This is a genomic window from Nocardiopsis alba, from assembly GCF_000710955.1.
In the GTDB taxonomy this organism is placed as follows: Bacteria; Actinomycetota; Actinomycetes; order Streptosporangiales; family Streptosporangiaceae; genus Nocardiopsis; species Nocardiopsis alba.
Window position 1 is genome coordinate 459,235 of record NZ_BAZE01000001.1, and the last position, 114,518, is coordinate 573,752.

Annotated in this window: 101 protein-coding genes, 3 tRNA genes, 1 pseudogene and 2 riboswitches (2 of these 107 only partly in view); of the genes and pseudogenes, 40 read left to right on the top strand and 65 right to left on the bottom strand. The window is 70.1% G+C overall.

The features are described 5' to 3' along the window. The 3 genes from rpe to fmt all read right to left on the bottom strand — a co-directional run. On the bottom strand, position 1 holds a 1-nt sliver of the coding sequence (rpe, locus tag TR33_RS01925; RefSeq protein ID WP_017534106.1) for a ribulose-phosphate 3-epimerase. 671 nt of this gene lie to the left of the window's left edge; a 1-nt sliver of its 672-nt coding sequence is all that appears in the window; only part of the start codon is in view: it crosses the left edge, with 1 base visible at position 1; its stop codon lies beyond the left edge, outside the window. A gap of 119 nt (positions 2–120) precedes the next feature. Beyond that, positions 121–1,587, bottom strand: coding sequence for an RsmB/NOP family class I SAM-dependent RNA methyltransferase (locus TR33_RS01930; RefSeq protein ID WP_014911175.1), 1,467 nt, complete (start codon positions 1,585–1,587; stop codon positions 121–123). A 78-nt stretch (positions 1,588–1,665) separates the two neighbouring features. After that, positions 1,666–2,601, bottom strand: coding sequence for a methionyl-tRNA formyltransferase (gene fmt / locus TR33_RS01935; RefSeq protein WP_017534107.1), 936 nt, complete (start codon positions 2,599–2,601; stop codon positions 1,666–1,668). 121 nt (positions 2,602–2,722) lie between these two features. On the opposite strand from fmt, the gene TR33_RS01940 reads away from it, so the two are divergent. Beyond that, positions 2,723–4,897, top strand: a complete 2,175-nt coding sequence (locus TR33_RS01940; protein ID WP_042281282.1) for a primosomal protein N' — start codon at positions 2,723–2,725, stop codon at positions 4,895–4,897. A gap of 24 nt (positions 4,898–4,921) precedes the next feature. Here the strand turns inward: TR33_RS01940 and TR33_RS01945 are convergent, their stop codons facing one another. The 3 genes from TR33_RS01945 to TR33_RS01955 all read right to left on the bottom strand — a co-directional run bounded on the left by TR33_RS01945 (position 4,922) and on the right by TR33_RS01955 (position 7,788). Then, positions 4,922–5,458, bottom strand: a complete 537-nt coding sequence (locus tag TR33_RS01945) for a DinB family protein (protein WP_017534109.1) — start codon at positions 5,456–5,458, stop codon at positions 4,922–4,924. Beyond that, entirely contained in the window at positions 5,449–6,165 is a 717-nt protein-coding gene (locus TR33_RS01950) for an SAM-dependent methyltransferase (protein WP_042281004.1), read from the bottom strand. Before TR33_RS01950 ends, TR33_RS01945 begins: the two co-directional genes overlap by 10 nt. Positions 6,166–6,417: 252 nt before the next feature. Next, positions 6,418–7,788, bottom strand: a complete 1,371-nt coding sequence (locus TR33_RS01955) for an aminotransferase class V-fold PLP-dependent enzyme (RefSeq protein WP_017534111.1) — start codon at positions 7,786–7,788, stop codon at positions 6,418–6,420. Positions 7,789–7,852: 64 nt separating this feature from the next. Beyond that, positions 7,853–7,967: riboswitch (SAM riboswitch) on the bottom strand. 215 nt (positions 7,968–8,182) lie between these two features. Here TR33_RS01955 and TR33_RS01960 point away from each other — a divergent pair. From TR33_RS01960 to TR33_RS01975, 4 genes are all read left to right on the top strand, one after another. Then, positions 8,183–8,566 (top strand): DUF3870 domain-containing protein, encoded by a 384-nt coding sequence (locus tag TR33_RS01960; protein ID WP_014909282.1) that lies wholly within the window; start codon positions 8,183–8,185, stop codon positions 8,564–8,566. 3 nt (positions 8,567–8,569) lie between these two features. Continuing rightward, on the top strand, positions 8,570–9,853 hold the full coding sequence (locus TR33_RS01965) for a CaiB/BaiF CoA transferase family protein (protein WP_014911943.1): 1,284 nt from the start codon (positions 8,570–8,572) through the stop codon (positions 9,851–9,853). A gap of 49 nt (positions 9,854–9,902) precedes the next feature. Beyond that, entirely contained in the window at positions 9,903–11,096 is a 1,194-nt protein-coding gene (locus tag TR33_RS01970) for an acyl-CoA dehydrogenase family protein (RefSeq protein ID WP_042281005.1), read from the top strand. A gap of 100 nt (positions 11,097–11,196) precedes the next feature. Beyond that, positions 11,197–11,664 (top strand): nitroreductase/quinone reductase family protein, encoded by a 468-nt coding sequence (locus tag TR33_RS01975; RefSeq protein WP_017534113.1) that lies wholly within the window; start codon positions 11,197–11,199, stop codon positions 11,662–11,664. A gap of 91 nt (positions 11,665–11,755) precedes the next feature. Here TR33_RS01975 and TR33_RS01980 read toward each other — a convergent pair whose 3' ends face one another. The 6 genes from TR33_RS01980 to ruvC all read right to left on the bottom strand — a co-directional run bounded on the left by TR33_RS01980 (position 11,756) and on the right by ruvC (position 18,169). After that, the gene (locus TR33_RS01980; protein ID WP_017534114.1) at positions 11,756–13,933 is read right to left on the bottom strand and encodes a RelA/SpoT family protein; all 2,178 of its coding nucleotides are present in this window, start codon (positions 13,931–13,933) and stop codon (positions 11,756–11,758) included. A 643-nt stretch (positions 13,934–14,576) separates the two neighbouring features. Beyond that, positions 14,577–15,131 carry an adenine phosphoribosyltransferase gene (locus TR33_RS01985; protein WP_014910858.1) on the bottom strand — a complete coding sequence of 185 codons (555 nt, stop codon included), beginning with the start codon at positions 15,129–15,131 and terminating at the stop codon, positions 14,577–14,579. 118 nt (positions 15,132–15,249) lie between these two features. Further along, positions 15,250–15,558: a preprotein translocase subunit YajC gene (gene yajC / locus TR33_RS01990; protein ID WP_187294470.1), complete on the bottom strand. Its 309-nt coding sequence runs from the start codon at positions 15,556–15,558 to the stop codon at positions 15,250–15,252. Positions 15,559–15,871: 313 nt separating this feature from the next. Continuing rightward, positions 15,872–16,927, bottom strand: coding sequence for a Holliday junction branch migration DNA helicase RuvB (ruvB, locus tag TR33_RS01995; protein WP_014913526.1), 1,056 nt, complete (start codon positions 16,925–16,927; stop codon positions 15,872–15,874). A 27-nt stretch (positions 16,928–16,954) separates the two neighbouring features. Then, positions 16,955–17,572, bottom strand: a complete 618-nt coding sequence (gene ruvA / locus TR33_RS02000; RefSeq protein WP_017534115.1) for a Holliday junction branch migration protein RuvA — start codon at positions 17,570–17,572, stop codon at positions 16,955–16,957. Between the two features lie 48 nt (positions 17,573–17,620). Continuing rightward, the gene (gene ruvC / locus TR33_RS02005) at positions 17,621–18,169 is read right to left on the bottom strand and encodes a crossover junction endodeoxyribonuclease RuvC (RefSeq protein ID WP_014911013.1); all 549 of its coding nucleotides are present in this window, start codon (positions 18,167–18,169) and stop codon (positions 17,621–17,623) included. 159 nt (positions 18,170–18,328) lie between these two features. On the opposite strand from ruvC, the gene TR33_RS02010 reads away from it, so the two are divergent. Beyond that, on the top strand, positions 18,329–18,754 hold the full coding sequence (locus tag TR33_RS02010; protein ID WP_042281008.1) for a PPOX class F420-dependent oxidoreductase: 426 nt from the start codon (positions 18,329–18,331) through the stop codon (positions 18,752–18,754). A gap of 100 nt (positions 18,755–18,854) precedes the next feature. Here the strand turns inward: TR33_RS02010 and TR33_RS02015 are convergent, their stop codons facing one another. The 13 genes from TR33_RS02015 to TR33_RS02075 form a co-directional block, all read right to left on the bottom strand. Further along, positions 18,855–19,601: a YebC/PmpR family DNA-binding transcriptional regulator gene (locus tag TR33_RS02015; protein WP_014910458.1), complete on the bottom strand. Its 747-nt coding sequence runs from the start codon at positions 19,599–19,601 to the stop codon at positions 18,855–18,857. Next, positions 19,598–20,206 carry a pyridoxal 5'-phosphate synthase glutaminase subunit PdxT gene (gene pdxT / locus TR33_RS02020; protein WP_042281011.1) on the bottom strand — a complete coding sequence of 203 codons (609 nt, stop codon included), beginning with the start codon at positions 20,204–20,206 and terminating at the stop codon, positions 19,598–19,600. Before pdxT ends, TR33_RS02015 begins: the two co-directional genes overlap by 4 nt. Before the next feature lie 144 nt (positions 20,207–20,350). After that, positions 20,351–21,262: a pyridoxal 5'-phosphate synthase lyase subunit PdxS gene (pdxS, locus tag TR33_RS02025; RefSeq protein ID WP_014910757.1), complete on the bottom strand. Its 912-nt coding sequence runs from the start codon at positions 21,260–21,262 to the stop codon at positions 20,351–20,353. Positions 21,263–21,478: 216 nt separating this feature from the next. Continuing rightward, positions 21,479–22,021, bottom strand: a complete 543-nt coding sequence (locus TR33_RS02030) for a hypothetical protein (protein WP_042281014.1) — start codon at positions 22,019–22,021, stop codon at positions 21,479–21,481. A gap of 17 nt (positions 22,022–22,038) precedes the next feature. Continuing rightward, positions 22,039–23,268, bottom strand: coding sequence for a glycosyltransferase family 4 protein (locus TR33_RS02035; RefSeq protein WP_042281017.1), 1,230 nt, complete (start codon positions 23,266–23,268; stop codon positions 22,039–22,041). Continuing rightward, positions 23,259–24,191: a phosphatidylinositol mannoside acyltransferase gene (locus TR33_RS02040; RefSeq protein ID WP_042281020.1), complete on the bottom strand. Its 933-nt coding sequence runs from the start codon at positions 24,189–24,191 to the stop codon at positions 23,259–23,261. Before TR33_RS02040 ends, TR33_RS02035 begins: the two co-directional genes overlap by 10 nt. A gap of 43 nt (positions 24,192–24,234) precedes the next feature. After that, entirely contained in the window at positions 24,235–24,861 is a 627-nt protein-coding gene (gene pgsA / locus TR33_RS02045) for a phosphatidylinositol phosphate synthase (protein ID WP_014909638.1), read from the bottom strand. Between the two features lie 129 nt (positions 24,862–24,990). Continuing rightward, positions 24,991–25,566 (bottom strand): HIT family protein, encoded by a 576-nt coding sequence (locus TR33_RS02050; RefSeq protein ID WP_042281022.1) that lies wholly within the window; start codon positions 25,564–25,566, stop codon positions 24,991–24,993. Positions 25,567–25,710: 144 nt separating this feature from the next. Beyond that, complete coding sequence (locus TR33_RS02055) at positions 25,711–27,414, bottom strand: DUF885 domain-containing protein (RefSeq protein ID WP_084570172.1); 1,704 nt, start codon at positions 27,412–27,414, stop codon at positions 25,711–25,713. Positions 27,415–27,504: 90 nt separating this feature from the next. Continuing rightward, entirely contained in the window at positions 27,505–28,101 is a 597-nt protein-coding gene (locus TR33_RS02060; RefSeq protein ID WP_014911310.1) for a GTP-binding protein, read from the bottom strand. A 34-nt stretch (positions 28,102–28,135) separates the two neighbouring features. Further along, positions 28,136–28,552, bottom strand: a complete 417-nt coding sequence (locus TR33_RS02065) for a DUF742 domain-containing protein (protein WP_017534121.1) — start codon at positions 28,550–28,552, stop codon at positions 28,136–28,138. Positions 28,553–28,650: 98 nt separating this feature from the next. Next, positions 28,651–29,052 (bottom strand): roadblock/LC7 domain-containing protein, encoded by a 402-nt coding sequence (locus TR33_RS02070; RefSeq protein WP_014909276.1) that lies wholly within the window; start codon positions 29,050–29,052, stop codon positions 28,651–28,653. Positions 29,053–29,284: 232 nt separating this feature from the next. After that, on the bottom strand, positions 29,285–32,509 hold the full coding sequence (locus TR33_RS02075) for a sensor histidine kinase (RefSeq protein ID WP_084570173.1): 3,225 nt from the start codon (positions 32,507–32,509) through the stop codon (positions 29,285–29,287). Between the two features lie 610 nt (positions 32,510–33,119). Between TR33_RS02075 and TR33_RS02080 the strand changes: the two genes are divergently transcribed. Then, complete coding sequence (locus tag TR33_RS02080; protein ID WP_042281028.1) at positions 33,120–34,313, top strand: M15 family metallopeptidase; 1,194 nt, start codon at positions 33,120–33,122, stop codon at positions 34,311–34,313. Positions 34,314–34,322: 9 nt separating this feature from the next. Here TR33_RS02080 and TR33_RS02085 read toward each other — a convergent pair whose 3' ends face one another. From TR33_RS02085 to TR33_RS02110, 7 genes are all read right to left on the bottom strand, one after another. Then, a complete protein-coding gene (locus tag TR33_RS02085; protein ID WP_042281031.1) occupies positions 34,323–34,988 on the bottom strand; it encodes a hypothetical protein in 666 nt (221 codons plus the stop codon). 50 nt (positions 34,989–35,038) lie between these two features. After that, a complete protein-coding gene (locus TR33_RS27080) occupies positions 35,039–35,263 on the bottom strand; it encodes a hypothetical protein (RefSeq protein WP_081536532.1) in 225 nt (74 codons plus the stop codon). A gap of 132 nt (positions 35,264–35,395) precedes the next feature. After that, entirely contained in the window at positions 35,396–36,427 is a 1,032-nt protein-coding gene (locus TR33_RS02090) for a LacI family DNA-binding transcriptional regulator (protein ID WP_042281032.1), read from the bottom strand. A gap of 143 nt (positions 36,428–36,570) precedes the next feature. Further along, positions 36,571–37,968, bottom strand: a complete 1,398-nt coding sequence (locus tag TR33_RS02095; RefSeq protein ID WP_042281034.1) for a GH1 family beta-glucosidase — start codon at positions 37,966–37,968, stop codon at positions 36,571–36,573. Between the two features lie 191 nt (positions 37,969–38,159). Then, positions 38,160–39,005, bottom strand: a complete 846-nt coding sequence (locus TR33_RS02100) for a MetQ/NlpA family ABC transporter substrate-binding protein (protein WP_042281036.1) — start codon at positions 39,003–39,005, stop codon at positions 38,160–38,162. A 61-nt stretch (positions 39,006–39,066) separates the two neighbouring features. After that, positions 39,067–39,792: a methionine ABC transporter permease gene (locus tag TR33_RS02105; RefSeq protein WP_017534126.1), complete on the bottom strand. Its 726-nt coding sequence runs from the start codon at positions 39,790–39,792 to the stop codon at positions 39,067–39,069. Beyond that, positions 39,789–40,745 (bottom strand): methionine ABC transporter ATP-binding protein, encoded by a 957-nt coding sequence (locus TR33_RS02110; protein WP_014913252.1) that lies wholly within the window; start codon positions 40,743–40,745, stop codon positions 39,789–39,791. The genes TR33_RS02105 and TR33_RS02110 overlap by 4 nt, the downstream gene beginning before the upstream one ends. Before the next feature lie 644 nt (positions 40,746–41,389). Between TR33_RS02110 and TR33_RS02115 the strand changes: the two genes are divergently transcribed. Both TR33_RS02115 and TR33_RS02120 read left to right on the top strand, forming a co-directional pair. Beyond that, positions 41,390–42,424 carry a coiled-coil domain-containing protein gene (locus tag TR33_RS02115; protein ID WP_042281284.1) on the top strand — a complete coding sequence of 345 codons (1,035 nt, stop codon included), beginning with the start codon at positions 41,390–41,392 and terminating at the stop codon, positions 42,422–42,424. A 486-nt stretch (positions 42,425–42,910) separates the two neighbouring features. Beyond that, the gene (locus TR33_RS02120; protein ID WP_042281039.1) at positions 42,911–43,945 is read left to right on the top strand and encodes a hypothetical protein; all 1,035 of its coding nucleotides are present in this window, start codon (positions 42,911–42,913) and stop codon (positions 43,943–43,945) included. A gap of 122 nt (positions 43,946–44,067) precedes the next feature. Here TR33_RS02120 and metE read toward each other — a convergent pair whose 3' ends face one another. Next, positions 44,068–46,353, bottom strand: a complete 2,286-nt coding sequence (gene metE, locus TR33_RS02125; RefSeq protein ID WP_042281041.1) for a 5-methyltetrahydropteroyltriglutamate--homocysteine S-methyltransferase — start codon at positions 46,351–46,353, stop codon at positions 44,068–44,070. Between the two features lie 139 nt (positions 46,354–46,492). Further along, a riboswitch (cobalamin riboswitch) is annotated at positions 46,493–46,707 on the bottom strand. A 233-nt stretch (positions 46,708–46,940) separates the two neighbouring features. Here metE and TR33_RS02130 point away from each other — a divergent pair. Further along, positions 46,941–48,437, top strand: coding sequence for a polysaccharide deacetylase family protein (locus TR33_RS02130; RefSeq protein ID WP_042281286.1), 1,497 nt, complete (start codon positions 46,941–46,943; stop codon positions 48,435–48,437). 283 nt (positions 48,438–48,720) lie between these two features. After that, the gene (locus TR33_RS02135) at positions 48,721–50,175 is read left to right on the top strand and encodes a polysaccharide deacetylase family protein (RefSeq protein ID WP_042281042.1); all 1,455 of its coding nucleotides are present in this window, start codon (positions 48,721–48,723) and stop codon (positions 50,173–50,175) included. Positions 50,176–50,238: 63 nt separating this feature from the next. Here TR33_RS02135 and TR33_RS02140 read toward each other — a convergent pair whose 3' ends face one another. The 5 genes from TR33_RS02140 to TR33_RS02160 form a co-directional block, all read right to left on the bottom strand. Beyond that, positions 50,239–51,384, bottom strand: coding sequence for a quinone-dependent dihydroorotate dehydrogenase (locus TR33_RS02140; protein WP_042281044.1), 1,146 nt, complete (start codon positions 51,382–51,384; stop codon positions 50,239–50,241). Continuing rightward, the gene (locus tag TR33_RS02145; protein WP_014911153.1) at positions 51,381–52,304 is read right to left on the bottom strand and encodes a proteasome assembly chaperone family protein; all 924 of its coding nucleotides are present in this window, start codon (positions 52,302–52,304) and stop codon (positions 51,381–51,383) included. Before TR33_RS02145 ends, TR33_RS02140 begins: the two co-directional genes overlap by 4 nt. A gap of 404 nt (positions 52,305–52,708) precedes the next feature. Next, the gene (locus tag TR33_RS02150; protein ID WP_042281045.1) at positions 52,709–54,463 is read right to left on the bottom strand and encodes an ABC-ATPase domain-containing protein; all 1,755 of its coding nucleotides are present in this window, start codon (positions 54,461–54,463) and stop codon (positions 52,709–52,711) included. Positions 54,464–54,559: 96 nt separating this feature from the next. Beyond that, complete coding sequence (locus tag TR33_RS02155) at positions 54,560–55,021, bottom strand: TetR/AcrR family transcriptional regulator (RefSeq protein WP_042281047.1); 462 nt, start codon at positions 55,019–55,021, stop codon at positions 54,560–54,562. Between the two features lie 86 nt (positions 55,022–55,107). Next, positions 55,108–56,355, bottom strand: a complete 1,248-nt coding sequence (locus tag TR33_RS02160) for an MFS transporter (protein WP_042281050.1) — start codon at positions 56,353–56,355, stop codon at positions 55,108–55,110. A gap of 220 nt (positions 56,356–56,575) precedes the next feature. Here TR33_RS02160 and TR33_RS02165 point away from each other — a divergent pair, with 220 nt between their 5' ends. From TR33_RS02165 to TR33_RS02175, 3 genes are all read left to right on the top strand, one after another. Continuing rightward, a complete protein-coding gene (locus tag TR33_RS02165) occupies positions 56,576–57,820 on the top strand; it encodes a nucleotide disphospho-sugar-binding domain-containing protein (RefSeq protein ID WP_042281053.1) in 1,245 nt (414 codons plus the stop codon). Next, entirely contained in the window at positions 57,817–58,326 is a 510-nt protein-coding gene (locus TR33_RS02170; protein WP_042281056.1) for a hypothetical protein, read from the top strand. The genes TR33_RS02165 and TR33_RS02170 overlap by 4 nt, the downstream gene beginning before the upstream one ends. Before the next feature lie 120 nt (positions 58,327–58,446). Then, complete coding sequence (locus TR33_RS02175) at positions 58,447–59,322, top strand: protein kinase family protein (RefSeq protein WP_234305724.1); 876 nt, start codon at positions 58,447–58,449, stop codon at positions 59,320–59,322. Between the two features lie 88 nt (positions 59,323–59,410). On the opposite strand, the gene TR33_RS25640 is transcribed toward TR33_RS02175, so the two are convergent. From TR33_RS25640 to TR33_RS02190, 3 genes are all read right to left on the bottom strand, one after another. Beyond that, a complete protein-coding gene (locus tag TR33_RS25640) occupies positions 59,411–59,785 on the bottom strand; it encodes a hypothetical protein (protein ID WP_052358070.1) in 375 nt (124 codons plus the stop codon). Continuing rightward, positions 59,782–60,309, bottom strand: a complete 528-nt coding sequence (locus tag TR33_RS02185) for an ATP-binding protein (protein ID WP_042281061.1) — start codon at positions 60,307–60,309, stop codon at positions 59,782–59,784. Before TR33_RS02185 ends, TR33_RS25640 begins: the two co-directional genes overlap by 4 nt. A 93-nt stretch (positions 60,310–60,402) precedes the next feature. Beyond that, entirely contained in the window at positions 60,403–61,329 is a 927-nt protein-coding gene (locus TR33_RS02190; RefSeq protein WP_159068761.1) for a DUF5753 domain-containing protein, read from the bottom strand. A gap of 205 nt (positions 61,330–61,534) precedes the next feature. Between TR33_RS02190 and TR33_RS02195 the strand changes: the two genes are divergently transcribed. Together TR33_RS02195 and TR33_RS02200 are read left to right on the top strand one after the other, a co-directional pair. Further along, positions 61,535–62,398 (top strand): helix-turn-helix domain-containing protein, encoded by an 864-nt coding sequence (locus TR33_RS02195; protein ID WP_084570175.1) that lies wholly within the window; start codon positions 61,535–61,537, stop codon positions 62,396–62,398. Beyond that, complete coding sequence (locus TR33_RS02200) at positions 62,395–62,598, top strand: DUF397 domain-containing protein (RefSeq protein WP_042281069.1); 204 nt, start codon at positions 62,395–62,397, stop codon at positions 62,596–62,598. Before TR33_RS02195 ends, TR33_RS02200 begins: the two co-directional genes overlap by 4 nt. Positions 62,599–63,090: 492 nt before the next feature. Here the strand turns inward: TR33_RS02200 and TR33_RS02205 are convergent, their stop codons facing one another. The 7 genes from TR33_RS02205 to TR33_RS02235 all read right to left on the bottom strand — a co-directional run bounded on the left by TR33_RS02205 (position 63,091) and on the right by TR33_RS02235 (position 70,462). Continuing rightward, positions 63,091–63,531 carry a hypothetical protein gene (locus tag TR33_RS02205; RefSeq protein ID WP_378628330.1) on the bottom strand — a complete coding sequence of 147 codons (441 nt, stop codon included), beginning with the start codon at positions 63,529–63,531 and terminating at the stop codon, positions 63,091–63,093. Next, positions 63,528–64,316, bottom strand: a complete 789-nt coding sequence (locus TR33_RS02210) for a PhzF family phenazine biosynthesis protein (RefSeq protein ID WP_042281074.1) — start codon at positions 64,314–64,316, stop codon at positions 63,528–63,530. The genes TR33_RS02205 and TR33_RS02210 overlap by 4 nt, the downstream gene beginning before the upstream one ends. Positions 64,317–64,388: 72 nt before the next feature. Continuing rightward, positions 64,389–64,829, bottom strand: coding sequence for an Lrp/AsnC family transcriptional regulator (locus TR33_RS02215; RefSeq protein WP_014908665.1), 441 nt, complete (start codon positions 64,827–64,829; stop codon positions 64,389–64,391). A gap of 452 nt (positions 64,830–65,281) precedes the next feature. Continuing rightward, positions 65,282–66,385 (bottom strand): serine hydrolase domain-containing protein, encoded by a 1,104-nt coding sequence (locus TR33_RS02220; protein WP_052358072.1) that lies wholly within the window; start codon positions 66,383–66,385, stop codon positions 65,282–65,284. A 225-nt stretch (positions 66,386–66,610) separates the two neighbouring features. Further along, positions 66,611–67,558, bottom strand: coding sequence for a hypothetical protein (locus TR33_RS02225; protein WP_042281076.1), 948 nt, complete (start codon positions 67,556–67,558; stop codon positions 66,611–66,613). 698 nt (positions 67,559–68,256) lie between these two features. Beyond that, entirely contained in the window at positions 68,257–69,495 is a 1,239-nt protein-coding gene (kynU, locus tag TR33_RS02230; protein ID WP_042281078.1) for a kynureninase, read from the bottom strand. A 55-nt stretch (positions 69,496–69,550) separates the two neighbouring features. Further along, positions 69,551–70,462 (bottom strand): tryptophan 2,3-dioxygenase, encoded by a 912-nt coding sequence (locus TR33_RS02235; protein WP_084570176.1) that lies wholly within the window; start codon positions 70,460–70,462, stop codon positions 69,551–69,553. 205 nt (positions 70,463–70,667) lie between these two features. On the opposite strand from TR33_RS02235, the gene TR33_RS02240 reads away from it, so the two are divergent. After that, entirely contained in the window at positions 70,668–71,132 is a 465-nt protein-coding gene (locus TR33_RS02240) for an Lrp/AsnC family transcriptional regulator (RefSeq protein WP_014912898.1), read from the top strand. Beyond that, positions 71,132–71,386 (top strand): annotated as a pseudogene (locus TR33_RS26835) (DUF4031 domain-containing protein); the annotation flags it as partial. The gene TR33_RS02240 and the pseudogene TR33_RS26835, both read left to right, overlap by 1 nt. A gap of 18 nt (positions 71,387–71,404) precedes the next feature. Here TR33_RS26835 and TR33_RS02245 read toward each other — a convergent pair. Continuing rightward, positions 71,405–72,097 (bottom strand): HD domain-containing protein, encoded by a 693-nt coding sequence (locus TR33_RS02245; RefSeq protein ID WP_199806089.1) that lies wholly within the window; start codon positions 72,095–72,097, stop codon positions 71,405–71,407. Positions 72,098–72,230: 133 nt separating this feature from the next. Here TR33_RS02245 and TR33_RS02250 point away from each other — a divergent pair, with 133 nt between their 5' ends. Together TR33_RS02250 and TR33_RS02255 are read left to right on the top strand one after the other, a co-directional pair. Beyond that, positions 72,231–73,490 carry an MFS transporter gene (locus TR33_RS02250; protein WP_042281080.1) on the top strand — a complete coding sequence of 420 codons (1,260 nt, stop codon included), beginning with the start codon at positions 72,231–72,233 and terminating at the stop codon, positions 73,488–73,490. A 71-nt stretch (positions 73,491–73,561) separates the two neighbouring features. Continuing rightward, on the top strand, positions 73,562–74,020 hold the full coding sequence (locus TR33_RS02255) for a VOC family protein (RefSeq protein ID WP_014908590.1): 459 nt from the start codon (positions 73,562–73,564) through the stop codon (positions 74,018–74,020). Between the two features lie 48 nt (positions 74,021–74,068). Here TR33_RS02255 and TR33_RS02260 read toward each other — a convergent pair whose 3' ends face one another. Continuing rightward, positions 74,069–74,839 carry a DeoR/GlpR family DNA-binding transcription regulator gene (locus TR33_RS02260; protein ID WP_014911725.1) on the bottom strand — a complete coding sequence of 257 codons (771 nt, stop codon included), beginning with the start codon at positions 74,837–74,839 and terminating at the stop codon, positions 74,069–74,071. Between the two features lie 233 nt (positions 74,840–75,072). Between TR33_RS02260 and TR33_RS02265 the strand changes: the two genes are divergently transcribed. Continuing rightward, entirely contained in the window at positions 75,073–75,840 is a 768-nt protein-coding gene (locus TR33_RS02265) for a glycerophosphodiester phosphodiesterase (protein ID WP_014913242.1), read from the top strand. A 227-nt stretch (positions 75,841–76,067) separates the two neighbouring features. Further along, entirely contained in the window at positions 76,068–76,688 is a 621-nt protein-coding gene (locus TR33_RS02270) for a TetR-type transcription factor C-terminal domain-containing protein (RefSeq protein ID WP_042281082.1), read from the top strand. Positions 76,689–76,711: 23 nt separating this feature from the next. Here the strand turns inward: TR33_RS02270 and TR33_RS02275 are convergent, their stop codons facing one another. Then, entirely contained in the window at positions 76,712–78,535 is a 1,824-nt protein-coding gene (locus TR33_RS02275; protein ID WP_159068762.1) for a GDSL-type esterase/lipase family protein, read from the bottom strand. A 446-nt stretch (positions 78,536–78,981) separates the two neighbouring features. Then, positions 78,982–79,055 (bottom strand) — tRNA-Ile (locus tag TR33_RS02280). 259 nt (positions 79,056–79,314) lie between these two features. Between TR33_RS02280 and TR33_RS02285 the strand changes: the two genes are divergently transcribed. Together TR33_RS02285 and TR33_RS02290 are read left to right on the top strand one after the other, a co-directional pair. Then, on the top strand, positions 79,315–80,304 hold the full coding sequence (locus TR33_RS02285) for a malate dehydrogenase (protein ID WP_017534146.1): 990 nt from the start codon (positions 79,315–79,317) through the stop codon (positions 80,302–80,304). 154 nt (positions 80,305–80,458) lie between these two features. Then, positions 80,459–82,963, top strand: a complete 2,505-nt coding sequence (locus tag TR33_RS02290) for a DEAD/DEAH box helicase (protein ID WP_042281084.1) — start codon at positions 80,459–80,461, stop codon at positions 82,961–82,963. 35 nt (positions 82,964–82,998) lie between these two features. Here the strand turns inward: TR33_RS02290 and TR33_RS02295 are convergent, their stop codons facing one another. Beyond that, on the bottom strand, positions 82,999–83,487 hold the full coding sequence (locus TR33_RS02295) for a cytidine/deoxycytidylate deaminase family protein (protein WP_042281086.1): 489 nt from the start codon (positions 83,485–83,487) through the stop codon (positions 82,999–83,001). Further along, positions 83,484–84,182, bottom strand: a complete 699-nt coding sequence (locus TR33_RS02300) for a RibD family protein (protein ID WP_042281087.1) — start codon at positions 84,180–84,182, stop codon at positions 83,484–83,486. The genes TR33_RS02295 and TR33_RS02300 overlap by 4 nt, the downstream gene beginning before the upstream one ends. A 545-nt stretch (positions 84,183–84,727) precedes the next feature. Between TR33_RS02300 and TR33_RS02305 the strand changes: the two genes are divergently transcribed. Further along, a complete protein-coding gene (locus TR33_RS02305; RefSeq protein ID WP_014910771.1) occupies positions 84,728–85,615 on the top strand; it encodes an SAM-dependent methyltransferase in 888 nt (295 codons plus the stop codon). Between the two features lie 145 nt (positions 85,616–85,760). Here the strand turns inward: TR33_RS02305 and TR33_RS02310 are convergent, their stop codons facing one another. Together TR33_RS02310 and TR33_RS02315 are read right to left on the bottom strand one after the other, a co-directional pair. Continuing rightward, positions 85,761–86,468 carry a response regulator transcription factor gene (locus TR33_RS02310; RefSeq protein WP_017534148.1) on the bottom strand — a complete coding sequence of 236 codons (708 nt, stop codon included), beginning with the start codon at positions 86,466–86,468 and terminating at the stop codon, positions 85,761–85,763. Then, entirely contained in the window at positions 86,465–87,658 is a 1,194-nt protein-coding gene (locus TR33_RS02315; protein ID WP_042281088.1) for a sensor histidine kinase, read from the bottom strand. The genes TR33_RS02310 and TR33_RS02315 overlap by 4 nt, the downstream gene beginning before the upstream one ends. A gap of 141 nt (positions 87,659–87,799) precedes the next feature. Between TR33_RS02315 and TR33_RS02320 the strand changes: the two genes are divergently transcribed. The 10 genes from TR33_RS02320 (at position 87,800) to TR33_RS02360 (ending at position 95,975) form a co-directional block, all read left to right on the top strand. Further along, positions 87,800–88,711: a DMT family transporter gene (locus TR33_RS02320; protein WP_042281297.1), complete on the top strand. Its 912-nt coding sequence runs from the start codon at positions 87,800–87,802 to the stop codon at positions 88,709–88,711. Further along, positions 88,708–89,721: an ISAzo13-like element transposase-related protein gene (locus TR33_RS02325; RefSeq protein ID WP_042281089.1), complete on the top strand. Its 1,014-nt coding sequence runs from the start codon at positions 88,708–88,710 to the stop codon at positions 89,719–89,721. Before TR33_RS02320 ends, TR33_RS02325 begins: the two co-directional genes overlap by 4 nt. A 378-nt stretch (positions 89,722–90,099) precedes the next feature. After that, positions 90,100–90,240 carry a lasso RiPP family leader peptide-containing protein gene (locus TR33_RS26310; RefSeq protein WP_014911574.1) on the top strand — a complete coding sequence of 47 codons (141 nt, stop codon included), beginning with the start codon at positions 90,100–90,102 and terminating at the stop codon, positions 90,238–90,240. A gap of 137 nt (positions 90,241–90,377) precedes the next feature. Continuing rightward, positions 90,378–92,222 carry an asparagine synthase-related protein gene (locus tag TR33_RS02330; protein ID WP_042281091.1) on the top strand — a complete coding sequence of 615 codons (1,845 nt, stop codon included), beginning with the start codon at positions 90,378–90,380 and terminating at the stop codon, positions 92,220–92,222. A gap of 2 nt (positions 92,223–92,224) precedes the next feature. Then, positions 92,225–92,482 carry a lasso peptide biosynthesis PqqD family chaperone gene (locus TR33_RS02335; RefSeq protein WP_014908438.1) on the top strand — a complete coding sequence of 86 codons (258 nt, stop codon included), beginning with the start codon at positions 92,225–92,227 and terminating at the stop codon, positions 92,480–92,482. Next, a complete protein-coding gene (locus TR33_RS02340; RefSeq protein ID WP_026124932.1) occupies positions 92,479–92,913 on the top strand; it encodes a lasso peptide biosynthesis B2 protein in 435 nt (144 codons plus the stop codon). The genes TR33_RS02335 and TR33_RS02340 overlap by 4 nt, the downstream gene beginning before the upstream one ends. Beyond that, positions 92,903–93,496 carry a MauE/DoxX family redox-associated membrane protein gene (locus tag TR33_RS02345; RefSeq protein WP_020379946.1) on the top strand — a complete coding sequence of 198 codons (594 nt, stop codon included), beginning with the start codon at positions 92,903–92,905 and terminating at the stop codon, positions 93,494–93,496. The genes TR33_RS02340 and TR33_RS02345 overlap by 11 nt, the downstream gene beginning before the upstream one ends. After that, a complete protein-coding gene (locus TR33_RS02350; protein ID WP_202421642.1) occupies positions 93,486–94,418 on the top strand; it encodes an ABC transporter ATP-binding protein in 933 nt (310 codons plus the stop codon). Before TR33_RS02345 ends, TR33_RS02350 begins: the two co-directional genes overlap by 11 nt. 32 nt (positions 94,419–94,450) lie before the next feature. After that, positions 94,451–95,293 (top strand): ABC transporter permease, encoded by an 843-nt coding sequence (locus TR33_RS02355; protein ID WP_042281096.1) that lies wholly within the window; start codon positions 94,451–94,453, stop codon positions 95,291–95,293. A gap of 13 nt (positions 95,294–95,306) precedes the next feature. Continuing rightward, entirely contained in the window at positions 95,307–95,975 is a 669-nt protein-coding gene (locus tag TR33_RS02360) for a class I SAM-dependent methyltransferase (protein ID WP_042281098.1), read from the top strand. Positions 95,976–96,023: 48 nt separating this feature from the next. Here TR33_RS02360 and TR33_RS02365 read toward each other — a convergent pair. Both TR33_RS02365 and TR33_RS02370 read right to left on the bottom strand, forming a co-directional pair. Further along, a tRNA-Asn gene (locus TR33_RS02365) sits at positions 96,024–96,096 on the bottom strand. A gap of 162 nt (positions 96,097–96,258) precedes the next feature. After that, positions 96,259–96,331 (bottom strand) — tRNA-Asn (locus tag TR33_RS02370). A 160-nt stretch (positions 96,332–96,491) separates the two neighbouring features. On the opposite strand from TR33_RS02370, the gene TR33_RS02375 reads away from it, so the two are divergent. Both TR33_RS02375 and TR33_RS02380 read left to right on the top strand, forming a co-directional pair. Continuing rightward, positions 96,492–96,821, top strand: a complete 330-nt coding sequence (locus TR33_RS02375; RefSeq protein WP_042281100.1) for a hypothetical protein — start codon at positions 96,492–96,494, stop codon at positions 96,819–96,821. Between the two features lie 2 nt (positions 96,822–96,823). Further along, the gene (locus tag TR33_RS02380) at positions 96,824–97,363 is read left to right on the top strand and encodes a hypothetical protein (RefSeq protein WP_017534159.1); all 540 of its coding nucleotides are present in this window, start codon (positions 96,824–96,826) and stop codon (positions 97,361–97,363) included. A 51-nt stretch (positions 97,364–97,414) separates the two neighbouring features. Here TR33_RS02380 and TR33_RS02385 read toward each other — a convergent pair whose 3' ends face one another. The 4 genes from TR33_RS02385 to dnaG all read right to left on the bottom strand — a co-directional run bounded on the left by TR33_RS02385 (position 97,415) and on the right by dnaG (position 104,976). After that, the gene (locus tag TR33_RS02385) at positions 97,415–100,345 is read right to left on the bottom strand and encodes an FAD-binding and (Fe-S)-binding domain-containing protein (RefSeq protein ID WP_026124934.1); all 2,931 of its coding nucleotides are present in this window, start codon (positions 100,343–100,345) and stop codon (positions 97,415–97,417) included. 83 nt (positions 100,346–100,428) lie between these two features. Then, positions 100,429–101,754 (bottom strand): glycoside hydrolase family 18 protein, encoded by a 1,326-nt coding sequence (locus TR33_RS02390; protein WP_042281102.1) that lies wholly within the window; start codon positions 101,752–101,754, stop codon positions 100,429–100,431. Between the two features lie 145 nt (positions 101,755–101,899). Beyond that, the gene (gene rpoD / locus TR33_RS02395) at positions 101,900–102,985 is read right to left on the bottom strand and encodes an RNA polymerase sigma factor RpoD (protein WP_042281104.1); all 1,086 of its coding nucleotides are present in this window, start codon (positions 102,983–102,985) and stop codon (positions 101,900–101,902) included. Positions 102,986–103,089: 104 nt separating this feature from the next. Beyond that, entirely contained in the window at positions 103,090–104,976 is a 1,887-nt protein-coding gene (gene dnaG / locus TR33_RS02400) for a DNA primase (protein WP_042281106.1), read from the bottom strand. Between the two features lie 146 nt (positions 104,977–105,122). On the opposite strand from dnaG, the gene TR33_RS02405 reads away from it, so the two are divergent. Continuing rightward, the gene (locus tag TR33_RS02405; RefSeq protein ID WP_042281108.1) at positions 105,123–106,292 is read left to right on the top strand and encodes a hypothetical protein; all 1,170 of its coding nucleotides are present in this window, start codon (positions 105,123–105,125) and stop codon (positions 106,290–106,292) included. Beyond that, the gene (locus TR33_RS02410) at positions 106,289–107,902 is read left to right on the top strand and encodes a vWA domain-containing protein (protein ID WP_042281109.1); all 1,614 of its coding nucleotides are present in this window, start codon (positions 106,289–106,291) and stop codon (positions 107,900–107,902) included. The genes TR33_RS02405 and TR33_RS02410 overlap by 4 nt, the downstream gene beginning before the upstream one ends. 13 nt (positions 107,903–107,915) lie before the next feature. On the opposite strand, the gene TR33_RS02415 is transcribed toward TR33_RS02410, so the two are convergent. The 3 genes from TR33_RS02415 to ppdK all read right to left on the bottom strand — a co-directional run bounded on the left by TR33_RS02415 (position 107,916) and on the right by ppdK (position 113,431). Then, entirely contained in the window at positions 107,916–109,181 is a 1,266-nt protein-coding gene (locus TR33_RS02415) for a deoxyguanosinetriphosphate triphosphohydrolase (RefSeq protein WP_014908750.1), read from the bottom strand. A gap of 80 nt (positions 109,182–109,261) precedes the next feature. Then, positions 109,262–110,413, bottom strand: coding sequence for a YdcF family protein (locus tag TR33_RS02420; protein WP_042281111.1), 1,152 nt, complete (start codon positions 110,411–110,413; stop codon positions 109,262–109,264). 324 nt (positions 110,414–110,737) lie between these two features. Further along, a complete protein-coding gene (ppdK, locus tag TR33_RS02425; protein WP_017534167.1) occupies positions 110,738–113,431 on the bottom strand; it encodes a pyruvate, phosphate dikinase in 2,694 nt (897 codons plus the stop codon). 430 nt (positions 113,432–113,861) lie between these two features. Between ppdK and trhA the strand changes: the two genes are divergently transcribed. Next, positions 113,862–114,518: the 5' portion of a PAQR family membrane homeostasis protein TrhA gene (gene trhA / locus TR33_RS02430; protein WP_014908203.1), read on the top strand. It continues 126 nt past the right edge of the window; only the first 657 of its 783 coding nucleotides appear in the window; its start codon is at positions 113,862–113,864; its stop codon lies off the right edge, out of view.

Below are 114,518 nucleotides of genomic sequence, written 5' to 3' on the forward strand. Positions count from 1 at the left end.
CGTCGGCAGTGTACAGACCCCGCCCACCGATCGACCCACCCCTCCAAGCCGACACCTTTACGAAGTAGATCCATATATGTCCGAATAAGCCCGGATCGAGGGTCCTCGATCCGGGTCGGATCAGCCGTTCCGCTTACGCAGCAGGGCCAGGAACATCGCGTCGGTGCCGTGCACGTGCGGCCAGAACTGCGCGTACCTTCCCTCCGGCCCCGCCGCGAGGTCGGGGACCTCGTCGAGGTAGTCCGGGGCCCGCAGCAGCTCCAGGTCGTCGCGCTCCGAGAGCACCCCCTGGACGATGACATCGGTCTCGTCCAGGTGTGGCGAACAGGTCACGTAGGCCACCACACCGCCCGGACGCACCGACTCCACCGCCTTCGTGAGCAGCTCCCGTTGGAGCGGGGCCAACTCGACGACGTTCTCCGGCGAACGCCGCCACCGCGACTCCGGACGGCGACGCAGAGCGCCCAGCCCGGTGCAGGGCACGTCCACCAGGACACGGTCGAAGACCTCGCGACGCCACGCGGGCCTGGTGCCGTCCGCGACGATCGCGCGCCCGGCGTCCCGAGGGGCGCGGCGTACGGCGCCGGCCACCAGACCGGCCCGCGCGGGCTGGAGCTCGGAGGCCACCAGGCGGGCGTCGCGCTGCCCGGCGAGGGAGGCCAACAGCCCCGCCTTACCGCCGGGCCCGGCGCACATGTCCAACCAACGACGGTCCTCGCCATGGGCGTCGACCCGGGTCAGCGCCAGGGCGACGAGCTGGCTCGCCTCGTCCTGGACCGCGGCCCGGTTCTGGCGCACCTCGCGGATGGCGCCGGGGTCCCCCTCCGGCAGGTAGGCGGCGAAGGGCGAGTAACGGCCGGGCTCGGCCCCGGCCTCCTCCAGGTCCGAGACCTTCGAACGTCCCGGCTTGGCGACCAGGGTCACCCTGGGACGCTCGTTGTGGGCCTTCAGCAGTTCCTCGGTGCGCGGCAGACCGGCGTCCTTCGCCCGCTCCCCGAGCGCGCGGGCCAGTTCCTTGACCACCCAACGCGGGTGGCTGTGGACGACCGACAGATAGCCGCTCGGATCCCGGTCGCGCTCGGGGGCGACGATCGCCGTCCACTCCTCCAGGTCGCGGGCGCTCACCTTGCGCAGGATCGCGTTGACGAACCGGGAGCGGTGGTGGCCCACCACCCGCCTGGCCAGATCGACCGTCTCACCGACCGCCGCGTGCGGCGGGATGTTGGTGGACAGCAGTTGGTGCGCGCCCATCCGCAGCAGAGGGAGCACCTCGCCGTCCACCGAGGCCAGCGTGCGGTCCACGCAGGTCTCCAGGACGGCGTCGTAGGTCCCCTGACGGCGCAGGGTGCCGTAGGTCAGCTCGGTGGCCAGGGCCGCGTCACGACCATGGACGCCGCGCTCGCTCAACAGGACCGGCAACAGCAGGTTCGCGTAGGCGTCGCGCTGTTCGACCGCGCGCAGCACGTCGTAGGCGACCCTGCGGGCCGGGTCGCGCGGACGGGGCGGCGGTCCGGAGCGACGACCGCCACGCCCGGACTCGGCGCCCCGTCGAGGGCGGTGGTGCTGGGAACGGGACTGCTCGCTCAACGTGTGCTCTGCCTCAACAAGCCGGGGACGTGTTCCGGCGCGCGCTCCCGCGCACGCCAGCATCGAGAGTACGGCAGCTCAACGCCCCAGAAGGTCGTCTTCGGTGGGGCGCGTCCCCCGGGCCCAGTCCACCGCCGCCATGGCCTTCTTCCCCTGGGGCTGAACCGTGCCGAGTTCGACCGGGTGGGTACTGGTGCCCACCAGGACCCGCTTCTTGTCGACGTGCAGGCGTCCCGGCTCCAGTTCGGGGCGGTCGGCGTCGGTGATCGGACGGACCGGGCCCACCTTCAGCCGGGTGCCGCGGAAGGTCGTCCAGGCGCCGGGGGCCGGCGTGCAGGCCCGGGCGACCCGGTCCACCCGCCGGGCGGGCGCGGTGAAGTCGAGTTCGGCGTCCAGCGGGGTGAGCTTGCTCGCGTAGGAGACGTCGGCCTCCGGCTGGGGCACCGGCGACAGCTCGCCCGAGGCGATGCCGTCGATCGTGCGGAGCAGCAGACCGGCCCCGGACTCGGCCAGCCGTCCCAGGAGTTCACCGCTGGTGTCGGTGGGACGGACCGTCTCTGCCAGGGTGCCGAAGACCGGTCCGGCGTCGAGTTCCTTGACGATCCGGAAGGTGGAGGCCCCGGTGACGTCGTCCCCGTGCAGCAGGGCGTGCTGGACCGGGGCCGCCCCGCGCCACGCGGGCAGCAGGGAGAAGTGCAGGTTGACCCACCCGTGCTCGGGGATGTCCAGGGCGCTCTGGGGCAGCAGCGCGCCGTAGGCGACCACCGGACAGCAGTCGGGGGCGATCTCCCTCAGCCGCTCCAGGAACCCCGGGTCTCCGGCCTTCGCCGGTTTGAGGACCTCGATGCCCTCGCTCTCGGCCAGCTCGGCGACCGGGCTCGCCGACACCTTGCGGCCGCGTCCGGAGCGGGCGTCGGGTCGGGTGACCACGGCGGCGACCTCGTGATCGGAGTCGATCAGTGCCCGGAGCGAGGGCACCGCCACCTCCGGTGTACCGGCAAAGACGAGCTTCATGGTCGGTTCCCCCTCCACAGCGGTTACGGATCACTGTTCTACCAGGGTTCCCGCCGTTCGCCGGTGGTGTCGGATCCCTCGCGCCGTGGGACCGTCGTCGCGATCTGATAGACCATGGATGATGACAGCGCAGTCCGGTGACCCCGATGAGGGCCTCTTCGACCTGCCCGCGGGGGCGAGGAAGGAGACGGCCAAGGAGAAGGCCGCCACCGCGAAGGGGCGGCGTCCGGCCGCGCGCAGGCCCGCCGACCGGCTTCCCATCGCGCGTGTCATCGTGGACACCCCCCTCCCTCATCTGGATCGCCCCTTCGACTACCGGGTGCCCGCCGACATGGACGAGAAGGCCGTACCGGGCTGTCGGGTGAAGGTCCGCTTCAACGGCCGTCAGCTCGCGGGCCTGCTCGTCGAGCGGGTGGAGAGTTCGGAGTTCGCGGGACGCCTGGCCTACCTGGAGACGGTGGTCTCCCCCGAACCCGTGCTCTCCCCCGAGATCCTGGATCTGGCCCGGGCGGTGGCCGACCGCTACGCGGGCACGCTGAGCGACGTTCTGCGTCTGGCCATCCCTCCCCGCCACGCGCGGGTGGAGAAGGAGACCGCGCCCGACGCGAAGACCTCGGACACCGACGACGGAGGCGAGGCCCCCCCGTCGGACACCGCCCCGCCCCCGGAGACGGCCGAGGGCGAAGGGCCCGCCGTCCAAGGGACGGTGGAGGCCGCCGTCCTGGGCATCGACCCGGGGCCGTGGGACGCCTATCCGGAAGGTCCCGCGTTCGTCCGCGCGCTGAGCGAGGGCCGGCCCGCCCGCGCCGTATGGAACGCCCTGCCGGGCACCGACTGGACCGACGCGATCGCGGTGGCGGCGCGGGCCGCCCTGGCCGCGGACCGGGGCACCGTGATCGTGCTGCCCGACGGTCGCGACGTGGCCTCGGTGGACGCCGCGCTCGTCCGGCACCTGGGCGAGGGACGGCACGCGGCGCTCACCGCCGACCTGGGTCCGGCCGAACGCTACCGGCGTTGGCTGTCGGTCCTGCGGGGCGGCGTCCGGGTAGTGGTCGGTACCAGGGCCGCCGTCTTCGCTCCTGTGCGCGACCTGGGTCTGGTGGTGCTGTGGGACGACGGCGACGACGTGCACGTGGAGCCGCACGCCCCCTACCCGCACGCGCGCACGGTGCTGGCCATGCGCGCGCACAAGGCGGGCGCCGGAGCGCTCATCGGTGGACACACCCGCACCACCGACGCCCAACTCCTGGTGGAATCGGGGTGGGCCCATCCGCTGCTCGCCGACCGGGCGACCCTGCGCCGGCGGGCCCCGGTCATCCGTCCGGCCGGGGACGACCGGGAGCTGGCACGGGACGAGGCCGCCCGCTCCGCCCGTATGCCCAGCCTGGCGCTCCGCTCCGCCCGAGAGGCCACCAGGTCGGGACCCGTGCTCTTCCAGGTCCCTCGGAGGGGGTACCTGAACAGCCTGGCCTGCGCCGGATGCCGGGAGCCCGCCCGTTGCGACGCCTGCCACGGCCCGTTGGCGCTGCGCGGATCGCACGCCATGCCCTCCTGCGGCTGGTGCGGGCGTGTGGCCGGACAGTGGGCCTGCCCCGAGTGCGGGGTGACGCGTATGCGCGCCGTCGTGGTGGGGGCCCGCCGTACCGCCGAGGAGCTGGGGCGTGCCTTCCCTTCGTTGGCGGTGCGCACCTCGGGCCGCGAAGAGGTACTGACCCGGGTGCCGGATCGTCCGGCGCTGGTGGTGGCCACCCCCGGCGCCGAACCGACGGTCGAGGGCGACGGCTACGCGGCCGCCGTCCTGTTGGACGGGTGGGCGCTGCTCAACCGGGCCGACCTGCGCGCCTCCGAGGAGACCCTGCGCCGGTGGCTGAACGCCGCCGCCCTGGTCCGTCCCGGAGGCACCGTGGTCGTGTCGGCGGACGCCTCCTCCCCGGTGGTCCAGGCGCTGGTGCGTTGGGATCCGGGCGGTTTCGCCGAACGCGAGCTGGCCGACCGCAGGGGGTTGGGCTTCCCTCCGGCCGTCTCGATGGCCTCGATCACCGGCGGCGCCGAGCACGTGCGCGAGCTTCTGGACCAGATCGCCCTGCCCGAGGAGGCCGAACTGCTCGGACCGGTCCCGATCGACCCCGAACGCTCCGACCAGGGTGGGCAGCCGACCGAACGCGCCCTGTTGCGGGTGCCCCGAGGATCGATCGGCGCCCTGGCCCGGGCGTTGAAGGCGGCCGCCGTGGCGCGCAGCGCCCGCCGTGACGAGCATCTGGCGCAGGTGCGGGTGGACCCGCTCCGGGTGATCTGAGTCCCCCGGATGCGGGCGTCGCTCCTAGCCGAAGTCGGCGCGGTAGAGGTCCCGGAGCAGGGCGACCTCGGCGCCGTGGTGGATCAGCTCCCGGTTCAGGTGCAGGACCAGGACGACCATCGGGAAGGTCGACCACTGGGACGGTTCGGCCGAGCCGACCGGCCGGGCCAGGTCCTCGTCGTCGAGCCGCCCCACGTACTCGGACCAGGTGAGGTAGGCGACGCGCAGGCGTTCGCGGGCCTCGTCGGCGGTCGAGGGCCAGTCGATGGTGTCGCGGTTGGCGGTGCCGTCGCCGAAGTGGCGGTCGATCCGGGTCTCCAGCACGTCGACCACGATGTGGCCGAGCCGCCAGGCGATGGTGGTGACCGGCGGCGGATCGGGTTCGGGATAGGCGCCGTCGGGTGCGTGACGTCCGTCCTCACGCCGGCGCACGGTCCAGCAGTTCTCCACCGGCTCCCAGTAGAACTCCTCGTCGGTGAGCCCCTCGAGACGGGGCCACAGCGAGAAATCCCAGTAGAAGCGGGTCTGAGCGAGGATCTCGCCGTTCCAGTTCACCGCCATCGGCTCGTACCCCTTCCTCGTTCACGGACTCGGCCCAGGCCGGCCAGGATCCCACAGCCCCGGTCGGGCACGTCCTCGTCCGGGTAGGGCCACCAGGTGAGGTCGGCGACCCCGGGCTCGAGCGTGCGGAAGGGGTCGAAGGCACGCTCCAGTTCGGCACGGGAGGCGGTGGAGGTGAGGGCGAGGTAGCCGCCGCCGCGCATGAGGGAGCGCAGGTCGCCGAGGCCATCGGGGGCGGCGCCGGAGGGGAAGGGACGGGTCATCAGAACGGCGACGGGCTCGCCGAAGTCGACGAGCCCGCTGTCACGGAGCCTGCGAAGGAGCGACCTGGTCCCGGAACCGTCACCGGACAGGGCGGTCGCGGTCCCGGAGGAGGCCAGGACGCCCGCGGTGCCCTCGGGGGCGACATGGACGACCCGGGCCTCGGGGGCGGCCTCGCGTATTCGCTCGGTCGTGCCGGGGACCGGACAGCCCCAGTCCACGAACTGGCGTACGCCCGCGTCGGCGCACAGGTAGTCGACGACCCGGCCGAGAAAGGCCTGGTGGAGACGGATCTCCTCGGCCCGTGCCGGGTCCGCCGCCGGGCGATCACGGGTGTCGAGTTCGACCACGCGGGGGCGCTGCCCTGGAACCCGGAGGGGTCGACGTTCTCGGAACACGGCCGTGAGACGACCTGCCTCGGGTCCTCGGACGTCCGTCACGATCACGCTCCCCAACCGGTTCGCCTGTGGCGGGCAGGGCGCCGGAGCCGAGGGGACCGGTCGGGTCCCCGACGGTGCGCGCCTTGCCGTCAGGGCCAGATAGTACCGTCTGCGAAAGTGATACCCGACACACCCCCGGGTGAAATGTGTCCTTCTGCTCTCTTCACACGAACCTCGGTCCCGCGTTCGTGCGGGACCGAGGTCCCGAGGGCCGCGTCGGAGCGTCCCGGACCGGACGGAGCGGGTCTCGGAGGGGGTTCAGAGCGTGGCGCGCGGGTCCGGGGCGGGGACGAGGCGACCGTCGAGGTCGACGTACTCCCAGCGCGGACCGCGGGCGACGAGATCGGCTACCGCGCCGACCAGACGGTCGACGTGCTCCTCGGTGGTCCCCACGCCGAGGCTGGCGCGGACCGCCTGGTCGTGCCCCTCGGGGAGCAGGTGGTCGGTGAGCGGGTGGGCGCAGAACAGGCCGTCGCGCACCCCGATGCCGTACTCCGCCGACAGGGCGGCGGCCAGCAGGCCCGCGGGCAGCCCGTCGACCACGAAGGAGACGATGCCGACCCGTTCGTGCTCGGCGTCCCACAGGGTCAGCTCGTGCACCCCGTCGATCTCGGCGAACCCCGAACGCAGCCGCTCCAGCAGGACCGACTCACGGATGTGCTGCTCGGCCAGGGCCTCGGGGGTGAAGGCGTCACAGGCCGCGGCCAGCGCCACGGCGCCCAGCACGTTGGGGCTGCCCGCCTCGTGCCGGGCCGGCAGGTCGTTCCAGAGGACGTCGTGCTCGCTCACCCGCCGGGTGGCGCCGCCGCCGGACAGGTAGGGGGTGGCCTCGCTCAGCCAGTCGGAACGTCCGGCCAGCACCCCGGATCCGAAGGGGGCGTAGAGCTTGTGCCCGGACAGCGCCACGTAGTCGGCGCCGGTCTCGGCCAGGCTGAACGGCAGGTGGGGCACGTACTGGGCGGCGTCGACCACCACCCGGGCGTCCTCGGCGTGGGCGGCCGCCACCAGCTCGGCGATCGGCCAGATCTCGCCGGTGACGTTGGAGGCCGCCGTCACGCACAGCAGTCGGGGCCCCTCCGGCGCCGCGCGCAGGGCCTCGCGCGCGGCCTCGACGGCGGCCTCGGGGCTCTCGGGCAGCGGCAGCCGCACCACCCGGCCGGAGCGGGCCGCGGGGTGCTCCCAGGGGAGCAGGCTCGCGTGGTGCTCGGACTCGAAGACCACCACGGTGCAGCCCTCGGGGACGGAGCGGGCCAGCAGGTTGAGGGCGTCGGTGGTGCCGCGGACGAAGACCACGGCGTCGGTGTCCGGGCGTGCCCCCAGGAAGCGGGCGACGCTGCGCCGGGAGCGTTCGTAGGCCTCGGTGCTGACCTGGGAGTGGTGACCCGCGCCCCGGTGCACACTGGCGTAGAACGGCAGGGCCGTGGAGAGGGCGTCGGCGACGGCGGTCAGACAGGGGGCGCTGGCCGCGTAGTCGAAGTTGGCGTAGTCGACGCGCTCGCCGGTGATCAGGGGGACACCACCGTCCGCGGTGACGATCGAACGGTCGGCGGAGGCCGGGCGGGAGGCCGGGTGGGGCACTCCGTCGGTACGGCCGGCACGGGCGGGGTCGAACGGGATGACAGTGGTCATGAGGGCACCTCTTCTGTGGGTCGGGGGACCCACAGGGCATGGCTCCGCATGGCTCAGCCTCAGGGGTCCGCGCTTGTCTGACACGGTCGTGTCGGGACCTGGTCCTCACCCGGGGCACCCCACCGCGGAAGGAGGGTTGCCGGCCAGCAAGCCGGGGCTTGACGCTGGCACTCGTGACCTGTGCGGAAATGTAACACAACGTTCGGTGAGGGCGCACCCGCGCTCTCCTGTGGTCTGGAACACCTCCCTGCTTGACATCGAGAGGAGCCACTGGGCCATACTGTTCCCGAACTGCCCTCACGTCGCGGGTGTCCGGTTTCCCCCGGCCGCCCTTCAGGCGCGAGACTCCAGTCCATCGGAGTTTTCGCATGCCCGCAGACGAGAGGTGTGTCCGTTGCACGGCGACGACCGTATTCAGCAGCTCTTCCGCAACCCCAGGGTTGTGCTCATCTCCGGCTACGCCCGTCTTCCCGACTCGGTGGCGAGCCATTCCCAGTACCAGCGGCTCGGTGTCGTGCTCGCGGTGGACTCCGCGGACGGCCGCATCGTCGCCGCGGACACCACCCTGCTCACCGACCTGGCCAAGGACTTCTTCCGTGCCCTGGTGGAGGGCGCCTCGGTGACCGAGGACATCGCGGAGATCGTCCATCGGGTCCAGACACGGTACGCGGGCCAGTCGGGCGCCGCGCTCACGACGGCCCTGCGTCGCTGCCTGGAGACCTACTACCAGTTGCGGGACGGCGACCAGCTTCCCGTTGCCCCCGACGGCGAGGAGTGACCCTTGACCACCAGTCCCGAACCCTCCACGACCGACGCGCCCCTGCCCCTGGCGGGGGTCCGGATCGCCGATCTGTCCCGGGTCCTGGCCGGCCCCTACGCGACCATGTTGTTGGCGGACATGGGCGCCGAGGTCGTCAAGATCGAACAGCCCGGGCGAGGAGACGACACCCGTTCCTGGGGGCCGCCCTACGCCGCGCCCACCGAGGAGCACGAGGCCGCGCACTCCCCCGGCGAGGCCGCCTACTTCCTGTCCGTCAACCGGAACAAGCGCAGCCTGGCCGTGGACCTGAAGGACCCCGAGGGTCTGGCCGCGGTGCAGGAGCTGTGCGCCTCCTCCGACGTGGTCATCCAGAACTTCCGTCCGGGGGTGATCGACCGTCTGGGCCTGGGCTACGAGCGGATCAGCGAACGCAACCCCGCGGTCGTGTACTGCTCGGTGAGCGGTTTCGGCCCCGAGCACGAACCGACCGGTCGACCGGGTTTCGACATCGTCGTGCAGGCCGAGAGCGGTCTGATGGCGACCACCGGCCCGGCCGAGGGCCCCGCGAGCAAGGTGGGGGTGGCCCTGACCGACGTGCTCACCGGCCTCAACGCCGCCGTGGGCATCCTGGGGGCGCTCATGCGGGCCCGGGAGACCGGCAGGGGCGAGGAGATCAGCGTCTCGCTGATCAACTCCACCCTCTCCGCCCTGGTCAACCTCGCCCAGCAGTCCCTGGTCACCGATCGGGAGCCCGCGAGGGTGGGCAACGCGCACACCACCATCGTGCCCTACCAGGTGTTCCCGACCGCCGACGCGGAGATCGTGGTGGCCGCCGGGAACGACGCCCTCTACCGGCGCCTGTGCGCGGCGATCGACCGCCCCGACCTGGCCGAGGACCCCCGTTACGGCACCAACCCGGACCGGGTCGCCCACCGTGACGCCCTGATCGACGAACTGTCCAAGGTCCTGCGATCGCGCCCGGCCGACCATTGGATGACGGCCCTGGTCGATGCCGGGGTCCCCGTCGGCCGCGTACGCGGGGTCCTGGACGCCCTGCGCACCGCCGACACCTCGGGCGACGACGTCCTGCGCACCGTCGACCACCCCACCGCCGGCCCGCTCGAACAGGTGCGCGCCGGGTTCCGCATGGCCGGGACCCCCGTACCGATGGCCGCTCCCCCGCTGCTCGGTCAGCACTCCGAGGAGATCCTCACCGAGCTGGGGCTGACACCGGAACGCATCGCCGCGCTCGTCGAACGCGGCGCCGTCCAGCGCACCGACGTCCGTCCCGATACCACCGAATGACCCCCGTACCGACCCCGCACAGCACAGAGTCACGAGAGGACATCCGCCCATGAGCGACCCCCGACACAAGGCCGCCGCCCCGGACCCGTACGACTTCCTGGCGGTCGACTCCGAACTGTCCGACACCGAACGCGACGTGCGCGACGCCGTCCGCGGATTCGCCTCCCGCGAGCTCCTGCCGCACGTCGCCGACTGGTTCGAGGCCGGCACCCTGCCCGACCCGCGTGGTCTGGCCAAGGCCTTCGGCGACCTCGGTGTCCTCGGCATGCACCTGGAGGGCTACAGCTGCGGCGGTTCCAGCGCCGTCGCCTACGGTCTGGCCTGCCGAGAGCTGGAGGCGGTCGACTCCGGTCTGCGCAGCTTCGTGTCCGTGCAGGGATCCCTGGCCATGGCCGCGATCCACAAGTTCGGCTCCGAGGAGCAGAAGAACGAGTGGCTGCCGCGCATGGCCGCCGGCGACGCGATCGGCTGTTTCGGTCTGACCGAGCCCGACTCGGGCTCCGACCCGGGCTCGATGCGCACCCGTGCCCGTAAGGACGGCTCCGACTGGGTCCTCGACGGCACCAAGATGTGGATCACCAACGGTTCGGTCGCCGACGTCGCCGTGGTGTGGGCCGCCACCGACGAGGGCATCCGCGGGTTCGTCGTGCCCACCGACACCCCCGGGTTCACCGCCAACGTCGTGCACAAGAAGCTGTCCCTGCGCGCCTCCATCACCTCCGAACTGGTCCTGGAGGGCGTGCGTCTGCCCGAGGACGCGGTGCTGCCCTCCTCCAAGGGGTTGGGTTCCCCGCTGTCCTGCCTGAACGAGGCCCGGTACGGGATCGTGTGGGGCGTGGCCGGCGCCGCCCGCGCCTGCTACGAGGCGGCCCGCGAGTACTCGCTCACCCGTGAGCAGTTCGGAAGCCCCATCGGCGGTTTCCAGCTCACCCAGCGCAAGCTGGCCGACATGGTCGTGGACGTCAACCACGCCGGCATGACGGCGCTGCGCATCGGCCGACTCAAGGACCGGGGCGAATGCCACCACAACCACGTCAGCTTCGGTAAGTTCGCCAACGTGGCGGCGGCCCAGCGGGTGGCGTCCGTCTCGCGCGGGCTGCACGGGGCCAACGGCATCACCCTGGAGTACCCGGTGATGCGCCACATGGTGAACCTGGAGACCGTCGCCACCTACGAGGGGACCGAGGACATCCACGCGCTGAGCATCGGTCAGGCCGTCACCGGGATCTCCGCCTTCCGCTGAGGACTCGTCCGTTCCTGTGCCGGATCTCGCCGATTCCCGGGTGTCATCGGAGGCCGTCACCCACCACAATGGGGAACAGCCGAGTGAGGGAGTAGCCCAGATGGTGAACGAACCGACCAAGCGGTTCGAGGCGACGAGGCTGCGCCGTGTCGCCGACGCGGTCGTCAGCGGCTTCGTCAAGTACGGGGTCTGCCCGCCGGAGATGCACCTGCTCACCACCCGGGGGCGCAGGTCCGGGTTCTTGCGGACCACTCCGGTCAGTGTGCTGGACGGCGAGAACGGCCGGTACCTGGTCTCCCCGTACGGCGAGGTGAACTGGGTGCGCAACCTGCGCAAGGACGGTTTCGCGACCCTGCGTCGGGGTGGTTGGATCGAACTGGTGAGCGTGCGGGAGGCGGCCCCCGAGGAGGCCGGTCCGGCGCTGCGCGAGTATCTGGATCACGGCCGCGCCGCGATCGTGGCCCCGTACTTCGACGCCCCGCCGGAGGCCCCGGTGGAGGCGTTCGTGGCCGAGGCCGATCGGCACCCGGTCTTCCGGATCGTGCGGTCCACGACCATCCGGATCTGAACCGGACACGGGAAGGGCCCCGGCCACCCCCTCGGGTGGCCGGGGCCTTTCTCTTGTGCGAGGCAGGGCCGCACGAGCGACCCGTCCGCGATCAGTTGCGCACGCGGAAGACGTCGTAGACGCCGTCGACCCCGCGCACCGCGCGCAGGACACTGCCCAGGTGGGTGGGGTCGGCCATCTCGAAGGTGAAACGGCTCTGCGCCACCCGGTCCCGACTGGTCTGCACGGTGGCCGACAGGATGTTGACGTGCTGGTCGGACAGGACCCGGGTGATGTCCGACAGCAGCCGGGCCCGGTCCAGCGCCTCCACGTGCAGGGCCACCAGGAACATGGAGTCCTCGGTGGGCCGCCACTCGACGTCGACCATGCGCTCCCGGTCCAGGCTGGCGGCGTTGGCGCAATCGGCCCGGTGCACCGACACCCCGTTGCCCCGGGTCACGAAACCGACGATCTCGTCGCCCGGGACGGGGGTACAACACTTGGACAGACGCGCCCACACGTCCCCGTCGCCGGCCACGACCACGCCCGGGTTGCCCGAACGCTGTCGACCGGCCGCGGCCTTGGAGGGCAGGGAGGACTCGGCGATGTCCTCGGTATGGCTGTCCAGGCCCCCCATGGCGTCGACGAGCTTGCCGACGATGCTCTGCGCGCTGACCTGGCGCTCCCCCACCGCCGCGTAGAGCGAGTCCACGTCCGGATAGCGCAGGTCCCCGGCCAGGGCGATGAGCGCCTCTCCACTGAACAGGCGCTTGACCGGCAGCTCCTGCTTGCGCATGACCTTGGCGATCTCCTCCTTGCCCTGCTCGATCGCGGCCTCACGGCGTTCCTTGGTGAACCAGTGGCGGATCTTGTTACGGGCGCGGGCGCTCTTGACGAAGTTGAGCCAGTCGCGGCTGGGGCCGGCGTCTGGGTCCTTGGAGGTGAGGATCTCCACGGTCTCGCCGTTGTGCAGCTCGTTCTCCAGCGGCACCAGACGTCCGTTGATCCGGGCCCCGACCGTGCGGTGGCCCACCTCGGTGTGCACCGCGTAGGCGAAGTCGACGGCGGTGGCCCCCTGCGGAAGGGAGATGACGTCGCCCTGAGGGGTGAAGACGAACACCTCCTGCACCGACAGGTCGAAGCGCAGCGATTCCAGGAACTCGCCCGGGTCCTTGGTCTCCTGCTGCCAGTCGATGAGCTGGCGCAGCCACTGCATGTCGGTGGTGCCCTTGGCCTTGGCGTCGCCGCCGGTGTTGCGGTCCTCCTTGTACTTCCAGTGCGCGGCGATGCCGTATTCGGCGCGTCGGTGCATCGCGCGGGTGCGGATCTGGAGTTCGACCGGGTTGCCGGAGGGGCCGATGACCGTCGTGTGCAACGACTGGTACATGTTGAACTTCGGCATGGCGATGTAGTCCTTGAACCGGCCCGGCACCGGGTTCCATCGCGCGTGGATGGTCCCCAGGGCCGCGTAGCAGTCCCGGACGCTGTCCACCAGGACCCGCACCGCGATGAGGTCGTAGATCTCGTCGAAGCCGCAGTTGCGGGCGATCATCTTCTGGTAGATCGAGTAGTAGTGCTTGGGCCGGCCGCGTACGGTCGCCTTGAGCTTGGACTCGCGCAGGTCGGCGGAGACCGCCTCGATGACCTCTTGGAGGTAGACGTCGCGGCGGGGCGCGCGTTCGGAGACCAGACGGGCGATCTCGTCGAAGCGCTTGGGGTAGAGGGTGGCGAAGGCCAGGTCCTCCAGCTCCCACTTGATGGTGTTCATGCCCAGGCGGTGGGCGAGCGGCGCGAAGATCTCCAGGGTCTCGCGGGCCTTCTTCTCGCGCTTGGCCCTCTTGGGCAGGTAGCGCAGGGTGCGCATGTTGTGCAGGCGGTCGCACAGCTTGATGACCAGGACCCGGATGTCGCGGGCCATGGCCACGACCATCTTGCGGACCGTCTCGGCCTGGGTGGCCTCGCCGTACTTGACCTTGTCCAGCTTGGTGACGCCGTCGACCAGTTCGGCGATCTCGTCGCCGAAGTCCGCGCGCAGCTCGTCGAGGGAGTAGTCGGTGTCCTCGACGGTGTCGTGCAGCAGGGCGGCGGCCAGGGTGGCCTCCTGCATGCCGAGTTCGGCGAGGATGGTGGCGACGGCGAGCGGGTGGGTGATGTAGGGGTCGCCGCTCTTGCGTTTCTGGTGACGGTGGTGGTGGGCGGCCACCTCGTAGGCGCGCTCGATCAGCCGGACGTCCACCTTGGGGTGGGTGGCCCGCACCGTCTTGATCAGTGGTTCGAGCACCGGGTTCATCGTCACTCCCCGCTGAGCGCCGAGTCGGGCGAGCCTTCTGCGTACTCGCACCGTGGAGGGGGTGGTGGAGGTCGCCTGGCGCCCCGGGATCTCCCGCCCCGAGACGTCGGAGGGCGCCGCATGCTCCGCGGCGCCCTCCGGGCGGTCCCCCTGTGGTCTGTCGGCGGTCGTGGCACGATCGCCATCGGTGTGCCCTCCGGGCACGTCGGCGCGAGCGCCTTGTGGGGCCTGTGGGGCACGGTCCCTCTCGAAGGTACGTTCGGCCGTCTCGGACGGGTTCGCCCGCTCCTGCTCACGTGCGGACGTCGCTCCGGTCGAAACCACTTCGTTTGGCATGCCTACCTCCCGCGGATCCGCCCGGTGGAGCCGGCGTTCGCGGGCTCGGCTTCCGGTGCACGTGTGTCATCAGGGCCGTTCGCCGACGCGGCCGCCGCGGTTCACCTCTTCCCACCAGTCTAGTGGGCCCCGCCCCGAGCGGGCGGGGAGCGGTCCGACCCCCTCGCGTCCCTCGTTCCCACCACTTCGGTGGTACGCGTGGTGACCCGGGTCACCAGGTACGTCACACCGAGTGTCGGAGTAGATCAACGAGGACGGACCGTCGCGCTATTCCCCGTGAGGCGACAGCCGAGGAGAGGATCTCCGGTCAGACCGAGAGGAGGATGTGCGGCTCCACGTCGGGCAACATCTCGCGCCCTCGGAGCGCTGCGAGCTCCATCAGGACGGAGAATCCCACGACCGTACCACCCGCCTTGCGGACCAGCTCCACCGCGGCCCTGCCGGTGCCGCCCGTCGCGAGGACGTCGTCGACGATGAGCACACGGGCGCCCGGAGCGATCGCGTCGGCGTGGATCTCGACGGTCGCGGTGCCGTACTCAAGATCATAGGACCGGTCGATGGTCTTCGCGGGCAGTTTCCCGGCTTTGCGCGCGGGAACGAAACCGGCGCCCAACGCCATCGCGATCGGGGCGCCGAAGATGAACCCCCGCGCCTCCAACCCGACGACGTGGTCGACGCCCTCCGCGCGGAAGGGGGCCGACATCCCGTCGACGGCCGCGGCGAAGGCCTCCCTATGGGCGAGCAGCGGGGTGATGTCCTTGAACAGGATCCCCTCGTGCGGGAAGTCGGGGACGTCACGGATCCGGGACTCGATCAGGGCGAGGTCCACGGCGATCTCCGGGGTCACGGTGTCGTCGGGCATGGCGGGTGGTGCCTTCTTCTATGGGTCGGTTCGATGGGGTCACCGAACGACGGCGGTACCGGACCCGGAGTGCCGGGGCCGGTACCGAAGTCTGTGGTGCGTCCCGTGGGACGGGTGTTCAGCCCTTGGGCTTGTCGTCGTCGCCGAAGTCGGGACGGTCCTCGACCGGGGTGTCGTCGGCGGCCGGGGTGATGACCTCGCCGACACCGGCCTTGAGCATGCGGATACGGGTGCCCGGAGCGATCTCCAGCAGCACGTCCTGGTCGTGGATCTCGACCACGGTGGCGAAGATGCCCGCCTTGGTCATGACCTCGACGCCCGGGACCAGTGCGCTCTGCATCTGCATCTCCTGCTGGCGACGCTTCTGGTTCGGGCGCCAGAAGAGCAGCCAGAAGACCAGGAGGATCAGCACGAAGGGAAGCAGCATGCCGAAGATGCTCTGCTCACCCTGAGCGGCGTCTGCGAGATTAGTAAGGCCCTGCACGGGGGCGTCCTTCCTGACGTTTCTCGTGGGCGACGGCTGCCGGTTGGGACACCCGCGACGACCACCTTTCGGGCCGCCCCGACCACGGCGGTCGGTTTCCTACCCGGGGTGTACAACGCACCAGGGTGTCAACTCGTTCCGCCGATGTCGAAACGACATCTCACGGGGCGATCCCCGCTCTCGACCGGTTCGCCCAGTTTACGTGGCGGGGGTCACCGACCACCAACCTCCAGGGTTCGACCCGCTAACGGTTCGTTCACGCGGCCCCGGTGTCGGCGGCGTCCTCCACGCGGCCCGCGCCGAAGGCGGCGTCGGGCGGAGGGGTCAGCCCCATGTGCTCCCACGCCTGGGGGGTGGCGACCCGACCGCGCGGGGTGCGGGCCAGGAAGCCGGAACGGACCAGGAAGGGTTCGGCGACCTCCTCGACGGTCTCCGCCTCCTCCCCCACCGACACGGCGAGGGTGGAGAGCCCGACGGGGCCGCCGCGGAACCTGCGCATCAACACGTCCAGGATGGCCCGGTCCAGTCGGTCCAGCCCGAGGGCGTCCACCTCGTACAGGTCGAGGGCGGCCCGGGCGTTGTGGAGGGTGAGGTCCCCGTCCCCGCGCACCTCGGCGTAGTCGCGCACCCGGCGCAGCAGCCGGTTGGCGATACGGGGCGTGCCTCGGGAGCGGCCGGCGATCTCCCGAGCGGCCTCGGGGTCCAGGGGAGCGCCCAGCAGTCCGGCCGAGCGGTACAGGATGCGCTCCAGTTCGTCGGCGTCGTAGAAGTCCATGTGCGCCGTGAACCCGAAGCGGTCGCGCAGCGGGGCCGGGAGCATACCGGCCCGCGTGGTCGCCCCGACCAGGGTGAAGGGGGCGATGTCCAGGGGGATCGCGGTCGCGCCGGGCCCCTTGCCGACCACCACGTCGACACGGAAGTCCTCCATGGCGACGTAGAGCATCTCCTCCGCGGGGCGGGCCATGCGGTGGATCTCGTCGAGGAAGAGGACCTCTCCTTCTTGAAGGGTGGACAGCACCGCCGCCAGGTCCCCGGAGCGTTCGATCGCCGGGCCGGAGGTGATGCGCAGCGGCACGCCGAGTTCGGCCGCGATGATCATGGCCAGGGTGGTCTTGCCCAGCCCCGGGCCACCGGACATGAGGATGTGGTCGGGCGCCCGATTCCGTCGCTGGGCGCTGTGCAGGACGAGGGAGAGCTGTTCGCGGACCCGTTCCTGGCCGACGAAGTCCTCCAACGAGCGGGGGCGCAGCGCCCCCTCCAGTCGACGTTCGTCGACGTCGGCCTCGGGCGAGACCGCCTCGCGTTCGTGCATGTCCGTCGCCTCCTCTCCTGAAGGTCCCTAGATCCGGCTGAGCTTGCGCAGGGCGCTGCGCAGCAGGACCGTGACGTCGTCGGTGTCGGCGGCCTCGTCGGCCACGGCCGAGGCGGCGGCCTCGGCGTCCTTGGCCGACCAGCCGAGGTTGACCAGGCCGGAGACCACCTGGCCGCGCCAGGCCCCGTTCGCCCGGCCGTTCGCCGTGCCCTCGGTCCCGGGCAGGGTGCCGTCGGTGCCGATGGGCGCGTCGAGTTTGCCGCGCAGCTCCAGCACGATGCGCTGGGCCCCCTTCTTACCGATGCCGGGGACCCGGGTCAGGGCGGCGGTGTCCTCGGTGTGCACGGCCTGGCGCAGGCTGTCGGGGCTGTGCACGGCGAGCATGGCCAGGGCCAGTCGGGGGCCCACCCCCGACGCGGTCTGCACCTGCTCGAACACGTGCTTCTCGTCGTCGTCGACGAAGCCGAAGAGCGTGAGGGAGTCCTCCCGCACGACCAGGCTGGTGGCGACGGTGCCCTCGTCGCCCACGTGCAGTCGGGACAGGGCCGACGGGGTGCACTGGACGGTCATGCCGACACCGCCGACGTCGATGACGGCGCTGCCCGCGCCGCGTGCGGCCACCCGGCCGGTGAGGAACGCGATCATCTGCTGTGGGCACCGGGAGGGGCGCCCGTCTCCTTCCTGGGGGCGGTGTCACCGGCCCCGCGCGCGGCGGGCCAGCTCCACCTTGCGGGCGAAGTCCTGTTGGGCCTGGGCGACCCGTGCCTGGGCGCCGCCACGCCAGATGTGACAGATGGCCAGGGCCACCGCGTCGGCGGCGTCGGCGGGCTTGGGAGGTCCGTCGAGTCCGAGGATACGCGCCACCATGGTGCCGACCTGCGCCTTGTCGGCTCGGCCACTGCCGGTGATGGCGGCCTTGGCCTCGCTCGGCGTGTGGGTGGCCACGGGCAACCCCCGGCGGGCGGCGCAGACCAGGGCGAGGCCGCTGGCCTGGGCGGTGCCCATGACGGTGCTGAGGTTGTGCTGGGCGAAGACGCGTTCAACGGCGACCGCCTCGGGCTCGTACTCGTCGAGCCACTCCTCGATCCCGCGTTCGACGGCGAGGAGGCGCTGCGGGAGTTCGGTGTCGGGCGAGGTCCGGATGGCGTCCGCGGACAGCAGGCGCAGGGGGCGTCCGATGGACCCCTCGACCACCCCGATCCCGCAGCGGGTCAGCCCCGGGTCGATCCCCAGCACGCGCACGTGGTCACCTGTTCCCTCGGTCCGTCGAACGTTCGTTCGCACCATGCTAGCGGCGCATGACGACAGCGCCGTCGCGCACACGCGCGGCCTCGCGGGGAAGGCGACGAAGGCGCGTGTCGGGGTCGGGGGCCGGCACCTCTCCGGACCTAGCGTGAGCTCATGACTTCCATCGAGGATTCCGAGGTCCGTGACTTCCTGCTCCAGGGGACGCGTACCGGCAAGGTCGCCTACACCTCCGCCGACGGCCGTCCGTTGGTGGCACCGGTGTGGTTCGTCATCGACGGCGACGCGCTGGTCTTCAACACCGGGAAGGAGACGGCCAAGGGACGTTCGATCGCGCGCGACCCCCGTCTCACCCTGCTGGTCGACCTGGAGGAGGATCCCTACGGGTTCGTCCAGGTCCAGGGCGAGGCGGAGGTGTCGGAGGATACGGGCGAGCTGTTGCGCACCGCCACCGCGATCGCCCGCCGCTACATGGGGCCCGAACGCGCCGAGGAGTTCGGAAGGCGCAACGGGGTGCCCGGCGAACTGGTGGTGCGGCTGCGTCCCACCAAGGTGATCGCCGCGATGAACATGACCGGCTGAGGGTCGGACGTACGAACGCCTGTGGCCGTCCCCGGAAGGGCACGGCCACAGGCGTCACCGGCCCCGGGGCCGGTCGGTCACCGCGATCGAGCGGCCGGGCTCAGAGCTCGGCCATGACCTCGTCGGGGATGTCGGCGTTGGTGAAGACGTTCTGGACGTCGTCGGAGTCCTCCAGGGCGTCCACGACGCGCAGGACCTTCTTGGCTGTCTCGGCGTCGACCGGGACCTCCATGCTCGGCAGCCAGTTGGAGTCGGCCGAGTCGTAGTCGATGCCGGCCTCCTGGAGCGAGGTGCGCACCGAGACCAGGTCGGTGGCCTCGCAGATGATCTCGAAGGAGTCGCCGATGTCCTCGACCTCTTCGGCGCCGGCCTCCAGGACCGCCATGGTGACGTCGTCCTCGTTGGTGCCCTCCTTGGGCACGATCACGACGCCCTTGCGGTTGAACAGGTACGACACCGATCCGGCGTCGGCCATGTTGCCACCGTTACGGGTGACCGCGACGCGCACCTCGGAGGCCGCGCGGTTGCGGTTGTCGGTGAGGCACTCCACGAGCAGGGCCACACCGCCGGGGGCGTAGCCCTCGTACATGATGGTCTGCCACTCGGCGCCGCCGGCCTCCTCGCCGGAGCCCCGCTTGCGCGCACGTTCGATGTTGTCGGCGGGGACCGAGTTCTTCTTCGCCTTCTGGATGGCGTCGTAGAGCGTCGGGTTCCCGTCGGGGTCCCCACCACCGGTACGCGCGGCCACCTCGATGTTCTTGATCAGCTTGGCGAAGAGCTTGCCGCGCTTGGCATCGATGACGGCTTTCTTGTGTTTGGTGGTGGCCCACTTGGAGTGGCCGCTCATGCGTGTCCTTTCACGATGTCGACGAAGAGGCGATGGATGCGCGTGTCGCCGGTGAGTTCGGGATGGAAGGACGTGGCCATCAGGCCGCCCTGTAGTACGGCGACGATCCTACCGGCCTCGCCTGGACCGGGTACGCGTCCGAGGACGGTGACCTCGGGTCCCACCCGTTCCACCCAGGGCGCCCGGATGAAGACCGCGTCGAAGGGCTCGTCCCCGATCCCGTCGATCCGCACACCGGTCTCGAAGGATTCGGTCTGACGTCCGAAGGCGTTGCGTCGGACCGTCATGTCGATCCCGCCGACGGTCTCCTGGCCGGCCGTGCCGCCGAGGATCTCGTCGGCGAGCATGATCATGCCCGCGCAGGTGCCGTAGGCGGGCATCCCGGCCGCGACGCGCTTGCGCAACGGGTCGATCAGGCCGTACCTGCGGGCGAGTTTGGACATGGTGGTGGACTCGCCACCGGGGATGATCAGCGCGTCCACGGAGTCCAGGTGCTCCGGGGACAGGACCTTCCCGGTGGATACGCCCAATGTCTCCAGGACGGCGACGTGCTCGGCGACGTCGCCCTGGAGGGCGAGGACACCGATGGTGGGTGCGGCGGTCAAAAGCGGCCTCACTCGGCTGACGGAAGGGGACCATGGTACTGGCGGGGAGGGTGTACGGGAACGGCCGAGGGCCGGGAGAGCGTGGTCGCACCGCTCTCCCGGCCCTCGGACACCGGGCGGGGGCGAGGCCGAAGGGGCCTCGCGTCACCAGCCGCGTTCGGCGTAACGCTGGGAGTCGGACAGGTCGTCCAGGTTGATGCCGACCATGGCCTCGCCCAGGCCGCGGGAGACGCGGGCGATCACGGCGGGGTCCTCGTAGTGCAGGGTGGCCTGCACGATGGCGTCGGCGCGCTTGGCCGGGTCGCCGGACTTGAAGATGCCGGAGCCGACGAAGACGCTCTCCGCTCCGAGCTGACGCATGAGGGCGGCGTCGGCCGGGGTGGCCACACCGCCGGCGGAGAACAGCGGCACCGGCAGCTTGCCGAGACGGGCCACCTCCTTGACGATCTCGTAGGGGGCGCGCAGCTCCTTGGCCGCGCCGAAGAGCTCGGGTTCGTCGAGGGTGCCCAGGCGCTTGATCTCACCGTTGATGGAGCGCATGTGACGGGTGGCCTCGACGACGTTGCCGGTGCCGGCCTCGCCCTTGGAGCGGATCATCGCGGCGCCCTCGGCGATCCGGCGCAGGGCCTCGCCCAGGTTGGTCGCGCCGCAGACGAAGGGAACGGTGAACGCCCACTTGTCGATGTGGTAGGCCTCGTCGGCGGGGGTGAGGACCTCGGACTCGTCGATGAAGTCCACGCCGAGGGACTCCAGGACCTGGGCCTCAACGAAGTGCCCGATGCGGACCTTGGCCATGACCGGGATGGAGACCGCCTCGACGATGCCGTCGATCATGTCCGGGTCGGACATGCGGGCGACGCCGCCGTCCTTGCGGATGTCGGCGGGGACCCGCTCCAGGGCCATGACGGCCACGGCACCGGCGTCCTCGGCGATCTTGGCCTGCTCGGGGGTGACGACGTCCATGATGACGCCGTTCTTGAGCTGTTCGGCCATGCCGCGCTTGACCCGCTGGGTGCCGACGGCGTTGTCGGGGCTGTTCGATGCGTTGTTGGCCACGGTGATGGGCTCCCGTTTTCGTCTGCTGGTTGGCTCGACCCGGCGTCCGGGGCGTGGTCCGTTCGGGTACGGACCGGCGACCGCGCATGGGCGGGTGAGGACCCGGCGCGTCCCCTGGAACGACCGACCCACCATCCTAGTTCCACCGGTTTCGGCGCCTTTGACCAGATCGGTGTTGTGCGCGCCCGTTCCACTCCGAACCGGAGCGCGCGGCATTCACCGCGAGGTCGTACCGCTTCTCCCCGGAGAGGGGCGCGGGGCCCGATCGTCCATCTCGAAGTAGTCCGGGAGCGCGGCGGTCCCGGCCAGACGCAGGAGCCGGACCAGGCGGGAACGGCGTGCGCGTCGGGTGTCGGAGACGGCGTCGTTGTGGAAGACCCTGGCGAGGTGGACCCCGCGCGCGGCGCGCAGGACCTCCTCCCGACGGGCCCGGGTGTCCTCTCCCACACCCTCCACCGGGCGGCCGTCGAGGGCGTCGCGCAGGGCGACCGAGAGCGCGCTCTCCACGAGTTCGCGTTCCCCCTCCCCCGCCCGGCTCGCCCGACCGGCGACCTCGGCGAGGGTACGGGCCGAGGCCGGGTCGGGGCCTCCGGAGGCGGCCAGGTCGAGTACGGCCGCGGCCCTTCTCAACAGGGCGGCGTCCAGAGCGGCCCACGCGGTCTCCACCCGGTGGTGGAGACGGTCGAGGCGGGTGGCCCGCCAGGACAGGTAGAACCCCAGGAGCACCAGGACCAGCAGGGCGCCGGCCACGACGGCCACGAAGAAGACGTCGTCGGTCAGGGCCGCTCACCCCTGCGCAGCAGGGCGGAGGCCCAGCGGCCTCCTCCGGTCCGGACTCCGCCGGAGCGCTCCCGTCCCAGCACGGTCTCGTACACGTGCGCGATGTCGGCGGCGACGGTCTCCCAGTCGTAGGCGCGCACCGCGTCCCGGGCCGCGCGGGACAGGCGGTCCCGTCGCCTCGGATCGTCGAGGAGCGCCGCGGCCCGATCGGCCAGATGGTCGGGGTCTCCGGCCCGGAAGAGCTCCCCCGCCCTCCCCCCGTCCAGGACCGCGCCGAAGGCGGGGATGTCGCTGGCGACGATGGCCGCACCGGCGGACATCGCCTCCGTGAGGACGATGCCGAAGCTCTCTCCACCCAGGTTGGGGGCGCAGAAGACGTCCGCGGAGTGGTAGGCGCGGACCTTGTCCGCCTCGTCGAGGCGACCGAGGAGGACCACGCGTTCACGCAGGTCGTCGGGGACCTCGGACAGGTCGGCCCGCCCGGGTCCGGCCACGAGCAGCCGCAGACCGGGCCGGTCCCGGGCCAGCCGGGTGAAGGCCTCCAGCAGGACCCCCAGTCCCTTGCGCGGTTCGTCCAGCCGGCCCAGGAAACCGATGGAGCCGCCCTCCCCCGGCCAGCCGGGCAGGGGCTCGGCGTGGGCGAAGCGTCGAACCGAGACCCCGTTGGGGATGAGCACGGCGTCTCCCCCCAGATGTTCGACGAGGGTGCGGCGGGCCGCCTCGGAGACGGCCACCCGGGCGTTGATCTTCTCCAGGGCCGAGCGCAGGGCGGTGGAACCGGCCGTCATCGCGCGCGACCGGGGGTTGGAGGTGTGGAAGGTCGCGACGATGGGGCCGTCAGCGGCCCAGCACGACAGCAGGGACACACTGGGGGCGGCGGGCTCGTGAATGTGCAGGATGTCGAAGCGGCCCTCCGCGATCCAGCGACGGACCCGGGACGCCGAACGGGGACCGAACCCGATCCGGGCGACCGACCCGTTGTAGGGGACCGGGACGGGCCGACCGGCCGGGACCAGGTAGGGGGGCGGTTCGTGGTCGGTGTCGCCGACCGGTGCCAGCACCGACACCTCGTGTCCCATGGCGATGAGCGTCTCCGCGAGGTCGCCGATGTGCTGCTGGACCCCTCCCGGGACGTCCCAGGAGTAGGGGCACACCAACCCCACCCGCAACGTGTCGATCCCGGCGGGAGAAGTCCTCGTCGCTCCCCCGGCCGTGCTCAGTCCCACCGGCCGTCCTCGGTGTCCCGACGTCGGACGCGGTCCGCCTCGTGGTCGGCGGAGAAGACGGGCTGGAGCATGTGCCAGTCCTCCGGATGCTCGGCGATGGCCCCCTCGAACACGCGGGCCAGCGTCCGGGTGGTCTCCTGGATCCGCTCGCTCCGAGAGGAACCGGGGGCGACGGGGATCTCGTCGTGGACCCGGATGTTCCAGAACGGCCCGTCGTACCAGAGGGAGACCGGCATCAGGGCGGCCCCGGTGTTGAGGGCCAACGCCGCCGGCCCGGAGGGCATACGCGCCTTCTCGCCGAAGAGGTCCACCTCCAGGCCGGTCCCGTTGATGTCGCGATCGGCGAGCAGACAGACCAGGCCGCCCGCGCGCAGCCGTCGAGCGAGCACTCCCACGGTGTTGGCGTCCCCACCGGTCAGCGGGAGCACCTCCATGCCCAGGGACTCCCGGTAGGAGGTGAAACGTCGATAGAGGCTCTCGGGGTTCAGCCTCTGGGCCACGGTGGTCAACGGGGTGCCCCGGGCCGCGATCCAGGCCCCGGCGTGGTCCCAGTTCCCCATGTGCGGTAGGGCCGCGACGACCCCGCGCCCGGCCTTCAGGTGCCCTTCCAGGACCTCGATACCGCTCTGTCGGGTCTGGGAGAGCAGCCGTTCGCGTCCCATCGCGGGCAGTCGGAACAGCTCGTAGTAGTAACGCATGTAGGAGCGCATCCCGGCCTTGGACAGAGCCCTGAGCTGCGCGTCCGTGGCGTGCGGTCCGACGACCCTGCGCAGGTTGCGCTCCAGTCCCCGGGTACCGCCTCCGTGCGCTCGCCAGTCACGATCGGCGAGCCGACGGAACACCGCCCGGCCCGCCCGCTCCGGTGAGCGGCGGACCAGTGTCCACCCGGCCGCGTAGGCCAGGTCGGCCATGCGTTCGTCCACGACGTGTTCCCTCGTCCTCTTCCCGTTTCCCGTGTCCGACGGCTCAGGCGTCGTTGTCGGCCTTGTCGGTCTCCTCGTCCCGGGAGCGCTCGGAGTCGTTGAGACGGGCCCGGGTCTCCACCAGTCGCTGGAGGACGGTGATCAGGCTCATCCCGGCCAACAGCCACAGACCGCCCGCGAGGATGTAGGGCACGCCGAGTTCGCTCAGACCCACGGCGACCAGGATGATGATCAGACGTTCGGTACGTTCGGCGACGCCGACGTCGCAGTTGACGCCGAGCCCCTCCGCGCGCGCCTTGATGTAGGACACCATGAACCCGCTGATCAGGCAGAACAGGGTGAGGCCGGCGAGCAGGGGATCGTCACCCTCGCCGACGAACCACCACATCAGCCCGGCGAGGATCGCGGCGTCGGCGACCCGGTCGAGACTGGAGTCGAGGAACGCCCCGAAAGCGCTCGCGCTGTCCTTGGCGCGGGCCACGGCGCCGTCGAGCATGTCGAAGAGGGCGAAGACGGTGATGACCACCGATCCCGCGTAGAGCTGGCCGCGGGGGTAGAAGTACAGGGCGCTGACGACGACACCCGCGGCACCGATGATGGTGACGATGTTCGGTGTCAGGCCGATCCGGGCCAGGCTCCGGCCGAGCGGAGCGGTGACCCGGGAGATCATGGGACGAAGGATTCTCAGCATGTCTTCTTGTGATCGTAGGGCGGGAACGGTCGTGGGGGTGGGAGCCGCACCCGCTGGGGGTGGCGCGTCGCCGGGCCGGGGTCGTTCGGGGCCCGGGTCAGGACGGGGTCACCCCCGAGGCCAGTGTTCGGCCAACGTCGCCCGGGTCTGCTCCAGCATCTCCGGTAGCACCTTGGTCCGGCCGATCACCGGCATGAAGTTGGTGTCGCCGCCCCAGCGGGGAACGATGTGCTGGTGGAGGTGGGCGGCGATACCGGCACCGGCCACGGTACCGAGGTTCATGCCGACGTTGAAGCCCTGGGGGCGGTAGGCCTCGGTGAGCGCGGTCAGACCGGCACGGGTCAGCGCGGCAACCTCGACGGTCTCCTCCTCGTCCAGCGAGGTGTACTCGGAGACGTGCCGGTACGGGCAGACCAGCAGATGCCCGCTGTTGTAGGGGTAGAGGTTGAGGACCACGTAGGCGGTCTCGCCCCGGGCCACCACGAGACCCTCGGGGTCGTCAAGGCCGGGCGCGCGGCAGAACGGACAGCCGTCCTCGGCACGGGGACCGGTGGGCCTGCCCTCGCCTTTGATGTAGGCCATGCGATGCGGGGTCCACAGCCGATCCTGACCGTCGGGGTCGCCGGTCCCCGCTCCGGGGTGGGGTTCCGTACCGTCCTCGGGTTCGTCGTCGGCACCGCGCATGGCTCGTCCGTCCCCCTCGATGACCGGTTTCGTACTTCGCGTCCCAGCATAGAAGCGCCCGGGAGCGGGCGCACCGGAGCACACCGTCGTGCGGTGACCGACCGTGGAACGGTCGGAGAACGATCCTCCGGTCGCCCGTACCCTCTAGAGGCCCAGAAGGGTGCGCAGGTGACGCGGGGGCGGGCTCCCATGAGCGAGCATCGCGTCGTGGCGTTCGCGTTCGGACAGCTCCGGACGCGCGGCCTCCAGGTCGCGGGCGATGTCGGCGACCTCGGCCTGGCCGACGTAGTAGGTGGACAGCTGCGCGCTGGTCAGTTCGGCCCGGCGCCATTTGCCATAGGCCTCTCCCTCCTCCTGGTGCCCGCGTTCGACCATGAGGGCGATCGCCTCGCGCTCGGTGATGTCCCCGGTGTGCACCCGCACGTCCAGGATCGCGTTGAGGATCATGCGCAACCGCATCTTGAGCCGGACCAGCCGCAGTTCCAGGTTCAGCCGATGGGAGTCCGGGTCGGTACCGCCCGCCCAACCGTGGCGGGCCATGAGCGTCTCCGCGTGCACCGCCCAGCCCTCGACGAAGGTCCCGCTCGCCAGCGCCCGACCCACCCGGGTGGAGCCCTCGTGCCGGGCCGAGTGGGCGAGTTGAAGGGCGTGGCCGGGCATGGCCTCGTGGACCATGAGGTCACGCACCATGACGCCGTTGTACTCACGGAAGAAGGACTCCCGACGCGCGGTCGGCCAGTCGGCGGGCGGAGGCGCCACGGCGACCAGGGTGGGCCTGTGCGCCGCGGACGGGTCCAGGGGTCCGGACGGTTCACAGTAGGCCACGGCCACGCCCCTGAGGGCCTCGGGCATGGGCACCACCTCGACCGGATCGTCGTACACGGTGACCAGGTCGAGCTCGCGCACCCTCCGGTCCAGGTGGGCCAGGGCCCGCTCGGCGAGGGGCCGGACCGTGTCGGCGTCGGTGGCGTGCTCTCGGGCGAGGGAGTCCAATACCTCGGCGGCCCCGCCCGGACGGCGGGGGCCGCCCTCGTACTCCGCCGCCACCTCGGCCAGTTCCTCCTCGGTGGCGAGCAGGTCGCTCTCGGCCCGGACCAACAGGGCCTCGGGCGAGAGCTCGGAGTCCAGGGTGTACCAGAGGCGGGCGGCGAAGGCCCGCTCGCCCAACCGGGGGTCGGCTGTGGCGAACTCGGCCTCGGCCCGCATCCAGGAGGCGTACTCGTCGACCGCGGCCAGGGCCGCCTCACGGGCGGGCTCGATCCGTCCCCGCAGGGAGGGCTCGTTCCGGGCCAGGGCGGGCAACGCGTCGGTGAGCAGGGAACGGACACCGGAGAGTCGGGCCAGGGCCGTCTCGGCGTGCGTCCTGGGGATGCCGGGGCCTTCGGACAGACGCTCGCGGGCCGTGGACAGGTACTCGGGCAGGGCCGCGCAGCGGGAGGCCAACGCCTCCAGGCGTTCGGGCAGGGGCAGGAGGGCGCGTTCGATCAGCGGGTTCAGGGCCTCGCCCGGCGAGTGGACGAGCGGATCCCAGGTGTGCGGACGCAGTTCGGAGGTGGACCACAGGTCGGCCGCGACCCGGGAGCGCAGGACCTCCAGATCCACGGAGTCCTCGGGCGGCAACAGGTCCTGGTCGATCTCGTCCAGGGAGCCCAGGGCGTCGGTGAGCATCGCCAGACGGCGCGCGTCCGCCGTCGCCGAGTGGTCGGTCAGGCGATGGGCGCCACGTGTGTCGCCGAGGTCCAGGGCCCATTCCGGGGCCTGGTCCAGCAGGGCGTCGAGCACCCCCTCCGCGACCTCGCGGAATCGTCGGATCATCGCTTCGGCGTCGGGACGGGAGGAAGAACTCATCCGGTCATGATGCCGGCACGGACGCCCGGTTCCCGACGAGCGGGAACCGGGCCGTGCTCTGTGCGGGACCCCGGCCCGGGGTGACCAGGGTCAGCGCCAGGAGGTCTGGCCCCCGGTGGAGGTGGGCTGCTGCCCTGCGGCGCCCTCGGGGTCCCCCACCGTGATGGCGTGTTCGACGAGGGTGATGAGCGTCGACTTGGTGGAGGCCCGGTCACGGGCGTCCACCTGGACGATGGGGATCTCCGGGCTGAGCGTGAGCGCGTCCCGGACCTCGTCCGCGGCGTGGGGATAGTAGCCGTCGAACCCGTTGATCGCGACGATGAAGGGCAGGCGCGCCTCTTCGAAGTAGTCGATCGCGGGGAAGCAGTCGGCCAGACGACGGGTGTCCACCAGCACGACGGCACCGATGGCGCCCTTGACCAGGTCGTCCCACATGAACCAGAACCGGTGCTGTCCGGGGGTGCCGAACAGGTACAGGATCAGATCCGAGTCGAGGGAGACACGACCGAAGTCCATGGCGACGGTGGTGGTCTGCTTGTCCGGCGTCTTGGCGAGGTCGTCCACACCGACGCTGGCGCTGGTCATGACCGCCTCTGTCGTCAGCGGCACGATCTCGGAGACGGAGCCAACGAATGTCGTCTTCCCGACACCGAAGCCCCCGGCGACGACGATCTTGACCGACGTCATCGCGTTCCCCCCAGCACCGCCTTCCTCGGCTGGGCTAGAGCTTGCGAAGTCCACTGAGCACCCTTTCAAGCAGGTTGGTGTTGGGGCGATCGTCGTTGTTGAGCGAAGACCTGATCTGGACCAGTCCCTGCTCGGACATGTCCGCCACAAGCACCCGTGCCACACCGAGAGGCATCCGCAACAGGGCGGAGATCTCCGCCACGGATCGCCATTCCCGACACAGGTCGCTGATCGCCTGCCATTCAGGCGTCAGCGTGCCCGACTCGTTACGAGCCGCCGCGGTGGCCGAGATCAGCGCTTCCAGGGGAAGCTGTGACTTCGGTTTGGTACGGCCCTTGGTGACCGCGTACGGACGCACCAGCGAACTGGGTGCGCTACCCGGCGCGGATCTCTGGTCATACGGTTGTTGGATTGGTCGAGGAACATCTCCGCCGCCCGGCACGGCCGGCATCCCTCCGGTGGGGGGATGACCCGGCTGTTGACCGAACCACGAGGCGCTCCCGGCATCTCTACTGTGAGGTGCCACCACTTCCTCCTGTCGGTGGTGGATCAGTGGATTCCCGAGGTGCGCGCCGTTGGTGTCAGCGCCCGCCCCGCCCGCTCGACGAGCAGGGTCATCTCGTACGCGACCAGACCCAGATCGCTCTCGGCGGCCGCGAGGACCGCCAGACAGGAACCGTCGCTGATGGCCATGATGAGCATCAGCCCCCGCTCCATCTCCACGACGGTCTGGGCGACCGCTCCACCCTCGAACACCCGGGCCGCGCCCTGGGTGAGGCTGGACAGGCCGGAGGCGATCGCCGCCAGCTGGTCGGCCCTATCCGCCGGGAATCCCGCCGACGACGCCAACGGAAGGCCGTCAGAAGAGACGACGATCGCGTGGGCGACATCCGGTACCCGGTCGGCAAAGTCAGTGATCAACCAGTTGAGTTCATTGACCTGTCGACTCATCTGATCTCCTGTCCAAGTTCGCCGGCTGGTCTTCGGGCACTGCTACCGCCGGCACGGCATGTGACAGCACTGCCTCTGCGAACCGCCCGGCCCCTCCGGTGGGGGAGACCGGGAGTCTGGTGTTCCGCTCTCGTCAAGCGATGGGTGTGATGCGTCCGAGAAGCTCGGTAGATGCTATTGCATCCGGCTTCCAGGACTGCGGGGGACCCCGTCCCACCAGTGGCCACTTGGGTCACTCCTCCGTCGAACTCTCACCGAGCCGGTTACGGCCTTCCCGGACACCCTTCTGGAATCCGGAGAAGCGGTTCCGGACCCGGTCCGCGCTCCGAGTGGGCATCTGCTTGAAGTTCTCCGGCTTGGGCGCGGTCCCTGGGACAAGGTTTGCCTTGGGAACACGTTTTGGCAAGCCCGAAGTGGTCAGACCACCGGCGAGCGGTTCGGCGGCGGTTCGCGCGGCCTTCCAACCGCGGTCGGCCGCGGAGTTCCATTCCTGCTCCGAACGGGCGTTCTGTCCGCTCGGGGCCGGTTCCTCCTTCGGCGCGGGCCGTTCCTCCGCCGCAGGGACCTGCGGGATCGGTCCGGTCTCCGTGGCGTCCACCGTCGGACCACCACTGCGACGCTTGAACCAGTTCGACTCGATGGCGTCGAAGATCGGCAGCGAGTCGGAACCCTCACCGGCGGGCGTGGGGGGCACGACGGTGTTGTTCGGTCCCTGGGTGCCACCATAACGGCGAGAGAGGTAGGCCGTGGAACCGTAGCCCTCGCGATTCTCGTTCGCGGCGGTCCGAGAGGGCTCGGTCGGGTCGACCCGACCGGGGCCGGAGGTGCCTTCCGAACGGCTCTCGGTGTCCCAGGAGGAGAGGGCCGGGAAGGTCTCGGTGTTGTCGTCCCCCCGCTCCGGGGTCGGCTCGGAGGCGCCGAAAGCGCTGGTCCGGTGCGTTCCGGTGTCGAAGGCGCCGGTGTCGTTCGACCCGCCGCGAGAGCCCGATCCACCGAAGGCGTCGTAGGAGTCGACCTCGCGACGCTCGGCCTCGGTGGGCCTGCGGAAGGCGCTCGTGTCCGATGCCGGCCGGCCGAAGGTTCCGGTGTCGGTGGGACGTCGGAAGGAGCCGGTGTCCGGGCCTCCGGTGGAGCCGGTGTTCCGGGGCGCCGGGTCGAACAGGCTGCGGCCGGTGTTCTCCGACTGCGGCTCGTCCTCCTCGGGCGTGTCGTAGGGGTCCACCACGGACCCGGTGTCGTTGCCGAGGAGGCCGCTGTTGGGCGAGAGCCCCTCCGCGCGGGCGGGGGCCTCCCAGTTCGTGCCGGTGTCGTTGCCCCACAGGTCCTGGCCGCTGGGCGGGTGCTCCTCGGAGAGACCGCCACCGGGGGTGCGCTTGGGCAGACCACCGAGGTCGCTCGGCGCGGAGGACGCGTCCTGGTTCTTCCAGGGGTCGTCCGGCTCGACGGCGGGCGGGGTGGCCGCGAAGGCCGCCTCGGCGTCGGCGAAGGTGTCGGGGACGGCCGCGGAGAGCTCGGGACGGGCCTCGGGGCCACCGAGCGCGTGCTGGCCCTCGACCGGCGTGATGAGCAGGTCCGGCGGGAAGACGACGCAGGCGGTGGTGCCTCCGCCGTGCGCCTCCTGGAGGGTCATCTTGATGCCGTGACGGTGGGCCAGGCGCGAGACCACGAACAGACCCATGCGGCGCGAGACCGCGACGTCGATGACCGGCGGGGCGGCCAGGCGCGCGTTGACCGCGGCCAGGTCGTCGGGGGCCATGCCGATACCGCTGTCGGTCACGTCCACCTGAACGGCTCCGCCGTCCAGGATCTTGGCGCTGACCAGCACCTCGGTGTCGTGCGGGGAGAAGGCGGTGGCGTTCTCCACCAGCTCGGCGACGAGGTGGATGACGTCGTTGACCGGACGTCCCAGTACCGAGATGTGGGAGGGGGCGCGCACGTTGACGCGCTCGTACTGCTCGACCTCGGAGACCGCGCCTCGCAGCACGTCGACCAGCGGAACGGGCTGGGCCCACTTGCGCGTGTTGTCCTGACCGGACAGGACCAACAGGTTCTCGTTGTTGCGACGCATACGCGTGGCGAGGTGGTCCAGCTGGAAGAGGTCGGACAGACGGTCGGCGTCCTGCTCGGACTGCTCCAGACCGTCGATCAGACGGAGCTGCCGTTCCACCAGGGTCTGGCTTCGGCGGGAGAGGTTGACGAACATAGCGTTGACGTTGCTGCGCAGCGCGGCCTCGTCGGAGGCCAGGGTCAGGGCGACCCTGTGGACGTCGTCGAAGGCCCGCGCCACCTCGCCGATCTCGTCGCGGGTGTCCACCTCGATCGGGGTGACACGCGCGTTCTCGGGGACGGCTCCGGCCTCCTGCATCCGGTTGATCGCGTCGGGCAGGTCGCGTTCGGCGACGCGGCGGGCGCCGTCCTGGAGGGTGCGCAGCGGGCGCACCAGGGAGCGGACCACGAGCGAGGTGAGGACGAAGACCGCCAGGAGCACGCCGGCCACGATGACGAGGTCGATGATCGTGCGGAGCAGGGCGGCGCCGCGCAGCTCGTTGGCGTCATCGGCGATGCCCTCGGCCAGACCGGTCTCGACCGTCTCCAGACGTTCGAGGGCGACGTCGGCGATCTCCTGGTAGTCGGCGGGGCCGTCGTTGGCGGTGACGCCGGTCAGGTCGTCTCCGCGGTCCGCGCGGTACATGACGCGCATGCGCATGGTGGAGACCTGGCTGACCTCCAGGCCGGTGAAGTGCTCGTCGAAGATGGCGCGCTGGTCCGGGTGGGCCGCCTGGACGAAGTTGGAGATCTCGTTCTCGTAGCGGGCGCGGCTGGAGTCGATGGCCTCGGAGATACCGCCGGTCATCGAGTTACGGGTCAGGGAGTGACCCATCAGCGCGGTCTCGTAGGAGAGCTGGTCCCGGGCGTTCGACAGCGCGGTGAGCGCGCGCACGCTCTCCCGCAGGTCGGTGTCGTCGGTCTCGTCCGCGATCGTCTGGTTGAAGTCGGCGAGGGAGCGGATGATGGTCCGGTACTTGGTGACCACCGGCAGGACCGTGATGCGGCTCTCGTCGACCTCGGAGCGCAGGTCGTCGACGGTGGAGAGCTGACTGCGCATGGTGGACAGTCGTCCCTGGGCCAGGTCCCCGTCCATCTCGCCCATGTCGTCGAGACGGGCGATGAGGGTGCTCTGGAGGTCCCGGGAGGCGTCCCGCTGCTCGTCGAGTTCCTGACGGAGCGCGTCCGACCGACGCGTGGGGTCGGAGTTGTCGGAGATGTAGACGGCGCTGGCGGTACGCTCCCGCCCCAGCTGGTTGGCCAGCTCCACGATGAGGACACCGACGTCGGCCCGGTCCTCGATGTGCGCGTGGGTGACGGTCGAGACCGAGGCCTCGTAGACCCTCAGGCCACCGAGCGCGAGCGCCACGGCGGTGGGGATGACGATGAGGGCCACCAGTCGGGAGCGCACCCGCCAGTTACGTGGCCGCCACCAGTCGGCTCTGCGCCGGGGCGTGGCTTCGGCGTTGTCGGCCTGCGTTGCCTCGCTTGGGGCAGCGGCCGCGTTCTTCGTCGCTCGTGTCGACACGGACCCTCGCAACCTTTCGTGTCACCGCCTCGAACGGCTGTTGAACCCAGGGGTTGGACCGCTCCGGATCGGAAAATCGGTAGAGACCACGTGGTCCACCGGAAAACAGGAAGCGGTGGGAATGTGGGGAGATGTGAAGACTGTCCGCCGGACTCGCCTGGGAGGAGAGGAGCCGCGCACCGACTGCTTTGAGGTGCGCGTGCGGTGGATAGCGTACCAATGGGAGCGAAGCACTCGCTTCGGTCGTTTGATGCCGATCGGCACGGAAACTTCGAACCCCGGAGGCCCATAACGCCCCCTCTGTCCGCATTATGACCAACCCCCCAGGTCAGGCGGGGAGACCGAAAACCCTCCGGACATAGAGGTAACTATTTGGACACACCCCCGACTTCCCCATCAAGGACGATGACCCGTGACATCGTGACAGGACATGTACGCAGGCCCTGAGGGGGAGGCGGAGATGCGCGCCGCACCGCGTCCGAAATCGATCACAGTGTGCAATGAAACGAATGCCCGGAGTGTCCATCGCCCTCGTCCCCCACGCCTCGCTCCGGTCACGTCCCTTCTTCCCCTGAGCGCCGCCCTGCTCCTCACCCTTGCCGTCCCCTCCCCCGCCGCCGCGCGGACCTCCGACGAGAGCGGCCTCCACACGCTGCGGGTCGAACTGGCGTCGGCCCGCGCCGAGGTCGCCGACCTGCGCGAGCACGCCGGAGAGATGATCACGCGTTACGAGAGGGAGGCCGAACTCCTGGAGGAGGCCACCGAGGCGCGGGAGGCGGCCGTCTCCCGCGCCGACACCGCCACGAGGCTCCATCGGGAACGTCGGTTGGAGGCCGCCAGGCAGGCGGCGGGCGCCTACAAGGGCGAGGACCTGTCCCCCGCCCGCGCCTGGACCGGCCCGGAGGGCCCCGTCGGCCTCCTGGAACGCGGCGCCTACCTCGCTCTACTGGGCGAGCACCGTTCGGCCGCCCTCGACCGCGCGGAGGCCTCGCGCGTGGCCACCGCGACCCTGGCCGGAAGCGCGGAGAAGGCCGAGGAGGAGCGGAGCGAGGCCACCGAGGCCGCGGCCCGGGCCCGCGAGGAGGCGGAGGAGGCCATCGCCGAGCAGGAGGAGAAGGCCCGAGAGCTCCTGAAGCGACAGACCGCGCTCGAGGAGGCCATCACCGACGCCGGGAGGCCGTCCTCGGCGGACGGATCGCACGCGCGCGCGGCCGGTGACGGCTCCTCGGAGGAGAACGACGCCCCGGCCTCCGACGCGACGTCGAGCGCGGGCGGGGTCTGCGAGGGCCGGGATCCGGGCGACTTCGGGAACGGCCGTGTCCCCGACTCGGCCCTGTGCCCCCTCCCCCAGCCCGGGGAGGTCCTACGGGCCGACGCGGCGGAGGCCTTCGTCGAACTCGACGGGGCCTATCGCGAGGAGTTCGGCAGGCCCATGTGCGTCACCGACTCCTACCGGCCCTACCACGAGCAGGTGCGCCTGTTCCAGGAGATGCTGCCCGGCATGGCGGCCAGGCCGGGGACGAGCGCGCACGGGCTGGGCGTCGCCGTGGACCTGTGCGGTCGGGTCGACGTCCTGGACAGCGCCGAACATCGGTGGATGCTCGACCACGCCCCCGAGTACGGCTGGGAGAACCCCGACTGGGCACGCGACGGATTCGAGCCCTGGCACTGGGAGTACACGCCCTGACCCTGGAGGTCACACCTGGGAGCCGACCCTCACCTCGAAGGAGCCCAGCTCGCCCACGTCGACGAACAGTTCGTCGTCCGCCTCCAAGGGCGGGGTGACCGCCGGGAGCCGGGCCCGGACCCGGCCCGGACCCGACGTCAACCAGGGGTCGGAGAGGTCCACCCTCCCCCTGCCGTTCTCCACGTCGTCCACCGAGGTGTTCGGTTCCACCGAGCCCTCGGTGAGCTCGTCGGCGGTGGTCAGGACCGGGCCCAGGCTCAGCTGCACCGCGACCCCCTCGGCGTCCAGCCACAGACAGGCCGGGGTATAGGCCCCGGCCCTCTCCTCGCCGACCGTGATCGCGGCGACCCCCGCGTGGGCGACCCGCGCCTCGGGGGCCACGGCGTCGTCCGCGCCGACCACCAGCTCCGGGGGGATCTCCACGTCCCGGTCCCCCAACCGCACCGCCACCGGCTCGCGGGGGGCGACCGGAGAGCACATGCGCGTCTCCGGCTCCACGATGATCTCGATGGCCCCATCGACCGCGCGTGCGTGGGCCTCGCGCAACGCCTCGAACCCGCCCTCCAGAAGGCGGTCGAGGGGCGGTGTCCCGGGCCCGCTCATGACGTCACCGTCGTCCAGCGCCCCCGCTCTCGCCCCGCCACCGCTCGGTGACAGATAGGTGACCCAACGCAATGTCCCCACTCCCCCTGACGTACCGCGAACAACCCTCCCCACCCCGCGTCTCAGGGCGCCGGGACCGGGCTGTGCTCCTTGCCCGTACCCGCACACCCTCGGCAGGGTTCGTCCACACGATGCCAGACGATCACGCCGCTGCACTCCCGATGCGGCCGTTGAGGCCGCCACCACCCCGTCCCGGAGCAGAATCGGCAGTCGATCCCGTCCCGGTCGCACCAGCCGCACGTGGATATCGCGCACCGGCTATGGGTCGGTTCCCGTGTCGGATCCATGCGCTCCCATCGCCTCCCCCGAAATCGCGACCAGCCTTGCACAGGCCGTGCCCGCGAGTCCAGAGGGAGGAACGGGGCGAACGTCCGGGTCAGCGGAGGTCTCGGACCCGGAGTCCGGATCAGGACCCGGGCTCATCCGGACCCGCGGACCACCAGACGGGTGTCGAGCGTGATCGCCTCCGCCTCGGCGGCCCGGGGGATCGCCACGTCCACGAGCAGCCGGGCCATCTCGCGGCCCATGCGGTCCGTGGGCTGGTGGATCGTGGTCAGCGGCGGATCGCTGTGCCGCGCCATCGGCGCGTCGTCGAAGCCGACCAGGGCCACGTCGTCGGGCACGCTCAGACCGCGTTCCCGCAGGGTGCGGATCGCTCCGATCGCCATCATGTCGGAGGCGACGAAGACCGCGTCCGGGCGTCCGCCCTGGTCGAGCAGGCGTGCCATGGCCTCGCTTCCGCTCTCGACGCTGAACCCGCCCTGGACCACCAGCCGCTCGTCGACGTCGCGCCCGGCCTCGGCCATGGCCTCCCGGTAGCCCCGCAGCCGCTCGACACCGGCGCTCATGTCCTGGGGGCCGGTGATCGTCCCGACCCGGACGTGTCCGGTCTCCAGCAACCGGCGGGTCGCCACCCTCCCCCCGTCCACGTTGTCGATGTCCACCCGGAAGGGGGCGGGCTGGGCGTCCGAGTAGGGCCGGCCACCGTGCACGACCGGTACGCCCGCCTGGGCCAGACGCGCGGTGAGGGGGTCGTCGCGGTGCAGGGAGACCAGCAGGGCCCCGTCCACGTGCGAACCGCTGAGGTAGTCGCCCACACGCTTGTGCTCGGCCTCGCCCCGGGCGGTGGTGAGCATGAGTTGGAGATCGCGCTCGTTCAACACCGAACTGACCCCGCGGATGATGTCGGCGAAGAAGGGGTCCTCGAACAGGCGATCACGCGACTCGGACACCACCAGGGCGATCGTGTCCGTACGTCGGGTGACCAAGGTCCGCGCGGCCTGGTTCGGGCTGTAGCCCAGCTCGGCGATGGCGTCGTGCACGGCTTCGCGGGTGCGCGGGCTGACCTGGGGGGATCCGTTGATCACCCGGGAGACGGTGCCCCGACCGACCCCGGCCCGCCGCGCCACCATCTCCAGGGTCGGCCGCTGTCGACCACCGCTCTTGGCCACTTCGAGGCTCCTTGGACGTCTGTACCTCCGCCCGGACGTTCCGGACGGTGGACGTGGGAGGGCACGGGCCCGCCACGGTGGGATCCGTTCCGTCGGTCACGCGTACGGGGCGCCCCCGAGGGCGCCCCGCGATCACTCGTGGATCACCGTTCGGGGAACCTACCGGTCCCGGCCAACTCCGCGTACCAGTGTCCCGTGTCCTTGACCACGCGCTCCTGCGTCTCGTAGTCCACGTACACGATCCCGAACCTGCGGGAGTACCCCCATGCCCACTCGAAATTATCCAGAAGGGACCAGGCGAAATAACCGCGGAGCGGGATTCCGGCGTGGACGGCCTCCCTGGCCGCCCTCAGATGCGCCTCGTAGTAGTCGGTCCGCTCCGAATCGTGGACCGCGCCGTCCTCGGAGACCCGGTCCTCGAAGGCGCAACCGTTCTCGGTCACGTACAGGTCGATCCCGCCGCTCTCCCCCGCCAGGCGTTGAAGGACGTCGTAGAGCCCTCGCGGGTCGATCTCCCAGCCCATCTGCGTGACCGGCAGCCCCTGGGAGACGTGGACCTCCTCCGGTTCGGCGCCGGGCCAGGCACCGCCCCCGCCGTCGACCCCGGCCGGGTCCAGCCCCCGGTCCGAGCCGGCCACGAACTCGGGCGTGTAGTAGTTGACCCCCAGGAAGTCGATCGGAGCCGAGATGATGGCGAGGTCGCCCTCCCGGACGAAGGAGAAGTCGCTGATGTGGGCGATGTCCTTCAGCACGTCGGCCGGGTAGGAGCCCTTGAACAGGGGGTCGGTGAAGATACGGTTGCGCACCCCGTCGGCCCGGCGCGCCGCCCGCACGTCCGCGGCGTGCGCCCCGTTCGCCCGGATGACCGCCTGGTTGTGGGCCAGTCCGACCCGGGCCGGGTGCCCGGTGGAACGGATCGCCTCCACCGCCAGGCCGTGTCCGAGCAGGAGGTGGTGGGTGGCGGCCAGGGCCGCCGCGGTGTCACGGCGACCGGGGGCGTGATGTCCGTTGTCGTAGCCGAGGAAGGCCGAACACCACGGCTCGTTGATGGTCATCCAGTCGCCGACCCGGTCGCCGAGGGCCTCGGCCACGACGGTGGCGTAGTCGGCGAAGCGCAGAGCGGTGTCGCGTTCCGGCCAACCGCCGCGGTCCTCCAAGGGCTGGGGGAGGTCCCAGTGGTAGAGGGTGGCCCAAGGGCGGATGCCTGCTTCGAGGAGGGCGTCGACCAGCCGGTCGTAGAAGTCGAGTCCGGCCTGGTTCACCTTCCCCTCCCCTTCCGGAAGGATCCTCGGCCAGGCGATGGAGAAACGGTAGGCGCCGAGATTGAGAGCCCGCATCAGCCCGATGTCCTCGGCGTAGCGGTGGTAGTGGTCGTCGGCGGGGTCTCCGGTGTCCCCGTTGAGCACCTTGCCCGGCGTCTCGGCGAAGGTGTCCCAAATGCTGCGACCGCGGCCGTCGGCGGTGGTGGCCCCTTCGATCTGGAAGGAGGCGGTCGCCGCCCCCCAGAGGAAGTCCTCGGGGAAATCGTCGGGCTTGCTCACTTGTGGCACACGTACCTTCCGTGGGGAGGAAACAGAGGTGGGAGCGCTCCCAATACCGAAGCAGACCCCTACCCACGCGTCAACGCACCCGAACCCGGACGCAACCCAACCGTGATCTTTCGGGCGCGGCCCCGAGCGTCGCCGGGACCGCGCGTCCTCGGCCGTGTGCGGGGCGGCCGACCGCTCCCTCGTCAGCCCATCGGGATGACGATGCCCTGCCAGCGCTGCTCCATGAAGGAGCGCGCCCGGGGGCTGTGCAACAGCTCGTTCAACCGCGCGATGTCCGCGGAGTCGGCGTCGGCCGCGCGCACCACGAGGCCGTTGCCGTAGACGCTGCCCTCGGTCCGCTCCCACCCCAGGACCTCCGCGGTGTCGGGCAGGTCCGCTTCGAGGGCGTAGTTGCCGTTGACCACGGCGGCGTCCAGGTCCGGGAGCGATCGGGGCAGTTGCGCCGCCTCCACCGGGGTGATCGCGGCACCCTTCGGATCCTCCTCGACGTCGTCCAGGGAGGGGGTGTTCCCACCACTGTCGGCGAGGGTGATCACGTCGTGTTCGGCGAGCAGGTTCAACGCGCGCCCCATGTTGGACACGTCGTTGGGCACCCCGATCCGCGCGCCCTCCGGCAGGTCGGCCAGGTCGGAGATCCTCTCCGAGTACAGACCGAAGGCCTCCAGGTGCACGTCCCCGACGTAGGTCAGGTCCGCCTCGGGGTTGCCCGCCAGATACTCCTCCAGGAAGGGACGCGTCTGGTAGTAGTTCGCGTCCAGCTCCCCCTCGGACAGGGCCGCGTTGGGCTGGTTGTAGTCGGTGTACTCGACCACGTCGATGGCCAACCCGGCCTCGGCCGCCAACTCCTCGTCCACGAACTCCAGGATCTCCGCGTGCGGAACCGGACTGGCCCCCACCCGCAGTGTCACCAGGTCCTCGTCCCCCTCACCCCGTCCGGCCCGTTCGCTGGGACTTCCGCACCCGGTGAGCAGCAGGGCCACCGCACCGAACACGGCGATCCCCCGGGTCGCCTTCACGCTCCCTGACATGGCGTTCTCCTTGCCGTCGATTCGACATCCGACCGGAGGGGGCGAGGGGAGGGGGAAGGACTCAGCGCCGGGAGAGGCGGCGCACCAACAGATCGCCCAGACTCTGCGCGATCTGCACGATGACGACGAGGAGGATGACGGTCGCCCAGAGGTAGTGGTCGTTGAAGCGCTGGTAGCCCTCGCGGATCGCCAGGTCGCCCAGGCCGCCGCCGCCGATGGCGCCGGCCATCGCCGAGTAGGAGATCAGCGTGACCACGGTCATCACCAGACCCGCGATCAGACCGGGCAGCGCCTCCGGCAGCAGCACCTTGCCCACGATGGTGAGCTTGCGGGTGCCCATGGCGTAGGCGGCCTCGATCACCCCGCGATCCACCTCCCGCAGAGAGGTCTCCACCAGACGGGCGAAGAACGGGATGGCGCCGATGCTCAACGGCACGATCGCGGCGGTGGGGCCCAGAGTGGTCCCCACGAGGAAGCGGGTCAGGCTCAGCACCGCCACCATCAGCACGATGAAGGGCAGGGAACGGCCGATGTTGACGATGGCGCTGAGCACGGCGCGGACCGCCGGCGCGGGCGTGAGCCCGCCCCGGTCGGTGGTGACCAGCAGGACTCCCAGGGGAAGACCGACGAGCACGCTGAAGATCGTCGCCCACAGCACCATGTAGACGGTGTCCTGGGTGCCGAGCCACAGGCTGGGCCACATGTTCGGCCAGTCGTAGACGAAGTCGAGGACGGCCGTGACGGCGTTGCCCTCGTCGGCCAGGTACAGGATCCGATCGGTGGTCACTTTCCGGCCTCCTCGACCAGCAGGCCGTGCTCGGACAGGTAGGTCAGCGCCTCGGCACGACGGGAACCGCGCATGTCGACGCTCAGGCGGCCCACGGATTGACCGGCCACCTGCTCCACCCCTCCTCCGAGGATGTTGACGTCCACGTCGAAGCGGCGGGTCAATTCGGACATGAAGGGCTCGTCGAAGGAGCGCGGATAGGTGATGACCACCGTCTCCGGGCCGCCGTTGTCCGGCAGCGGGAAGAGCGAGCGCGCCAGCAGGGAACCGGGCGTGCCGATCAGGTCCAGCACCCGACCGGATTCGCGGAACTCGCCGTTCTCCATGATCGCGGCGGAGTCGCAGATCCTCTTGATCACGTCCATCTCGTGGGTGATCAGCAGGATGGTCAGACCGAGCTCGTCGCGGAGGCTGCGCAGCAGGGACAGGATGGACTCGGTCGTGGCCGGGTCCAGGGCCGAGGTCGCCTCGTCGCTGAGCAGCACCTTGGGTTCGGGGGCCAGGGCGCGGGCGATGCCCACGCGCTGCTTCTGGCCGCCGGAGAGCTGGGAGGGGTAGGCGCGGGCCTTGTCGCTCAGCCCGACCAGCTCCAAGAGCTCGCCGACACGACGTGAGCGCTCGGCGCGGGAGACACCGGCGACCTCCAGCGGGAAGCCGACGTTACCGGCGACCGTGCGCGAGGAGAGCAGGGCGAAGTGCTGGTGCACCATGCCGATCCCCCGACGGGCCTCGCGCAGTCGGGATCCGCGCAGGGCGGTGAGCTCCTCGTCGCCGACCCGGACACTGCCCTCGTCGGGACGTTCCAGGAGGTTCACCGAGCGCAGGAGCGTGCTCTTGCCCGCACCGCTCTGGCCGACGACCCCGAAGATCTCGCCGGACTCGACATGCAGGTCGACGCCCTTGAGGGCCTCTACCTGGCGTTTCTTCAACCTGTAGGTCTTGTGCAGACCCACTGCGTCAATCACGGTTTTCCCATCGACGTCTGGCGGTGGTGTCACAGCTCCCGCGCTTCGCGGAGAAAGGCTGGATCAGCGTGGGTTTGACGCCCACACCCGAGCGTACGGAGCGCCCGGTCGGTGGACGGCGTCGACGCGCCGGAGGGACCGGCGGTCGGGGGCTCCAGAGGGTTCGGGACCGGAGCCCGGACACGGCTCGACGTGCGTTCCCCGGTGGAGCGAAGGGCTCAGGCGGAGCGGAAGCGGGGCATTCGACAGCGACAGCCGGGCAGCGGAAGAGGCCGCCGGGCGGTGTCCACCGAGGAGGCGGGGGTCGCTTCGTCGTGCTCAGGAGCCATCACGGCACCAACTCAACCATGACCACGTCGGCCGGTCGACAAAATCGTTGACCTGAATATGGTTATTTAGACCACATCAGCCCCATGACCACCGGGGTAAGCCGCACGGCCTCTCACGAACACCCAAGAGAGTGCCTACACTCATTACCGTCCCGTGACCTTCACGCGCCGAGGCGACCGACGAAGGTCGAGGCCCGCCCGTACGGCGACGGCCGCGGCAGCGGTCCGGGAGATGACGAGAAGCAGCGCCCACGGCGTCCTGTGCCCGTGAGGGCGCCCGCGGGCACGAGGAGCGACCACACCGTGCAGTCCGATGATCTGAACAGAGTGGACGACTACGTCGACTTCTGGGCGCCCGACCCCACCGACGCCACCTGGCGGGAGACCCTCGCCGATGGCGCCCGTGCGCTTCTCCCAGGTCGGGCCCGGGTGGTCGCGCTGGTCACCGCGCTCCTGGCCGCCACCGCCCTGCCCGCCCCGGCGACCGCCGCGCCGCTTCCTCCCCGCGAGCCGGAGAGCATGGGCTCTCTGGAGGAGCGGGCCGAGGCCCTCACCGAGGAGTACAACGGCGAGCTCCGCGACATGGAGCAGGTCATGGAGGAGGCCGAACGCGCCCAGAGCCGGGCCGACGCCACCAACGAGGCGGTCGAGGAGGTCCGCGCCCAGGTGCGCGCCCTCGCGGTGGCCACCTACACCAGCAGCGGTATCGACCCGTCGATGTCACTGTTCGTGGACACCGAACCCGACGAGGTCATCGACCGCGCGGTCGTCATCGACTACCTGTCCAGCAGTAACCAGGACCGGATCGACCAGCTGGACCAGGCCCTGTCCCGGGACCAGGTGGCCAGGGAGAACGCCGAGGAGCGGCTGGCCGAGGCCGAGGCCGACATGGACGAGTTGGAGGACCGGCGCATGGAGGTGCGCCGGCTCATCGCCGACCACCCCGAGCAGCCCATGCGGCCGCCGGACAACATCACCCCGCGCACCGAGCAGATGCGCGACGTGATCATCCAGGAGTTCGGCCGGGGCGACGACGTCGGCGGCGTGGGCTGTTACCGCGCGGTGGGCGGCTGGGTCGTGGGCGAGCACCCCAAGGGGCGCGCCTGCGACTTCATGGTGGACGCCAACGGCCGCAAGCCCCCGCCCGAACAGGAGCAGCGGGGTTGGGACATCGCGTACTGGGCCCAGGAGAACGCCGAGGACCTGGGGATCATGTACATCATCTACCGCCAGCAGATCTGGGACATCCGTCGTGGTGACGAGGGCTGGCGCGCGATGTCGGACCGTGGCAACAACACCGAGAACCACTTCGACCACGTGCACATCTCGATGTTCTGATCCGGAGCGGGGAGAACCCCGCTCCGGGCTTCGCCTTTATCCCCGAAAGGACACGAATGTCCAGAGGGGGAGATCACGATAAGGCCTCACCTCGGGTGATTCTCCGCTCGACCGGCACGAAATGGTGACGATTCACCCCACTGACGCCGATCCGACCTGCCTTTCGTCCCTCTACGCAGCTAGGATGCTTGACGTCCCGACTCTTCGACGGGCACGGAACGTTTCTCCTCCGGCCCCGACCACGATGCACGGCGAACCCCGTTCTCCCATCGGGACATCCACTCACGACGCAGGGAACTCCCGCTCCCCGTCGTCCGCCCTCGCCCGCGGATCGACGGTGGTCCCGGGTCGTCCTCCCCACGATTCCCCGTGCCGTCACCCGACCGGCCATCCGCCGAAGGTCACCACGGGAAACTCGTGAGAACCCACCATTGCGCACGCGCATCCCAGACAACACGGTCAGCACTTCACCGGGCGAGGGGAGCCATGAGCGAAAACGGACCTTACAACCAGCCACCGCAGAACCCCTATGGTGGCGGGGACGGCACCGGAGGCCAGCCGCCCTACGGGCCCGGCACCGGCGGTCAGCCCGGCTACGGTCAGGCCCCCTACCCGGGCGGCCCGGGCCAGGACCCGGGTATGTACGCGGGTGCCCCGGGCCAGGACCAGGGCATGTACGCGGGCGGTCAGCCGCCCTACGGCGGTCCCGGCGGCCCCGGTGGACCGGGCGGCCCCATGGGCCCCGGCGCCCCGGGCCCCTACCCGCCTCCCCAGCCCCCCAAGAGCGGCGGCAAGGCCGGCCTCTGGGTGGTCATCGGCGGCGGCGTGATCATCGTGGTCCTCGTGATCGCCGTGATCATCATGCTCGTCGCCCGCGGTGGCGGTGACGACGAGGTCGTCACCCCCGACCCCACCGCCGAGGCCCCCGTCGAGACCGACGAACCGGCCGAGGAGCCCGTCGCCGGCGGCGAGGGCCCCTCCGGCGAGCCGCCCTACGCGCTGCCGCAGGAGCCCTGCGAGGCCTACACCGACCAGGTCATGAGCGACTTCCTGCTCAGCTCCGACCCGGGCAAGAGCGTGTCCGACAACTCGGCCACCTGCTCCACCATCGGCGACTCCCCCGAGGGCAACCCCGACGACGCCTACGGTTCCCTGAACCTGTCGTACTCGGTGCCCTACAGCGGTTCGGACTCCATCGAGGCCGCCACCAGCGAGTTCCAGAGCAGCGTCGACTACTACACCGGTGGTAACGACGACTACTACCCGGCGGACAGCATCACCGAGGACAAGGCCCTCGACGGCCTGGGCGACGAGGCCCACCTCGTGATCACCGAGTACGACTACCTCGGCGACCTCATCCCCGTGGCCGTCCTGATGGTGCGTACCGCGAACGTCAACATCGAGCTGACCTACCAGATCAACGGTCTGTCGGTCGATCCTGAGGACCTCTCCATGCCCGACAACGCCGAGGACATCATGACCTCCGCGGCGGCCGAGGCCCTCGCCATCGTCGGTTCCTGAAGACCCGACCGGACGTTCCCCCGCGGAACGACCACGAGAAGGGGCCGCGACCTCGTGTCGCGGCCCCTTCGCCGTACCCGGGTCCGTGCCGTCGTACCGACCGCCCGACGGCACGGACCGGATCAGGCCTCGGCCAGGTCGGCGCGCACCCTACGGGCCGCCTCGACCATGTTGCGCAGCGCCCGTTCGGCCTCGGCGTAGCCGCGCGTCTTCAACCCGCAGTCCGGGTTGACCCACAGGTTCGCGGGCTCCACGTGCGACACCGCCAGCCGCAACGACGCCTCGATCTCCTCCACCGAGGGCACCCTCGGGGAGTGGATGTCGTACACGCCGGGGCCGATTCCGCGCTTGTAGCCCCGCCGTCCCAGGGCCTCCACCAGCTCCATGCGCGAACGGGCCGCCTCGACGCTGGTGACGTCGGCGTCCAGCGCCTCGATCCCGCCCACGATCCGGTTGAACTCCGAGTAGCACATGTGGGTGTGGATCGTCGTGCTCGGAGCGACCCCGGAGGTGGCCAGTCGGAAGGAGGCCACCGCCCAGTCCAGATACTCCTCACGTCGCTCCTCACGCAACGGGAGCAGCTCCCGCAGGGCCGCCTCGTCCACCTGGATGTGGCGGATCCCCGCCCTCTCCAGATCGGCGACCTCGTCCCGCAGGGCCAGACCCACCTGACGGGCGGTCTCCGCGAGCGGCTGGTCGGTACGGACGAACGACCAGGCCAGCATGGTGACCGGGCCGGTCAGCATGCCCTTCACCGGCTTCTCGGTGAGCGACTGGGCGTAGGTGATCCATTCGACCGTCATCGGCTCGGGACGCGAGACGTCTCCGAACAGGATCGGGGGTCGGACGCAGCGCGTCCCGTAGGACTGCACCCAACCGTTCTCGGTGGTCGCGTAGCCCTCCAGCCGCTCGGCGAAGTACTGGACCATGTCGTTGCGCTCGGGCTCGCCGTGGACGAGGACGTCCAGGCCGATGTCCTCCTGGAGCGCGATGACACGGTCGATCTCCGCGCGGAGGATGCGGTGGTACTCCTCCGTCGACAGTTCGCCTCGACGGTGGGCGGCACGGGACCGGCGCAGCTCCGAGGTCTGCGGGAAGGAACCGATGGTGGTCGTGGCCAACGTGACCCGGTCGGGCCCTCCCCTGTCCTCGGGGCGCTCGTAGGCGTCCGGGCCCAGCGCGTCGAGGCGGGCCCGGACCCGGGCGTCGGTGAAGGCCGGGTTGCGCGGTGCGGAGGCCCCCGCGTCGACGGCCTCGCCCTCGGAGAGGATCCGACCGAGCAGGGCCACCTCTTCGGCCTTCTGCACGGCGAAGGCCAGGGCCTCACGCAGCTCCGGGGCCAGGGAGGTCTCCGCGTCCAGGTCGATGGGCACGTGCAGCAGCGAGCACGAGGTGCTCACCGAGAGCTCGTCCGTCAGGGCCAGAAGGGTGCCCAACCGGCCGATCGCCGAGGACAGGTCGGTACGCCAGACGTTACGACCGTCCACGACACCCGCGACCAGCCGCGTGGAGCCCAGACCGGAGACGGCCGCCAGATCCTCGAACCCCTCCCCGTCGGTGACCAGGTCGAGGCCGACCGCCTCCACCCGGGACTCCTTGAGCACCCGCAACGCCGCCGGACCGATCGAACCGAAGTAGGTGGACACCAGGAGGGAGGGACGTTCCTCCGCCTCCCCCAGCCGCCTGTAGGAACGCTCCAGGTACCCGACGGCGGCACGGCCCTCGTCCGTGGCCAGGATCGGCTCGTCGAGCTGGACCTCGGTGGCGCCCGCCGCCGCGAGATCGGCCAACAGCCGGACGTAGGCGTCCAGGAGCTGGTCGAGCAGCTCGATGGGCTCCCATCCCTCGGGGGCGTCGTCGGCGACCTTGGCCGAGAGCAGGAAGGTCAACGGCCCGAGCAGTACGGGACGGGTCCGAAAGCCCGCGTCCAGGGCCTCACGGAACTCCGCGACGGGTTTGTCGTCGACCAGGCGTGGCCGGGTGCTCGGCGAGAGCTCGGGGACCAGGTAGTGGTAGTTGGTGTCGAACCACTTGGTCATCTCCAGCGGCGGCGCCCCCTGGACGCCCCGGGCCAGGGCGAAGTAGCGACGGAGCCGCTCGTCCCGCTCCTCCGCCCGGGCCGGAGAGGGGAGACGGGAGGGCACGAGGTCGAACATGACCGCCGTGTCCAGTACGTGGTCGTAGTAGGAGAACGTGTTGGACGGGATGTCGTCCACACCCGCCTCGCGCAACCGGGCGTAGACGTCCCGGCGGAGGCCCGCGGCGACGTCGTCGAGCTCCCGGGCGGTCGTGGCGCCCTTCCAGTAGGACTCGGTGGCGCGTTTGAGTTCACGGCGGGGACCGATACGCGGGTAGCCGTGCACCGTGGAGCGCACGGACGGTCCGGAGGCCGTCGGAGTGGTGGACATGAAAGCTTCTCTCCCTCGTCGAAAGCCGGGCACCGATCCCGGAGAGGGGAGAGAACGCGAGGAGCACGGATGAGCCGAAGGACACACCCGTCTCGCGACCTCGGCCCTCCCTCGGGGCACGGGACCACCGGCGACACGGACGCGTCACCGGGCGGAGGCAGGTCTTCGGACTCGTGGGCACCTTCGACGAGACGTCGATCCGCCTACCGGCCGTCGCTTCCCGGGTCCGACCCGTCGGGTCGAAGCACCAGTGCCTTTGACGACTTTCGTTCCCACTCACCGCTGCGGGGCAGTCCCGGACTCACACCGGGTTCCCTCTTTCGACACACTCCGACGTCCGCGGAACGGACTCCGATTACTCGGTGGAGTGTGTACCTTCCACAGCTGGGAGTATAGGGAGATCCCCCTCCGCCCCTGTACCCGGCGTACCCCCTTCCTCCGAGCACGAGGGCGAACCCCTGCCCTGTGCACGGCATCACACCCGTTATCAGCGTTGCGTGGAAGAGGCATGCCCCCGCTCTCCCGCGGACGTTCGTCTGACGATGAACGTGGAGAACCCCCAGGTGAAGCAGCAAGACCGTCCGACCATGACCCCCGATCATCCCGTCCTCACGGTCGCGATCGCGTTGGTGGTGCTCGTGGGACTGCTGTCCATGGCGACCCGACCACCGGGCCCGAACGGCATGAGCCCGAGCACCGACGACGCCACGACGGTGTCGGCGGAGGAGGAGGACCTTCCCCCCGCCGAGGAGGTGGACGGGCTGACCGACGTCCGCGCGGACGCGCTCCCCGGCCTCGAGGAGACCTCCATCTCCTATGAGGGCGGCGGTGAGGTCACCGTCGCCTATCCGGTCATCCCCAACGCCGACCCGCTGTCCGACTTCCTGGACCGCACGCTCACCGAACGCGCCTCCGCGTTCGAGGCGGCCGAGCCCGGGGCCCGTTCGATGACCGGCGAGTGGCGACTGACGGCGGCACGCGACGGGATCGTGGGCGTACGCGTCACCACGACCGAGACCGACTCCGAGGAGACCCGCGAGGATCACAGCATCTACTGGTACGAGACCGGTGACGGTGTGGTCCGCGGCTCCAGCTCCCTCCTGGCCGGCCAGGCCGAACTGGAGGAGTTCAACGAGCTGGTACGCGAGGCCGTCTCCGACACCGCCGCGGTGACCTCCTCCCTGTACCCGATCGACGCCCTCTACGACTCGGTCGGTTTCTCCTCCGAAGGCGACCTGGTCGTGGAGTTCGACGACGGACAGATCGCCCCCGTCTCGGAGGGGCGTCTGCACGCCGTGATCGACCGTGACGAGGCCGAGGGGCTGCTGTCGGAGTTCGGTCTGCGTGCACGCGACGCCGCCACCACCGGCGTGGACGAGTTCACCGTGGAGACCGCTCCGGAGGCCGACAAGGACGGCTCCGTGGAGGCGGCGCCCGGGGTGATGTCCCCGCGCGACGACTCCGTCGACTGTTCCGACCCCGAGGTGCGCTGTGTCGCTCTGACCTACGACGACGGCCCCGGCGGGCGCACTCCCGAGCTGTTGGACATGCTCGCCGCCCACGACGCCAAGGCGACGTTCTTCGTCACAGGCCTCCCCGTCAGGGAGCACCCCTGGACGGTGCGTCGTGCCTACGCCGAGGGTCACGAGATCGCCAACCACACCCTGGACCACCCCGATCTGGCCACGATCGGCGCCGGCGCCGTGCGGTCCAACCTGGAGACCACCCAGGCCCTGGTCCAGCGCGAGACCGGCCACACGATGAACCTGATGCGGCCGCCCTACGGCTCCCGCAACGGCACGGTCGACCAGGTCACCGAGGAGCTCGGTCTGGCGCAGATCCTGTGGGGCGTGGACACCAACGACTGGAAGGACCGGAAGGCCGGCGTGGTCTCCGAGAGGGCCCTGGACGGGGCCTCCGACGGGGCCATCATCCTGATGCACGACATCCACGACACCACGATCGACGCGTCCCGCAAGATCATCCGTGAGCTGGACGAACGCGGCTACACCATGGTCACCGTGTCCCAGCTCCTGGGTACCACCGAACCGGGACAGGTCTACGTGGACGGGACGGATCTGTAGAACCCCGGCTTCGGTCGGTGGGGAGGTTTCCCCCGCCGACCGGGGCGGGGAGGACTGACCTCGGTAGAGCGGAAGGACCACCGACGAGGATCGGTGTCCACATGTGGACAGTGCCCCGGGCGCCGGGGCGCTGTCCCCTATGTTGCTCCCAGCGAGCGCGGGAGAGCATCCGCCGAAGGGACGAGGGAGTCGGGTCGTGTCATCGAACTCAGTCGTACCGGATCAGGCCCCGCCCCGGCCTCACGAGGGTCGGACGATCCGGGTCCGCGCCGGGACGGCCCTGGTGGCTCTGTCCCTGGCCCTGACGGCCTGCGGGGAACAGGCCGTCGGACTGTCCGGGAACGAGCGGATGGCGGTGCTCCAGGACGGTTCCGGTGAGGGGATCTCCGAATGGACCGCCTCCGCCGAGGACTACGACGACCATCCCCACATCCCCGATCCGGACGTGGCCGTCGACGTGACCCTCCCCGTCTTCCCGACCGCGGACGCGTTCACCGAGGCGCTCAAGGAACGCGTCGACGAAGAGGTCGCCGACTTTCGCGCGGGGACCCGGGACCCGGTGAGCCTGGGCGTCGACTGGGAGCTGGTGGCCGCGGGCGAAGGCGTTCTCGGGGTGCGGCTGGTGCGCTCCGAAGAGGACATGCACGGCATGCGCGAGGGCTACTCCACCCACTGGTACGACGCCACCACGGGCCGCTCCGCCCAGTCCACCGAGCTCTTGGCCGGACAGGAGGCCCTCGACGAGCTCGACGCGATCGTCGGAGACGAGTTGGCCGACGACGAGGAGGTCGACGGCGACACCCTGTACCCGGTGCTGCGGACCTACGACTCGATCGGCTTCAACGAGAACGGCGACCTGGTCGTGGAGTTCGACGATGGACACCTCTCCCCCGTGATCGAGGGCCACGTGCCCTCCACCGAGTTCGGACGCAAGGTCGTGATCGTCGACCACGAGACCGCCGCACCTCTCCTGTCCGACCTGGGAGAGCGGGCCCGGCAGGCCTCCATGACCGAGAACGCCGACCTGGAACCGGCCGAGTTCGAGGAGGACGACGACGAGGAGGAGGCCCCTCCGCCCGTCCCCGGGGTCTTCGACGCCCGGCTCCCCGACGTGGACTGTGAGGACGTCGAGGTCCGCTGTATCGCGCTCACCTTCGACGACGGGCCGGTGGCCGCCACCTCGGACCTGCTGGACCTGCTCGCGGCCGAGAAGGTCACCGCCTCGTTCTTCCTCAACGGGAGCCCCGTCCTGACCCGCCCCGGTCCACTGCGCAGGGCCTACTCCGAGGGTCACGAGATCGCCAGCCACGGCGACCTGCACGAGCACATGAACCGTATGGACGCCGAGGAGCTGCCCTCCCAGGTCGCCTCGGTGAGCGCGATGGTCCGCCGCCAGACCGGACACACGGTGGAGCTGTTCCGACCGCCGTTCGGGGCCACCGACGACGACGTGCACCGGGAGATCTCCGATCAGGGCATGGTCGAGACCCTGTGGACGGTGGACAGCGAGGACTGGGAGGGGCTGACGAGCGACGAGATCGTGGACCGGGTCGTCGACCTGGTCGAACCCGGCGGCGTCGTCCTGATGCACGACCCCCAGGAGGCCACGTTGGACGCGGTCCCCGAGATCATCCGGCTGCTGCGGGACGAGGGCTACGAGTTCGTCCCCGCGAGCCAGGCGATGGGCTTCCCCGAACCCCCGCACGTCTTCCCCGAGGACTGGGACGGCAGCTGGTAGCGGGGGCGGACCATGGCGAAGGGCCGGTGGGAGTTCTCCCACCGGCCCTTCGTCGTACACGTGTCAGCCCGCGGTCGCGGTGTCGCCGACCACCTTCAGGGCCGGCGCGGGGGCGTCGACGCCGATGGCCTCCTCGATCGACCGGTAGCCGGCGGAACGCACCAGCCGGGCCAGGCCCCGGTGGACCCGGCGCGGCCACAGCGGTCCGCCGTAGATCAGCCCCGTGTAGCCCTGCACCAGGGTGGCGCCCGCACGGATCCGGGCCCAGGCGTCCTCGGGGGTCTCGATGCCGCCGACCGCGATCAGGGTGACCCGGTCGCCGACCTTGGCGCGCAGACGGCGCAGGACCTCCAGCGAACGCCGCTTGAGCGGGGCTCCGGACAGACCGCCGCCACCGGCCGCCTCCACCTGCTCGGCCGAGCTCTCCAGGCCCTCACGGGAGATGGTGGTGTTGGTGGCGATGATCCCGTCCAGCCCCTCGGCCAGCGCGAAGTCGGCGACGGCGTCGACGTCCTCGTCGGCCAGATCGGGCGCGATCTTCACCAGGAGGGGAAGGTCGGAGCGGCCGGCCTCGGCCAGCGACTCGCGCACCGCGCCGACCAGCGGACGCAGACGCTCCACGCCCTGGAGGTTGCGCAGACCCGGGGTGTTGGGCGAGCTGACGTTGATGACCATGTAGTCGGCGTAGGGGGCCAGCCGCAGCGCGCTGAGCGCGTAGTCGGCGGGCGCCTCCTCCTCCGGGGTCACCTTGGTCTTGCCGATGTTCACCCCGACCACGGGCCCCTCACGGTCGCGGTCGTGGTGCAGCCGCTCGGCGACCAGCGCCGAACCCTCGTTGTTGAAGCCCATCCGGTTGACGATCGCGCGATCCGCGACCAGCCGGGCCAGACGCGGCCTGGGGTTGCCGGGCTGGGGGTGGGCGGTGACGGTTCCCACCTCCACGAAGCCGAAGCCGAGCGCGGCCAGGCCCCGAGGGCTCTCCGCGTTCTTGTCGAACCCGGCGGCCAGGCCGAGCGGGCCGGGGAACTCGCGCCCCAGCGCGTGCACGGTCAGTTCCGGCTCACGCGGGCCCAGGACCCGGGTCATGGCCTCGGAGACCCCCGGTACTGCGGTCACGCCGCGCAACGCGGCGAAGCTCAGTTTGTGCACCTTCTCCGCGTCCATGTGACGCAGCACCGAGCTGAAGAGGATCTGGTAGAACACGGTCATCCGTTTCCGTCACCCTCGCGTTCCGCGAGGAAGCGTTCGAGTTCCGCGCCGAGCTCGTCGGCGGTGGGCAGGCCCTCCTCGTCCGTGCCGAACGACCTCGAGTCCCCCTCGCTCTCGGCACGGGAGGAGACGATGTCGTCGTACTGACGCTCCAGGTTGGCGACCACCCGCTGGATCTCCTCCGAGGCGGCCACCTGCTCGGCGATCTCCACGTCGGCGGCCCGGGCCGTCTCCTCCATGTCGTCGGTGGGGATCGCCAGCCCGGTGGCGGCCGTCAGATAGCCGATCGCGGCGATGGCCGCGCGCGGGTACTGCGACTGCGCCAGGTAGCTGGGCACGTGGACGGCGTAGCCGATGAAGTCGTGGTCCAGCTCGCCCAGACGGTACTCCAGCAGCGAGACCGCCCCGGCCGGCACCTCCACCCTGCCGATCCAGGGGGTGTGCCCCGCGACCAGTTCGGGACGGGTCGAGTGCGGGGTGACCGTGACCGGGCGCGTGTGCGGGACCGCCATCGGGATGCCGTTGACGCTCAGGGACAGCGAGACCGCGAAGCGTTCGACCAGCCGATGGACGGCGGCCACGAACAGCTCCCACTCGTGATCCGGCTCGGGCCCGTGCAGGACGAGGAAGGGCGTGCCCTCGTCGTCGTGCATCCGGTAGAGCCCGATCTCGGGGGCCTTGTACTCGGTCCAGGTGTTCTCGACGAAGGTCATCGTCGGCCGGTGGTCGCGGTAGTCCACGAGTCGGTCGGTGTCGAAGGTCGCGACCTTCTCGGCGGTGAACCGTTCGAAGAGCCACTCGGAGGTCTGGCGGCCCGCTTGTCCGGCGTCGACGAAACCGTCCAGACAGACCAGCATCACCGGGCCGACGATGTCGTCGAAGCCTGGATGGAGTTCGTACAGATCTGCGGGGTCACGCACCGGATTCTCGTCTCCATAGGGTCGGGATCACAGGACGACTCGCCTACGAAGGCCCACCCGAACGGTCCCTTGTGACGCACTTCGGGGTCGCCACGCCCTGCTTTTCCACCATACCGACCCGTTCCGGGTCCCCACCGGCGTCGACCCCCCGGTCGTGATCACGACCACAGCGCCCGTCGTGGTCCGGCCGTCACACCGGGTACGGACCCGACGGATCGGATCGGCGGCGTCTCGAACGCTTCGGCCGTGTGATCGGACCTCCGCCCGTTCCACGCCCGGGTGAGGTGCTCGACCGGGATGCCCCGTCCGAGCACCTCACCCGAGCTTCGGTGTGGGCGACCGATCACGCATGGCGCGATGGCCGAGAGGGCGGTCGGCCGTCCCCCTCGAAGGCACCCCGGTGGTCAGCGCTGTTCGGCGACCCTCAGGGTCCGCAATCGGTTGAGGACCGCGGCGACCTCGTGCCGGCGCGGCAGAACGTAGTCCCCGTCGAAGTCGTCGCCGAGCAGAGAGACCCCGCGTTCGGCCAGGGCCCGGTCCAGCGAGTCCAGAGCCTCGGCGAGCGTACGGGAACCGTTCAGGTGGCCGCCCTGGACCAGGGCGCGCAGGGCCAGCCCGGCCCCGGTGATCTGCCCGGCGTCGACGAACTGCTCCACCGAGCGGACATCGACGTCGCTCTCCCCGAAGGTCAGCACGTCCATGTCGCGACGCTTGAGTCTGCTCCGCCCCTTGGCCCCTCGATCGTCCACCGATCTCGGGTCCACCACACGGGCCCGGGGCCGGGTGAACACGGAGTCGGTGCGTTCGCGGGCGAGCGCGCGGGCGCGTTCGGTGACGTCGTGCGGGTGGTAGGCGTCCAGCATCACCACGTGGTCGGCGACGTCGAAGTAGTCGCCGCTGCCGCCCATCACCAGCACCGTGGAGACACCGTGCTCCCTGTAGAGGGGGCGCACCAGGTCGATGAAGGGCACCAGGGGTTCCCGGTCGCCGTGGACCAGCTCCTGCATCCGCTCGTCACGGATCATCAGGTTGGTGGCCGTGGAGTCCTCGTCCACCAGGAGGGTGTGCGATCCGGCCTCCACCGCCTCGCAGATGTTGGCGGCCTGGGAGGTGGAGCCGGAGGCGTTCTCGGTGCGGAAGTCCCTGGTGTCGGAGCCGGTGGGCAGGTTGCGCACGAACGGACCGACGTCCACCCGTTCCACCCGGCGGCCCTCCTCGGCGCGGATCTTGACCGCGTCGGCGCGGGTGACCACGAGTTCGCGACCGTCGCCCGGAACGTGGTCGTAGACGCCGCGTTCCAGGGCGTGCAGCAGGGTGGACTTGCCGTGGAAACCGCCGCCGACGATGAGGGTGATGCCCTCGGGCACCCCCATGCCGGTCACCGTGCCCCGGTGCGGCAGGTCGACGCTCACCCGCAGGGAGTCGGGCGAGGCGAAGGGCACCATGCCCTCGCCGGTCAGGGGTTCGTCGCTCACCCCGCTGCGGCGGGGCAGGACGGCCCCGTCGGCGACGAAGGCGACCAGCCCGCGGTCGGGCAGGGCCTCACGCAGGGCGACGGTGTCGACCACGCTGTCGGCGTAGGCCTCGGCGGCCTTCCGGTCGATCTCCTCCCAATCGAGGTCGTCGACCAGCTCGGGGACGGTGCGACAGAGTTCGCGCTCGGCGGCGCGTCCGTCGATCCGCCGCCCGTGTCCGGGCAGATCCAGACCGAACCGCAGGTCGAGGGAGCCGTCCGCGCCCACCCGGCAGGACGAGCGGATCAGGACCTCCTGGCCCCCGGTGTCGATCTTGAGCCTGGACCCCTTGAGCAGGCGACGGGCGAGTCGGCCCAGGAAGTCGGCGGTGGCCCGGCGGCGGACCGGGTCGGCGTAGGCGCTCTCGGGGATCCCGGCGTCGGGGCGCAGGATCCGCAGGCGGGAGGGCGGCGCGAAGGGGTCGGCCTGGACCCGCTGCACGGTGAGGGTGAAGTCGCCGAAGTCCCAGTCGCCCTTGAGGGACTTGTAGCGCCCATAGGAGGCGCCGTCCATCTTCGACAGCTCTTGGGACAGGCGCGCGTCGTCGCGCACCCCGCGAATGGGCTCGGGTTCGGGCCGGCGTCCCCCGCCGCCTCCGCCTCCTCGGCCGCCCCCGCGGTACCCGTGGCCCTGCCGTCCCGTCATCGTTTCCCCCCGGCGTCGTCGGTTCTCACTGCCCCGCCAGGTTAGGTCTTTCACGCCTTCCCCGCTCCGGCCCTGTGGACGACCCGCCGAACGGCCCTACGGCTCCGGGTTCGGCAGGACGTCGTCGAGGATCTCCTCGAACTCGTCGGCGGTGGGTTTGGCCTCTTGGAGGAGGGTGTGCAGCAGGATCCCGTCGATCACGGCGGTGACCACGCGCACACGGACGGGGTCGTCCGTGTAGCGGCGGGCGAACGCCCCCACCGCGGCCAGCCAGTCGTCCGTGGACCGGCGCAGGTGGGGGCGGCGGGCGGCCAGGAGGAAGAGTTCGTACTCGGCGAGCAGGCGTCCCGGTTCCGCCGCGACCCGGCAGAGCAGTTCGGCGAGTTCGCGTCGGCGGTCGCCCTCGGTGGTCAGGCGGCGCATCCGCCCCGCGTCCTCGTCCATCACGCTGGTCAGCGCCGCGGTGAGCAGATCGCCCAGGCCGGTGAAGTAGTAGGTGGTGGCGGAGGTGGGCAGTCCGGCCTCCTTCGAGACCGTGCGATGGCTGACCCCGACCACCCCGTCGCGTTCGATGACGCGCAGGGTCGCCTCGATGAGGGCCTTGCGGCGCAGTTCGCCCTTGGCTCGGCGTCCGTCGGTCTGGGTCAGCGCTCCTCCTCGGTCCGGGAACCGAGGGTAGCGGAGTCGTTCACCTCCTCTCCGCCCTTAGCGGCCCGCTCCGGCAGACGGTTCGCGACCAGGACCACGACCAGGGCTGCCGCTCCCGCCACGATCGCGACGTGAAGGCCGCCGTCGGTCCCGCCGGCCTCCACCGCCTGGCCCGCGGCGAAGGTGCCCAGGGCCGTGCCGACGGTCAGTCCGGTCAGCGCCCAGGTCATGCCCTCGGTGAGCCGTTCGGGGGCGACGATCCCCTCGATGAGGGTCATGACCAGGATCATCATGGGGGCGAAGAACACCCCGGAGACCAGCACCACCAGGGAGAGCGTCACGATACCGTCGGCTGCCAGGAGGAGCGGCGCGGTCAGGGCCGTACCCGCGACCGCGACCGTCAACTGGGTCCGTGGTCGCCAGGGGATCCGGAGTCCTCCGAAGACCAGACCGGAGACGGCCGAGCCGAGGGCGTAGCAGGACAGGACGATCCCGGTGGCGCCGGGGACACCGCGGGCCTCGGCGAAGGCGACCGCGACGACGTCGATCGCCCCGACGATCACCCCTCCCGCGAGAAGGATCGCCACCAACAACAGGAGTGGCGTGTCGAGAAGACGTGAGCCCCGCTCGGCGGCCGTGGGTCCGGTGACACGGACCGGTGGTTCGGTGGAGCGCTGGGCGACGAACAGCCCGACCCCGACCGCGAGGAAGGCGGCGGCCGCGAGCGGGCCCGCCTGGGCGAAGGCCATCGTGCTCAGGGCCACGGACAGCGCGGGGCCGGTGATGAAGGTGAGTTCGTCGGCCACCGACTCGAAGGCGTAGGCGGTGCGCAGTCGAGGTGTCCCCCGGTGGATCTCGGTCCAGCGCGCTCGGGACATGGCGGACATGTTGGGCATGGCGCCGGCGGGGATCGCGAGCACGAAGAGCAGGGCGGTCGGGGCCTCGAGCCATACGCACGCCGACATCGCCAGCAGGGAGGCGACCGAGACGAGCGCGGCCGGAGGCAGGACCCGGCGCTGACCGAAGCGGTCGGCCAGCCGGGAGATCCGAGGCGAGATCAGGGCCATGGACAGGGTGAACGTGGCGGCGACGGCCCCGGCCAGACCATAGCCGCCGTAGGTGGCGGAGAGCATCGTGATGAGGCCGATGTTGGTCATGGCCACCGGCATGCGGCCGATGAGTCCGGCGGCGGTGAAGGCTTTGGCCCCGGGCGCGGAGAAGATCCGCGCGTACGGATTGGGCATGGCTGATCCTCGGGATCGGGTCGGAGAGCGTCGCGGTTCGCGGACGCCGATGCCCCTCGAAAAAACTGGGACACTTGTCCCAGTTTCTATACGCGAACCGACCCGGGGTACAAGGACACGTGTCGCACACCACCCTCGCCCGTTCCACCGAAGAGCCGTTGCCGCCTTCGCTCCGGACGACTACGTTGCGTACAAGCCCGCCCAGACAAGGAGTTCCGCCGTGAGCACGGTCCTGTTCGCCCCGGAGACCTTCGACCTCGCCGAGACCACGCGGACCATCGAGGTCGCCCGGCACCTGAGGGACCGGCACGAATGCGTCTTCGCCGGTTACTCGGAGCGATACGCGGGCCTCATCGAACAGGCGGGCTTCGAGTACTTCCCCCTGTCCCCGGTCCTCACCGACGACCAGGCCGAGCGGCTGCTCCGGTTCGACCAGGGGCGCGCCGTGACCCACCCGTTCACCGCCGAACTCCTGCGGGAGCGGGTTGAGAGCGAGCGCGCCCTCAACACCCTGCTGCGCCCGACCGCGACCGTCATCGGCAGCACCATCAGCCAGTTCGTCTCGGCACGGGCCGACGGGATCCCGCTCGTCTACGTCAAACCGTTCGCCTACTCGTGGCCGCACCTGCGCCAGATCCGGTCGGTGCCGCTGCTCTCCGGACGCGGCACCCTCGCCCGGACCGTCGACGCCGGCGCCGCCCGTCTGCTGCGCGAGGTCGCCCGGTACACCACCCTCAAACCGAGGGGCTTCGTACAGGTGGCCCGGGAGAACGGGGTGAGCGTCCCCCGACGCACCGTCAAGGCCTTGGACGGCGACCTCAACCTGATCGCGTCGATCCGGCTACGGCCCTACCTGCTTCCCCCGCACTACCGGTGGGTCGGCCCGATCTACGCGCGGCTGGGCGGCGAGGTACCCGCCGAGGTGACCGAGGTGGTGGAGAAGGCCGAGCGGCGCGGCCGACCGGTGGTGTACTTCGCCATGGGCAGTTCGGCGAACCGGGAGATCGTGCTCAGGGTGCTGCGGGAGCTGTCCCGTATGCCCGTGACCGTCCTGGCCCCGGTCGCCCACTACCTGAGGCCGGGCGACCGCGCCGCGCTCGGTCCGCACGTGCACGTGTTCGACCTGCTCCCCGCCCATCTGTTGGGCGACCTGATCGACGCCTCCGTCATCCACGGTGGAGAGGGGACCGTGCAGACGGCCGCCGTCTCGGGCAAGCCCTTCGTCGGTATCGGGCTCCAGGCCGAGCAGCGCTGGAACGTCGACGAGTGCGCGCGGTTCGGCGCCGCGGTGGCGCTCGGCCCGCGCCGGGCCCACGGCGAACCGCTGCGGCGCGCCTTCGAAGCGGTCCTGCACGATCCGGCCCTGCGCACCCGTGCCCGCGATCTACGCGCCCACCTGGCCGGAGTGGACGGGGCCCGCAACGCCGCCGACCACGTCCACTCGCTGATCGAGACCTCCCGATGAGCTCCCCGCGGATCGAGCCGGTGCTGGAGGTCGACCACGGGAGGTTCCTGCCGTTGTCGGGGGCCCTCTCCCCCACCGAACTGGAGACCTTCCTGACGACCTGGGCCGAGTACAACGACGCGGAGGATCCGCGTGGACTGCTCGACCAGGAGATGACCCTGTTCCCCGGCGGCCTGCGCGTGATCCGCGCCTCCGGGGCGAGTGTGAACCCCGGCTGCTGCTGTGGCCTGGAGGACTGGCGGGAGTGGTCGAACCTGCTCGACCGCGAACACGTCTGGATGGGGCACGACCCCGGCGTCGTGCAGGAGTTCGTCGGCGACGGGATTCGCTTCTCGCAGGAAGGACGGGAGTTGAAGATCGACCTGCCCCTGCGGGACCTGCCCGGACTGCTCACCCGGGTCCACGAGGACCTGTGGGGCCTGCTCGCCCTGGTCGAGAGGGAGCGCGGCCCCGAGGTCGCCGCCCTCCTCGACCGCGACCTCCACATCACCGACCCGTTTCCCTGACACCACCGGCCGGGCGACCTGTCGATGTCGCCCTTCCCTCGCCCCAGATGTGCGAACGTGAGAACCCGGTGGCCGGAGCCTCCGCCTCCGGTGTTCGGCGAAAGGGATCGGCGGCGCATCATGACCCCACCTTCGGGCGGTGACCGGCAGGCCGGGATGGACGACCTGTCGACCGTGGAGATCGACGACGTCGTGCGGCAGGCCGAACGGCGACTGGGCCGCAGGCTGTCACGCGAAGGCGTCCATTACAGCCGTCACAACGGCACCGCCGGTCTGCGCACCGAAGCCGGAACATGGGTGCGTCTGACCTGGCGGCGTCCCACCCGCCTCGTCGTCCCCTCTTGGACCGGAACGGAGCAGGCCGCCGCTCACGTTCACGGCGTTCCCAAGCCCGACTGGTTCGCCACCGTCACCTGGGCGGACCCCGACCGGGGCGTCGTGTGGAAGGCGGAGGAGACCTCGTCCGCACCGACCGGCGCGGTCTCGGCGACCGCGGAGATCACCGAGGACCCGGAGCTCCCCGAACACTGGTGGTCCGACCTGGACAGAGCGCTGACGACACTGGCCTCGCACGAGACGGACCGTGTGGCCTTGGACCAAGGGCACCTGACACGACGGATCCACGAGGTCTACGGCACCGAGGTGGACACCCGTGTCCAAGACGACTCGTGGGCCTGTGCCCACGGCGATCTCGGGTACGCGAACGTGACCGGCCCCGAACCGATGCTCCTGGACTGGGAGAGCTGGGGCATGGCCCCGATCGGTTGGGACGCCGCCTGTCTGTGGTCGGCCTCGCTCGCCGTTCCCCAGGTGGAGGAGAGGGTTCTCGCGTACTTCGCCGAGCCCCTCGCCACCAGGAGCGGAACGCTGTGCCGGTTGTTGTTGTGCGCGAACATCGCACGGACGGTGGAGCGGACGGGGGTGAAGACGCCTCTCTCCGTGAGGATGGCCCAGACCGCCGGTCGGCTTCTGGACGAACTCGCGCACGTGCCCTGATCCATCTGAGCCGGGTTCCAGCGGCACAGCGCAACGGCCGTGCCGGGAGGGCGTCCCGGCACGGCCGTCGGCTCGTGTGTCGGAGGGGTCAGAGGAGAAGAGTGCTCACGTGGTGGGCGAGTGCTCCCCCGACCACCGCGAGGCCGTAGGCGAGGAGCCTCCATCCTGGGCGCTTGGGTCGGCGATGGCGCCCCAGACGGGTCGGAGGGGAGGACGGTCCGGTCGGCGGAACGTCGTCCGGGGCCGGGCGCGGGGACGGAACGGGCCGCACTTCACGTTGATCGTGTCGCCGAGAAGCGACCTTCATCCAGTGCGGGAGCTCCCCGTGTTCCTGGCGGTAGCGGACACGCGGATCGTCGGCCATCTGCGCGAGCGCGCTCTGTCGGTGGCGGGTGAAGCGCTCGCCCCGGGGCGCGGACAACACCGCCCGGACCCCGGGGTCGAGCCGGTGGGGCGCGATCATCGGGCGACCTCGGGGAGAACGAACTCGGCCCAGGTGACGGTCCCCAACCCCGAGCAGAAGGGGAATTCCAGCACCGATCGAGTCCCCCAACGGGCGGCGAGATGGTCGATGAGCAGCAGACCACGACCGCGCTCGGCCTCGAGCCCTTCCCCAGAGGATCGCGGGAACGGGATCCGGGGCTCCGAGGGCACGGACCGATCGGTGCGAACACCGTCGTCGACGATGGCCACCCGGACACTGGTGGCGGTGGGCCGGTGCAAGAGGCGGATGACACGTCCTTCGTCGTCCTGTCCAGAGCGTGAGTGGTCGCAGGCGTTGGCGAACATCTCACTGACGCAGAGCACGATGTCCTCACCGGTCTCCCGGAGGGGTCCGATCAGGTCGGAGAGGTCGGTGGCCAGGTCCGAGCGGACCCTGGCGATCCGGGACAGGACACCGGGATAGACCCTGGAGAACCGATGGCACCTGTCGAGAGGCTCACCGAGGGCGTGGATCGGGGCACGGTCGTGCGGCACAATGGACATGTCGATCTCACTTTCTGCTTGCGATGCTGGAATCGGGTCGGCCTGCTCTGGGGGTGCGTCAACACCCGCCAGAGCTTTTTCGTGCGTGGGGTTTCAGAGGCGCACGGCCTCGGACACGAGGGTCGGATCGAGGGTCTGAGAAGGTTCGTCACCACCGGTGAGCGCCTTGGGTCGGGAACGTCGACGATCGATCTCCTCCTTGAGCAATCGCAGGGACGTGGAGCGGGGCAACGACTCGCCCTTGAGCGTCTCGAACAGGTCGCTGTGGGCGGCGACCTGCTCAGGGTTGGTGATGATCTGCCCGGAGCCACAGGGGGCGGGCACGTAGACGATCTGGTGGTGGGGGCTGAAGGAGAGCAGCCGGAACGCGGAGGAACGGCAGGGGTGCAGGTCGGTCTGCTCGGGGATCACGTGCACGGCGATGTGCTCTCGTCCCGCGGCTTCGACCACCAGCGAGAGCTGGTCGGCCATGGTTCGGGAATCTCCGACGGTCTCGCGCACCGCCGACGCGTTGACGACCAGACACAGGTGCGGCGGCCCCGAACCCATGAGGGTGAGCGGAACGCGTTCGGCCCGGTGGAGTTCGGTGCGATCGTTCGACAGGGGCTGGGCGCCGAGGGTGAGGGCGCGGGCGTAGGCGGGTGTCCTGAAGGGCGAGGGGAAGGCTCCGGGGTCGAAGAAGCGGATCTGGTGAGCGTGGTGTTGGAACCGGGAGATGTCCGCGTCCTCGTCCAAGAGGGACTGGATGCGAGCTCGTGCCCACGCGTCCACCAGAACACCCTGGGCGCCGATCCGTGAGTCCAGATAGCGGGCCAGGTGTCCGGGAGGGTCGTACTCTCCGGACTCGATCGCCGCGAGCGTGGTCGGCTCACACACCTCTCGCAGCGTGAGGTCGTCGGGGTCGACGTCGGCCTGGGTCCGCACCTGACGCACCCGCGCCCCGAACCTCTCCCAGTGCGAGCCGGGATCGGCGGCCCCTCCACCGCCGCCGGCCGTTCGTGCAGTCCGCTCACCAGCCATGTGGTCACTCCTCACGAAATCTCTGAATGTCCCGCAGTCCGCGCATGGTGCGGTCGTGGAGCCCTTCCGCTGTGCCGAAGGCTCCATCGCAATCCCTATAGTGAGGCACACACTATGAAAATCCAAGTGTTGGAAAATAACTGGGTTGGTATATCTGAAATGCGAAGTTTGCAGCCCACGAGATACTGGAGGCAGTGCCCACAACATGAGCGAGGAGACAGCCGTGGCCCAGGGTTCGCCCGTCCGGCGTCGTCATCTGGTCAGCCAACTCAAGCGCCTGCGCTCGGAGGCCCGGCTGTCCCAGGGAGAAGTCTCGAAACGCATGGGCTGGGAGTCCGGCAAGATCATCCGGATCGAGACGGGCAAGTTCATCCGCCTGAACTCCGCCGATGTCTCCGAACTCTGCCGCCTGTACGGGTCGACCGATGAGCTCCGCGAGGACCTGGTCGAGATCGCCAAGGCCTCACGCACCCAGAAGCCCTGGTGGTTCCAGTACAAGGACGTCGGCATCGGCGCCTTCTACGGGTTGGAACACGAGGCCGCCAAGATCCAGGAGTACACAGTCGGCCTGGTTCCCGGACTGCTCCAGCACCCGGACTACATCGAGGCCATGATGGCTCGGGGATACGTGCCCGACACCGAGGAACGTACGCGCCGCGTGGAAGCACGGATCCAGCGGCACTCGAACGTCTTGGAACGCGAGAACCCACCGAGGATCTGGATGATCCTCGACGAGTCCTGCCTGCGCTGCGTCATCGGTGGCCCCGAGGTCATGGCGGCTCAGCTCGACCATCTGATCGGCCTGGCGAACCGGCCCTTCATCGACCTCCAGATCCTCCCCTCAGCGGCGGGAATGTCCCGTAACTACGGGTTCTCCCTACTGACCTTCGACGAGAGCGACCGCGCCCTGTTCGTGGACGTGCCGCCGAACGGGTTGTTCTTCGAGGACCGGGAAGACTTGCTGGAGCACGAGATAGCGTTTGACCAACTACAGGCTTCCGCGCTCTCCACCGCGGAGACGCGAACCCTCCTCAAGACGCTGATCAACGAGTACAAAAGGTCGTCATGACTCCGAGCGCGATCACCATCGAAACCTTCGTTCCCGCTTCCCCCTGGCACAAGGCGAGCTACACCAATGACCGTGGCGCGTGCGTCGAGGTCTCCGAAGGACCGATCACCGGGGTCCGCGACACCAAACACCGCGAGCTCGGAGCCCTCTTCTTCAACGCCAGCGAGTGGCAGGCCTTCCTCGGCGCAACCCGTCCCTGACCTCACCTGCCGCGACCGGCCACACAGCCCATAGCGGTGAATGAAGAGCCCTCGGTGTGTACACGCCGAGGGCTCCCTGCTGTGCGCGGGTCTCTCCGAACAGGCTTTCGTGGCCCACCGGGGGATTCAATGCGTGATCACGCATCGGGGGTGGGTCCTCTGGGCGGTCCGGTGGGCATCCCGGCCCCACCGGACTTCGCGTGTCCGTCCGCACGGCTTCGACCCGAGGGCCCACCCCGCCGCGGGCCGGCGGGTGGCCGGAGCGGCATGGGGACACCCCGCTCCGGCCACGGGCGACCACTCGGCTCTGGAGGAACCGGGGTCGCCGGCCAAGGTCGTACACGGGTCAGGAGGGCCCCGGTACGACCGTTTCGGCACCGCCCCGGAGGGGGTGGGGGGATGCCGACCTCCTCATTCCTATCGGATCCGGACCCTCCGTGAGGGGGAAACCGGGATTCCGCGAACACGGAAACCCGCCGGCCACGGCGGTTCTCAGGCGATGGCCGCCCGGAAGGCCCGATCGTGGTCGTCGACGGGGGCGTCGTCGAGGTCCTGGACGAACACCGCCACGGCCCGTCCGCCGTCCCGGTCGAGCCGCTCGGCCAACTCCGTCCAGTGGCGGTGGTTGGGGTGGTCCATGTCGGTGCAGGCGGCCGCCGGGGACAGGAGGGCCACCGCCTTCGCCATCGTCTCGGCGTCCAGCGTGTAGGTGGCGGTGCCCGCCACGTGGCCGCAGGCACGCGCCAGGGCGATGCTCGACAGCAGACGTTCGTTGACGTTGGTCAGGGTGAAGACGGTCTCGCCGTCACGGAGCTCCCCGATCGCGAAGGCGACCGGTCGCCGCCAACCGGTGTGCGCCTCCTCCATCCGGTTCAGTCCGGCGACGACCTCTTCCCTGGTCCTCCACTGCTCCGTGCTTCCTCCTTCTCTCAAAGGTCCAGCTCGCCGGTGGCGACGGTGACCGCGTGTCCGCCGATGAGGACGCGTTCACCGGTCAGCCGGAGTTCCAGGTCGCCCCCACGCTTGGACGCCTGGTGCGCCCGGAACGCGGTGCGGTCGAGCCGCTCGGCCCAGTAGGGGGCCAGGACGGTGTGCGCGGCCCCGGTGACCGGGTCCTCGGGGACCCCCATCTTCGGCGCGAAGAACCGCGAGACGAAGTCGTACTCTCCGGAGCCCCGCGCGGTGACGATGACGCCGCGCGAGGGCAGCGCCTCGATCAGGCCGAGGTTCGGGGTGAGGGAGCGGACGGTGTCCTCGTCGGCGAGCTCGACCAGGAGGTCGTTGTTGCCGCCGATCCCGGTCCACACCGGGGTCGCTCCCAGGGCCTCGGCCAGACCCTCGGGGGCCTCGACCTCCGCGGCCGGGCGGGCCGGGAAGTCCATCCACAGCCGTCCGTCGCGGCGTTCGACCGTGAGGATCCCGCTGCGCGTGCTGAAGCGGTACGGCCCCTCGACCTCCAGCTGCGTGAGGGCGTGCGCGGTGGCCAGGGTGGCGTGTCCGCACAGGTCGATCTCGGCGACCGGGGTGAACCAGCGCAGTTCGTAGTCGGCCTCGTCGGAGTCGATCCGGCGGGCGAAGGCGGTCTCGGAGAGGTTGAACTCCGCCGCGACGCCCTGGGCCCAGACGTCGGGGTACTCGTCCGACAGGACCAGGACGGCGGCCGGGTTGCCGGCCAACGGGCGTTCGGTGAAGGCGTCGACGACGCGGTATTCGGGCATGGGTTCATTCTGCCGAGCCGGCCGGGGAGCACACCGCGCCGGCCCGGGTGAGGAACCCCATCCCACCGGCGGCTATCTCAGGGGCGGCTCGTCCAGGATGAACATGGTGCGGGTGCTCTTGACCTCGGGCAGTCGTTGGAGCCGCTCGAGGACGAAGGTGCGCAGGGCCGCGGCGTCGGTGACACGGACCAGGAGGAGCAGGTCGACGTCGCCGGAGACCAGGGCGGCGTGGTCGACCTCGGGGATGTCGCTCAGGTACTCGCGGAACCTCTCCCACGAATGCTGTTCGATGCTCACCGAGACGTACGCGGACAGCGCGGTGCCGTACTTCTCCGGGTCGATGACCGCGGTGAAGCCTCGGATGACCCCGTCGCCGCGGAGGCGTTCGAGGCGGGAGTAGGCGTTGGCGCGGGAGATGTGCGCGCGTTCGGCGACGGCGCGGATCGACATGCGGCCGTCGTCGCGAAGGAGGGCGATGATCCGGCGGTCGGTGTCGTCCAGCTTCTCGGCCATGTGTCTTACCTCATACCGTCCCGGTGGTGGACGGATCGGATGTTCTGCGAGGGGGCGGGTCCTACCGAGCAGTTCGTCCAGCATCGGCGTGGAGCCATCGACAATATGGGGTGATTCACCTCATATTCAAGACATGAAGCACATCGATGGGCGAACACCGTCGGGCCCCACCCCGGGATCGACGCGCTCGTCGGGGCGGAACGGTCATGGCCGCGGACGTCGTTCGTCCACCGTCCCGGGCGGGTCGTGCCCGTCGAACTCCACCGTGTCGGGGCCGTGGAGGGTCCCGGACCACGCGGGCGGCAACGGCGCCGCCGGAAGTCACGCGGGTCCGGACGTCCTCCCATCGGCCCTCGACGCGGGAGCGGGCGGGCGGTCCTCACCGCCCCGCCCGTGGTGCGGGTGGGCCGTCGAGGTCAACGGCGACCGGCGGCCCGCCCACGAGCCCCCTCTCAGGACACGGCGCCCATAGGTCTGAGGGAGAGGTCGTCTCCAAGGACACGGGCCACCTCGGCGGCCCGGGAGTGGTCGTCGAGCCGCCGCGTCAGGTAGGCGCAGGAGTGGCCATGGCGGGTGGACCACCACACCGCGGAGCCGCCGATCCCGCCCTTGGCGATCTTGCCCGGGTCACGGAGGAATCCCAGGGTCCAGGTGAGTTCGGTACCGAAGACGTCGTCGTGCCCGGTCGCCCGCGGCGCGAGGTACTCCTCGTGGAGTTCGGCGCCCAGCAGCGCGCGGACGGGCCCCTCCGGGTCGGTGATCCGGGCCAGGAACCCGGAGAGCGCCGAGGCGGTGGCGTGCAGGCCGATCCCACCGAAGACCGCCCGGCGCCAGGTGGCGGAGTTGGAGCGGTCCGGGTCCAGGGTCCCTCGCGGAGTGGAGAGCCAGGCCGCGGCGGGCAGGTCCCGCGCCCACTCGGGGTGGGCGTACTCCAGGTCGGCGACACGGTCCAGTTCGCTCTCGGGGACGCCGAACCAGGCGTCCAGGTCGAGGGCGGGCCGTACCCGTTCGCCGAAGATCTCACCGAGGGTGGATCCGGTGGCGCCGCGCAGGATCCCGTCGATGAGGTGCCCGTGGGTGAGGGCCTGCTCCCCCATACGGGTGCCGGGGGCGTACTCGGGTTCGGCCTCGGCCAGAGACGCGATGAGTCCGCGCTCGTCGAGGGGGTCGAGGGTCGCCGCCGATTCCGGGAAACGGGGCAGACCGGAGCGGTGCGTGAGCACGTCTCGGAGAGTGGTCGCCCCCTTGCCGTGCCGCTCGTAGCCCTTCCAGTGGCGGGAGATCGGCGTGTCGAGGTCGAGGGCCCCGTCGCGTACCGCGACCAGGGCCGCCAGGGCGGCGAACGGTTTGGACACCGAGTAGGTCTGGACGAGGGTGTCGTCACGCCAGGGACGTCGCCGCCCCATGTCGGCCCATCCGGCGCGGAGCCGGACGACCTCGCGTCCTCCTCGCCGGACCGAGAGTCCGGCGCCGGTCTCCCGCCCGTCGTCGACGAACCCCTGGAGCACCTCCCTCAGGCCCTCGTAGCCGGCCTCGGTCTCTCCTCGTACGCGCATCGGCCCGTCCTCTCCGTCCTGGCGTGTGAACGAGAAATACCCTATAGGGGTATATGAGGCAAAGGTCGGGCACGCCGAAGGGCCGCGGTCGTCCGACCGCGGCCCTTCGTCTTTCCACTCCGGCCCACCCGTGACGGGGAGCCCTGGCCCCTCCCGGGGGAGGGGAACCTGGCCGTTCGGGCTCTCCTTCACGGAGGCCCCGAGTGGTCCAGGGGTGGTCCTGATCTACTTGTCGCCGCCGTTACGCAGACGGTTGATCATCTCGGAGACGTTGTTGCCGCCCTCGCGCACGAGGTCGAGCAGCGAGGAGACACCGTGACGACCGGAGCTCTCGGCCATCAGGCCCTTGCCGCTGTCGTCGTCGGCCCCGGCGTGGACACCGGCGGGACGCCGGCTCCAGGCGAAGACCAGAGCGATGATGACGGCCGGGATGATGGCCAGGGCCAGCAGGGCCGAGGCGGAGGGAGCACCCTCGGCGCCCATCAGACCGGTGCCGGACAGGTCGTTCGTGGCGGTCTCGGCGGTGACGCCGGTGCCGCTCTGACCCTCGTCCTCACCCGCGACGGGGGCGCCGTCCTGGTCCTGCTCGTCCTGAGCCTGCTGCTCGTCGGAGCCGTCCTTGGAGGTCTCCTCCTTGGACTCCTCCTTCTTGGACTCCTCGTCCTTCTTGGACTCCTTCTTGGAGTCGTCCTTCTTCTCGGACTTCTCGTCCTCGCCCTTGTACTCGGCGGGGATCGGGGAGACCGCGTCCTCGCACTTGTTCTCGGGCTGCTGGAAGGGGTGCGGGGCACCCTCTTCACCGGCGCCGTCGCCCCACTTGGTGATGTAGTACTCGACCTCGGCGTGGCCGTTGCCACCCGTGACGACGTAGTTGGTGCTGTCCCAGGACTCGCCCATCATGTCGGCGAAGGTCTTGCCGTCGATGTCGAGAAGGACGTCGCAGTTCTCGGAGGGGACACCGGGACCGCGGTCGCCGATGAAGAAGTCGTACTGCTCACCCTCATAGACGATGAAGCCCTCGGTACCCAGCGGCCAGCTGGGGCTGGAGAACAGCCCCTTCTGCATGGGCTCGCCACCTGCGGGCATGCCCGTGTCACCGTTGATTCCGGAAGCGTCGTCCCAGAAGTAGGTAGCGGTGACTTCGCCGTGCTGGATCGGAGTGTCGTTGCTCATGTGGTATCAGCCAGGTTGACGACAGGGCCGAGGAGACCGGGACATGACGTGTCGAGGCGCACCGGCGCACAGGACTGCGCTCGGGGTCGACATCGAGTCATGAGGTGTTCCGCGTCGCCTGTGGCGGACCGCGGGCGGGAACGGGGGGCCGGATCGGCTCCGCCGGACAGCTGGCGCGTGGATTCGCGCGGCTCGTCCCCGAGCGAGAGAAGAGGTCTCACTTCCCCTTCCGGCCTCGGCCGGTCAAGGGCTCGGCACCGGCTCATTAAAGATCCATAACGAACCGGTCACGAAGGACACTAACCCACGCCTTGGCAAAGTGCCGAAGGATCGCGGGTAAAATGACACACCGTGTCTTGACCGCCACTTTCGGGAAGCGGCCGGACACACCCCGAAAAACGCGAAAACCCCTGGCACGCAGGGGTTTTCGACGTGAAAGGGCGACCGAAGAGGGCCTCAGGCGTGGCGCGCGTCATAAACCAGAACATGCCCCTCGAAGGCGAACAATGCCTGATCAACAGGGGTGCGTTCCCCGATACGTCACGAAAGCGGGGCGCTTCGGACATCGAACCGGGGGACACGCGCGCGGCAAAGGCCACGCCAACGTGGTATTGCTCCGGGTCAGCCAGGGGAGCGCGAAGCCCTCCGAACGCAAAGAACCCCCCGGTAGGTTGCCCCACCGGAGGGTCGAATGTCGGTCAGGTCACCTGTGACCTGCGATTGAAGCGTTCGGCCCGCCACTCCCCCGACTCCACGACCTCCACCAGCGCGGTCGCCGCGTCGAAGACGTCCACGTAGCGCAGGTAGAGCGGCGTGAAACCGAAGCGCATGACGTCGGGGGCCCGGAAGTCGCCGATCACCCCGCGCTCGATCAACGCCTGCACGATCGGATATCCGGCGCCCTCCTCCGGCTGGAGCAGGGCCACCTGGCTTCCGCGCCGTTCGTGCTCGGCGGGGGTGATGGAGGACAGCCCCACCGATGCCGCGCGGGCCAGGAACAGGTCGGTCATGGCCAGGCTCTTGGCGCGGACCCGGTCCATGTCGGCCTTGGCCCACACGTCCAGACCCGCCTCCAGGGCCGCGTCCGCCACCAGGGGCTGGGAGCCGCTCAGGAAGCGGGACACCCCGGGCGAGGGCTCGTAGTCGGGGGTGAAGTCGAACGGACGGGCGTGTCCGTGCCACCCGCTGAGCGGCTGGTCGGCGACGGCGTGGTGACGGCGGGCCGCGTACAGGAACGACGGGGCGCCGGGGCCTCCGTTGAGGTACTTGTAGGTGCACCCCACCGCGAAGTCCACTTCGAGGCCCGACAGGTCGATGGGGACCGCCCCCACGCTGTGGCACAGGTCCCAGATCACCAGGGCGCCGTGCTCGTGGGCCAGGCGGGTGATGCCCGCCATGTCGCGGAGCACGCCGCTGCGGTAGTCGACGTGGCTGAGCAGGAGGGCGGCCGCGTCTCCGCGTCCCAGCTCCTCGGCCAGACCGGGGCCGTCCGGGTCGACCCGGCGCTGCTCGGCGCCCAGCAGGGAGACCGCGCCCTCGGTGACGTAGAGGTCGGTGGGGAAGTTCCCCGCCTCCCCGAGCACGACCGAACGTCCGGACAGACGGACGGCGGCCACCAGGGCCTTGAACAGGTTGGCGGAGGTGCCGTCGCCGACGATCACCTCGTCCGGGTCCGCCCCCACCAGGGGCGCGACCTTGGCGCCCAGGGTGCGCGGCTTGTCCCACCAGCCGGCGTCGTTCCAACTGCGGATGAGGTCCCGGCCCCATTCGCGTTCGATCATGTCGGCGACCCGACCGGGCGTGGAGCGCGGCAACGCCCCCAGGGAGTTCCCGTCCAGGTAGATCACCCCCTCGGGGAGGACGAACTCCTCGCGAAGGGGGGCGAGGGGGTCGGCCGCGTCCAGCTCGACGCACTCCTCGCGGGTGGTGGGTGTCATCGGGTCCTGCTTCCTACACGGGGCTCGGGGCCGGGGTGGGTTCGGGTGATGCCGCTCAGACCGTACTGCGCAGGGACCACAGCTCGGGGAAGACGTCCTGCTCGGCGTTGCGGGCCAGCCACGCGAGGCCGTTGGAGCCGCCGCTGCCCGGCTTGGCGCCCATGGTGCGCTTGACCGCCATCAGGTGCGTGTGGCGCCATCGGGTCACCCGTTCGGCGACGTCCATCAGGGTCTCGGCCAGCAGGAGCAGTTCGTTGCCCGGACGGTCGTCGGCGTAGACCTCCGCCCAGGCGCGCTCCACCCCTTCGGAGGGCTCGTAGGCCAGGGTCCAGTCCCGCTCCACCGCCTCGGCGGGTACGGGAAGGCCTCGCCGGTCCAGCAGACGCAGTGCGGCGTCGTAGAGTCCGGGACGTTCCAGCAGCCCGGTCAGTTCTGCGGCCACGTCGCCCATCGCCTTGTGCGGGCGGATCATCGCGGCGGACTTGTTGCCGAGGAGGAACTCCAACCTGCGGTAGCCGTAGGACTGGAACCCGGAGGCCTCGCCGAAGGAGTCGCGGAACCGGTTGAAGCCGGTGGGCGTCATGTCGGAGAGCAGGCCCCAGGAGGCGTTGAGGACGTCCTGGGCGTTGCAGGAGCTGCGCAGTCGGGCGATCGCCCCGGGGACGTCGTCGGCCTCCATCGCGTCGCGCGCGGCCTCCCAGTGCCCCTGGACCAGGGAGAAGAGCAGCTCCATCACCTGTGTGGTGATGATGAAGGTGGACTCGAAGGGCTCGTCGGTACGGGTCCGCTGAAGGTCGAGCAGCGTGTCGACGCCGATGTAGTCGGCGTAGGGGGTCTTGCGTTCGAAGGCCAGGGTCGGCCGGCCCTGGTTCTCCTCGGCCTTGTGGGCCCTGGCCGCCGCGGCGTCCTCGGCACCGCTCTCCGCGGGTGCGTAGGGACACTGCCCGGCGGTGGTGGTGGAGAGCATGGTCACTACCCCTCGTGTACTGCGTGACTTCGTCGATCGCACGTATCACGTCGCCCTCGAAGGATCCCCTCTCACGGACGCCGTGAACGTGAATCCACATAATCGAATATATTCCCGACACAAGGAAGGGCCATCGGCCCACGAGGGACCCCCGTGGCTTTACATTCATAACGAGAACGAGACGTCGACCTTGGGAACGTGAACCATGACCTCACGACCGCCGATCCCCCTGGACGGCGTCGACCGGCGGATCCTCGGAGAGCTCCAACGGGACGGGCGTCTGTCCTTCAACGAGCTCTCCCGCAGGGTCAACCTCTCGGCCCCCGCCGTGGCCGACCGGGTACGCCGCCTCACCGACCGCGGGGTGATCACCGGCTATCACGCGCACGTCGACCCGGCCGCCGCCGGCCTGCCGGTGACCGCCCTGGTCCGCATGGAGTGCTTTGGGGCGCACTGTCTGTTGCGCGAGCGCTCCTCCCTGGAACTGCCCGAGATCCTGCAGGTCCACCGGGTCACCGGTGACGCCTGCTGCGTCCTGCTCATCGCGGTCCGCTCCATGGAGCACTTCGAGGAGGTCATCGACCGGTTGGCGGAGCACGGTCGCCCCTCCAGCACCATGATCCTGTCCACCCCGGTGCCCTGGCGCCCGGTGACCGCGACGGAGGCCTGATGGGCGTCCTGGTCGACACCCCGGTCTGGCCCGGCCCCGGCGGACGCCTGTTCGCCCACCTGGTCAGCGACGACTCCTTCGAGGAGCTGCACGCCTTCGCCCGCCGGCTCGGCGTACCCGAACGGGCCTTCGAACGCGACCACTACGACATCCCCGAGGAACTGCACTCCAAGGCCGTGGCGCTGGGGGCCGAACACGTCGACGGACGCGAACTGGTCACCCGTCTACGCGCCGCCGGTCTGCGCAGGCCCAAACACCCCGGCCGGTCCAGGTCACCAGAGGCCTCCCGTTCTCCCTCCGGAGAGCCGGTCCACCTCGGCGGAGATGTTGGTCCTGGCCCGGGACTCCCACCGTTCCCGTCCGAATTCGGTGTTGAAGAGGCGCGGCCGCTCCAGCAGTGAGCGCAGGACGGCCAGCCGCCCACAGCGGAACTCCCTCTCCGGGATCTCCCGGTACTCGGCCCGGATCGCGGTGACGTAGGCCAGATACTCGTCCCGTGCGCTCCCCAGCACCGCCAGGTCCGCGTCGCACACGACGCCTCCGTCGCGGTCCCCCTCCTCGGGCCGGTGGTCCTTGGTGAGCAGAACCAGGCGCACCACCTCGGAGATCATGGCGGGCCCCACCCCCAGTGGGTCGAGCAGGCGTTCGGCCAGCCACGCGCTCTGTTCCTCGTCCTCCCCGGGGTGTCCCTCGTAGACGGCGTCGTGGAACCAGAGCGCGTAACGCACCGCGTCGACGTCGGACGCCTCCTCCTGGAGGATGTCCACGGCGCGCAGGGTGTCCCACAGGTGGGAGAGCGTGTGATAGCGACGATGCGGTTCGCTCCAACGGTCGAGGAGCTCCCGGCCCACCACCCTGGCCTCGAAGCCCCCGCCCGCCAGACGGGCCCAGGCCGCCGAGAGGAGGATCGCGTCCTCCTCGTGCCGAGGGTGGAAACGGTTCGGTCGCTCTTCGAAGCTCACCATGAGGCCGGTATTCCCCCTCCCGTCCTCGGTGAACTCCGAGGACGGGGACCGTTCCACCCCGAGGGCGACCTGACCGATAGGCCTATCATGGGATGGTTTGTGGCCGAGGGCGAGAGACACAGGACGAGGTCGGATGTCACCAGTGCAGACCCTGCGGCGGATGAACCGGATCGCCGGTTGGCCGTTGCTCCTCGCCACCTTCCTGGCCCGACTGCCCATCTCGATGACCCTGATCGGGCTCCTCACCCTCGTCACCGTCACGACCGGCAGCGTGGCCGCGGCCGGCCTGGTCTCGGGTGCGTTCGCGCTCGGTGAGGCGGTGGGCGGGCCGATCATCGCCCGTTTCGCCGACCGTCACGGTCAACGCCTCCCCGTCCTGGTGACCGCTCTCGTCGACGCCGCGCTGATCGCCCTGCTCGTGGCCGCCGTGGCCGTGGACGCCCCGCTCCCCCTCCTGATCGTCCTGGCCGTGGTCGGTGGCCTGTGCATGCCCCAGGTCGGCCCGATGGCCCGGACCCGCTGGGTGGTACTGATCCGTCGAGGGCCCGAACGCGGTGTGGAGCGCGAGCGTTCGGTCTCGGCCGCCATGTCCATCGAGGGGGTCCTCGACGAGGCCTCCTTCGTGCTGGGCCCGGCCCTGGTCGGCGTCCTCACCCTCACCCTCTCCCCGACCGCGAGCGTGCTCGGGGCCGCGGTGCTGCTCGGGGTCTTCGGCTCCGTGTTCGCCCTGCACCCCACCGCCCCCGCCGGAAGCGTCCCCGAACGCGGCTCCGAGGGGCGGATCGCCCGCCCCGCGCTGTTGATCCTGACCGTGCCCATGTTCTGTCAGGGCCTGTTCTTCGGCGGGATGTCGACCGGGGTGACCGCCTTCGCCGACAACGCCGGACACGGCGACCTGTCGGGGTTGATGTACGCGGTGATGGGGTCCAGCAGCGCCGTGGCCGGTCTCATGATGGCCTCGTTGCCCGTGGGCTTCACCCTGACCGCGCGGGTCAGGGTGGCGGCCGGCGGGCTGGCGCTGCTCACCCTCCCCCTCTACCTTGATCACGGCCCCGTCGGTCTCGCGGTGACGATCTTCGTGTTGGGCATCGCGATCGGTCCGCACATCGTGAGCCTGTTCGGTCTGATCGAACGGGCCGCTCCGCCCAGCCGACTCTCGCAGTCCATGGCCATCGTGCTGAGCTGCCTGATCCTGGGGCAGGCGTTGGGCTCCATGATCGCCGGTTCCCTCGCCGATCTCCACGGCCATCAGGGGGCGTTCGGTCTGGCCACCGTGGGCGGGGCGATCTCCCTGGTCGTGACGGTCCTGGTGATGCGCGGCCGCTGGTACGAGCGCGTTCCGAAGGCACCGGAGGTCCCCGTGACGAAGGACACCGGGGTCTCGGCCGGATGAGGCGTTAACGACCCGTTAAGGAAGAGCGCGAGAACGGTCGGGCTGGTCTAGCCTCGGGAGCCGTGCTTGAGATGTTCAAGGCGCTGGCACCGGGTGCCCGCCTCCGCTCCGATTCCGCCGTCCCGCCGCTGGCCGGCATGGGACGCGTGACCCTCTCCGTACGCGATCACGAGGTGAGCGCCCGCTTCTACCGTTTCGTGCTCGGGTTCCGTCCCGAACGGCGGGAGTACCGGCACGGCGTTCTGCGCACCGGCTTCAGCCATCCCTGTGGCGTGCTCATCGACCTGGTCCAGTACCCCGACAACTTCAAGGGGCGGTTCGACCACCGCCGTTGCGGGCTGGACCGGCTCACCCTGGCCGTGGACAACCTGGGCCAGTTGGAGGCCTGGGAGGACCGCTTCACCCGGCTGGACGTGGAGCACGAGCCGGTATCGCACGGCGAGGAGGGCTCCACCCTCGTCTTCCGTGACCCCGACGGCACCGCGTTGGCCCTGTTCGCCCCGGCCGACCCCGACACGGGAGAGGACTGATCCTCTCCTTCGGTCCCCGGACGACGGGCCGGGGACCCGCTCCCTTCCTCAGTCGCCGTCGACGATCTTGAGACGCACGTCGCGCTCGGCCAGCTCGTCCAAGGCGGAACGGGGAAGACGGTCGTCGGTGACGATCAGGTCGAACTCCTCCAGCCGTGCCACCCGGAAGGTCCCGAACTTGCCGTACTTGGTGCTGTCCACCACCAGGACGCTCTTGGAGGCGATGCGCAGCAGCTCCTGCTTGGCGATCACCTTGGCCTCCGACGGGGTCGTGGAACCGCGTTCGGCGTCCCAGGAGCTGCTCGCGATGAAGGCCAGGTCGACGTTGACCTGACGCAGGAAGTCGGCGGTGAACTGACCCACCGAGGAGTGGTCCGAGTGCGAGACCACGCCACCGGTGTGGATCAGTTCGATCCCCGGGTACTCCATCAGGTGTCCGACGACGTTGAAGTCGCTGGTGATGACGGTCAGCCCGACCTTGTCGGTCAGCAGCGGCACCATCTGTAGCGTGGTCGTCCCCGCGTCCAGGTAGATGGTGAAGTTCTCCCGGACCAGCTCGGCGGCGGCGCGGGCGATGGCCCTCTTGGCCGGCACCTCCAGCTGGGCCTTGGCCAGGTAGGAGGGCTCGCTCTTCAACCTGGCGGCCAGCCGTACCCCTCCGGTCACCGACAGGACCTTGCCGTCGTTCTCCAGGGCCTGGATGTCACGGCGCACCGTCATGTGGGACACGGACAGCATCGACGTGAGCTCGTTGATACTCAGCACATGGCGCTCCTGGAGAAGCTTGAGGATGTGCTCGCGTCGCTGATCCGGAATCATGGTTCGCCTCACGCTCGGGGGCCTGTCTGGGGGCGCCGTGCGATCACAGCACCCGATAACAAAGTTTCCCAGTTCGCAGCGGTCGAGACGATTCCCACGCGACGTGAGACCGCTCGCAATCGAGGCGTGTCCCACGGCCGTCGTGACGTCCCCACCGCCGTCAGGGTAGGCCTTGGTGGGCGTTTTTCCTGTTTGCACCACGTGCGGCGCCGATCTTTGCCACCCTGGATCGCATGACGTTGTCCATCGCACTACGCGGAGACACCGCGCGCTTCCCGGGTAACACGCTCCCGGCACTGCGGTCGGCCCTACGTGCCGGGGTCGACCTGATCAAGATCGACGTCCACCTGACCTCGGACGGTTATCCCGTCCTGGTGGACGAACGTGTCGTGGCCCTCCCGGGTTCCGAACCCCGACGGATCGGTGATCTGACCCTGGCCGAACTGGCCGGCGCACGTGAGAACGTCGAACGTCGTGTGCCGACCCTGATGGAGGTCCTGGCCGAGTTCCTCGGTCGGGAGACCACCCCCCTGATGGTCGACGCCGCCTCGCCCGAGGCCGCCCTGGCCGCCGACACGGTCCTGCGCGAACACGGCTTCGTCGATCAGGCGTTGTTCACCGGCCCGGTGGAGGCGCTCCAGGCCTTGCGCGCGCGCCGTCCGGCCACCCCGATGATGCTCTCCTGGGACCAACCCGGGCCTCCCCCCGAGGATCTGGCCCGTTCTCTACGGCCGACTTTTCTGGGAAAGCATTACACGCTGCTGGACCGGGAAACGGTCGGGGAAATGCATCGTTTCGGATATCGTGTCGTCGCCTGGACCGTGAATGAATTCCCGGAGATGGCCCGTCTCATCGGAATGGGCGTCGACGCCATAGCCACCGAACGCGTCGACGATCTGGTGTCGTTGACCTCCGGACGCGCCCAGGGCCCCTCCTCTCATGGAGACCCGGTCTCGGGCCCGGTACCCCAGGTGGCTCCAGGGGTCGCAGGGCCAGACTGACGCACCGCAGGGCCCGTGTGACGGTGGCGGGACGGGGAGGCAAGGGCCCTCGACCCGGCCCTGGAAAGGACACATGAAGCGGTTCATGTGGAACACCGACGTCACCCACCCCGTGCTCTCGGCATTCTTCATCGATCTCCGTCGTTCCACGCTTTTTTCGAAGCCTTGTCGATATCCTTGACGTCCCTCACTTCAACGGCGCACAACGACCGATGAGACGACAATCAATGACGGCCGACCTCTCCCCTCACTCGCTTCGCACGACGGCCCCCGTCCTGGACTGCGCGGCACGCCTGTTCGCCGAGCACGGCTCCCGAGGCCTGCCCATGTCCGCCCTGACCCACCGGATCGCCGCCGAGACCTCCACCGACGGGGCGGCGCTCCGCCGTGCCTTCCCCACCCGCTTCGATCTGACCTACGCGATCGTCCTGCGCGCCACCAGAGAGCGCGTCAACGACCAACTGACCACCGACGTCCCCGACTCTCCCGCGACCCGACGCATGGCCGACCTGGTCCGCAGGCACGTCGCCAGCGGGTGGAGGCATCGGGACGCCGTCGCCCTCGGCCGGGAACTGCTCCCCACCCTGCGCGCCATCCACCCCGTACAACATCGGGAGATCAGCGGTCTGCACCGACTCTTCCGCGATCACGTCCGCGAGATCGTCCTCGCCGGGATCCGCGAGGGCCGATTCGAGATCACCGACCCGGGGAGGGCCGCCGACAAGGTCCTGGAGACCTTCGACTCGCTGCTCCACTGGTACGACCCCGAGGCCGGGCTGAGCATCGCCGACCTCGGAGACGTCTACGTCGACCTGGTCATCCACCATCAACTCGGCCATCCCCGGTGAACACCCGCCCGCGACGCTCCGGTTCAGGAACCGAGCAGTTCGTACAGGTCCACCGACTCGGCGATCGCCCGCAGCCCCGCGTCCCCGGGGTGCAGGTGGTCGCCCGAGTCGTACTCGGGGCGTAGCCGGGTGGGCCGTTCCGGGTCGCGCAGGACCGCGTCGAAGTCCCACACCCCGGTGAACGGGGACTCCGGATCCAGCCGCTGCTCGCGCAGGTGGGCGTTGATCCGTTGCCGTTGTCGTTCCAGTCCCGGGGTACAGCGGCTACCCCCCTCACAGGGCCCCAGGGTGGCCACGAAGATCCGCACGTCGTGATCGCGCGCCATCCGCGCCAACCGGTTCAGGCCGGCGATCACCTCCTCGGCGGAGGCGCCCCAGCGCAGATCGTTGATACCGGCGAAGACGACGACGCTCTCCACGCCGTTCTGGGAGAACACGTCCCGTTGGGCCCGGTGCAACAGGCTCACCCCGTTGGCGTAGGTCGACACCCCCTCGCCCGGATAGCCGTCCGTGGTCACCCGGTTTCCGGCCACTCCCAGGTTCAGCACACCGGGGTCGGGCAGATCGGATCTCTGTCGCAACCGGTCGCTCAACACGTCCGGCCAACGGGCGTAGGCGTCCCGGGTCGAACGGACCCCGTCGGTGATGGAGTCCCCGAAGGTCACCACGGCGCCCGGGCCGTCCATCACCTCGATCCCGGTGAGGAAGGGCCACTGCTCCACCGTTCCGGTGAAGGGCTCCTCCTCGCGCTCCAGGGTGCGATCGCCGCTGCCGGGGGCGGTGGTGAAGTTGGTGTCCACCGAGGCGTAGTGGATCGGCGCCGCGGTGACGCGGTCCGGGAGGTGGATGCTGACCAGGAGTTCGGTGCTCGGCGGCAGTAGGAAGTCGATCGGATCACTGACCAGACGTCCTCCCGCGGGGATGACGGCGCCCCTGGCACCGGAGAAGGTGAGCGGGATCGCCGCGCCCCGTGTGCGGGCACCGGTGTCGCGCAGGGCCAGCGAGACCGCGCCGATGGTCACCGGGCGGGAGGCGAAGGTGTTGTCCAGACGTACCCGGACCTTGTGCCCGCCGGTGGTCGAGCGCACCGCCAGGCGCAACGTCTGGTCCTGCCAGGGGCCCACCTCGGTGTATCCGGAGGTGGCGCGCGCCCAGGTCCCGGTCCATTCCCGATCCGCCTGGCGTCCCCCCACCGAGAACACGTGCAGGTTCGCGTCGGGGTCGGTGACCTCGGGCAGGACCACGTGGTCGACCTCGCGCCCGGGTTCCAAGGGCACCGAGCGCGCGTACAGGCGCACCGAACCGATCACGTCCAGACCGAAGCCGGTGGCCGAGTTGGCGTAGGGCAGGGTCAGGGCGGCGTCGCCGGCGGGTCCGGCCGCCCAATCCGGGACGACCAGCTCGAACTTGTGCTCGCCGCCGTCGGAGTAGACGACGCTGCCCACGCTCCGCACGTCGGCGCCGGTCCCGTCGGTGCGGGTACCGGTGGCGAGAAAGGTCAGGGACCGCAGGCGGGTGGGTTCGCCCAAGGTGAGGGACTGGCCGTCGGAGAGCACGTGATCGGGACGGCCCTCGCCGTAGACGGGAAGGCGCATGGAGGTGTCCAGGATGTCGACCTCACCGCCCGGCGACCAGCCGGCCGCGGCCAGGGTGCGGGCGGACAGACTGTTGCCCGCGCCGTCGAGGTCGCCTTCGTCCGAGGCCCCGTCCTGGGAGATCCCGGTCCGGTTCAAGAGGTCGTACAGGGGGAGGGCGACGGCGTCCTCCCCCGGTGTGGGGCGCACCAGCACGTCGGGATGGCTCATGGGGTTGAGCACGGTCAGCAGCAGGACACCCGTGACGACCATGGCCACGATCCGCGCGAACCGTCGCCGGGAGGGGCGTGGCTCACCCTCGCCCCCTCGTATCGTTCTCCCCCCGTCCACCACGTGCCTTCCCCCGACGCTCCGAGCCCATCGAACCCTCCGATGGTCCCGACCGGCCGACGGTTGTTGAGACTTGAGGCACCGTGGCCCCGGACCGGCGGCCAGTGTAGAGGAGACGGTGGACCGGGGACGGCCCTCCGAACGCCCCGTGGAGGGTGGTCTCGGTCCCATCCGTTTTCGCCCTGAGGCCGATTCGCGCGCGACCGGGGCCCGAGAATAACAAAAGGGAAAACTATTCGGACAAACGTCGCGAAAAACGGTAATCGACCACACAACACCTGAGGCGAGAATGGCGAAGCCGGGGGAACGCACGGCCCGACGGCGGCGATGCGCAGTGCGACAAGGGATTCCGAGGCGATGGTGAGGGGTAGGCCGGGCAGGACTCGAACCCGCGACCCAGGGATTATGAGTCCCCTGCTCTAACCAACTGAGCTACCGGCCCTCCGCCGTCAGCAAACGCCATCCTAACAGGGTGTGTCCGACGTTTCCTCGCCGAGAATCCGTTGTACGACGGGAACCGACGGGCCCGAACCCGACATGCGCGCCCTTTGACCGCACCTGGGTCGCGAGGGTCGTCCCCGGTCGGTCTAGGGTGTGAAGGTGCGGCGTGCTCGGTCGTACCCCCTGGCCCGGCACCGAAGCCGCCTCGAACCCGTTGGTAACATCGCGGGTCGCACACCGTCGTCAGGAGAGTTCACGTCATGTCCAAAGCACCCGTCAACGTCACCGTCACCGGCGCCGCCGGCCAGATCGGCTACGCCCTGCTGTTCCGGATCGCGTCCGGCCAGCTCCTCGGCGCCGACACCCCGGTGAAGCTGCGCCTGCTGGAGATCCCGCAGGCCGTCAAGGCCGCCGAGGGCACCGCGATGGAGCTCGACGACTGCGCCTTCCCGCTGCTTCAGGGCATCGACATCTTCGACGACGCGGGCAAGGCCTTCGAGGGCGCCAACGTCGGCCTGCTGGTCGGCGCCCGTCCGCGCGGCAAGGGCATGGAGCGCGGCGACCTGCTCCAGGCCAACGGCGGCATCTTCAAGCCCCAGGGCGAGGCGATCAACGCCGGCGCCGCCGACGACATCCGTGTCCTGGTGGTCGGCAACCCGGCCAACACCAACGCCCTCATCGCGCAGAGCCACGCCCCGGACGTCCCGGCCGAGCGCTTCACCGCGATGACCCGTCTGGACCACAACCGCGCGCTGACCCAGCTCGCCAAGAAGCTCGACGTGTCGATCAACGACATCAAGAAGCTGACGATCTGGGGCAACCACTCCGCCACCCAGTACCCGGACCTGTTCAACGCCGAGGTCGACGGCGCCAACGCCGCCAAGGCCGTGGGCGACCAGGCCTGGCTGGAGAACGACTTCATCCCGACCGTCGCCAAGCGCGGCGCCGCGATCATCGAGGCCCGCGGGGCCTCCTCGGCCGCCTCCGCCGCCAACGCCGCCATCGACCACGTCCACGACTGGGTCAACGGCACCCCGGAGGGCGACTGGACCTCGGCCGCCATCCCCTCCGACGGCTCCTACGGCGTGCCCGAGGGCCTCATCTCCTCCTTCCCCGTCGTGTCGAAGAACGGCGAGTGGGAAATCGTCCAGGGCCTGGAGATCGACGAGTTCTCCCGTGCTCGTATCGACGCTTCGGTGCAGGAGCTCGTCGAGGAGCGCGACACCGTCAAGCAGCTCGGCCTGGTCTGAGTCTCCTTCCGTTCGGGTGTCCGAGCGGGATCGACGCGGGCACGCTCCCTCCGGGGGCGTGCCCGTTCGTCGTCTCGGCCCCGAAGGCCCCGGGAAGGGTTCGAACGCACGGGTGCGTCCCGAAAGGGGTCGGAGAGCGGGCAGTATAGAGAGCGTGAGTCTCATCGATGCGCTTCCCACGGAACCAGAACCCGACTCCCTCTTCGAGGCGTTCGCTTTGTGGGTCGAGGAGCGGGGTCTCACCCTCTACCCGCACCAGGAAGAGGCCCTCATCGAGGTCGTCTCCGGGTCGAACGTCATCCTCAACACGCCCACCGGCTCCGGTAAGAGCCTGGTCGCCACGGGCGCCCTGTTCGCCGCCCTGTCCCGTGACGAGTGCGCCTTCTACACCGCGCCCATCAAGGCCCTGGTCTCGGAGAAGTTCTTCGATCTCTGCAAGATCTTCGGGACCGAGAACGTCGGCATGATGACCGGCGACGCCTCGGTCAACGCCGACGCCCCCATCGTGTGCTGCACGGCCGAGGTCCTCGCCCAGATCGCCTTGGCCGAGGGCAAGGACGCCGACATCAACACCGTCGTCATGGACGAGTTCCACTTCTACGCCGAGCCCGACCGGGGCTGGGCGTGGCAGGTGCCGTTGTTGGAGATGCCCCAGGCTCAGTTCCTACTGATGTCGGCCACCCTGGGCGACGTCAGCCGCTTCGAGGAGGACCTGGAGAAGCGCACCGGACGGTCGACCGCGGTGGTCGCCTCCGCCGAGCGCCCCGTCCCCCTCTACTACGACTACAGGGTCACCCCGCTGCACGAGACCCTGGAGGAACTCCTCGGTTCCGGGAACGCGCCCGTGTACATCGTGCACTTCACCCAGGCCCAGGCCGTGGAGCGCGCTCAGTCGTTGACCAGCATCAACATGTGCACCAAGGAGGAGAAGGCGAGGATCGCCGAGGAGATCGGCGACTTCCGCTTCACCACCAGGTTCGGGCGCAACCTGTCCCGGTACGTGCGGCACGGCATCGGCGTCCACCACGCGGGCATGCTCCCCAAGTACCGGCGTCTGGTCGAACGTCTGGCCCAGGCCGGTCTGCTCAAGGTCATCTGCGGCACCGACACCCTGGGCGTGGGCGTGAACGTGCCGATCCGGACCGTGCTGTTCACCGCGCTGAGCAAGTACGACGGGGTCCGGGTGCGCCGCCTGCGCGCACGCGAGTTCCACCAGATCGCGGGGCGGGCCGGTCGCGCCGGCTTCGACACCGTCGGCAACGTGGTCGCCCAGGCCCCCGAACACGTCATCGAGAACGAGAAGGCGCTGGCCAAGGCCGGTGACGACACCAAGAAGCGCCGCAAGGTGGTCCGCAAGAAGGCGCCGGACGGTTTCGTGTCGTGGGACGAGGCGACCTTCCGCAAGCTCATCGACGCCGAGCCCGAGCCGCTGAACTCGCGGTTCCGGGTGAGCAACGCCATGCTGCTCAGTGTGATCGCCCGGCCGGGGAACTGCTTCACCGCGATGAAGCACCTGTTGACCGAGAACCACGACGACCGCAAGACCCAGCGCCGCCACATCCACGAGGCGATCGCCATCTACCGGTCCCTGCTGGACGGCGGGATCGTGGAGACCCTCGCCGAGCCCGACGAGCAGGGCCGTACCGCCCGGCTGACCGTGGACCTCCAGGCCGACTTCGCTCTCAACCAGCCGCTGTCCACCTTCGCGCTGGCGGCGCTGGACCTGTTGGACGTGGAGTCGCCCACCTATCCGCTGGACGTGCTCAGCGTGGTGGAGTCCACTCTGGACGACCCGCGTCAGATCCTCGGCGCCCAGCTCAACAAGGCCCGCGGCGAGGCCGTCCAGCAGATGAAGCTGGACGGTATCGAGTACGAGGAGCGTATGGAGCGGTTGGAGGAGGTCGACTACCCCAAGCCGTTGGAGGAGCTCCTCGACCACGCCTACGAGGTCTACCGGCGCGGCCACCCCTGGGTCGGCGACCATCCGCTCCGGCCCAAGACGATCGCCCGCGACATGTACGAGCGGGCGATGACCTTCACCGAATACGTGGGCCACTACGAGCTCGCCCGGTCCGAGGGCCTGGTGCTGCGTTACCTGGCCGGCGCCTACAAGGCGCTCAACCAGACGGTGCCCGACGACTCCAAGACCGAGGAACTGCGCGACCTCATCGAGTGGCTGGGCGAACTGGTCCGCCAGGTCGACTCCAGCCTGCTCGACGAGTGGGAGCGGCTGACCAACCCCGAGGACGAGACCGAGGAGGGCCACGAGCCCGAGGAGCGGGTCCGCCCGGTCACCGCGAACGCCCGCGCCTTCCGAGTCCTGGTGCGCAACGAGATGTTCCGCCGCGTGGAGCTGGCCTCCCGCCGTCGCTACGGCGACCTGGGCAAACTCTCCGAGGACGACGAGTGGACCGGCGAGGACTGGGCCGAGGCCGTCGAGGAGTACTACGCCGAACACGACGAGATCGGGACCGGCCCTGACGCCCGGGGGCCGAAGATGCTCCTCATCGAGGAGGAGTCCGACGTGTGGCGGGTCCGACAGGTCCTCGCCGACCCCGCGGGCGATCACGACTGGGGGATCGCCGCCGAGGTCGACCTGGCCGCCTCGGACGCCGAGGGCCGCGCGGTGGTCCGCGTCATCGACGTCGATCGTCTGTAGCCCCGTGCCCTCCTCGAAGCACCCCGAGGAGGGCCTCAGGCGAGCAGGTGCGCGTTGACCTCGCGTACGCCCTCGGCGAGCTCGGGGCGCTCCACCACGGACCGTCCGGCCGCCGTGAGGCGTTCCGCCCCGTCGCAGTCGACGAACAGGGCCGGCTCGCGCCAGGCCATGACCACACGCGGGATCGGGGTGCCCAGGATCAGCGCGGTGCACGAGCGAGGCCGTGAGGCCCGGGCGCTGCACGGCTCCAGGGACGTGTAGATCGTCGCCGTCTCCAGCCGCGGGTCCCCGGGGTCGATCCCGCGCAGGGCCGCCTCCTCCGCGTGGTCGAGCGGGTCGTCACGGCGGGAGTAGCCCTCGCCGAGGATCAGACCATCGGCCGCGACGACGACCGAGCCCACCGAGAAGGCCGTGGTCGAGGGCGGGCAGGAGCGGGACAGCCCGATCGCCCGCTCCAGCCAGTGGGCGTCGGCCGCCCCCTCGGCCGGAATCGGCCCCCGCTCCCGGGCACTCGCGGCGGTCATCGCTCGTCCCCCAGGCGGTAGCGCAGGACCACGACGTCCCCCAGCGCACGGGTCTCGACCAGCCTCATGGGGTGGGACGGTCCGTGGGGGTAGACCCCGGGCACGACGAAGCGCGGAGCGTCCTCCTCTCCCACGAAGAAGGGGGCCACCGCCAACCGGAGCTCGTCGACCAACCCCGAGGTGAGGAAGAGGGTGTGGATGTGCCCTCCCCCCTCCACCAGGAGTCGGGACACCCCGCGTCCGGCCAGATCGGCCAGGACGGCCTCGGCCGTGGGAGGGTCGCCGGCGTCGACGACCTCGGCCGGCGCATGGGTGTCGGGAAGGTCGGCCAGGAGGCGGGCGGCGGTCTCGGCTCCCTCTCCCCCGCTGTAGACGACCGCGCCCGCGTCACCGGTGGAGAAGAGTCGGGCGTTCGGGTCGATCTCTCCGCTACGGGTGATCACGGCCTTGAGAAGGTGCTCGGTCCGCCCCTGTTCGCGCCGGCGTTCGCGCAGGACCGGCGAACGGACCAGGAGGCGCGGGTCGTCGGCGCGCAGGGTGCCCGCGCCGACCAGGATCGCGTCGCAGCCGGCCCGCAGCTCGTCGATCTCGGCGAAGTCGGCGGGGTTGGACAGGCGCAGGCGTTCGGGGCCGGTGTCGTCGATGCGGCCGTCGACCGACATGGCGCAGCTCAGAATGGTGTAGGGGCGATCCATGCCCCCAGGCTAGCCTCGAGGACAGGGGGCGACGGCCGGGCGCCCACTCCGCGCGTGTTCTCTTCGTCGATACGCGATTTCTCGAAGTCCATCGGCACCGGGAAACGAATGGAGAACACCGATCCTCTCCGGATTCACGCTGGCAGGGGTCGGTTTCGGAATTGATCGCCTTCTTTTTCCCATGTTTCTCGGAGTGATTTCCCGCCCCCTCTCGGAGGACCTCGTCCACGTTCCGTGTCGGCCCGGACCTCGACTTCCCCGTACACCCCTCCTCTTCCACCGCCCTCACCGAGGGGGGTTCTCGCGCCCGTCGGGGATCGGACGGCCCAGGTTGGAGCCCGAACAACACTCTCCACAAATTGGACATTAGGCGTATAACCACTAGGAGACCCAAGACCTGACGAACATGCGGCGTACGCCTCTTCAAGGACCGGGTCGGGTGGTATTTTTTGTGACCTGTATCCTGGACTCGGTTAACAAGCGGGCGATCGAGGAATACAATCCTGGGAGTCGACCACTTCCCCACCTCAGACAAGAGGACGGCGATGTCTCGTTTCACCTCCCCCGATTTCCTGAGGCAGGCGGGGGACAATCACGTCCGGGCCGAACCCCCGCCCCTCGTCAACCTGACCAGGGCCGATATCACCCGGCTCCGCTCCTTCCACCTGAAGGGCAAGGACCACTTCGAGGTGGATCGGGAGTTCGCCGCCCGAGCCGACCGGATCGTCCCCGGCTTCGTCGATCTCGTCCTGGGGGAACGCGCCTTCCTCCAGCGCGCCGTCCGCCACCTGGTCGCCGATCTGGGCATCACCCAGTTCCTCCAGGTGGGCGCGGGGCTCCCCGCCCCGGGCGACCCGCACGAGATCGTGCGCGAGACCACCTCCGAGGGCCGCGTCGTCTACGCCACCTCCGACCCGGTCGTCCTCACCCACCACCTCGCCCTCATCCGTGACGGCCGCACCACCACCGCCCTCAAGGCGGAGCTGGGTCGACCGGAGGGGCTGCTGGAGGACCGCGAGGTCCACGACTTCCTCGACCTGGACCGTCCGGTCGGACTTCTGCTCACCGGCGTCGTCTCGCACACCCCGGACGCCGTCGCGGCCTCCCGCTCCATCGCCGCCCTGCGCGACAGGCTCGCCCCGGGCAGCCACATGGTGCTCAGCCACTACTGCCGTCCCGACCCCGTGCGGTATCGCAAGGACGCGCTCAGGGCCGAACAGCTCCAGGAACTGTTCCTCGGCGACCTCGGCCACGGCCACTGGCGTACCGAGGAGGAGATCTCCGCCTTCTTCGACGGCTGGGAGGCCGTGCCGCCCGGCCTGTTGCAGGCCCAGAAGTGGCGGACGATGCCCGTGGCCCCCCCGGTGTACGGCAGCTACCAGATGCCGCACCGCAACCGTCGACTGATCATCGGCGGCGTGGGCCGGATCTGAGCCGCGTCCCGGCCCCACGCTCCACCGTCCTTCCCCGACGAGGGCGACACCACCCTGACCCTCCGCGTCGAAGCCCTTCCAGGGACCGGCAGCGGACAGGGTGGATCATCACGGTTCCCCGCCCCCACCGATGGGATCGGCCCCCTCACCTCGATGTTCCACCCCTCGGTGTCCCCGTCCCCCGAAGAACCGGCGGAGCGGCCAGCCCGTACCTGTAGGCGGCCACCACCAACTGCGCCCTGTCCCGCGAGCCGAGCTTGGTCATCGCGCGATTGACATGGGTCTTCACCGTCAGGGGCGAGAGGAACAACCGGTCGGCGATCTCGGCGTTGGACAGCCCCTCGGCCACCAGAACGGTCAACTCCCGCTCGCGCGCGGTCAGCTCCGCCACACCCGGATGCGCGGCGGAGACCACGGGCGTCGGCGACTCCAGGAAACGGCGGATCAGTCCCTTGGTGGCCTCCGGCGACAGGAGGGCGTCGCCCCTGACGACCGCTCGGATACCGGCCACCAACACGGACGGTTCCACCCCCTTGCCGAGGAAGCCGCTCGCTCCCGCGCGCAGCGCCTGGTAGACGTACTCGTCGATCTCGAAGGTCGTCAGGATCACCACCCTGACGCCCGCCAGGGTCGAATCCTCGGTGATCTCCCGGGTGGCGGTCAGACCATCGGTCCCCGGCATGCGGATGTCCATCAGGATCACGTCGCATCCGGTCTCGCGTACCAGCGCGACGGCCTCCGCGCCCTCCGAGGCCTCGCCCACGACCTCGATGTCCGGGGCCGCGTCGATCAGGACACGGAACCCTCCGCGCACCAGGGCCTGATCGTCGGCGAGCACCACGCGGATCGTCATACGCCCTCCTCGCCTCCCGGCACCGGTTCCCGTCGATCGTGGGCCTCACCCGCGGGTAGGAAGGCCCGTACCAGGAATCCGTCGTCCACGTTCCCCGTCCACAGGTTCCCCCCGACCGCGGCGACCCGCTCCCGCATACCGATGATCCCCGACCCGGACCCCTCGGTCGATCTCCTCCGCCGCTCGGTGGAAGGGGGCAGGGGGTTGCGCACGTCGATGGACAGGCCACCCTCCCCGTGCCGGAGCCGGACCCGGACACCGCCTCCGCCGTGCCGCCGCGCGTTGGTCAACGCCTCCTGGACGATCCGGTAGGCCACCAGGTCCGTCCCCGAGGGGAGCCCGGCCGGGGCGCCCTCCACCCGGTAATCGACCGCTACCCCGGCCTCTTCGAACGCCTCGACGAGCTTCGACAACCGTTCCAAGCTCGGGGCGGGGGCGGTGGGCGGCCCCTCTCCCTCCTCCGCCCGCATCACGCTGAGCAGGGCGGACATCTCCGCGAGTACCGATCTTCCCCCCTCGCGCACGTGCGTCAGGGCCCGTTCGGCCTCGTCCGGGTCTTCGCGCAGGAGATGGGCGGCCACCTCGGCCTGCACGTTGATGAGGGTGATGTTGTGCGCGACCACGTCGTGCAACTCCCTGGCGATGCGCAGCCTCTCCTCCATCACCCTGCGCCGCGCCTCCTCCTCACGTCGCTCCTCGGCCCGGCGGGCCCGATCCCGGAGGTCGGCGAGACGTTCCCTGTGGACCCGCACCGAATAGCCGATGGAGACCGCCGCCCCCACCGAGAGGACCCACCACAGCGCGCTCGGGGCGAACAGGTACTCCCCTCGCGACAGGTCCGCGACGGTGAGGCACAGGGCGGAGAAGAGCCCGATCCGCACGGAGACGCCTCGTTCCCTCCGCGAGGCCACGCTGTACAGCGCCACCCCCAGAGCGATCTGCAACGAGGTCTGGAAGACACCGAAGACCGCCACCAGGACGCATCCGACCAGCGATACGAACGCGACCCACACGGGGAGACGGTCACGGAAGGCCACGGGGGCGCAGGCGAGCGCGCCTCCGATCACACTCACCGCGCCGACGGCGCCCTCCACCGGGTCCGTCGCCGCCAAGACCATGGTGAGGACGAACAGGGCGACGGCGAGCGCCGCGTCCAGCGGCCGGGGCAGTGCCTTCGAAGGGATCCCCACTCCCGCCGCACCTCCACCCGCTTCGTCCGTCCGACCCAGGATCGTACAATCCGTGGCCGCGCGCATACGACGATCGCAGTATGTGCGAAGCCCGCGCCCGGAGGACGACAGGCTCCGGGCTCCCCCGGCAGAGTCGTGGACATGGAGCATCCATGGTTCGGAATCGGCTTGGGCGTTCTGTCGTGCGTCGCCTACACGGCTGCGGCGGTGACGCAGTGGCGACTCGACACGATCCTGTCGACGCCCCTCACCACGAGGCGGGCCGTGTTCGATCTGTTGCGGCATCCCCTGTGGTGGATCGCCACCCTGCTCAACGTCGCCCGTTCGGTGTTCCAGGTCGGCGCTCTGGCTCTGGCCCCCCTGAGCGTGGTGCAGCCTCTGGGGGTGCTGGTCCTGGTCTTCTCCGTCCCCTGGGCGGCGCGTCTGGACCGCCGATCGGTGACCGCCCGGGAGTGGAAGGGCGTCCTCCTCACCGTCCTGGCCCTGACGGTCCTGCTGGCGATCGCCACCACCGGAGGCGCGGGACGCACCTTGGACCCCGGAGAGGCCCTCGGTCTCACCCTGGGTTCCCTCGCGCTGCTGGGCGCGGGCGCGTGGATCGCCGGACTCACCTCCCCCGCCCGACGCGGTCCGCTGTCGGGCGTCCTCGCCGGAGCGGCCTTCGGGATCGCCTCGGCGCTGGCCAAGACGGCCGTGGACACCACCTCCGGCGGCGGTTCGGCGGTCGAGGCCCTTCCCTCCGTCCTGGGTACCGCGCTCGTCGCCCTCCTCGGCCTGTTCCTGTCCCAGGCGGCCTACCGGGGTCTGGAACCGGGCGCGCCCTTGGGCGCCACGGTGTTCGCGAACCCGGTCACGGCCACCGTGATCGCGATCGTCCTCCTGGGAGAGACCTACGGCGGCGGGCCGGTCGGCGCGGGCGTCGCACTCCTCTGCGTGCTCTTGTGCGGCTACGGGCTCACCCTCCTGACGAGTGTCCGCGAGACCGGTTCCGGATCGACGTCCATGGATCGTCCCCCTCTTCCATCGGCCCCCGCGAAGGAGGCGCACCGGTGACCGGATCGGAGCGGGAGGTGCTGGCCGCCAAGTTCAGCAGGATTCTCCCCCTTCTCAACGAACGCGAACGGCGTGTGCTCTTGGGCGCCGAGGCCTGGGCCCTGGGTCACGGAGGTATCCGGACCGTGGCGCGTACGGCGGGGGTGTCCGAGGCGACCGTCTCCCAGGGCGTCCGGGAACTGGGGCTCCGGACCGGGGTGGACCCGGGACGGGCGCGACGCGCGGGCGCCGGCCGCAGACGACGCACCGAGGAGGATCCCGGCATCCTTCCGGCGCTCTCGGCGCTCCTGGAGCCGGAAGGGGAGGGTCCGTCCCCCTCCCCGCTCCGGTGGTCCGTCAAGTCCACCCGTGAACTCACCGCCGAACTCGGGGAACAGGGACACGTCCTCTCCGCGGACACCGTCGCGAAACTGCTGAGGGAACAGGGCTTCCTCCTCCAGGGCCCCCGGTCCGCCTATGGCGGAAAACGCAGGGAGGGGCGCCACGAGCGGTTCCGCGCCATCAACGACCTCGTGCTCGCGTTCGAGACCTCCGGAGACCCCGTCGTCCACCTCCGTGCCAGGCGGCGGATCCTAGAACCGCCCGAGGGGACCGGGCCTCAGGACTCGAACGACCGATGCGAACCCTCCTCCGACGAGCACTCCGTCTCCTCGGCCCTGGCGACGCTGCGCATGTGGTGGACCTCCCATCGAAGCCGCCGGCCGAGGGGCGAACGCCTCCTCATCGTCGTCGATTCGGGGGAGCCCCACGACGGTGCGAACGGGATATGGGAGGAGCGGATCCGGCACTTGGGGAGGCGGTTCGGCGTCCGGGTGTCGTCCACCCATCTGCCTCTGGGGATCTTCCGTTGGCGGGAGAGCGGTGAGGGCCTGAGGACCAGGTTCCTCCAATACTGGCCCGATGGTCGGAGCGTGGCCTATGAGACGGGGATCCGCCTGGTCTCACCTTCCCGGGCGCTCGATCCCCGTTCGACGGACATCGCGCACACGGTTTCGAGTGACGATGAATAACTCTGGGATCTTCACCCATAAGTTCCTTCATGGTCCAGCCATTCCGGAAGCGATGCCGCACTTGAGAACGGCCGAATAGAGCCAGAATAATTATTCGACGGTCCCCCTTGTCCAGATCCGGCCAAAGCACCACCTCCACCGACATCGATCTCACTGAAAGATCAGACCAGAACCGCATCCACCTGCGATGATTCCCATGGATCCCCATGAACGCACCACATCAGAGAATCGTACTTTAATCTGCGAAATCAACTCAAAAAGCATTTGTCGCACCGACCGACGCACTCTTGACCCTCGAACCGGGGCGCGGTTAACGTCTCTTTCATCGCCGGGGATATCTCCGCCCCGTCGAGACCCTCCGAGAAACCGGGAGCGACAATGGACGAAGAAAAGATCGGCAACGAAATCTCCGCCTACGAGACTCCGACCGTCACCGAGATGGGCGCGTTCTCCGAGGTCACCCTCGGCCGCCCCAACTGGGGATTCGAGAACGACTGGTCCTGCGTCCGGGTCTGCTGACCCGATCTCGGAACCGGCCACCGCCCGGAACGACCGAACGGGCACTCGGGGTCGCGCCGGCGCCGCTCGGGCGTCGGCGCGCTCATGGCCTGAGGACGAGGAATACAGGGCGAACTCGAAAGGCCTCTCGGAGAAAAATGAAGTTCATCGTTCTTCCCTCCACGGGCGACGTGGCCGGAGTGTCGATCGAGCGTCTGGCGCGGACACACCTCCAAGTCGTTCATCGCGCGTCCGGGAGGCCGTGGATCATCGGTGACTGGGACGAGGGCGACGTCTACAAGGCGAGGATCGGGAACAGGAGGGTCGTCCTCTTGGGACGGTTCCTCATGGACGAGCCCGCCCTTCTGCGCGTCCTCGACTCGGCCGAGAGCCTCTCCGACCTCTCCCGGGTCACGGAGGAGATCCCGGGAAGCTACCACCTCGTGGCCGAGCTGGACGAGGGCGTCCGGATCCAGGGGACACTCTCCTCCGGCCGCCAGATCTTCTACTCGAACCGGGGCTCCCCCGTCCTGGCCGCCAGCGACCCCGCCCTGCTGCTCCCGTTCGTCGGACGCGAGTGGGACCGCTCGATCCTGGCCTCACGACTCATCGCGCCCTGGCCGCCCTGGCCGGTGAGCGAGATCCCGGTCTGGAAGGGGGTCTCCGCCCTCGCCCCGGGCCACTTCCTCCAGGTCGACTCGCGGACCGGTACCGCGCGCCAGGTCCGCTGGTGGTCGCCCGAGGAACCCCACCTGACGTTGGAGCGGGGGGCCGAGCTCCTGGCGTCCGCCGTTCACGACGCCGTGCGCAGCCGCGGCCGAGGACGGACCACGGTGAGCGCCGACCTCTCCGGAGGTCTGGACTCCACCGGTCTCTGTTTCGTCGCAGCCGCCACGGGCGTACCCCTCGTCACCACGAGGTGGCAGGCGACGGACGTGGCCGACGAGGACGAGGCATGGGCTCGCAAGGCGGAGCGGCGACTCCCCGAGGCCCGGCACCTGACCTTCGACCGACGCTCCGCCCCCGGCTGGTTCACGGAGCTGCTCCCCCGGCGCCCCGGCGTACACGACCACGAGGGCCCCTTTCCCTGGATCCGCACCCGCGGCCGGCTCGCCCACGCGGCCGAGGCCGTGGCGGATGAGGGGTCCCGGACCCACCTGACCGGCCATGGCGCGGACGAGCTCTTCTTCGCCACACCGCTCAACCTCCACTCCCTGGCCCGAACACATCCGGCCAAGGTGCCGGCCCACGTTCTCGGCTACCAGGCCCTGTACCGCTGGAGGACCGCTCCGACGCTCAGAGGGCTGGCCGATTCGAGCACGTTCTCCGCCTGGTTGGGGAAGGTCACGGACTCCCTGCGCGCCCCGCTGCGGGAGTTCTCGACCGCACCCGACTTCGGATGGGGCCTCTCGGGCCGGATGGCCCGGTGGGTCGCCCCGGAGGCCGTCGAGGCCGCCTCCGAGGCGCTGAGGCGCGACGACGTCCTCTCCCGAGGCCCTCTGTCCCGTTACCGGGCACAGCACGCCTCCTGGCAGGACGCGCGTCTGTGCGGAGACACGCTCCGGAAGGTGAACCACATCACCCGCGCGCACGGGGTCTCCTGGGAGGCCCCCTATCTGGACGATCGGGTCATGAGGATCGCTCTGAGCGTCCGCTTCGACCAATGGTCCATGCCGGACCGCTACAAACCCCTCCTCGTCGAGGCACTGCGCGGCACGGCACCGCCGGAGATCCTCGAACGCTCCACGAAGTCCGAGTACAGCGCGGAGGCCTACACCGGACTCCGGAGGAGTCGCGAGGCCGTCGCCGAACTCTGCGACGGAATGAGACTCGAAGAACACGGCCTCGTCGACGCCGAGGCCTTCGGCGGGACGGTCTTCAACCCCCCGTCCTCCTCCTTCGGGATCATCCCCGTCATCAACACACTGGCCTGCGAGTCCTGGCTCCGGAGCATCGAGGACGGAAGCAGGGAGAAGGACCTCGTATCGATCCTGGAAGGCTGAGGATGGAATTCATCGACGACACGTCCATCATCTCCACCGAGACCGAGGACGGGATCGTTCTTCTGGACCAGAGGAAGGGCGTGTACTGGCACCTGAACGGTACCGCCGCGGAGATCCTGCGCTCCCTGAGAGAGGACGGGGATCGGGACGTCGCCGTCGCCGAGATCCGGGACAGGTACGGGATAGACGAATCCCGGGCCAGGAACGACGTCGAGGACCTGATCCGGTCGCTCGAATCCGTGGGGGTGCTGCGGCGATGACGGTACCCGTGGCCCTCGAACGGAGCACGCGACCGCCCCTGAGGTATCGCCTCCTCGCGAGGTGTGTCGTCCTCCCGGCACGTCTGATGACACGGATGAGCCCCGGCCGTATCCGGAGCGTCCTCGCCTTCCTGGCGGGCTCCGCCGGCCCCGCCGGCTTCGCGGAGGCCCTGGCCGCGCGCAACGCGGTGGTCCACGTCAGCCGCAGGTGCGCGGGCCCCGGTTGCCTACAGCGCTCCATCGCGACCTTCCTCCTCTGCCGGATCAGGGGGACCGTGCCGGAATGGTGCACGGGTGTCCGTGTGTCCCCGTTCCGGGCGCACGCCTGGGTGGAGGTCGACGGCTCCCCCGTGGGAGAGCTCGGGGAAGTACGGCACTTCCACAAGGTCATGACGGTGAGGCCGGTGATCGTGGTCCGTGATGATGACTGAGATCGTCGCGCTCGCGGCGCAGTACGCGCTGTTCCTGATCTTCCTGGCCGCCTGGGTCGGGAAGATCAAGGGCCCTGGGCGTTTCAGCGGCTTCGCGACGGTGATCTCCCGGTTGACCGGGTGGTCCCCTCCTACGGCGCGGGCCGTGGGCGTCACCGTGGTCGCCGGTGAGGTCCTCGCCTGCCTTCTCCTGATCTCGCCCCTCACCGCCGCGGCGGGGGCCGTCGTGGCCCTGACCCTGCTCACCGCCTTCACCGGGGTGGCGGTCAAGGCCCTGTGGAGCGGTATCCGCTCCGAGTGCGCCTGCTTCGGCGGATCGGATTCGGCCATCGGTTACGCCATGATCGTGAGGAACCTGCTCCTGATCGCCCTCGCCCTGCCACCGCTCGTCGTACGGGCGGACCTCGCGGACCTCTCGGCCACCGGCGTGGTCGCGGTGGCGCTCGGAGCCCTCGCGATCGCCCTCCTCCTCATCGGGTTCTACGATCCGCTCGCCCGCCGCGCCACGGCGGCGATCATCGCGACCCGTCGGGCGACGCGACCCCGGGCCGGGACGGCGGGGGGTGGCGACGATGTCGGGTGACTCCATCGAGGTCTCGAAGGTCGGGAAGGTGTTCGGAAGCGTCCGGGCCCTGAACGACGTCTCCCTGTCCGTCTCCCCCGGAGGGGTGCTCGGTCTGCTGGGACACAACGGGGCCGGCAAGAGCACACTCATCAACATCCTCTCCGGGGTCCTCGAACCGACCACGGGAACGGCGACGGTCGCGGGGTTCGACGTGGTCTCGCAGGCGAGCCGGGTCCGACGTCGTATCGGTGTGGCCGGACAGTACGTGGCCCTGGACGAACAGATCTCCGGGCGGGACAACCTCGTCCTGATCGCACGGCTGTTGGGGGCGTCCCGTAAAGAGGCACGAGAGCGGACGCACGAGCTTCTGGAGCGGTTCGGCATGACCGAATCCGCCGATCGCGCGGTGCGCACCTACTCCGGCGGCATGCGAAGAAGGATCGATCTCGCCGCGAGCATCGTCGGCGGCCCCGAGGTCCTGTTCCTGGACGAGCCCACGGCGGGGCTGGACCCCGAGAGCCGCGCGGAGCTGTGGGCGATCGTCCACCGACTGACGGAGGAGGGCGTCACCGTCCTCTTGACCACGCAGTACCTGGAGGAGGCCGACCGTCTCTCCGACCAGGTGGTCCTCCTCTCCCGGGGACACGTCGTCGCCTCCGGCTCGCCCTCGGAGCTGAAGAGGGGCGTGGGCCGGAGGAAGGCGTCCCTGGGGTTCAACGAGAGAGAGCGTTTCTCGGCCGCCCGGGACGAGGTCCGGAGGATGGGACTGGTCGCCGACATCGGTGAGGCGAACTTCGACATCGACATCACGATCGCCTCGCCTCGCGACCTGGGGGCCGTGATCCACGCCCTGGAGGAGAGGAATCTGGGGATCGACCGTCTCCGGCTCTTCGAACCCAGCCTCGAAGACGTCTACCTCGCCCATGTCTCCACGCGATGAACGCGGCCACGAAGCGATCGGTGAAGGACCCGATGACGATCGACGCCAGAGCCCGAAGGTCCACCGTCCCTTGGAAGTCCGTGTCCTGGCGGGGCTGTTCCGTCCCCCTACAGATCCACATCCTCACGACCAGGGCGCTCCGCGCGCTCTGGATGGATCCGAAGCTCGTCCTCGTCAGTGTCGCCTCGCCCCTGGTCATGCTCCTGGTCCTGAGCCAGGTCTTCACGAGCATCAGCGAGACCCGGAGCTTCCCCGGAGGGGTCGACTACATCCAGTTCCTGCTGCCCGCGATCATGATCATGGGCGTCCTACAGTCCGGCATGGGATCCGGGGCGGCCTTGGGCCAGGAGATCAAGAACGGTTTCGTCCATCGCATGCGCACCCTGCCGGTGTGGCCGGGATCCGTGCTTCTGGGAAGAAGCGCCTCGGACCTGCTGAGGAGCCTGATACAGCTCTCCGCGTTGTCGACCGCCGCGCACCTGTTCTTCTCCTTCCACGCCCCCGGTGGAGCGGTCGGCATGGGGGTCGCGATGCTCATCGCCCTGATGGCCGGGAACTGCCTCGGCTGGGTGTTCATCGCCATGGCCTGCTGGTTCCGCAACGCCGAGGTCATGCAGACCTTCTCCGGCCTGGCCATGTTCGCGCTCATGTTCGGCACCAACGCGTTCGTCCCTTTGGACGGCCTGCCGGACTGGCTGCGGAGTCTCTCCCACGTCAACCCCATGACCTACGCCATCACGGCGGCCCGAGGTTGGATCCTGGGCGAACCCGACATGAGCGCCACCCTCTACGCGGTGATCGGAAGCGCGGTGATCGCGCTGCCCTGCGCCCTCCTGGCCGTCAAGGGGTTCGCACGCCCCCTCGGAACGAACTGACACCGATCGGATCATGAGAAGTCGACTGGAGACCACCGTGCCTCTTCAACACCAAGTCAGGTTCCTGCGCTCCGCCCTCGCCAGCATGCGGGACACCGGAGCCGTATTGCCCAGCGGGCGACCGCTGGCGTACGAGCTGGCCCGGTTCCTCAGGGGCCGGGCCACCGGACGCCCGGTCCGTGTCCTGGAGGTCGGGGCCGGGAACGGGGCCGTCACCCGGGTGCTCTTCGCGCATCTTCGACCCGGAGACCATCTCGACGCGGTCGAGGTGAACAAGGAGTACGTGGAGGACCTGACCGAGACCCTGGCGGAGGCGGCCGACGGGTCACCCGGGACGGGGTACACGATCCACACGGCCGATATCCGGGACCTCGCCCCCGAGGCCCCCTACGACCTCATCGTCTCCGGTCTCCCCTTCGCGAACTTCACCCACGAGGAGACCCGCGACATCCTGGACTTCTACATGAAGCACATCGCCCCGCGAGGACACATGTCCCTCTACGGCTATCTGTTCACCCGGGAGTTGAAGGCGGTCACGGCCTCCCGCGCCTCCTACACGCGTCAGAGGCTCTCCCAGCGGCTCGTGGACCGGTTCGTACGCGACCATCTCGTGGTGTCGAAGAGGGTCTGGCGCAACGTCCCGCCCGCCTGGGTGCACCACCTGCGTCGCGAGACCGCCTGAAGAAGACGACCGAGGGCCCGCCGGATGACTCCGACGGGCCCTCTCCCGCTCCCGCGATTGGACTCGAACCAATAACCTGCCGGTTAACAGCCGGCTGCTCTGCCGATTGAGCTACGCGGGATCGCGTCGTCGCCCGACCCCGTAGGCCTTGGCGACACCAATAGACTAGCGCCTTTTCGAGGGTGCTCGGGACGGTCTCCCGTATTCGGAGCGGTGTTCTCCGCCCCGCCTTCCGTCGAACGCAGTGAGGGCCCGCCGGATGACTCCGACGGGCCCTCTCCCGCTCCCGCGATTGGACTCGAACCAATAACCTGCCGGTTAACAGCCGGCTGCTCTGCCGATTGAGCTACGCGGGATCGCGTCGTCGCCCGACCCCGTGGGCCCTGGCGACACCAATAGACTAGCGCGCTTTGAGAGTGCTCGGGACCGGTGTCGACCTGTGTGGCCGGAAGCACGACAGGGTAACGTCGGGGCACGGACCACTCCGACCGTCACCAAGGCCTTAAAGAGGGACCCATGCGCTACCGGATCACGTTCGTCGCCGGCCTCGCCATCGGATACGTCTTGGGCGCCAAGGCGGGCCGAGCCCGCTACGAGCAGCTCGCCCGTACCGCGCGCAAGGTGGCCGACAGCCCGCTCGTCCAGGAGGTCGCCGGACTCGTCGGCGCCCAGGCGGGCAACGCGGGCCGGGCCGTCTACGACAAGGCCGTGGAGAAGATGCCCATCACCTCCGTGCGGGACTTCCTGGCCCGTCCCACCGAGGACGAGGAGATCGAGCTCATCGAGTGGGAGACCCACACCTCCAACGGGGCCGGCCCCGGCGCCGGCGGAGATCGGAACACCTGACCATGGCCCTGTTCGGGCGGGACGTACCCGCCGAGATCCGCTCCCGGCTGCGGCGCGGTGAGCGCGTGCTCGCGCACGCCTCCGTCGCCGCGGCCCCGGGCGGCACCCCCCTCCCCTATGACGGACCGCCCCTCCTGGTCGCCACCACCCGCGCCCTGTACCTGCCGGACGGCCGTGACGTCCTCTGGCAGAACATCGACCAGGCCCGGTGGGGCACCGAGACGTTCACGTTCGTCGAGGAGGGCCACGGAGAGCACATCATCCGGTTGCGTTCCGAGGAGACCGGCGACGCCGTGGACTACCGCAGGATGGCCGAGGCGGTCTCCGAGCGGGTGACCTCGACCATCCTCGTCAACCGGTTCGTCCCCTTCCCCTCCCCCGACTCCACCCGCGGTTTCCGTCTGGTGGCGCGTCGTCCGCCCTTGGGCGGCGAGATCGACTGGCGCGTCCATCTGGGCGAAGGTCTCGACCCCGAGGACCCGGAACTCTCCGAGGCCGTCTCCCGCGCGCTCTCGCTGCTCCGGGAACAGATGGGCGTCTGACCACCGGTCGGCGGTGTCCGGGGTCCCGGACACCGCCGACCTCGCACGGCCTCAGCCGGCACTCTCCTTCTTCTCTCGCGCGTCGATGCCCCGCGCGAGCACCTCCGCCAGGTGGAGGGGGCGTCGGTCCGCGCCCTGTTCGATCTGGGTCCGACAGCTGTAGCCGTCGGCCAGGACCAGGGTGTCCTCCGAGGCCGCGCGCACCCTGGGCAACAGTTCGCGTTCGCCGATGGCGGCGGAGACCTCGTAGTGGCCCTCGGTGAAGCCGAAGTCGCCGGCCAGACCGCAGCAGCCCGCGTCGAGGACCTCGCCGTCGATCCCGGCCCGGGCGATCAACTCCCGATCGTCGTCGAAGCCCATCACGGCGTGCTGGTGGCAGTGCACCTGGGCCAGGGCAGTGGCGTCGACGCGGGGCGGCTCCCAGTCGGGCGCGTACTTGTTGAGGAACCCCGCGAAGGTGTGGACGGACTCGGCGACCCGTCGGCTCTCCTCACCCGGTAGGAGCTCCACCAGGTCGTGTTTGAGAGCCGCGGTACAGCTGGGCTCCAGCCCCACCACCGGCAGCCCCTGGGAGACCAGCGGGGACAGCGCGTTCACCGCTCGGCGCATCACCGCGCGGGCCACGTCCAACTGTCCGGTGGAGACCCAGGTCAGACCGCAGCACACCTGCCCCTTGGGCAGGACCACGGAGAAGCCCGCGTCCTCCAGGACCCGGACCGCACCGATCGGGATCCGGGGGTCGAGGAGGTTGCCGAACGTGTCGGGCCACAGCACCACCTTGGGCCCTCCCTGGCGTCCCTCGCCCCGGTTCATGCGGCGGCGGAAGGCCCGGGTGAAGGTGGTGGGCGCGAAGGCGGGCAGATCCCGCTGGGCGGCCACCCCGGCCATCCGCTTGGCCAGCGTGGACACCCCGGGCAGACGCATCATCCGGTTGGCCTCGTTCGGGGCCAGCGCGGCCAGACGGGCCAGGAGGGGTAGCCAGCCCATCGAGTAGTGCGCGGCCGGCCGCACCCTCCCCTTGTAGTGCTGGTACAGGAACTCGGCCTTGTAGGAGGCCATGTCGACGTTGACCGGGCAGTCGCTCAGACATCCCTTGCAGGACAGGCACAGGTCCAGGGACTCGCGTACCTCCTCCGACCGCCAGCCGTCGGTGATGACCTCGCCGTTGGCCATTTCGAACAGCAGGTGGGCGCGGCCACGCGTGGAGTGCTTCTCCTCCTGGGTGACCTGGTAGCTGGGGCACATCACCCCCGGCCCGCTCTGACGGCGACACTTGCCCACACCGGAGCAGCGGCGCAGCGCCTTCGCGAACTCTCCGTCGTCCTCGCCGTAGGCCAGCGTGGCCTGGGAGAGCAGGGGGAGTTCGGGCCGCAGGTCGGTGGCGACCCGCACGTCGGAGTCGAGGGGCAGCGGATCGACGATGATCCCGGGGTTCATCAGCCCCTCCGGGTCCCAGATCCGCTTGAACTCGCCGAAGGCCCGGATGAGGCTCTCGGGGTACATGCGGGAGAGCAGTTCGGAGCGGGCCTGTCCATCGCCGTGCTCGCCGGACAGGGAGCCCCCGTGCCGGACGACGATCCCGGCCGCCTCCTCCATGAAGGCGCGGTACTCCCGCCGCCCCTCCTCGTGGGTGAGCTCGAAGTCGATGCGCACGTGCAGACATCCGTCGCCGAAGTGCCCGTAGACCACCCCGTAGCGGCCGTGACGTTCCATGAGGGCGTCGAAGTCACGCAGGTAGGCGCCCAGGTTCTCCGGGGGCACCGCGGCGTCCTCCCACCCGGACCAGGCCTCCGCGCCCGTGGGAGTACGGGAGGTGAGCCCGGCCCCCTCCTCCCGGATCCGCCACAGGGCCTTCTGGTGGGCAGGGTCGGTGACCACGGAGGCGTCACGGGGGCGGTCGTCGCCCTCCAGGCCGGCGATCATCGTCTTCGCGGCCTCGGCCGCCTCCTCCGGGTCCCCTCCCGCGATCTCCACCAACAGCCACGCGCCGCCCGCCGGCAACGCCACCCGCGAACGGGACCCGTCGCGGTCCAGCGCCGCGACGATACGGTCGTTGATGCCCTCGACCGTGAGCGGCGAGTGCCCCAACAGGGCGGGGACGGCGTCGGCGGCGGACGGGGCGTCGTCGTAGCCCAGCACCGCCAGAGCGCGGGCGGGCGGCGATTCGACCAGGCGCACCGTGGCGCCCAGGACCATGACGCAGGAGCCCTCGGTGCCGACCAGGGCCGCGGCCACGTCGCGCCCCTTCTCCGGAAGCAGCCGGTCCAGCGCGTAGCCGGAGACACGGCGGCGGAACTCGGGCATGGCGGTGCGCAGCTCGGCCCGATGGGTCTCTACGAGACGGGCCAGCGCCGCGTGGATCTCCCCCTCGCGTCCCGGACGCCGGGTCAGTTCGGAGAACTCCTCCGCGGTGTGCCCGGAGCCGACGGTGAGCCGGGTTCCGTCGGACAGGAGCACGTCCAGGGAGACGATGTTGTCGGCGGTGGTGCCCCAGGCCACCGAGTGGGAGCCGCAGGCGTTGTTGCCGACCATGCCGCCGATGGTGCAACGGCTGTGGGTGGAGGGGTCGGGTGCGAAGGTGAGCCCGTGTTCGGCCGCGGCGGCGCGCAGGTCGTCGAGGATGACGCCGGGCTGGACGGTGGCGGTCCGGGCTACGGGATCGATGTCGAGGATGGAGCGCAGGTGGCGTGAGGTGTCGATGACCACGCCGGTACCGATGGAGTTGCCCGCGATGGACGTGCCCCCACCGCGAGGGACGACGGGCACCCCGTGCGCGGCGCAGACCCTGACGGCCGCGACGCAGTCGTCGACGGTCTCCGGGACGACCACGGCCGTGGGCACACGACGGTAGTTGGAGGCGTCGGAGGTATAGAGGGCGATCGTGCCCGCCTCCATGGCGACGGTGCCACGGACTGCGGACTCCAGATCCCCGCGCAGTGCGGCGAGGTCGGGGCTTGCGGTACTGCTGTGCGGCTCGGACATGTCCACAGAGTGACGCGGCCCTCATCGCCCTGGCAACCGCGGCGCGCGGCCGGGACCGCCCGTCGTTCCGCCTTTCGCGCCTGTCAGCCCAAGGACTCGTCCATGGCCCGGACGAGCTCGCCCTCGGCGTCCATGTCGAGGTTCCAGACCATCATCCCGGCCAACCCCCGGTCACGGACGTACTCCCCCTTGAGCTCGATGACCCGAGGGTCGTCGTAGGTCCACCATTCGTCGCCGTCGTAGATCCAGTAGGCCCCGGCCTCCTCGTCGAGAAAACGCTCGCCGTCCATCGCCTGAAGGTCGGCGAAGGCCCGGGTGGGGCCGTCGTAGTCGTCGTCGGCGGGGCCGGTCGCCGTCTGTCCCCGCCCGTCCCGCTCGGCGGGCACCCCCTGCCAGCCGCGCCCGAAGGCCGGAACACCCATCACCAGTCGATCGGCGTCCGCCCCGAGTTCCTCGTAGCGCCGGACGGCCCGGTCGACGCTGTTGGCCTCCGGATCGTGCTCGGGGGGATAGAGGTTGGAGTGGTGGGTGGTGCGTTCGTTCCACGGCCCGGAGAAGTCGTACCCCTGGACCGTGGCGAAGTCGATGTCGTCGAAGATCTCCGGATCGTAGGCCTCGGCGTGCTCCGCGCCGCCGGGCAGGGAGACGGACAGGATGTACTCCTCCCCGGTCTCCTGTGAGAGTTCGTCCATCTGCCGACGGAACTCGGCGACCAGGAGCGTGAAGTTGGCCGGGTCGTCGGGATGCTCCACGTTGTCGGGGTTGCCCTGTCCCCCGGGCCATTCCCAGTCCAGGTCGATGCCGTCGAAGACCCCGGCGGCCACGCCCTCGCCGCCCTGGGGTTCGCCGTCCCGGACCGGCAGGTCCCCGCGCAGCCACAGGTCCAGGCAGGAGGCGACGAAGGCCTCCCTCGACTCCGCGGTCCGGGCCGCGGTGGAGAAGTCCACCGACAGGTTCCAGCCGCCCAGGGACAGGCTCGCGCCCAGGTCGGGATCGAGTTCGCGAAGCTTCCTGAGCTGGTTGAGGCCCCCCGCGAGCTCCTGCTCGTAGTCGTCGGCCTCGCCGTCGACGCTCTCGTCCGCGTCGTAGCGGCGTTGGTAGAGCTCCCAGGGCTGATCGTGCCGGTCCTCGGGGATATGGCACAGACCGTTCTCGTCGATGTCCCCGAAGGCCCACATGATCCGGGTCAACCGGTCGGCGGCCCCGCTCGCGCGCAGGTGTTCGATGGTGAAACCGCGGTTGGCCACGTTCCAGTCGGCGAAGTAGCCGATCCGGTGGAGCGGGCGCTGGTTCACGAGGACGAGGATCCCCACGACCAGGACCACGGCGACGACGGCGGCGCCCAGGACCAGGAGCGGGCGCCGGCCGGAAGGACGTTCGGAACCGGAGGGACTCGACAGGGCGTTCACACCTCGACCGTAGGGGCACAGAGGTGTTCCGGAGAGGTCGTTCGCCCCATGTCGGCCACATGAGGCCGTTCACGGGTCGGAGGGAACCCGCGCCCCTCCTCGAACGTTGTAGCGAGGCCGGAGCGCATCGGCCCGCGCCGAAGGGTCAGCCGCCGTGCAGGAAGTCCTTCAGGGTGCCCGCGCGAGAAGGGTGGCGGAGCTTGGCGAGGGTCTTGGCCTCGATCTGTCGGATGCGTTCGCGGGTCACCCCGAACTCCCGTCCGACCTCCTCCAGGGTCCGGGTGCGCCCGTCCGCCAGGCCGAACCGCAGCCGGATGATCCGCCGTTCGCGTTCGGACAGGTCCCCCAGGATCACCCGGAGCCGCTCTTGGAGAAGGGTGAAGGCGGCCGCCTCCACCGGGGCCACGGCGTCGGAGTCCTCGATGAAGTCGCCGAAGTCGGACTCCTCCTCACCGATGGGCGCCTGAAGGGAGACGGGTTCGCGGGCCAGTCGTTGGATCTCCAGGACGCGTTCGCCCCCGAAGCCCGCGGCCGAGGAGATCTCGGCGACGCTGGGTTCGCGTCCGAGTCTCTGGTGGAGGCTGTGCTGGACCCGGACGAGCTTGTTGATGGTCTCGACCATGTGCACCGGGATACGGATGGTGCGGGCCTGGTCGGCGATGGCGCGGGTGATCGCCTGACGGATCCACCAGGTGGCGTAGGTCGAGAACTTGAAGCCCTTGGTGTAGTCGAACTTCTCCACCGCGCGGATCAGACCCAGGTTGCCCTCCTGGATCAGGTCCAGGAACGACAGTCCACGCCCCATGTAGCGTTTGGCGATCGACACGACCAGCCGCAGGTTGGACTCGATGAGTCGCCGTTTGGCCCGTCGTCCCTCCTCCGTGAGGGCGTCGAGTTCGTCCTGGGTGCAATGCCGGTCTCCGGAACCACGCCGTTGGGCGTACAGGCCGACCTCGACGGCCTTGGCCAGCTCCACCTCCTCCCGAGCGGTCAGCAGGGGGACCTTACCGATCTCGCGCAGGTAGAGACGGACCAGGTCGGAGCCGGAGCGACGCCCCGGGTCGGAGGAGGGCACGGCCTCCTCGGGGGCGGCCACGTCGACCCCGCTGCGGGACAGGTCGGAGATCGTCCGGTCCAGGGCCTCGGGGGGCGCGTCGAGGCGTTCGAGAACGGACGCGACCTCCCCACGAGTCACCGTTCCCCGACCGGAATCGGGAAGAAGTCGGACCACCTGACTCAGAGGCGGCGTTCCATTGGTCACAGCCGTGGGAGACATCAGTACATTGTGCCCATATCCCCACTGAAACGGGGAGAAGTACTATTGTCACCCTTTTGCTACATACTCTCGACGCCACCCTCTTGCAGGGCACGTTTCTGCTGGCCGAGGCGCATGAGGTCGGCGAAGATCCGATCGAACTCCTCCGGTTGCGCGGCCTGGTCGATCCGGTGCAACTCCGACTTGAGGTTTGACTCGCGACGGTTGATGGAATGAGTCTTGATCGTGCTCAACATTTCCCGCGCGAAATGTTCATCGAGTTCTCCGTAGAACTCGATCTCCTCCACACCCAGGCGGGTGACGAAATCGCGCTGGAGTTCGTTGGGGGCCGCCTCGCGCAGGGCGATCGGCCAATGCTGAGGATCGGCCACCGACGAGACGCCGCCCTGATCCCGGATGATCCGGAGCACCGCCTGGTGCTGGGGGACGGTGAAGTCCTCCTCGGTGAGGGAGTCGAAGCCCCGCGCCAAATGGGGGTACTGGATCGCGAGCTTGAGCGCCTGGCGCTCCCGCTGCACCGAGGGGTCGCGCAGGTCGTAGGGCGCCTCCTGGGCGTCCGGGGTCGGAGCCGGAGCGGCCTGCCTCGGGCGGTCGGCACCACCGCGCGCACGGCCCCGGCCCATGTGCTGGCGGACCCGGCGCAGCACGAAGGCCTCGTCCATCAGCCCCAGCCAACGGTCCAGGTTCTTGCCATAGGTCAGACGCACGCCCTCGTCCCGGATACCGGCGACCACGGGGGCGGCGGCGTCCAAGGCGGCGATACGCCCCTCGGCGTTGTTCAGGTCATAGCCCTCGACGATGGTCCGGATCATGAACTCGTACAAGGGGCTGGCGCCGTCGACCAGGTCCGCCACCGCCTGAGGACCGTGCTGAAGACGCAGGTCGCAGGGGTCGAGACCGTCGGGCTGGACGGCCACGAAGGTCTCCGAGGTGAAACCGTGCTCCTCGGCGAAGGCCCGGACGGCCGCCTTCTGGCCGGCCTTGTCGCCGTCGAAGGTGAAGACGACCCTGCCGCCCTGATTGGAGCGGCCCAACAACATGCGACGCAGGATCTTGAGGTGGTCCTCGCCGAAGGAGGTGCCACAGGTGGCGACCGCCGTGGTGACCCCGGCCTCGTGGCAGGCCATCACATCTGTGTAGCCCTCGACGATGACCGCCTCGCCCTTACGGGAGATCTCCCGTTTGGCCAGGTCCATCCCGTAGAGCAGACGCCCCTTGTGGAAGATGGGGCTCTCCGGGGAGTTGAGGTACTTGGGGCCGTCCTCCTCCTCGGCGAGCTTGCGCGCGCCGAAGCCGACGACCTCGCCGGTGACCTCGCGCACCGGCCACAGCAGCCGGTTGCGGAAACGGTCGTAGGCGCCGCGCCGCCCCTGGCTGGCCAATCCGCCCTCGATCAGTTCGGCGTCGGTGAAGCCCTGGTGGCGCAGGTGGGTGGTGAGGTTCTCCCAGCCGGCGGGGGCGAACCCCAGACCGAACCGTTCGGCGTGCACCCGGTTGAACCCGCGCTCGTCCAGGAACCGTCGGGCGGCCACGGCCTCCGGGGTCAGGAGCCGCTCGGCGTAGTACTCGGCGGCGGCCTTGTGGGCGTCGAGCAGACGTCGACGTTTGCCCTCGTCGCGTCGGGCGGTGCTACGGCCGCCCTCTTCGTAGCGGAGCGTGATCCCGGTCTGGCGGGCCAGGGACTCGACGGCCTCGATGAAGCTGAGGCTGTCGATCTTCTGAACGAAGGAGATGACGTCCCCGCCCTCCCCACAACCAAAACAATAGTAGAGGTTTTTGGCCGGGGTGACGTTGAAGGAGGGGGACTTCTCGTCGTGGAAGGGGCACAGGCCCTTCAGCGATCCGCCTCCCGCGTTGCGCAATTGGAGGTACTCGCCGATCACGTCGGCGATGGGGGTGCGCTCGCGTACGAGGGCGATGTCTTCGTCTCTGATCCGTCCTGCCACGGTGTTCAGGGTAGTTCTCCTCGAGCACGTTCCGGCCATCGCCCGGGGTTCGCCGGGGGTCCACCGTCCGGCCATCCCGGTGTCGGACGCCGGTCGGCGACGCGGAGCAGGCTGGGGATCCTCACATCCCCCAGGAGGTGCGCCCCGTGCGTGCTCAGGATCAACGGTCCGATCGGTACCGGAGATGGATCGTACTGTCGGGCGGTGCCGTGGTGGCGGTACTGGTACTGGCCCTCGGCCTCGTGGTGATCGACCGCTTCGGCGGTTCCCCGGTGGTGGTCGAGGGGGTCGTCGGCTCGGAGAAGGTCGATCTGTTCGAGGACGAGAGGGTCCGGGAACGGTTCGCCGAACTCGGATACGACGTTCGGGTACGCCCTCAGGGCTCCCGATCGATGGCCGAGCGGGCCGACGAGTCGGACTTCGTCTCCCCCGGTTCCGCGGCCGCCTCGGAGCACATCCGCGGCCTGCACGGCGTCGAAGACGAATACGACCCCTTCAGCACGCCCATGGTGATGCTCGCGCACGGCCCCATGGCCGAGGCCCTCCGGGAGGAGGGGGTCGCGCGCGTCGCCGAGGACGGCACCTGGTCGCTGGACCTGGCCGCCTATCTGGAGCTGACCGAGGACCGCGTCCGTTGGCGCGATCTGCCCGGCGACGCGGTGAGTTCGAGCAACCGCAACGAGGTGCTGGCCCGCACCACCGACCCGCGCACCTCGAACTCGGCGGCGATGTACGTGGTGGTGCTGTCCTACCTGCTCAACGACGAGGAGGTGGTCACGCCCGGTTCCGTGGACGAGGAGCTGACGTCCACACTGGCCCGGTTGTTCCTGGCCCAAGGGCAGCCCCCGGAGTCCTCACGTCAGCCCTTCGAGCAGTTCCGAGACCTGGGGCCGGGGCACACCCCGCTGCTGTGGGCCTACGAGTCCCAGTACGTGCACGCCGCGGTCCTCGGCCCTCCCCCACCCGAGGACTCGGTGGTGATGTACCCGGAGCCGACCGTGTTCTCGACCCACACCATCGTGCCCTTCACCGAGGCGGGTGACGAGGTGGGGCGTCTGCTGACCGAGGACCCGGAGCTGCGCGGGCTGATCTCCGAGCACGGTTACCGCACCGAGGACACCGGGCGTTTCCGGGAACTGGTCGAGGAGTACGGGCCTGCCGTGCGGACGGGGATCGGCGACGTGGTGCACTCTCCCGCCTACGAGGCCCTGGAGGCTCTGCTGAACGCCATCGAGCAGGAGTACGAGGACACCGGAACGGCCCCCGCGGCCCCGGAGGACGCGTTCGTCGGACGTTCCGGGGGTGGACGGACGTGAAGGGTCGCACACGCGCGGGGGCCGGCGCCCTGGCGGCGCTCTTGGCCGTGAGCGCCTGTTCCTTCGTCGAAGGCGCGGGGGTCGCCGGGACTCTGAGGGTTCTGGCCGGCAGCGAACTGGCCGACATGGAGCCGTTGTTGGCGGAGTCGGCCGAACGGACCGGCGTCGAGCTGGTCCTGGACTACTCCGGCACGTTGGACGGGACGGAACGGATCGTGGCGGGCGCCGTCGAGGACTACGACGCGGTGTGGTTCCCCTCCAACCGCTACCTGCACCTGGTCGACGGCGACCGTTCGTCGGTGCGCGGCGAGACCTCGGTGATGCTCTCCCCTGTGGTGTTGGGGGTGTCCGCCTCGCGGGCCGAGGAGCTCGGCTGGGTCGCCGGGGACGGAAGCGTCTCCGGGGTCACCTGGGAGGACGTGACCCTGGCGGTCGAGGAGGAGGGGTTGACCTACGGCATGTCCAGCCCGGCCGCCTCCAACTCGGGTTTCTCGGCCCTGATCGGCGCGGCGTCGGCGATGGCCGACAGCGGTGCCGCGTTGGAGCGCGAGGACGTGGCCGGGGTGGAGGAACGGTTGGCGACGTTCTTCTCCGGTCAAGAGCTCACCGCCGGATCGTCGGGGTGGTTGATGGAGGAGTTCGAGCGGCGTCGGCGCGACGCCTCCGGGTCGGGGTCGGTCGTCCCCGACGGGGTGGTGAACTACGAGTCGGTGCTGATGTCGTACGTCCCCGAGGCCGGCGAGGATCCGCTGGTCCTGGTGTATCCGGAGGACGGGGTGGTCACCGCCGACTATCCGCTGACCCTGCTGGCGGGCGCGTCGGAGGAGGCCGCGGCCGCCTACGAACGGGTGGTGGCCGACCTGACCTCGGCCGAGGTCCAGGCCCGTATCGCCGAGACCACCTTCCGTCGTCCGGCCGCGGCCGGTGTCTCGGAGCGTGGGTTCCCCTCGGTGGTGGAGCTGCCGTTCCCCGCCCGTCGGGAGGTCGTGGACGAGTTGGTGGCGGCCTACTTCTCGGAGCTGCGCCGCCCGGCGCGCACGGTGTACGTGCTGGACGTGTCCGGGTCGATGTCCGGCTCCCGGATCTCGGGGCTGCGTCGGGCGTTGACCGTGTTGACCGGGGCGGACGAGGGGCCGCTGTCCTCACGCGGGCAGGTCTTCCAGGAACGTGAGGAGGTGACGCTGCTGCCCTTCTCGGACGAGCCCGGGGAGCCGGTCTCCTTCGTGGTGGAGCCGGAGGGCGCGGACCGCGCTCGGCGGGGGTTGGCGGAGGAGATCGCCGCTCTGGAGGTCGGCGGCGAGACCGCGGCCTACGACGCCGTGGAGGCGGCGTACTCCCTCGTGGAGGAGGCCGGAGAGGACGGGTACCTGTCGTCGGTGGTGCTGATGACCGACGGTGAGGTGAACCGGGGGCTGGACCTGGACGGGTTGTTCGCCTCGTTGGAGGGGCTGCCCTCTCACGCCGCGGCCGCGCCGGTGTTCACCGTGCTGTTCGGCGAGGCCGACGCCGAGGAGATGGAGCGTCTGTCGTCCCGGACGGGTGGTCGGGTCTTCGACGCCCGCGACCTGGACCTGGAGGAGGTGTTCCGGGAGATCCGGGGCTATCACTGAGTCCCCGCGCCGCTCAGCGTCGCGGGGTCGTCCCGGTGAGGTCCGCGTGCAGGAGGGCGGCCGAGGTGTCGGTCAGGGAGGCCACCTGGTCGATGATCACGCGCAGCGCCCCGGCGTCGTCGGTGGCCGCCTCGTAGGAGGCCCGGAACTGAGGTTCCAGGGCCTCGGGGGCTCCGTGCAGGAGGGCGTCGACCAGTTCGGTGAGGACGCGGCGTTCCTCCGCCTGGTAGATCCTCGCCTCCTCACGGGACATCACGAAGTGCGCGGCCACCGCCTTGAGCAGTGCGCACTCCAGCAGGGTCCGTCGCGGGAGGACCAGGTCGGCGCCGTAGCGGGTGAGGCGTTCGGGGCCGTGGACCTCGCGAGTGGCCTGTTCGGCGGCGCGGCAGAAGCGGCCGATGAGCTCGCTGGTGAGGTTCTTGAGGGCGGCCAGGGAGGCGAGGTCGCCGGTGAACGCTTCGGGCCACACGGGTTCGGCGAGCAGGTCGGTGTAGACCTCCTCCAGCTCGGCGGTGCCGGCGTCGCAGTAGTGGGCGGCCGCCACCCGACAGATCTCGGCGCGTTCGTGGGGGTCGCGCAGGGCGGACATCCTCACCAGGCCGGCGTGCAGGGCGTCCTCGACGTCGTGCACGGAGTAGGCGACGTCGTCGGACCAGTCCATGACCTGTGCCTCGAAGCAGGTGCGGCCGAGGGGTGCTCCCTCCCTCAACCAGGTGAACACGGCGACGTCGTCGGGGTAGCAGTTGAACTTGGCGGTGTCGCCGCCCTCTCCACGGCGCCAGGGGTACTTGACGGTGGCGTCGAGGGTGGCGCGGGTGAGGTTGAGGCCGGCGCTGCGTCCGTCGGGGTCGATGACCTTGCCCTCCAGCCGGACGAGCAGGCGCAGACTCTGGGCGTTGCCCTCGAACCCTCCGCAGGAGGCCGCGGCCTCGTCGAGGGCGCGTTCGCCGTTGTGTCCGAAGGGCGGGTGGCCCAGGTCGTGGGAGAGGCAGGCGGCCTCCACCAGGTCGGGGTCGCAGCCGAACGATCGGCCGAGTTCCCGGCCGATCTGGGCGCACTCCAGGGAGTGGGTGAGCCTGGTGCGGGGGAAGTCGCTGATCCCGAGTCGGACAACCTGGGTCTTGGCCGACAGACGGCGCAGTGCGGAGCTGTGCAGGACCCGGGCGCGGTCGCGTTCGAAGGGGCCGCGCCTGCGGCTCTTGCGGGACTCGCGGGCGTAGCGTTCGGTGTCGTTCGCCCGGTAGCCGTGGGCCGAGGTCTCGCCCGGGGTGCTCGTCATGGTCGCGACCCTACTTCTCGACGATGACGAAGCACGCCCGTGACGCACCTTCGGGCCCGTTCGGGGTGGATCCGCGACGGTCAGGCCGCGTTGACCCGGATGTCGCTGCTGTCGTTGAAGATCCAGTAGTACCAGAGGGAGGCGGTCTCCCTGGTGATGTACCAGAGCTGGGTACGGCGCTCTATGACGGCGGGGCCGGAGCGAGCGGGCGAGGTGCCCGCCTCGATGCCGTGGTCGGCCGCCATCACCTTGGAGCGCAGGCTGTGCCAGGGATCGGAGACGAGGATGGCCGTCTCCCAGTGGTTGGCCTCGAAGACCTCCGAGACCGCTTGGAAGCTCTGGAGGGTGTCGCGTCCCTCCTCAACCGCGATGACGTGGTCGGCGGGGATACCGACCTCGATCAGCCAGTTACGGCCGGCCGCGGCCTCGGTGTAGGCGTCGTCGGGCTGTTTTCCGCCGACGGTGACGATCATCGGCGCCACGCCCTCCTGGTAGAGGACCTGGGCCTGCCGCAGACGTGCCTCGAAGACGGGCGAGGGCACTCCGTTGTACTGGCTGGCGCCGAGCACGACGATGGCGTCGGAGACCTCCCGGTCGTCCTGGCGCGCGGTGTACCAGACCCAGCCCCACGTCGCCGGGGGCAGCGCCACGAGGAGGAGCAGGACCACGGCGATGATCCGACGGAGCCGGAAGCGGCGCCGTTTGCGTCGTTTGGGGCGATGGGGCGGTCGGTCGTCGCCCGAAGAGCGGCCACCGCGTCCCGGACCGCCTCCGGAGCCGCCGAAGTCGTCGAAGTCCCCACGACGGGGGTCGTCCTCGGGGTCCTCTCCGGGCACGGGCGGGCCCGGCTCGAAGGGTTCGGGTTCGAAGGGATCGGTCCGGTAGGTCTCGCGCGGCGCGGGTCCGCCCGCTCGGGAGCGCGATCCGGGGCGTTCGCGGACGAACCTGCGGGTGAACTCGGAGTCCGGATCGGGTTCCGGGGTCCGGACGTCCCGTTCGTCGGGGGCGTTCCATTCGGAGGTGTCGAACACGCGGGTGGTGTCGTCGGAGGTCTCCCGTGGGAAGGCGCCCGTGGTCTCGGGGACACGGGTGAAGTCCCGCGTCGTCTCGGACCCGGTGGGGGCGTCCGCGGGGCCGCCTCGGGAGAAGACCCGGGTGGCCTCGTCGTCGGCCGACACGGCACTGTGGTGGTCCCACGCCTCGTCACCACGACCGTCGCTCGCCGTTCGCACCGGCTCACCTCCGCACAGTTGATTCCGGGAACCCTGTTCCCCCTGGGATGTCCCCCGTCCGTCACAGGTTGTGGCCCTCCCCGACCGTCGCGGGGTGAAGTGTGAAGGGTGGTCCGTCCGGCCCTGGAGATCCGCCCGTGGGGGTGGGCGAAGGGCCGCTCTGGGGAAGGCTGTGGCGGCGACCGAGAATATATCACGAAAAGATCACGGCCTTGATTCCCTCCCCGCCACCGAGGGGGTTCCGATTGTAGTGTCCTCGACACCCGGAAACGCCCCCGTCGGCGCCCTTCCCGGGACACCGACGGGGATGTACGTCACTCGGGTTCAGCGGGGGAGGCCGGCGGCACGCCCCGCCTCCAACCGGGCCACCGGCACACGGAAGGGCGAGCAGGACACGTAGTCCAGACCGACCTTGTGGAAGAAGTGCACCGACGCGGGGTCCCCGCCGTGCTCACCGCACACGCCGAGCTTGATGTCGGGGCGCGCGGCCCGCCCCTCCTCCGCCGCGATACGGACCAGGCGGCCCACCCCGTCCACGTCCAGGGACTCGAAGGGGGAGACGCCGAACACACCCTTCTCCAGGTAGGCGGAGAAGAAGGAGGCCTCCACGTCGTCGCGGGAGAAGCCCCACACCGTCTGGGTGAGGTCGTTGGTACCGAAGGAGAAGAACTCGGCGTTCTCGGCGATCTGCCCGGCGGTGAGCGCCGCCCGGGGCAGCTCGATCATGGTGCCGACCGGGAGCTCCAGCTCCAGCCCGGCCTCCTCCCCCACCTCGCGCAGCACGCGCTGGGCGTCGTCCTTGATGATCTCCAGTTCCTGAACCGTTCCCACCAGCGGGATCATGATCTCGGGCCGGGGACGTCCGCCGGCGCGGATACGGTCGACCGCCGCCTCGGCGATGGCGCGGACCTGCATGGTGAACAGACCGGGGACGACCAGTCCCAGTCGGACACCGCGCAGCCCCAGCATGGGGTTCTGTTCGTGCAGGCGGTGCACCGCCTGAAGGACCCGGAGGTCGTTCTCATGGTCCTCCCCACGGGCCTCGGCCACGGCCACGCGCACCGACAGCTCGGTGATGTCGGGCAGGAACTCGTGCAGGGGCGGGTCGAGCAGACGGACGGTGACGGGGAGGCCGTCCATGGCCTCCAGGATGCCGCCGAAGTCCTCCCGTTGCAGGGGCAGCAGGGCGCTCAGCGACTCCCGCTGCTCCTCCGGTGTGTCGGCGAGGATCAGCCGCTCGACCAGGGGGCGACGGTCGCCGAGGAACATGTGCTCGGTCCTGCACAGGCCGATGCCCTGGGCCCCCATCCGGCGGGCGCGCGCGGCGTCCTCGGGGGTGTCGGCGTTGGCCCGTACGTACATGCGGCGGGCCGCGTCGACGTAGTGCATCATCCGGTCGACGGAGCGCACGAGGTCGTCGGCCTGGTCGGAGGCGGGATCGATCTCGCCCTCGAAGTAGCGGACCACCGGGGAGTCGACGACCGGCACCTCCCCCAGGTAGACCAGTCCACTGGTCCCGTCGATGGAGATGACGTCGCCCTCCTCGACGACCTCCCCGCCGGGCGCCGTCATACGCCGGTTCTTGGTGTCGATGTCGAGTTCCTCCGCGCCGCACACACAGGTCTTGCCCATGCCCCGGGCGACGACGGCCGCGTGCGAGGTCTTGCCGCCCCGGCTGGTGAGGATCCCCTCCGCGGCGATCATGCCCTCCAGGTCGTCGGGGTTGGTCTCCCGGCGGCAGAGGATGACGCGTTCCCCGCTTCGGGACCACTTGACGGCGGTGTAGGAGTCGAAGACGGCCTTGCCCACGGCGGCCCCCGGCGAGGCGTTCATGCCCCGGCCCAGCGGGTGGACGTCGTCTCCGGACGTGGCCTCCTCGTCGAAGCGGGGGAACATCAGTTGGGCGAGCTGGTCGCCGGTGACGCGCTGGACCGCCTCGTCGAGGGTGATCATGCCCTGTTCGACGAGCTGGTCGGCGATGCGGAAGGCCGCCGCGGCCGTGCGCTTGCCCACGCGGGTCTGGAGCATCCACAGCTTGCCGCGCTCGATGGTGAACTCGATGTCGCAGAGGTCGCGGTAGTGGTTCTCCAGCGTGGTCATGATGCCCATGAGCTCTTCGTGGCTGTGGGCGTCGATGCGCTCCAGGTCGGTGAGGGGGACGGTGTTGCGCACACCCGCCACGACGTCCTCGCCCTGGGCGTTCTGGAGGTAGTCGCCGTAGACGCCGGTGCGCCCGGTGGCCGGGTCGCGGGTGAAGGCGACCCCGGTGCCGGAGTCCATGCCGAGGTTGCCGAAGACCATGGAGCAGATGTTGACGGCGGTGCCGAGGTCGGCGGGGATGCGTTCCTGGCGCCGGTAGAGCGCGGCGCGGGGGGCGTTCCAGGACTCGAAGACCGCCCTGACGGCGCGGATCATCTGTTCGCGGGGGTCGGTCGGGAAGGGGCCACCGGTCCGGTCGGCGACGATCTCCTTGAAGCGGTCGACGAGACGGCGGAGGTCGTCGGTGTCGAGGTGGAGGTCGTCGGTGACGCCCTTGGCCTTCTTGGCCTCCTCGATCGCCTCTTCGAAGAGGTCGCCGTCGATGTCCTGGACCGTCTTGCCGAACATCTGGATGAGGCGGCGGTAGGAGTCCCAGGCGAAGCGCTCGTCACCGCTCCGTTCGGCCAGGCCGAGGACGGACTCGTCGTTGAGACCGATGTTGAGGACGGTCTCCATCATGCCCGGCATGGAGAACCTGGCCCCCGAACGCACGCTCACCAGGAGTGGGTCGTCGGGGCGGCCCAGTCCGCGCCCCATCTCCTTCTCCAGACGCACGAGGTGGGTCTCGATCTGTTCGTCCAGGCCGTCGGGCATGCTGCCGTGGTCGAGGTAGTGCCGGCACGCCTCGGTGGTGATGGTGAAGCCGGGGGGAACCGGGAGGCCGAGGTTGGTCATCTCGGCGAGGTTGGCGCCCTTGCCACCGAGAAGATCCTTCATGTCCTTGTTGCCCTCGGCGAACGTGTAGACGTACTTGGCCACGGGGGTACTCCCTCGCTCTCTCGGTGACCCGGTGTTCGGGTCAACCCCTGAATCTGGCCGCGACTCTATCCACACTCGACAAGAGCACCCCTCCACGAACCGCCCTTTTACCGCATAGCTGCTGTTCAGGGCTATTAGAGAGGTCTATACCAATGGTTCAGAAAGAGAGGCCGTCGCCCCACCCCACTTCGAGCGACCACCACCACACCCTTGGACGAAACCCCTGTTCAGGGCACCGGCCTTCGCCCTCATACGAAACAGGCACACCGTCGCCCGCACATCGGAGCCGGGAGACCAATACCCGCGCCGACCACCCCCGAGGCCGTGGACTGTGCCGGGCGACACAGCATTACCAGAAAGTAACCTACGCTTCCGTAAGTTAGGCTGGGCGACGGACCCGCCGAGGGGCGGGCCCGTGAGGACCTGAGAGGTGCGCGCGGTGTCGGAGGAGCAGAGGACCGGGGCTTCCGGAAGCGGAACGGACGAACGGGTCGCCCCCGAGGCGACCGGTCGGACCGAGCACGGGAACCCCTCGATACCCGAACGGGCCGCGGCCACCGCCGGCGACCTGCTGGAGGCGGTCAAACCCCGTCTGCGCGGATGGCTGCATCTGGGCACCGCCCCGCTCGCCCTGGCCGCGGGCATCGTCCTGGTGGCGCTCTCCCCCACGATCCCCGCCATGGTCGCCGGCGCCGTCTACGCGCTCAGCTCGGTGCTGCTGTTCAGCACCTCGGCCATCTACCACGTGGGGCGGTGGTCCCCCCGGGCCCAGCGGACCCTGCGCCGCATGGACCACTCGAACATCTACCTGATCATCGCCGGGACCTACACGCCGTTCATCGTGCTGGTCCTGGAGGGGACCCTGCGTGTGGCCATGCTCTCCCTGGTCTGGGGCGGCGCGATCGCCGGGGTGGCCTTCAAACTCCTGTGGCTCAACGCCCCCCGCTGGCTCTCCACGTCCCTCTACCTGGCCATCGGCTGGGTGGCGGTCCTGTTCATCCCCGAACTGGTGAGCGGCACCCACCCGGCCACCTGGATCCTCATCCTCGTGGGGGGCGTGCTCTACAGCGTCGGCGCGGTGGTCTAC

What these genes read in the sequence shown, in the direction of transcription:
- fmt (WP_017534107.1), bottom strand. Translation starts at nt 2,601, where the DNA reads ATGAAGCTCGTCTTTGCCGGTACACCGGAGGTGGCGGTGCCCTCGCTC.
- TR33_RS01940 (WP_042281282.1), top strand. Translation starts at nt 2,723, where the DNA reads ATGACAGCGCAGTCCGGTGACCCCGATGAGGGCCTCTTCGACCTGCCC.
- TR33_RS01945 (WP_017534109.1), bottom strand. Translation starts at nt 5,458, where the DNA reads ATGGCGGTGAACTGGAACGGCGAGATCCTCGCTCAGACCCGCTTCTAC.
- TR33_RS01955 (WP_017534111.1), bottom strand. Translation starts at nt 7,788, where the DNA reads ATGACCACTGTCATCCCGTTCGACCCCGCCCGTGCCGGCCGTACCGAC.
- TR33_RS01970 (WP_042281005.1), top strand. Translation starts at nt 9,903, where the DNA reads ATGAGCGACCCCCGACACAAGGCCGCCGCCCCGGACCCGTACGACTTC.
- TR33_RS01975 (WP_017534113.1), top strand. Translation starts at nt 11,197, where the DNA reads ATGGTGAACGAACCGACCAAGCGGTTCGAGGCGACGAGGCTGCGCCGT.
- TR33_RS01980 (WP_017534114.1), bottom strand. Translation starts at nt 13,933, where the DNA reads ATGAACCCGGTGCTCGAACCACTGATCAAGACGGTGCGGGCCACCCAC.
- TR33_RS01985 (WP_014910858.1), bottom strand. Translation starts at nt 15,131, where the DNA reads ATGCCCGACGACACCGTGACCCCGGAGATCGCCGTGGACCTCGCCCTG.
- yajC (WP_187294470.1), bottom strand. Translation starts at nt 15,558, where the DNA reads ATGCTGCTTCCCTTCGTGCTGATCCTCCTGGTCTTCTGGCTGCTCTTC.
- ruvB (WP_014913526.1), bottom strand. Translation starts at nt 16,927, where the DNA reads ATGCACGAACGCGAGGCGGTCTCGCCCGAGGCCGACGTCGACGAACGT.
- ruvA (WP_017534115.1), bottom strand. Translation starts at nt 17,572, where the DNA reads ATGATCGCGTTCCTCACCGGCCGGGTGGCCGCACGCGGCGCGGGCAGC.
- TR33_RS02010 (WP_042281008.1), top strand. Translation starts at nt 18,329, where the DNA reads ATGACTTCCATCGAGGATTCCGAGGTCCGTGACTTCCTGCTCCAGGGG.
- TR33_RS02015 (WP_014910458.1), bottom strand. Translation starts at nt 19,601, where the DNA reads ATGAGCGGCCACTCCAAGTGGGCCACCACCAAACACAAGAAAGCCGTC.
- pgsA (WP_014909638.1), bottom strand. Translation starts at nt 24,861, where the DNA reads ATGATCTCCCGGGTCACCGCTCCGCTCGGCCGGAGCCTGGCCCGGATC.
- TR33_RS02050 (WP_042281022.1), bottom strand. Translation starts at nt 25,566, where the DNA reads ATGCGCGGTGCCGACGACGAACCCGAGGACGGTACGGAACCCCACCCC.
- TR33_RS02055 (WP_084570172.1), bottom strand. Translation starts at nt 27,414, where the DNA reads ATGAGTTCTTCCTCCCGTCCCGACGCCGAAGCGATGATCCGACGATTC.
- TR33_RS02060 (WP_014911310.1), bottom strand. Translation starts at nt 28,101, where the DNA reads ATGACGTCGGTCAAGATCGTCGTCGCCGGGGGCTTCGGTGTCGGGAAG.
- TR33_RS02065 (WP_017534121.1), bottom strand. Translation starts at nt 28,552, where the DNA reads ATGCCGGCCGTGCCGGGCGGCGGAGATGTTCCTCGACCAATCCAACAA.
- TR33_RS02070 (WP_014909276.1), bottom strand. Translation starts at nt 29,052, where the DNA reads ATGAGTCGACAGGTCAATGAACTCAACTGGTTGATCACTGACTTTGCC.
- TR33_RS27080 (WP_081536532.1), bottom strand. Translation starts at nt 35,263, where the DNA reads ATGGATCCGACACGGGAACCGACCCATAGCCGGTGCGCGATATCCACG.
- TR33_RS02100 (WP_042281036.1), bottom strand. Translation starts at nt 39,005, where the DNA reads ATGTCAGGGAGCGTGAAGGCGACCCGGGGGATCGCCGTGTTCGGTGCG.
- TR33_RS02120 (WP_042281039.1), top strand. Translation starts at nt 42,911, where the DNA reads ATGAGCGAAAACGGACCTTACAACCAGCCACCGCAGAACCCCTATGGT.
- metE (WP_042281041.1), bottom strand. Translation starts at nt 46,353, where the DNA reads ATGTCCACCACTCCGACGGCCTCCGGACCGTCCGTGCGCTCCACGGTG.
- TR33_RS02130 (WP_042281286.1), top strand. Translation starts at nt 46,941, where the DNA reads ATGACCCCCGATCATCCCGTCCTCACGGTCGCGATCGCGTTGGTGGTG.
- TR33_RS02140 (WP_042281044.1), bottom strand. Translation starts at nt 51,384, where the DNA reads ATGACCGTGTTCTACCAGATCCTCTTCAGCTCGGTGCTGCGTCACATG.
- TR33_RS02150 (WP_042281045.1), bottom strand. Translation starts at nt 54,463, where the DNA reads ATGACGGGACGGCAGGGCCACGGGTACCGCGGGGGCGGCCGAGGAGGC.
- TR33_RS02160 (WP_042281050.1), bottom strand. Translation starts at nt 56,355, where the DNA reads ATGCCCAATCCGTACGCGCGGATCTTCTCCGCGCCCGGGGCCAAAGCC.
- TR33_RS02170 (WP_042281056.1), top strand. Translation starts at nt 57,817, where the DNA reads ATGAGCTCCCCGCGGATCGAGCCGGTGCTGGAGGTCGACCACGGGAGG.
- TR33_RS02175 (WP_234305724.1), top strand. Translation starts at nt 58,447, where the DNA reads ATGACCCCACCTTCGGGCGGTGACCGGCAGGCCGGGATGGACGACCTG.
- TR33_RS25640 (WP_052358070.1), bottom strand. Translation starts at nt 59,785, where the DNA reads ATGATCGCGCCCCACCGGCTCGACCCCGGGGTCCGGGCGGTGTTGTCC.
- TR33_RS02185 (WP_042281061.1), bottom strand. Translation starts at nt 60,309, where the DNA reads ATGTCCATTGTGCCGCACGACCGTGCCCCGATCCACGCCCTCGGTGAG.
- TR33_RS02190 (WP_159068761.1), bottom strand. Translation starts at nt 61,329, where the DNA reads ATGGCTGGTGAGCGGACTGCACGAACGGCCGGCGGCGGTGGAGGGGCC.
- TR33_RS02195 (WP_084570175.1), top strand. Translation starts at nt 61,535, where the DNA reads ATGAGCGAGGAGACAGCCGTGGCCCAGGGTTCGCCCGTCCGGCGTCGT.
- TR33_RS02200 (WP_042281069.1), top strand. Translation starts at nt 62,395, where the DNA reads ATGACTCCGAGCGCGATCACCATCGAAACCTTCGTTCCCGCTTCCCCC.
- TR33_RS02210 (WP_042281074.1), bottom strand. Translation starts at nt 64,316, where the DNA reads ATGCCCGAATACCGCGTCGTCGACGCCTTCACCGAACGCCCGTTGGCC.
- TR33_RS02215 (WP_014908665.1), bottom strand. Translation starts at nt 64,829, where the DNA reads ATGGCCGAGAAGCTGGACGACACCGACCGCCGGATCATCGCCCTCCTT.
- TR33_RS02220 (WP_052358072.1), bottom strand. Translation starts at nt 66,385, where the DNA reads ATGCGCGTACGAGGAGAGACCGAGGCCGGCTACGAGGGCCTGAGGGAG.
- TR33_RS02225 (WP_042281076.1), bottom strand. Translation starts at nt 67,558, where the DNA reads ATGAGCAACGACACTCCGATCCAGCACGGCGAAGTCACCGCTACCTAC.
- kynU (WP_042281078.1), bottom strand. Translation starts at nt 69,495, where the DNA reads ATGACACCCACCACCCGCGAGGAGTGCGTCGAGCTGGACGCGGCCGAC.
- TR33_RS02235 (WP_084570176.1), bottom strand. Translation starts at nt 70,462, where the DNA reads ATGCTCTCCACCACCACCGCCGGGCAGTGTCCCTACGCACCCGCGGAG.
- TR33_RS02240 (WP_014912898.1), top strand. Translation starts at nt 70,668, where the DNA reads ATGACCTCACGACCGCCGATCCCCCTGGACGGCGTCGACCGGCGGATC.
- TR33_RS02245 (WP_199806089.1), bottom strand. Translation starts at nt 72,097, where the DNA reads ATGGTGAGCTTCGAAGAGCGACCGAACCGTTTCCACCCTCGGCACGAG.
- TR33_RS02250 (WP_042281080.1), top strand. Translation starts at nt 72,231, where the DNA reads ATGTCACCAGTGCAGACCCTGCGGCGGATGAACCGGATCGCCGGTTGG.
- TR33_RS02255 (WP_014908590.1), top strand. Translation starts at nt 73,562, where the DNA reads ATGTTCAAGGCGCTGGCACCGGGTGCCCGCCTCCGCTCCGATTCCGCC.
- TR33_RS02260 (WP_014911725.1), bottom strand. Translation starts at nt 74,839, where the DNA reads ATGATTCCGGATCAGCGACGCGAGCACATCCTCAAGCTTCTCCAGGAG.
- TR33_RS02265 (WP_014913242.1), top strand. Translation starts at nt 75,073, where the DNA reads ATGACGTTGTCCATCGCACTACGCGGAGACACCGCGCGCTTCCCGGGT.
- TR33_RS02270 (WP_042281082.1), top strand. Translation starts at nt 76,068, where the DNA reads ATGACGGCCGACCTCTCCCCTCACTCGCTTCGCACGACGGCCCCCGTC.
- TR33_RS02275 (WP_159068762.1), bottom strand. Translation starts at nt 78,535, where the DNA reads ATGGTCGTCACGGGTGTCCTGCTGCTGACCGTGCTCAACCCCATGAGC.
- TR33_RS02285 (WP_017534146.1), top strand. Translation starts at nt 79,315, where the DNA reads ATGTCCAAAGCACCCGTCAACGTCACCGTCACCGGCGCCGCCGGCCAG.
- TR33_RS02295 (WP_042281086.1), bottom strand. Translation starts at nt 83,487, where the DNA reads ATGACCGCCGCGAGTGCCCGGGAGCGGGGGCCGATTCCGGCCGAGGGG.
- TR33_RS02300 (WP_042281087.1), bottom strand. Translation starts at nt 84,182, where the DNA reads ATGGATCGCCCCTACACCATTCTGAGCTGCGCCATGTCGGTCGACGGC.
- TR33_RS02305 (WP_014910771.1), top strand. Translation starts at nt 84,728, where the DNA reads ATGTCTCGTTTCACCTCCCCCGATTTCCTGAGGCAGGCGGGGGACAAT.
- TR33_RS02310 (WP_017534148.1), bottom strand. Translation starts at nt 86,468, where the DNA reads ATGACGATCCGCGTGGTGCTCGCCGACGATCAGGCCCTGGTGCGCGGA.
- TR33_RS02320 (WP_042281297.1), top strand. Translation starts at nt 87,800, where the DNA reads ATGGAGCATCCATGGTTCGGAATCGGCTTGGGCGTTCTGTCGTGCGTC.
- TR33_RS26310 (WP_014911574.1), top strand. Translation starts at nt 90,100, where the DNA reads ATGGACGAAGAAAAGATCGGCAACGAAATCTCCGCCTACGAGACTCCG.
- TR33_RS02330 (WP_042281091.1), top strand. Translation starts at nt 90,378, where the DNA reads ATGAAGTTCATCGTTCTTCCCTCCACGGGCGACGTGGCCGGAGTGTCG.
- TR33_RS02335 (WP_014908438.1), top strand. Translation starts at nt 92,225, where the DNA reads ATGGAATTCATCGACGACACGTCCATCATCTCCACCGAGACCGAGGAC.
- TR33_RS02340 (WP_026124932.1), top strand. Translation starts at nt 92,479, where the DNA reads ATGACGGTACCCGTGGCCCTCGAACGGAGCACGCGACCGCCCCTGAGG.
- TR33_RS02345 (WP_020379946.1), top strand. Translation starts at nt 92,903, where the DNA reads ATGATGACTGAGATCGTCGCGCTCGCGGCGCAGTACGCGCTGTTCCTG.
- TR33_RS02350 (WP_202421642.1), top strand. Translation starts at nt 93,486, where the DNA reads ATGTCGGGTGACTCCATCGAGGTCTCGAAGGTCGGGAAGGTGTTCGGA.
- TR33_RS02355 (WP_042281096.1), top strand. Translation starts at nt 94,451, where the DNA reads ATGACGATCGACGCCAGAGCCCGAAGGTCCACCGTCCCTTGGAAGTCC.
- TR33_RS02360 (WP_042281098.1), top strand. Translation starts at nt 95,307, where the DNA reads ATGAGAAGTCGACTGGAGACCACCGTGCCTCTTCAACACCAAGTCAGG.
- TR33_RS02375 (WP_042281100.1), top strand. Translation starts at nt 96,492, where the DNA reads ATGCGCTACCGGATCACGTTCGTCGCCGGCCTCGCCATCGGATACGTC.
- TR33_RS02380 (WP_017534159.1), top strand. Translation starts at nt 96,824, where the DNA reads ATGGCCCTGTTCGGGCGGGACGTACCCGCCGAGATCCGCTCCCGGCTG.
- TR33_RS02385 (WP_026124934.1), bottom strand. Translation starts at nt 100,345, where the DNA reads ATGTCCGAGCCGCACAGCAGTACCGCAAGCCCCGACCTCGCCGCACTG.
- TR33_RS02415 (WP_014908750.1), bottom strand. Translation starts at nt 109,181, where the DNA reads ATGACGAGCACCCCGGGCGAGACCTCGGCCCACGGCTACCGGGCGAAC.